Genomic DNA, 103,957 nt, shown 5'->3' with positions numbered 1-103,957 from the left:
GGGTCTCCTCGCGAAGCCTGAATCAGATCGCGACACTCACATCAATGGGTCCTGACCCTAGCGATCGTGCATAGCTTGCCAGCATGGGCATCAGGTTGCTCAATGCAGCGCCGAAATCAGCCCAGTCCTCGGCAAGTGGATGTTGTTCGTAGTCCGGCTGTTCCACACGCAAGGCCCTCGTTCGATCTAACCAGGGTGCGGTTTATACACCAGCCGGTTTACTTATAGAGAACACCCCCTCCCCCTGGATTGTTCCGTCGTTCACAGATGAAGCTCGAGGGGCGGTCTCAGCGCGCGCTAGACGGAAGGCAGAAACCGTGAATCCGTCACATCGGGCGATGGCAGGTCAGCGCCTCCGCCTGCTCGCGAACCAGGCCCAGCTTGCGGGCAATACCGCTGACGCCATCAATATCGTGCCGACAACATCATGGTCACGCTGAAGGATCGCGCCGGCGACCAGCATTCCGGCAGACAGGACGTTGGGATCGGCGCGCCGGAGCGAGGCCGGGGGTGAGACTGCGCGTTTGTGCAACTCGATCGGCAGCGCGCCCGACCGTGCGACACGCTCCGCGAAGGTCACCAAATCGGGGGATACCGCGGCCAGCCGGCCAAGGCTTGTCGCCAGCCGCCGTCCGCCCCGCTTGAGTCCGGCCGGGCCGATCCGCTCGCGCAGAAGTTCGCGCGCGATCGGCGCGGCGCGCGCGGCGATGTCGAAGCCGGGATCGAGCCGTCGCACGAACCCTTCGGCGATCAACAGGGTGCGCAGCAGCAGGGCGAGATCGGGCGGCAGCGCCAGCCGGTAGGTTCGCAGCAGCGCGAATACACGGCCGAAGATGTCGGCTAGCTCGATCTGCTGGAGTACCGCCCCGCGGAATCGCCCAGTGAGCGCGTCGAGGTCGCGGGCCAGCGCCTGACGATCGACATCGGTTTCGCCGGACCATTGCAGCAGCACGTCCGTGACCGACCGCGTATCCTCGCTTGCGATCGCAAGGATGAGCGTGACGACCTCGTTCCTCCGGGCGGGGCTGAGCACGCCGACCGCGCCGAAGTCGATGAACGCGAGCGAGCGATCGGCAAGGACAAAGACGTTGCCGGGATGGGGGTCCGCGTGGAACCGGCCGTTGAAGATGATCATCCGCAGCACGGCATCCGCGTAGCGGCCGGCGACCTCCACGCCCCCCTCCTGCGCCCCGTCGATAATCTCGCGGACTGGCACGCCGTTGAGCCGCTCCTGCACGTTGATCCGGCGCCCGACCTGATCCCAGTAGAAGGCGGGCGTGCGGACGCCGAGCGGCTGCAGGAAGGCCCCGATGCTCTCGCAGGCTGCCGCTTCGGCACTGAGGTCCATTTCCTGCGACAGACTCTCCGCGAAAAACCGGAGCAGGTCGTCAGGTTTGAGGCGCCGTATCTCCGGCGAGTGCCTCGCGGCAAGCCGCGCGATGCGGCGGAGCAGCCGAAGGTCGGCATCGACTCGTTCCGCGATCCCCGGCCGGCGTATCTTGACTACGACTTCGGTTCCGTCGCGAAGGGTGGCGGCATGAACCTGCGCGATCGACGCCGCGGCGATCGGGTCGCGGCCGAAGCTCGCAAACACGTCCTCGATCGGGGAGCCGAGCGCGGCCAGGATCGTCGGCTCCAGCGCCTCGAACGGCAGCGGTGTCACGCGATCCTGCAGCGTTGCCAGCGCACGCACCCATTCCGGCCCTAGCAGGTCTTCACGGGTCGCGAGCACCTGCCCCAGCTTCACCGCGACAGGTCCAAGGTCCCGCAGCAGCGCGACGACCCGCTCGGGCGTACAGACGTCTGCCGGCTGCTCCGAGCGACCTGGCAGCAGACCCAGGCGAGCGGCCAAGCCGTTCAGCCCGTGGCGGCCCATGATCTGGATGAGTTCGGCAAGGCGCGCGCGCTCACCGAGTTGAGGCTCGTCGTCGTTGACGAGCATCACATGGTCCCTTTGTCGACGTGCCGCGGACGGCAGCCGTCGAGAAACAGATCAATCACGCGCAAGATACGTTCGCGAGCTGCATCGTCGTACGCGGGAGGAGACAGCCCGAGCGCCGCGCGGCGCATGGGCGCGACGACGACGAGCGTGACGAACTGCTCGGCAGCGAACACCGGGTCCGCCAGCGACAGCTCGCCCTTGGCATCGGCATGGGCGAGGATGGAGGCCACCCATTGGACAGCCCGCTGATAGCCGAAGTCGTGGATGTTCGCCGCGAGCGCAGGAAAACGCACCGCTTGGGCAATGACGACGCGTTCCATCGAGGCGATCCGAGGCGTCAGGAGCCACTCGAGCAGGCGATCGGCGATGACGCGAAGGCGCGATGCAATGTCGGGTTCGTCGCTGCCGGAGGGTTCGAGCGCGCGCAGCTGCGTATCGATCTCGTCCAGGATGACAGCCTCGAACACGCGAGCCTTGCTGCCGAACCGCGCGTACAGGGTTCGCTTGGAGATGCGCGCCTGTTCGGCGATCATGTCGGCACTGGCGCCGTCGAAACCGTGCTGGAAAAACAGCTCGCGGGCGCTCTTGAGGATATGCGAAGTCAGTCGGAGCGCGTCCTCGGTCGTCGGTCTGCCCATCTTCCCTGGGCGCCGGCTCTTCTTCTCGTCATCGCTCAATCTCGTTCTCCTGGAGCGAGGGTAGCGCGATCCGGACCCGTTGACGAGGATCACGCCGGGACGGTCGGTTCCTCGCCTGCCAGCCCGCTCTCCGACCAGAGTTGTCCTATCGTGTCGCGGTCGATCACTGCCGCGACCCCGGCTTGTAGGTCGGGAGGGACGGTGCACCCACACCCAGCCCTTCCTGATCGAGGCGAACGGCCGTATCTCTGACAGCGCCTGCCTTCTTCCTTGCTGAACGAACGGTTTCACGCAGTTGGGCCTCTTTCACGGTCGCGCTGCGGATCGTGGGTCGAACAGCCTCGACGCGAGCCGTGAGACGCACGGCTCCGCCACGGGCATTCAGCAACGCACGGTTCGCCCTGGCGAGGACGGTTGCGCGGCTTTCTACCACAGCGCTCCCCAACCGTTCGGCGCTTTCGCCGGATCGCTGCAAGGCGTCCCCCAGGGCCACGACACGCCCGCGGGCGCCGGTAAGCGCGTCAGATGCCGCTCCAGCCTTGTCTGCCCAGCCTGCGGAACTCTCCGCGAGCGCCGCCAGCCGATCGCTGGCCCGCTGCTGTTGGGCGGCATCGAGGTTGCGCGACACGGAGTCGACTGTCCGGCTGATCTTGTCCACGAGCGCGACTGGATCCCCTCCCCCGCCAAGAAGCCCACCCTCCTTGGCGGGGATGATGGGAAGCTCACCGACCCTCGTCGCGACGATCGGGGATGCACCGGACTTTGCGCCGTCGAGACTGATGTTGGCCGTCCCTGCCAGTGCGGATCGCGCGATCGTTGCCTTGACACCTGTGACGATGGGGGTTCCCGGTTCGAGGCTGATGGTGACGAGAACCGCTGAGGGATCAGCTCCGTCAAACCGTATGGACGTGACATGGCCCGCCGGGACGCCCGAGAACGTCACTGGTGATCCCTTTTCCAGGCCGGCGACGCTCCCGGTGAAACGGATGAGATACGGGTTTCCGTCTCCACTTCGCGCATCGAAAAGCCAAAGGGTGAAGACGAGAAGCGTGCTCAGCAGAAGGCCGGTGACCGCGAGCACAAGGAATTTGTTGGATCGCGTTTCCATCGCAGGATGCAGACGTTAAGGCGAAGAAGTTTGTAAGTAAACCGTACCGTTTTCCTGTGCTTGGCTTGTGGACGCGGCGGGGAACAGGAATCGTCTGGGCAGGGAGGGGTTTTATGGTTGGAGACTTGAGCTTGCGACCGGGCGACATACCGTGGGGCAATCGGCTGGGCCTTGAGCTCGTTTCGATCGGCGACGGGCTCAGTTCGCTCCGGGTCGATTGGCACGCGGAGCTGGCGGACGAGGAGGAGGCGCTCGCGACCGGTGTGTTGACGAGCCTCATCGATCAGGCCTGCGGCGTTGCCGTGATGTCTCGATTGGGCAGACGGCTGGCGATCTCCACCCTTAACCTGAAGGTGGACCATGTGCGATCCGCCGAGGCGAGATGCCCCGCGACGGCGTGGGCTCACTGCTACGACGCGACCGAGCACCGTGCGTTCGTACGCGCCGAAGTCTGGGATACAGATCCGTCTCACCTGATCGCGACTGCCCAAGGCGTCTTTTCGATCAATCGGGCTGTCGCCCCATGAACGAAGGCGCGATCGGGGCCAGTACCGGGCGGAACGGCTTTGCGAAGCTACTCGGTACCATGATGACGCAAAGCGGTGAAACGTTCACGCTGATCCCCACGGAGGAGCTTGTCGGGAATCCCATTCTGCCCGCCTTGCATGGAGGCGCGATCGCGTCCTTTCTTGAGCTGGCCGCACAGCTTGCTCTCTCCCGCACACTCTCGCCAGGGCAGTCCTGCCGGCTGATCAGCATGAACCTTCAATTTCTCGCCCCGGTCAGACTGGGCGCAGTCAGCACGACGCCGACGCTGGTGCGCGTAGGGCGTCGTGTCGCAGTGGTGCATGCCGAAGGCGTCGAGCGAAACGGAACCGGAAAACTGTGCCTTGCGCAGCTGGAATTCGCCGTCGGACAATCCTCCGGAGACGAGGATCACACCCGACATTCCTGATTGGTTCAGCGGGCCGATCTCCAGAGAGCAAGGATGCTTCTGAGCGCCGTCGCGAAGGCGAGCGGCTCATCCAGCATCAGGTGATGGCGCGCGTTGGGCACCGCGACGATCGGGATCGCGCCGGCTCCCAGTTCGCGCAGATATGCCGCGGAATCCCTGCCGAAGAGCGCGCTGTGCTCGCCGTAGATGATTGCCAGCCGACCGGGCGCCGCGGCGACACGGCGACCCATCGTCATCCATTCGTCCGCCGAGTTGCCGCGCGCGAACACCGCGGGCGAGAACTTCCACGTCCACGCGTCCCCGTCCCGCCGGAGCGAATGATAGGCCATGTAGTCCATCAGGAACGGCTCACCCGCGGGCTGTGGCGGCGCGAGCACGTAGCGCGCGCGTGCGGTCGGGTAATCGGGATACCGGCTGGCGGGCTTGTTCGGGTCGCCCGAGCCGGGGCTGCCGCGTCCGCCACGCCAGTAGGCGGCAAGCGCCTCCGGCCGCATGATCATCAGGTCGCAGATGATCGCGCCCGCGAACCGTTCGGCCGCGATCGTCATCGCGGTCACCGCGACCCCCGCGCCGAAGCTGTGGCCGATGATCACGGGCGGCGCAGCACCGTCGAACAGCCCGGTCGCCTCCGCCACCGCGATCATCTCGCGCCCGCGGCCGTCACCATCGATCCCCACGCGCGCGTCGCTGTCGCCCATGCCCGCAAGATCATAGGCGACCACATGGTAGTCCGCGGCGAGCAACGGCGCGATAAACGCCCAGCAGCGCGCATGGGCAAGAAAGCCGTGCGCCATGAGCACGCCCGGCTTTGCGCGGTCGCCCCAGCGCAGGTAGTGGATCTGCGCGCCCTCTACGGTGACGAAGCCTTCTTCCCGCGGAACGGCCAGCGCATCGACGAACCAGTCCGGCAGGTGCGACCCGTCCTCGGCCCATATCGGGTCGATGTCCGACGATCCGGTAGCCTCGGCGGCGCTCATGCCGACAGCCGGAAACCGCTATAGCCCGCCTCGGCGACCGCATCGCAGATCTCGGCATAGCCGACCACAGACGGATAGTTGAGTAGCTGACGCGGTTTGCCTGGGATGTTCGCTCCCATGTACCAGGAATCGGCCCTGGGAAAGAGCGTCATGGCGGCGATCTCGTCGATGTGGCGCGCCCATGCCGCGTGCGCGTCCGGCTCGGCCTCGAAGCGGGACCACCCGCCCGTGCGCAGATGCTCGAGGAACCGGACGACCCAGTCACCCTGCACCTCCGCGGCAGTCGGACCATTGGAGAAGCCGGACGGGCTCTGCGGGCCGTAGAGGAACACCATGTTAGGGAAGCCCGAAACCGCGTAGCCGAGATGCGTGCGTGCGCCTTCGCCCCACGCGTGCGCCAGCGTCGCCCCGCCGCGCCCGCGAATGTCCATCTGCATCAGCCCTCCCGTCACTGCGTCGAAACCGGTCGCGAGCACCAGGACGTCGTGTCGGCGCTCACCGACGCTCGTGGCTATGCCGTCGGGCAGGATCCGTTCGATCGGCTCTTCCCGCAGGTCGACGAGTTCGACGTTCGGCTGGTTGAAGATGTCGTAATAAGTCTGCTCGAGCGACGGCCGCTTGACCCCGAACGGATGCGGCGGGTCGCTGGGTGCGAGCTTCTCCTGCAACGCTGGGTCGGTGATCCGCTCGCGCACCTTGTCTCGCCAGAAATCGTAGGCCAGCCGGTTGGCGCGCTCGTCCACCAGGATGTCGGCGTAGTTGCCGACCCAATAGTGGAAGCCGCCCGCCGCCCACAGCCGCTCGAACGCCGCGGTGCGCTCCTCGCTTGACACCTCGAGCGCGGACTGGTCGAGCCGCAGGATCTCGAACCCGCCGCTGCTCAGTCGGCGTTGACGGAAGATCTCGGGGTAACCGGGCTTGGCCTGCTCCTGCTCAGCCGCGGTCAATGGGCGCTGGCGCATCGGCAGAGCCAGTATAGGTGTGCGCTGGTAGATCGTCAGCTGCGCAGCCTCGCGTGCCGCCTCCTGAGCGACCTGCACACCGCTCGCGCCGGTCCCGATGATCGCGACGCGCTTGCCGCCAAAGTCGATGCCCTCCTGCGGCCAGTGGGCGGTGTGGTGGGCCGGGCCGGCAAAGCTGTCGAGTCCCGAAAGTGACGGGATGTACGCCTTGGCCGCAAAGCCGGTACACGGTAGCAGATAGCGGGTGGTCAGCCGCTCTCCATCGGCGAGTTCCACTCGCCAGAAGCCGGCATGTTCGTCGAACACGGCGGAGCGCATCCTGACGCCGAGCGTCATTGCAGGCCAGAGGTCGAGAACGTCGCAGGCATGTCGGAAATAGCGACGCAACTCGCGCCAGCCTGGGAAGCGTTCCGACCAGGTCCAGTCGCGCCACACCCGCTCGTCCGAGAACTCGTAGATCGGAACATGCGAATCGACTCGCGCGCCAGGGTAGCAGTTCCAGTACCAGATGCCGCCCGGCTCCGCCGCCGCATCCACCAGCCGAACGTTGAAGCCGTTCTCGCGCAACTTCCCGAGCAGGTAGATCCCGCTGAAGCCCGCGCCGATCACCAGCGCGTCGATGTCGGGCACGCCCGTCATCGCGCAGCGACTGCCGCGACGGCGATGTCGGTCGCCGCCTTGTAATCCGCCTTGCCGTTCGGCGCGCGCAGCGGTCGGTCCGTGACGACGATCGCTTTGGGCGTCTTGTAGCCGGCGAGCGCGGCGCGCACGTGAGCGCGCACCGCCGCCTCGTCTACTGTCGCCCCCGGTGCGGCATGGACCACCGCCGTCACCGCCTGGCCCCATTTCTCGTCGGGCACGCCGACCACAAGCGCGTCCGCGACCGCTGGATGCGTCTTCAGCACCTCCTCCACCTCTTCCGGATAGACCTTCTCACCCGCCGTGTTGATGCACACGCTGCCGCGCCCGAGCAGCGTCAGCGTCCCGTCCGCGGCGACGGTGCACCAGTCGCCAGGCATCGAGTAACGGACGCCGTTGATGGTGCGGAACGTCTTCGCGCTTTTCTCCGGATCCTTGTAGTAGCCGATCGGGATCGCGCCCTTACGCGCGATGAAACCGGGCGTGCCGCTGCCCGGCACGACCGGCCGGTCATGCTCGTCGAACACGTCGCACAGCCCGCCGATGGTGAAGCGTGCGGTCGCCGTCTCGCCCGCCGCGCTGGTGACCGACAGGCCGAACCCCAGCCCTTCCGACGCGCCGAAGCTGTCCATCAGCACGACTTGCGGGATGTGCCGGATCAACCCAGCCTTCACCTCGCGGCTCCACATCACCCCGGATGAAACGATCGTGACGAGGCTGGACGTGTCGTAGCGCCCGGGCGCGGCATCCAGCGCGGCCAGCATCGGCTTGGCGAAGGCGTCGCCGACGATCGCGATCGATTCGACGCGGTCGCGATCGACCGACCGCCACAGCTCGTCGGCATCGAACGATTCACCGCCGAGCGTCACGATGCAGCCGCCGCTCATCAGCGTGCCGATGGACGTGATGAAGCCGGTGCCGTGCATCATCGGGCAGGCGGGCATCGTACGCCGGCCCGGTCCGTCGCGCGCGGTCAGCGCCGCGGTTTCTGCAAGGTCGGCGGGCGTCGGCCCCATCAGCCGCTGCGCGTCGAGTTGCGCCTCGCGCATGTCGGTGTGCCGCCACATCACGCCCTTCGGCATCCCCGTCGTGCCGCCGGTGTAGATGAACAACTCGTCGTCGGGCGAGCGCGCGATGCCGAGCGGCGCGCCGTCGCCCTCCCGCGCGAGCGCCTCGTAGGGCAGCGCGAACGAGGCGCGCTCCGCCTCAGGACCGATCTCCACGAAGGTATGCACCTTGCCGAGCCGGCCGTGCAGCTCCTCGATGCAGGCGCGGAACTCGGCGCTGTAGACCACGACCTCGCTGTCGCTGTCGTCGAAGATGTAGAACACCTCGTCGGGCCGATAGCGGTAGTTGATGTTGACGTGGGTCAGGCGTCCCTTGAAGCACGCCGCCATCAGCTCGCCGTATTCGGGCCGGTTGCGCATATAGAAGGCGACCTTGGCGCCCGGTCCCGCGCCCCGCGCACGCAGCGCCCGCGCGATGTTGTTTGAACGGCGCGCCATCTCGGGCCAGGTGATGACCCGGTCGCCGTGGATCAGCGCGGGGGCGTCGTGGGGCATTACGGGCTCGATCGCGTCGAGGATGTCGCCCAGGTTCCACTGCGTCATGCCTGCTGCTCCTCGTCTCAGGCGGCGCGTTTGCCCCAGCCCTGCAGCGCGGCCGCCTCCGCGCGCACGATCTCCGGCCCGCCGAGCAACTGCCGGTCGAAGCCGATGCGCTTGAACCAGTAATGGAGGCCGAGCAGGTCGGTGAACCCCATCCCGCCGTGGACCTCCGTGGCGGTACGCGCGACGAATCGGCCCACCTCCCCGGTGTGAGACTTGGCATGACATGCCATCAGCAAAGCCTCATCCGGGACCGCGTCGAACGCATGCGCCGCGTACCAGACGAGCGATCGGCACGGCTCCAGCCGCGCCGCCATCTCGGCGCACATGTGCTTGACCGCCTGGAAGCTGCCGATGACGCGCCCGAACTGCTCGCGCTCCCCGGCATAATCGACCGCCCGCGCGATCATCACGTCGCCCGCGCCCACGCTGTCCGCCGCGAGCAGCACGCGGCCCGCGGCGACAAGCCGGTTGGCGGTCCCGCCGTCGTCCTCGCCGAGCGGCTCGGCCGCGACGCCGTCGAGCCGCAACTCTCCCACCGACCGCGTGAGGTCGATCGTGGACAGCGGAAGGCGTTCGAGCCCGTCCGCCTCGCCGGCGACCAGATGCAATTGGCCGCCCTGGTCGGCGATGACAAAGGCATCGGCGTCGGCGCTGTCGAGCACGAACAGCGCGGAGCCGCTGAGCGTGCCGTCCGCGGCCGTGACGCCGCCGCCGTCGCGACGGTTGACGACCTCGGTCAGCCCGACGCCGAAGCGCGCGCTGCCGTCGGCAATGCGCGGCAGCCAGCGCGCCTGCTGCGCCGGCGTGCCGGCAAGCCGCAGCGCAAGCGGGGCGAGGACGCAGCGCGCCACGAACGGCACCGGCGCCACCGCTGCGCCGAGCGCCTCCGCCACTACTAAGGCATCGAGCAGGCCCAGGCCGAGGCCGCCGTGCTCCTCGGGCACCATGATGCCGGAAAGGCCAAGCTCGGACAGCGCCGCCACCACCGCCGCACTGACGGCATGGCCGCCCTCCGCGACCTCGCGGACGTGATCGAGCGGGCAATGTTCGCGCAGCAGCCGATCGACCGCGTCGCGCAGCATCCGCTGCTCGGGGGAAAGACCGAAATCCATCTATGCCGCCCCCGCCTTGGGTGCGCGCGCGTGCTCCAGCTTCGGCTCGCGCGGCATGCCGAGCCCCCGCTCGGCGATGATGTTCTTCTGGATCTGCGCGGTGCCGCCGCCGATGATGAGGCCGAGCTGGAACATGTAGTTCCACTGCCAGCTTCCGCCCGCCCGCTCGCGCCGGCTGCCGCCGTACAGCAGGCCGAGCTCCCCCATGGCGTCGATCGCCAGCGCCGAGATCTGGTGCGCCAGTTCGCACGACTGGAGCTTGACGATCAGCTTGGCGAGGCCGCCGGGTTCGCCCTTCAGCGAATTGGACAGCAGCCGCAGGCCGTTGAACTTCATCGCCGCGACTTCGGCCTGCAGCGCCACCAGCCGGTCGCACAATGCCGCGTTGTCGATCGCGCGCACGCCGTCGATCCGTTCATCGTGCATCAGCTGCACGAGCGCGGCGAGGCGATTCTCCAGCGCCGCCGGGTCGCCCAGCATGCCACGCTCGTAACCGAGCGTGGCGTTGGCCACCATCCAGCCCTGCCCGCGCTGGCCGACGATCTGGTCCACGGGCACGCGCACGTCGGTGAAGAAGGTTTCGTTGAACTCGGCGTGGCCCGTCATCGTGCGCAGCGGGCGCACCTCGATCCCGGGTGTTTTCATGGAGAAGATGAGGTAGCTGATCCCCGCATGCTTGGGCGCGTCCGCTTCCGTCCGCACGAGGCAGAAGATCATGTCCGCCTGATGCGCGGTGCTGGTCCAGATCTTCTGCCCGTTGATGACGAACTCGCCGTTCTCCTCGCGCGCGCTGGTGCGCAGCGCCGCCAGATCAGAGCCCGCGCCCGGTTCCGAATACCCCTGGCACCAGACGATCTCGCCGCGCAGCGTCGGCGCGATCCAGCGGCGCTTCTGCTCCTCCGTGCCGAGCTCGAGCAGCGTCGGAACGAGCATCGAGATGCCCTGGTTCGACAGCCCGCCCGGCACGCCCGCCGCGGCGAACTCCTCGGCGATGATGCGCGAGGTGAGGATGTCGGGTTCGGCGCCGAAGCCGCCATATTCGCGCGGAATGGTGCGCGCGGTGTAGCCGTGTTCGAGCAGCAGCTGCTGCCACGCGACCGCGTCCGCCCCGGCGCGCTGCGCCGCGCCGGGCGCGGCCGGGGCACGGTGGCGGTTCTCGGCGATGAACGCGCGCAGCTCATCGCGGAACGCCTCGTATTCCGGGCCGTAACTCAGGTCCATCGGTTCACGCTCCTGCAGCTGGTGTGAAGACGGGCAGCCGAAACCCGTCGCCGATCGTTTCGAAGGCCAGCGCCACCGGCATGTCGAGCGCGAGCGTGGCAGGGTCGGCGCCGGTCAGCCGGGTCGCCATGCGGACGCCCTCGTCCAGCTCGACCACCGCCGCTACATACGGCACGTCGGCCGCGAAGGCGGGGTGAAGCGCCTGGTGCGTCACCGTCCAGGAAAACAGCCGCCCGCGCCCGCTGCTCGGCTCCCAGGCGAACGACGGCGAGCCGCAGCGCGCGCACATGTAGCGGGGCAGGTGGCGCCACGTCCGGCACTCGCCGCACCGTTGGAAATGGAGCGTGCCGCCCTGGCAGCGCTGCCAGAACTCCTGCTCTACCGGATCCTGCGGGTGCGGCAACGGCTTGGGCGGCGAGACGGCGGGTGCCCGCAGCTTGGGCGCAATGTCGTCGTCGTTCATGCGAACCTCCGCAGGATGGCGATGCTGCCGTCGCCCAGGTCGCCCCAGCCGGTGACGAGCCCCGTCTGTGCTCCCGGCACCTGGCGCTCGCCGCAGTCGTGCCGCAGCTGGCGCACGGCCTCGACGACGTGGTTGAGCCCCCACACGTGCGCCTCGCTCAGCAGCCCGCCATGGGTGTTGAGCGGAAAGCGCCCGCCGAGCTCGATCTGCCCGTCACGCACGAAGTCGAGCGCGCCGCCCGGCTCGCAATAGCCCATCGCCTCCAGCTGGAGCAGCACGACGTAGGTGAAGCAGTCGTAGACCTGGAGGAAATCCATCTCCTCGCGGCGCACACCGGCCATTTCGAAGGCCTTGGGCGCGGCGTAGCTCAGCCCGATCTTGAACGGATCCGGGCGCGAGGGGATATCGTCCGCGGGATAGGGATGCCCCTCGGCGGCGCCTGCGATTGTGACGGGCACATGCGGCATGTCGCGCGCGCGGTCGGTGCGCGAGACGACGACCGCGCACGCGCCGTCGGTCTCGAGGCAGCAGTCGTAGAGCCGGAACGGCTCCGACACCATCCGGGCGTCGTGGTAGGTTTCCCAGTCGAGCGGCCGGCCGTAGGTGAACGCCTTCGGATTGAGTTGCGCATGCCGTCGGCACGCCATCGCCACCGCCCCCATGGCTTCCGGACCGACGCCGTGGAGCTGCGAATGCCGGGTCGCCAGCCAGGCATACATCTGCACCGGCAGGAACACGCCATAGGGCATGTAATACCCGCGGATCGTGTTGGTCAGCGTGTTCATGTTCATCGGCCGCGTGGGCGGAGCGCCCGGCTTGGGCCGCAGCGCGGAGAAGCCGTTCCAGCCGAGCGTGACGAGCACGTGGTCGCACAGCCCCGCCGCGATCGCGATCGCCGCATGCTGGAGCGCGGTCGTCGGACTCGCGCCGCCCATGTGGACGGTCGCGGCGTAGCGCAGCACGTCGTTGCCGAGGTTCGCCGCCAGTTCCTCCGACGTGGTGTAGATGGGCGGCGGCACCATGCCGTCGATGTCGGACGGGCGCAGCCCCGCGTCCGCGATCGCGCGCCGCGACGCCTCCAGCATCATGTCCACCGCGGTGCGCTCGGTGCCCTTGACGTAATCGGTTTCCCCGACGCCGGTGATCGCCGCCTTGTCCGAGAAGGTCATATCTGTCCCTCCTGTACCAGCCGCGACCCTCAGCGGAGGCCCGCCGCGCGGCCGAGCGCGCGCTCGGCATCGGCGACGAGGTCGCGCATCACCTCGGCGGCGGGGCGCACGGCGTGGATCAGCCCCATGCCCTGCCCGGCGAAGCCCGGGATGATGTCCTTGCGCTTCGCACGGATGCCCGACGCCATCACCGGACCGGCGATCATCGACTGGTATGGCATCGGCAGCGGCTCCTTGCCCGCCGCCACCCAGGCGTCGGCCCACTTGCTGCGGATCATGCGGGCAGGCTTGCCCGTGATCGAGCGGCTTACCACGGTATCGGCATCGCCGCTGTCGACGATCGCTTCCTTCTGGAAGTCCTCGATCCCTGCCTCCTCCGTCGCAAGGAACGCGGTGCCGACCCAGGCGCCCTCGGCGCCCAGCATGAAGGCCGCGGCCACACCGCGCCCGTCGGAGATGCCGCCAGCGCCGAGCACCGGCACCCGGTCCCCCACGGCATCGACGACCTGCGGGATGAGCGAGATGGTGCCGATCGGCGAATTATGCCCGCCGCCGTCGTGCCCCTGCGCCACGATCACGTCGATGCCCGACTCCACCACCTGCAGCGCGTGCTTCACCTTGCCGACGACCGCCATGACGACCGTGCCGTTGGCGTGGAGTCGATCCATCCACGGCCCCGGATTGCCGAGCCCCGCCGCGTAGACGGGCACCTTCTCCTCGACGACGACCTCCATCTGGGCCTCGAAGAACTCCTTGGAGAACAGCGCCGCGCCGCCGTTTGCCGCACCCTCCGTGACGGCGCGGCCGGAATCACGCGCGACGATCTCCAGCCCCTCGCGCTCCATGAAGTCGCGCGTGAACGCCTGATAGTCGGCGAGCACCGCGCGCGGGTCCGCCGGCGCGGCCCCGGTTTGCGGCGCCGAGCCGCGCCGCACCGAGGCGGGCAGGAGCGTGTCGACGCCGAACGGCTTGTCGGTCAGCGCGCGCGTTTCGCGGATCCACGCGCGGAGCTGCTCGGGTGAGCACGCTGCCGCGCCGAGCACGCCCAGCCCGCCCGCGTTGGACACCGCCGCCGCCAGTCGCGGGACGCTTGCCCCGCCCATGCCGGCCAGGACGATCGGATAGTCGATGCCGAGCATCCCGCAGATTCGGCTGTTCAGGGCCATTGTCCGTCTCTCCCACATCGTTCTCGTTGCTGATCTACTCCGGCGGCTACGCCTCGAACGCCTGGGTCCAGCGCACCTTCTGATCCATCAGGTCGGGGCTGCGCCGCCCGAGATACTCCGCCGATCCCTCGACGAGCCGTTCCATCTCGCGCCGCGCCGTGACCGCGTCGCGCAGCCGCACCGCATGGACGACGCGCGCGAGGCGACGAACCTGGTTCTCGCGCTCGTGCTCGGAATAGCCGAGCTGGCGCGAAAGGTCGCGGGTCAGCAGATGCAGCGCGGACGTGAGCAACCCGAACAGCGGATTGCCGCTCGCCCATGCCAGAAGGTCGTGGAAGCGCCGGTTGGTTTCCTCGAACAGCATCGATTCCACCTGCTGCTCGAGATCGGCGAAGCAGCTTGCCAGCGCCATCAGATCCGCCGCCGTTGCGCGCCGGGCAGCGTGAGAGGCCGCCCGCGGGGCCAGCGCCTCGCGCAGCTCGATCAGCGCGCGCAGGTCGGTGCCGACGAAGTGCAGTACGAGCGCAAGCGAACTCGTGAAATCGCCAATCTGCGGCCGCGCGACCACCGGCCCGCCGCCTCGACCGGGCTGCAGGTGGAGCACGCCCTGCAGTTCCAGAAAACGCAGCGCCTCACGCAATGTGGCGCGGGCGACTTCGTACCGCGCGAGCATGTCGTGCTCCGGAGGCAGCCGGTCGCCGACCTGGCGTGCGTCGGCCTCGATGTCGTGCACGATCGCCTGCGCCACGCGAAGCGCGCGCTTGCCCCTTGCGAACGAGAGCGCCTCGCCCTGCTCATCCACGTCCGGCATCAATGAATCCTTATCATGGTTTTATGTTGCTCCACTGCTTTATCTTTGTCCAGCGGCAAATTGCTGCCGTCGCCGGCTTGCAAGGCTATTAAAAGGGTATAATGTTAAAGCGCGGGAGGGGAATTGATGACCGACAACGCAGCCTGGATGGAAACCGATGGATATATCGCCATCATCCATCTCAACCGACCCGCGGCGCGCAACGCGCTTGATCCGCAGATGCTGGTGGAACTGGCCGACTGCTGGAGCAGGGTGCGCGACGCCGCCGAGATCCGCGTCGCGGTCGTGACCGGCACCGGCGACGCCTTCTGCTCGGGTGCCGACCTCGGCCGCCTTATCCCGCTCGTCAGCGGCGGGCGACCGCCGGAGGACGAGTGGGATCGCCGCGTGCTCGCTGACCGCGATATTCTCGGCACCGCGCTGCTGCGCACATTTGACGTCGTCAAGCCGGTGATCGCCGCCATCAACGGGCATGCGATCGCAGGCGGCATGGAACTGGTCCAGGGTACAGATCTCAGGATCGCATCGAGCGCCGCGCGCTTCGGCGTGCAGGAGGTCAAATGGGCGATCTTCCCGGGCGGGGGATCGACGGTGCGACTGCCGCGCCAGCTTCCCTTTGCGCGCGCGATGGAATTGCTGCTCACCGGCGATCTGATCGATGCCGGAACCGCGCTCGACTATGGCTTCCTCAACCGCGTCGTTGCGCCGGAGGAGGTGCTGCCTGCGGCGCTCGACTTCGCGCGACGGATCGCCGCCAACGGCCCGATCGCGGTGCAGGCGATCCGCGCGTCGGCGCGCGCCTGTATCGGGCGGCCGGAGAGCGAAGGCATGAACCTCGAGTCGGGCTTCGCCGCGCCGGTGTTCCGAACTGAAGACGCGCGCGAAGGTCCGCGCGCCTTCATGGAAAAGCGTACACCCGTTTTCAAGGGACGTTGAGATGGTTGACGAGGCATCCTCGGGTATCGCGAACGGGCTGGCGGGCGCCGCATTGCAAGGCGCGCTCTCGATCGCGCCGTTCCACGCCTGGCTCGGGCTTCGCGTCGAGGACGTGACAGACGGTGTCCTTCACCTCAGCATGCCGTGGCGCGACGAGATCGTATCGAATCCGCGGATCCCGTCCGTGCATGGCGGCGTGCTCGCCAGCCTGATCGATCTCGCCGGCATGTATGTCCTGCTGACGAGGACGCGTGCGGTCAGCGCCACCGCGTCGCTCCACGTCGATTATCACCGTCCGGCAAGCGGCGGCCCGCTTCACATCCACGCGCGCGTCGTGAAGATAGGACGGACGCTGTCGGTCGCGGACAGCGAGGTGCGCTCGCCCGACGACGTGCTGCTCGCCAGCGGTCGCGGTTCGTATCTCATGCGGGACGGCGGCATCGCGACATGACCGTGCAGAGAATAGGAGAGATCATGAGCATCGAGACCGCGTCGGCGGACGCCAGGCGCACTCCGGCCGAGCCGCGACCGGCCGGCACCATCCTGCTGCTGCGGGATGTGCCCGAATATCAGGTGCTCATGGTGCGACGACACCACCAGATCGATTTCGCCTCGGGAGCGCTGGTGTTCCCGGGAGGCAAGATGCACCCCGGTGACGACGATCCGCGCTGGCGCGATCACGTAACCGGGTGGGACGAAATCGACGCGACCCAGCGCGCGCTGCGCATCGGCGCCATCCGCGAGGCGTTCGAGGAAGCGGGGATCCTGCTGGCCAACTATCCCGACGGCCGCGGCTTCTCCAGTGTATGCGACGCCGAGGCCCGCCGGAAGGTCGATACCGGGGAACTCGCCTTCCTCGATGTCGTCGCCGGATTGGGGGTGAAGCTCTCGCTGACCGCCCTGACCGTTTTCGCCCGCTGGATCACTCCAGAAATGATGCCGAAGCGGTTCGACACCTGGTTCTACGCTGCCCCCGCTCCGGCCGACCAGGTCGCGATCTGCGACGGACATGAAACGGTCGATGCCGAGTGGATCGCGCCAGAGTCGGTCCTGGACCTCGCCCGAAGCGGCGCCCGAACCGTGATCTTCCCCACCTTGATGAACGTGAAGCTGCTGGCCGAGGCCGAGAGCGCAGCGGATTGCCTCGCCCGAGCGGAGGCACGTCCGCTGGTCACCGTGCTCCCGCAGATCGAGACACGGGACGGAGAGCGCGTTCTGACCATTCCGCTCGATGCTGGCTATGGTGAAGTCACACAGAGTTTGACTGAGCTCAGGGCCTGACATCCCAGGTTCCGACTATTGCAGAACCTCCCCATGCCGCTCTGGCAAAACAGAGCGGCCTTTTCTTGGGACTTTGGCCTGACACCTGGAAGTTGCCGAAGGCCGACGTTTCGCGTCGGCTGGCGCCCGGCCAGATCGAGATCAGGATCTGCACATACCGACCGTCACATCTTGGGTGGCGGCGAGACACAATTCGAACGTGGTTTGGCCAGCGTCGGATTAGCTTCCCGACGCGACTCATTCGGGCGTCATATGTGCGACGCCCGGAATGTCTGTAGCGTTACTCTCGAGCTCCGACTATGCTACGGTTCGGTTTACATTTGACGGGACGGCAGGGTGGCTGACGATCGGGCTGAGAACCACGAAAACAAAGTGAGACATGACGACCCGGACGCGAATTTTCACCCAGAATCCAGGTCGGAGGACGGTTCCGAGGAGATGAATGGCGAAAAGAAGCCGTCGCTTCTCGAGCGCTACCCCATCATTCGCTACGTCCTCATCGCCGCGCTTGTCGCCGGCATCATCGCGGCTATCGTTTGGTACATGAATTACCGCGCGAGCGGCCAGTTCCTGCAGTCGACCAACAACGCCTATGTGCGCGCGGACTTCGTGACCGTCTCGCCGAAGGTGGGCGGCTATGTCGAGCGTGTTCTCGTCGCCGACAACCAGCCTGTCCGTCGCGGTCAGCTGCTCGCCGTGCTCGATCCTCGCGACTACCGCGCCAATGTCGAAGAGGCGCAAGCCCAGATCGCCGCAGCCGGCGCCAACATCACCACTGCGCGCCGGACACTTGATGAGCAACAGGCCACGGTCGCCCAGGCGGCCGCCCAGGTCGCGAGCGCCGAGGCTGCCGCCGCAGCGGCAGAGAACGAGGTAAGACGCTACGAACCGCTCACCCGGACAGGGGCGGAATCGCGTGAGCGGCTGGCAAGCCTGGTGCTTCAGCGTGACCGGGCTGCCGCGGAGCTGCGCGCGCAGCGAGCGGCCTACCTCGCCGCCCGTCGCAGTGTTGCAACCCAAGCGGCTCGCATCGGTCAGGCGGAGGCGCAGCGTGGCACCGCGCAGGCGCAGCTTGCGCGCGCCTCGACGGACCTCGGGGCCGTCGAGATCCGCAGCAGCATCGACGGCGTTGTCGCCGACAAGGCCGTCCGGGCTGGGCAATATGTCCAGCCGGCGACCCGGCTGATGTCGGTGGTGCCAGTCGATCAACTCTACATCGAGGCGAACTTCAAGGAAACTCAGGTCGCGCTGATGCGCGTCGGGCAGCCCGTGACCATCAAGGTGGATGCACTGGACGGTGCCGAACTGCGAGGCCGGGTCGCCAGTTTTTCTCCGGGGACGGGCGCGCAGTTTTCACTCATCCCGCCCGAGAACGCGACCGGGAACTTCACCAAGATTGTCCAGCGCGTGCCCGTGCGGATCAGCATCGAGGCGGGTCCGGAGGCGCGGCGGGTGCTGCGTCCCGGACTGTCGGTGGAGGTGACGGTCGACACGATCGGCGCCAAGGGAAGCCGGGAACGAATCAAGCAGGAAACCGAGCGGCTGAAGCGCGGCGAGACGCAGGGCGCGCGCTGATGGCGGCGGAACGCGCCGGCCTGCGCGACTGGCTTGCCGTCGCTGCAGGCACGATCGGGTCGTTCATGGCGCTTCTCGACATCTCGATCGTCAATGCGGCCCTGCCCACAATCCAGGGCGAAATCGGCGCGAGCGGCACCGAGGGCACCTGGGTCGCGACCTCCTATCTCGTGGCGGAGATCGTCATGATCCCGCTAAGCCCCTTCCTGGTGCGCCTGTTCGGTCTGCGCAACTTCCTGCTGGGCGCGGCGATCAGCTTCACCGGCTTTTCCGTCGTGTGCGGCATCTCGACGACGCTGCCGATGATGATCGCTGGCCGTGTGGGCCAGGGCTTTACCGGTGGTGCGCTGATTCCGACTGCCATGACCATCATCGCGACGCGGCTGCCCCCGTCACAGCAGCCGATCGGCACCGCCGCGTTCGGCGGCACCGCGATCCTCGGCCCGGTGCTCGGGCCGATCATCGGTGGTTGGCTCACCGACAATTACAGCTGGCATTATGCCTTCTTCCTCAACGTGCCGGTCTGTGCCGGGCTCGTCCTGCTCCTGCTGTTCGGGCTCAAGCACGAGAAGCTGCGGCTCGACCAGCTGCGCCATGCCGACTGGTTCGGGATCGCGGGGCTCGCGATCGGCTTGGGAGCGCTCACCGTCATGCTGGAGGAGGGACAGCGCGAGATGTGGTTCGAGTCCGCGATGATCGTGAAGCTCGCGATCGCAACGGTGTTCGGCTTTGCGCTCATCACGATCGGACAGGTCCGCTCCGCGCATCCGGTTCTCAAGCTGTCGCTGATCTTCAGCCGGTCGTTCGGCAGCGTCTTCGTCCTCAGCCTTGTCATCGGCGTCGTGCTCTACGGCGTGACCTTCCTGATCCCGCAATTCCTCTCGTCGATGGCGGATTACAGCGCCCTGCAATCGGGCAAGGTGGTCTTCGTCTCCGGCATCCCTGCCCTGATGCTGATGCCGTTCCTGCCGCTCGCGTTCAAATATCTCGATGTCCGGCTGGCTGTCTTCGTCGGGATGACGCTGATCGGCGTCAGTTGCGCCATGGATTGGCACCTCACCGCACAATCGGCGGGGGGCGATCTGAGGGATTCCCAGCTCGTCCGCGGCTTCGGGCAGATCTTCGCCATGATGTTCCTTAACCAGGCCGCGATCAGCGCCGTGGCGCCCGAGGATGCCGGCGACGCGTCCGCGCTGTTCAACGCGGGACGGAACCTTGGCGGATCGATCGGCCTCGCCCTGATGGCGACCCTCCAGGACCGGCAGACTTTCCTGCATTTCAATCGGCTAGGGGAGACGGTGTCGGCCAACGCGGCGACCACGCAGGAGTGGTTCGCGAAGGCCATGTCCATGCCGTCCGGCGAAGCGGGCGCCTATAGGCAGCTTGCCGGGCAGCTCCTCGAGCAAGCTACCGTCATGGCCTATAACGATCTGTTTTTCGCGCTCGGCGTCGCGATTGCGATCACTACCCCGCTGGCGCTGTTCCTCCGCCCGATCTCCTCCGACACGCAGATGGCGATGCACTGATGAAGCGACTTAGCTGGGCCATTCTGCCCGCCCTCCTGACCGGCTGCGTCGTCGGACCCAATTATGGAGGCCCGCCGGGCGTCGCGAGCGGCGAGCGTCCCGGAACGACATTTCGCCGCGCAGATCAGGTAGTCACGTCACCGCAAGCCCCTGTTGCGCGCTGGTGGGAAGGCATGGGCGATCTGCAGCTCACGACGCTGATCAACCGCGCGCTTGCCTCAAATCCCGACGTGGCGATCGCGGAGGCGCGCATCCGCAAGGCGCGCGCCAGCTTGCGCGAACAGCGCGCGAACCAGCTGCCCACCGTCTCGGCGTCGGGCACTGCGATCGTCGCCGATCTTCCCGCAGGCTCGCTCGCGCTGCCGACGCAGGGCGAGCAATCCGATCGTATCAGGGCCGAATTCTACAATGCCGGCCTTGATGCGTCGTGGGAGATCGATCTCTTCGGCGGACGGCGCCGCGCGGCCGAAGGTGCCGAGGCCCAGGCTCAGGCGGCCGAAGCCAATAGAGCTGATGCGCAAGTTCGTCTCTCGGCGGAGGTGGCCCAGAACTATGTGACCTTGCGCGAACTCCAGCAGCGCCTGATCCTGGCGCGCCGCTCCGCGCAGCTTCAGCAGCGATCACTCGCCCTGCTGCAACAGCGCGAGCAGCGCGGCGCCTCATCGCGCGACGAGGTGGTGCGTCTGAAGACCGAGCTGACTCGCACGGAGGCGGGACTGTTGCCGCTTGAGGGACAGATCGCGACCACGCTGGACCAGCTTGCCCTGCTCACCGGCGACGAGCCCGGTGCGCACGACGCGGCGCTCTCCGCGCCCGCTCCGATTCCGATGATCCCCGGGACTGTCGCGATCGGCGATCCCGCCGCCATGCTTCGGCGCCGCCCAGACATTCGCGCGGCCGAGCGGCAGCTGGCGGCATCGAACGCAAAGATTGGCGTCAACATTGCCCGGCAGTTCCCTTCGGTCAGTATCATGGGCATCATCGGCCTGGGTGGTCCCAATATTGCCGATGCGGTCGATCCTGACAGCGTAGCGGGTCTGCTGCTGCCGCGGATCAGCTGGAGCTTCCTTGACTTCGGCCGCAATCGTGCCCGGGTCGAACAGGCGCGGGCCGACCGTGACGAGGCTGAAGCACAATATCGGAAGGCTGTTCTCGGCGCGCTGTCCGATGCGGAAACCAGCCTGACCCGCTTCGGCAATCAGCGACGTAACCTGTTTTCGAGCATCGCGAGCCGGGATGGTTCCAGGCAGTCGGCGACCTACGCCAAGCAGCGATACGAGCAGGGGGCGATCCCGCTGACCACATCCATCGAGGCCGAACGCGCGGCGCTGGCTGCTGATCAGTCGGTCCTGGAAGCGACGGGTGAACTTGATCGTGCATTCATCGCCTTGCAGAAGGCGATAGGACTGGGATGGAGCCAGCAGTGACGGTCTTGCAGCCATGCCAGGGAGGGGCCTGACCGCGTGACGGCGCCGCTTCTGCCGCCACCTGCCCAGTATCTGCGTGATGACGCGATCAGGGGAGGGATGGACCTGATGTTCTTTGCTCACCGATCCCATCTGGCTCATGTCGATACCGAGCTGGCTAAGCAGAACCTCGGGCGGGCACACCACCGCGTTCTTTATTTCTTGGGGAGGCATCCCGAAATTTCCGTCAGCGAACTCCTGGACGTTCTAAGCGTCACCAAGCAATCGCTTGGCAGGGTCATGAGGGACCTCATGGATCGCGGGCTCGTCTCCGGACGGGTCGGGGAGCGCGATCGTCGTCAGAAGCTGCTTTCTTTGACCGATAAGGGACGAGCGCTAGAAAACGCGCTTTTCGAGCATCTCAGGAGCAACATGGCGAACGCTTACCAAGCGGCAGGAGAAACAGCCGTCACGGGCTACTGGATTGTTATGCAGCAGCTCATGCGCGCCGAAGCACGGGAGCAATTCCGCCGGCTGCACTCCAGACAGTGATCGCCGCAAACAGATGCCGGACCAGGTCGAAGGGGGGCTTCATCGACCTGGCCCGGCCGGTTTCACCTATCCTGCAAGCCCGGAGGGGGTAAGGGACTTGCCAGTGGTGAGCTCGTTCTCCAGCACCGGGACCGCAGTGCCGGCGACCTGCTGCAGCGCCGGATCGGTTCCATCCTGCGCGTAACCCTTGTGCACGGCCCATGCGGCCTGCTGGACCTGCGCGGACTGGGTCAGATACAGATTGTCGAACGCGCTTTTGGGCGCCTTCTGGAGCAGCTTGAGCAGGGCGGCTCGGTCGGCGGACAGGCTCGAGGGCGGCGCCTTTATCGTGCGCTGATCGTTCTTCAGCGCCGCAAGTAGCGCCTGGTGGCTGCTCTGCGTTTCCGCCAGCACGCGCTTGGCATAGGCCTTGACGTCATCCCGCTGCGCGCGTGTCGCGGCGAGCTGCGCGGCCTTGATCTGGTAAAGGTTGGCGTCGGCCGCCGCGAGCACGTAATTGGGTCCGCTCTGGCTCGCGATCGGCGAAACGCCGACGTCGGCGCTGGTCATCGTTCCCGAAGTGGCGGGCGAAACGGCCTGCGCCAACACTGGTATCGGCGCCAGGGTGAGCAACGCAGCCACTATCGCAGTCTTCATTGAGATCCTCCATTGGTGTTGTGAGGCGTTGACCGAAATCAACGAGCTGAACGATAAGGAAACGGAACGGTTCCCTTTCTCTAAACTCGTTTGGTGAACCCACTGGATGGATGGCCGCTCGGACGGCTGGAGGTGCGCGGCGATGAAGAACACGACGGCCAGGGGGACCGTTCCCGCGCCGGCAGCGTCAAAAGCTGAAGCGCCAGGCCGGACTGCCGGGTCCTTCTTGCGCAGGAGCGAAGTCTCGAGTGCCTCGATCGCATCCGTCCTGCTCTGCGTCGCCTGCCTCGCTGGCTGCGACCGAACGCCTCGCCAGGCGCCGCCGCGAGCGACGGACACGATCAACGTGCCACCGCAGACGTCCACCGTCGATGTGCCGATCGTCGCGGACCTGGACAAGCTGGCCCGAAGCCTCGAACAGGCGATTCCACGTCGCCTCTGGTCGATCGACAAGCCGGGGCAGACCTGCCTTCCGCCGAAGAAGGTCAAGATCCTCTTCGCGAAGATAAAGACGCCCGCCATCCAGTGCCGCATCACCGGCACCGTCGTCCGAGGGCCGCTGGTGCTGGAGGGCTCGGGAAAAACGATCATTGTCACCATGCCGCTTCACGCCGCGATCAGCGCGCGCGACGTGGGAGGCGTACTCAGCCGGGAAACGGCCGAGGCGGACGCCCGCGTCCGGGCTGTGATCAGGCTCGACATCGCCCGCGACTGGTCGCCGCGCGGCACGGTGTCGATCGCCTACGACTGGACCGACGAGCCCCACGTCGACTTCCTTGGCCAGCGCATCGAGTTCACCAGCAAGGCTGACGCCAAGCTCGCCGGCGTCGTCGCGCGCCTGGAGCGTTCGCTGCCGCAGGAACTCGGCAGATTGCAGCTGCGCGAGCAGGTCGCGCAGGTCTGGGGGTCGGCGTTCACCTCCGTCCAACTGAACCGGGCGAACCCGCCGGTGTGGATGCGGATCACGCCCCGGCAGTTGAGCTACGGAGGCTACACCATCTCGCGCAACCGGGTGAACCTGGCTCTAGGGCTGACGGCAGTTACGGAGACGTTCGTCGGCGACCGGCCACCTGATCCGCAGCGCCGGCCGCTCCCCGACATGACGCGCACGCAGCCCGGACCCGGCCGCATCCTGTTCGCCATACCCGTCATCGCCGACTATCGTCAGCTGGAGCCGGTCCTCGCCAAGGCATTGGTGAAGCGGTCGCGCCGCCCCTTCGAAGTGCCCGGTGTCGGGGCCGTGCGCGCGCAGTTCCACCAAGTGACCATCTACGGCACGACGGGCGGCAAGATCGCAGTCGGGCTTCGCTTCAGCGCGGCAGCCGAAGGCGGGGAGCCTTCGCGGGGCACGATCTGGCTTACCGCCACGCCGCGCAACGCCGTCAACGATCGCCGTGTCGCGTTCGACGATCTCACCGTCGCCAGTGTGACCGACTCGGTCCGGACAAGCCTGCTGCTGAAGCTTGCCAACACTCCCGGCATATCTGGCACTGTGTCAGCCGCGCTGACCCAGAATTTCGAAAAGGATTTCGACAAGCTGTTCGGCAAGATCACCCGTGCGATCGACGAGAAGCGTATCGGCGACCTGATCGTGCGCGCCCGCATCACGGACGTGCGGACGGGCCAGCTGAAGGCGGCGGGGCAAGGCGTCTACCTGCCGGTATGGGGGCGCGGCACGGCCACGATCGGCCTTGCGCCACGGCGGGCCGGAAATTGAGATCTCTGCTGCAGCCTTGACGCCTGCTTGATCGTCCCAGCGGCAACGCTGCAGCCTCTTTCGATCTTGGCAGAACTATTCAAAGGTCAAATCAAATCATCCGGCTCTGTCTCACGGTATCGTCGGACGCGCATCGCTCTGCTTGGTCGCCCGGTGGAGGGCTGTGACGCGCTTGACTTGTGCGATGCTGCAACCCGCCAGCGCCGCCGTTTTCGCTATGCTCATCCCAGCCTCACGAAGTGAGACGATGCGGCGATGATGGGCCAAGTCTGGTTTTCGACCGGTGTAGCGTCCCTCCCGCTTGGCGATCGCTATGCCTTCCCGCTGCCGCTCGCGGCGCAGTTCGTAATCATCGCGAGCGGTCTGAAGCGCAACCCTCAGTAACATGTCTTGAATTGCCTCTAGGACGATGCGCGTCACCCCGCCATTGTCCTCGGCAAGATCGGTAAGATCCACGATTCCTGGTACGGCTAGCCTCGCTCCCTTGTCGCGGATAGCGGTGACGAGCCTCTCCGCCTCAGCCAGCGGCAGGCGACTGATCCGATCGATCTTTTCGGCGATAACCACTTCGCCCATTTGCAGGTCGGCTATCATGCGAAGCAACTCGGGCCTGTCAGGACGCGCGCCGGAAGCCTTCTCGCGATAAACAGCTGCGACATAATACCCCGCGGCACGCGAGGACACGACCATCGCCTCTTGTCGTTCAAGATCCTGCTCGTCGGTGCTGACGCGCAGGTACACGCGAGCAGCGCGGACTGTCGTACTCATGTTGGCTCCGTTGGGTACACCCATGTGAGCCAGTGCTGCGGCAACCGGCTCGGAATAGCAAGCGCCGATCCTGTCGAGCCTAGCTCAACAAACCAGGCCTAAGTAGCTACTGGGCACGGACATGAACGAGCACTGATCACCAAGAGCGTAGGAGTGCCCTCCTTCGTGCTATGCATCAGCGACGTCATGCGGTACATTTTGGTGATCGGGTCAGCCAAGCGAGTTCAGTGCAGATGGAAGCACAGAGGGTCAAGATCGTGGATGGTGGTAAGCTCGTTATCCCGGCGGCTATGCGCCGGGAGCTCGGGATCGCCACGGGTGACACCGTTCTCGTCGATGTGGACGATGGCGAGTTGCGGGTACGATCAGTACCTAGAGCGCTTGAACGTGCTCGCGCGATCCTGCGCAGGTATGTGCCCGAAGGCGTCGGCTTGGCTGACGAGCTGATTGCGGAGCGCCGGCGCGAGGCGGAGCGTGAGTAGCAAGGTCGTCCTCGACGCCCCCGCCCTGCTCTGCCTGCTGAATGACGAGCCCGGGGCGGATCGGGTAGCGGACGTCCTGACCCGTAGCATCATCGGAACGACCAACCTCGCCGAGGTCGTCTCCAAGCTTCGAGACCGAGGATTGCCGCTCGACGAGGTGCGTGAGGCGCTTGGCGGGCTTCACCTCGACGTCCGGCCGCTCTCTCCTGCCCAGGCACTGATAGTAGGCGACCTCCGGCCGTCGACGAAGGCGCTTGGCCTCTCGCTTGGTGACCGAGCGTGCCTTGCCTTGGCGATCGACCTGCAGGCGGAGATGTTCACGACCGATGGCCCGCTGGCGAGCGCGGACGTTGGCATCACCATCACCAATGTGCGGCCGCTTGCGGAGTAGTTGCACATTCGTGCTTCTGGGTACGGTCCGGTCGATGGCGATGCAGAAGGGGCGTATGTGATCGAACAGCACGCGCTAATGCGCCTCAACCGACACGAAGTTGGTGTGGTTCACGATTCAGATGAGATAGCACGGTTGCCAAGGCTGCATCGGCTCCGCCCATCCTTCCTGTTCTCTGTCCGTTCTCGATATAGTACACCAGCTGCGACGCGCGTAGGACCGGTGGAGCATGGCTGAAACCGAGATTGAATGGACTGACGCGACTTGGAACCCGGTCGCCGGCTGCTCGATCGTGAGCGCCGGCTGCAGTCATTGCTATGCGATGGACATGGCACGGCGTCTTGAAGCGATGGGCGTCGGTAAATACGCCGGACTCACACGGCGCAGCGGCCGGCGAACTATATGGCAGGGTGTCGTGCGCGAAGATCAGGCCGCCCTGGCGATCCCATACCGTTGGAGAAAACCGCGTAAGATCTTCGTCAATTCAATGAGCGACCTGTTCCATGAAGAGGTCAGCGACGCCTTTATCCAGGCGGTATGGCACGTCATGCGCGAGACGCCCCGCCATCACTATCAGATTCTCACCAAGCGCCCTGAGCGCATGGCAGCGGTGGTCAGCCGACTGATCGGTGAGGTGCTGCCCAATGTCTGGCTGGGCACCAGTATCGAGGATGCCGAGGTTGTGGAGCGCGTCGACCACCTTCGCGCGGTGCCGGCAGCCATCCGCTTCATCTCGTTCGAGCCGCTGATCGGGCCGGTCGGCGCGATCGATCTGACAGGGATCGATTGGGCGATCGTGGGCGGTGAAAGTGGCCGTTCAGCGCGACCGATCCGCGAGGCTTGGGTGGATGAGATCCATGATCAGTGCATCGCCTACGAGACAGCCTTCTTCTTCAAACAATGGGGTACTTGGGGCAAGGACAACAAGAAGCGGTCAAAGAAGGCGAACGGGCGCGAGTACCGTGGTCAGACTTGGGATGAAATGCCCAGCGGTTTCATAACCGCTTTATGATCAGCCCGAAAGCGACAGGATTGCATGGCCGAGAAACCTATAGTTGGGCGAGCGGGGCAGCGCTCGAGGAACACTCCCGACGCAAGCATAAGATCCTCCGCGAGTATTTCGCGCAGTATCTTGGCGTTCGCTGTCAGCTCCCTCAGCAGACCCAATTCCGGCTGGCGATCGTCGATGGTTTCGCGGGCGGTGGCCGGTACACCTGCGGCACGCCAGGTTCGCCGCTCATCTTCATTGAGGAGTCGCAGCGTGCAATCGACACCATCAACACGATGCGCGCGGCACAGGGCTTCGGCCTTGTGTCAATGGAGTGCTTGCTCGTGCTCAACGACCAGAGCCCGGCAGCGATCGACAGCCTGCGCGCCAACGTTGCGCCGCTTCAGGCCGAGATCGCAGACAACGTGCCCCGGCTTCATCTCCGCGTCGAATATCTGACCGAGAGCTTCGAGACGGCATACCCCACGATCAAGAAGCTGCTCGCACAGGGACGCTATCGCAACCTTATCTTCAACCTCGACCAATGCGGCCATAGCCACGTCGAGCGTACCACCCTTCTCGACATCATGCGGTCGAATCCTTCTGTCGAGATCTTCTACACGTTCGCTATCGAAGCGCTGCTCTCCTTCCTGCAGAAATCGGACCCGGTGCAGCTTGCCGCCCAACTTCGTCCGTTCGGGATCGAAGCTACCGATCTCGAGCAGCTTGAAGGGGCGATGAGCAAGAACCTGTGGCTTGGCGCCGCGGAGCGGCTTGTGTTTGAGACGTTCCGGACCTGCGCGCCGTTCGTAAGTCCATTCTCCATCAATAATCCGGGTGGATGGCGCTATTGGCTGATCCACTTCGCGAACATCTACCGCGCCCGAAAAGTATATAACAATGTGCTCCATCAGAACAGCACCACCCAAGCGCACTTCGGTCGGTCTGGGCTCAACATGCTGTCCTACGATCCGAGCCACGATGGTGGCGCGCTGTACCTCTTCGATCTCTCCGGTCGCGAAGAGGCCCGCAACCAGCTGCTCGTCGATATTCCGCGCCTGATCTCAGAGTCCGGCGATGTCATCGAAGTGGGGGATTTCTACGAGGGCATATACAACGCGACGCCAGCCCACACCGATGATGTGCATCAGGCGATAATCGAGAACCCTGATGTCCAGGTCATTACGCCTGGGGGCGGCGAGCGCCGCAGCGCGAACGCTATCGGTGTCGGAGACGTGCTGAAGCTCAAACGCCAGAAAAGCTTCTTTCCGATGTTTCTCAACGCGGGGGGAAACTAGGATCGGCCTAACCGGGAAGCTGATCGTCCACTGTTTCAGGCAAACGTCTACTGCTTTAGGGCGCGCCATGCACAGGCAGTTCCGTCCACCGTTTCAGGAAAACCTACATGAGGGCGCTTGCCACAGAGGGGCGTATCAGCCACAGCCGGCGAATGATGGCACAACGCCTCTTTGGAGTCGGAGTATGACCGTGCAAGTCGCCGTGACGGCTAGTGGGCGCATGAGCCTGCCCGCCGACATTCGGAAACGTCTGGGGCTCGCCAAGGGCGGCGCGGTCTATGTTGATGAGACGCCAGACGGCGTTGTTCTGCGGACGGCAGAGCAGGTCGTGGCGCACGCTCGCGCGCTGGCCAAGCAATACGACAAGGTGGAGGGAGGAAGCGTCGATGACTTCCTCGCCAACCGTGTGGCCGAGAGCGGACAATGAGCACGGTCGTATTGGACGCGTCGGCACTGCTGGCCCTGCTTCGCGGTGAAGCAGGCGGCAAGAAGGTCGAGGGCGCGCTCGCCGAAGCCCGCATGTCGGTGGTCAACATGGCCGAGGTCGCCTCGCACTATTCCAAGCTCGGGATGCCCGACGACGTCGTCAGTGCGATGCTCACGCCGCTGCCGATCACGCTGGTCGACGCGGACGCTGAGCAGTGCTGGGAGGCCGGCCGACTTCGGGGTCTCACCGTCGAGGCCGGGCTTTCGCTTGGCGATCGCTTCTGCCTCGCGCTCGCCAAGCGCGAGAAATTACCCGCCTGGACCGCCGACAAGAAATGGCGCGAGATCGCCGATGCGGCTGGCGTGAAGGTCGTCGCGATCCGCTAGGGGCACTTTCAAGCATGTTCGATCAGGAAATCTCAGTCACGTTCCTCAGCAAGGCCGCGGAGCTGCTGGCCGATACGAACTCGGGGCTGTCCGGGCCTCGGATCGTGTCGGCGATCAACGGTTATGGCGACAAGTGGGACGTGAGGGTTCCCCATCCTGCCTATCCGTTCGATGCGCCGAACAAGCGGACGGCGCTGCTCGACAGCTTACGCGCCTTCTCAGGACCGCAGCAGTTCATCATCATCGAAGAGCTCTGCCAGCACCATTCCTTCCCGATCGGGAGCCCGTCACAGGGGGAGCGGCAAAAGCTCCGGGCCGAGTTGTTCACGCGCTATGGCGAGCTTCGGCCGAACAAGGAGGTCAAGGAACTCGATGTGCCGCTCGTCGAAGAGGCGCGTCATTGGCTCCATGCTTACCCGAGCGCTCTCACACTCTTCGACGAGGCCAAGCTGAAATACGACGCCGGTATCTTTCAACGCAACCTGATCGATGACCTGCGGCTGGCTCTGGAGCTGCTCGTTAAGGCCGTACTCGACAGCAACAAGTCACTGGAGAACCAGGTCGGACCGCTAGGGGCGGCGCTGAAGGAGCGCGGTGCTTCGCCACAGTTCACGAACATGTTCCAGAAGCTCGTCGACTATTATTGCAAATATCAAAACGATCATGTGAAGCACGACGATAAGCTGCCCGAGCAGGAGGTTGAGTTCCTGTTCGAGATGACGGCGTCCTTTATGAAGCACATCGTCCGGGTCGTCGCCGTACAATGAGCGGGTCTGAGGTGACCGCGATAGAGGCCGCACAGGAGGCGGTGACCACGTTGGGTCTGCTGCGCGCTGAGGCGGCAACCACGATCGCCGCTCTCCTCGACCCCGAGACGCGCGAGCACCCCCGTGCGATCGCGACGGCGTATCGCAAGGCTGGAGAGCAGGTATTGGACAGCGAAAAACGAGCGCTCGGCCTCCGGAAAAATGCTTTTCTGTCCCAACCGGCGCTCGCGGAGATCACGCCGCTAGGCCTTGCCGACCCTTTGGGGGCGCACGAGGTGCCGTTGCTCAGGGCAACCTTCACCCTGATCCGTGGTCGACGGGTCGCCGAGCAAGGGGCTCTCGAAACACAGCTCGGCAACGCCTTCATCGGCTTTAAGCACGAGACCCTTAGTCGCGAGTGCCCAGCTTGCAATCGCCTGGACGGAAGGGTGACGCGCGGGCCTGATGCCGCAGTGCTGCCGCCGTCGGATTGCATCGCCGGCTGTACCGCGAATTACGGTATCCGGCCGAAGATCGACTATTTGGCCGATATCAACTGAGTGCCCTTCTGCTGACTGCCTTGCGCGGACGCCCTTGGAAGGATGGTACCAAATGGTAGCCATTCCCCTGGTACCATCTGGTACGCTGTCTATTTCATATCCGAAAGCACGAACTTAGAGAGTTCGCGACAGCCCGCGCCGTGTCTCGTCAGTGATCGTGTAGACCGCTAAGCGCTGGGCACCGCGATTATGATGGTCGACGCGGAACCCCTGATAGTGACGGCGGACGAACCCGACCTGGACCAGCTCGGACACCGCACGGCTTACGTTCGTCCTGCCTGACTTACGGATGCGCTGACGGACAGCCTCCGCTACCACCACCTCCGCCTCGTCGGCGCGTATGGGAAGTTGGCCGGAGGCGGCAAGCTCCGTGCGGATCTTGTCAGCCAGAGCGAGCCGACGCGGATCGCGGCGGGCTACGGGCGCCATCGCGTCGCAAAGCCAATCCCTGATCGGTATGCGGCGATCGCCCTCGCGAATGTAAGGGCCCGCCGATCCAGTGCGGGCGCTGGCCTGAGCGATCAGGTTCAGGACCATGAAGTTGTAACGTGGACGCTCACAGGCCGCCGTAAGCCGGTCCAGGATCGCGGGCACGTCGAGTTCTGGCGTGCGAGCCGGTCGCTCAGTCGGCTTGCCGAAGGTGCCGGCCGCGAAGAGATCAGGCTGGTACATGAGAACATTCCAAGCACAAGCGGCGCGCGATGTGAATCCTTCAGGTCGGTGGCGATGCACTTTGACCGGCGACGGCACTTTACCAGGGTCGGTGAAGTGCCGCTCGCGAGATCGGGAAGCGCTCTGACGCTGGCCCCGATCTACTGTCCTGTGCATAAGGGCGCGGGGATGAAGAGGTTAGGCGCGGCACCTGCCGGCCCGCACCGGGGGTGAAAGATGCGGCTTTTAGCCGCTGTCGGGAGAGCGCTTGGGCGTCGCGCTGCACTGAAGGATATGAAGGCAACCCCGTTCCGAGAGGCTTGCTCTCTCGCGATCAGCCAGAAGCTCGGTGATACAAAGCTGCGGGAGCATTGGTCCCCTGAGGCAGTGGAGCGGATCGCTGGCTGGCTCTGGCAGGAGTGCCTCGGCATCGAGGCGCATGAGAGTCCGCGCGCGCGCTGCCGTTACCTGTTGGTCGACCAAACCCTGGCCAGGGCCAAGTTCGAGGTCCTCATCATGGAGCCCGACCCCAATAAGAATGTCACAGGGTTCGTCGGAACCCAAGGTCTCACGGGAAAGCTGCACGCGCACATCGACGAGATCTTCCGCGCGGATGATGAACTGCGCGACATGACCGGCCTCCCGCTCAATGAGGTCGATTGGCAGAGCGCCAACGACATCGCAGTCATCATGATGTGGAAGACCTACTGGATATCGTCGGTTTTCAACGTCGCGCGTGTTGCCCTCCACGACAACGCCGCCGACAACGAACGCGATTGGTACAAGCCCTTCTTCCATGCCGCCTGCGTCGCGGCCGAGCATTTCACTCGTCAGAAGGTCGGGATGCCCCCGGCGATAGATGATGACGTGATCGCGCTCGCCTATCAGCAGTTCATGGAGTTCGCGCTGGGCGACGCCCCGTCGCCGCTCAAGGCATGGCGCGGGCATTACCGCGACTGGATCGAGAGCGGGCGACTGAATCCGCCCTTTGGTGCGGACTGAAGAGGTGAACCCGTTGGTGAAAGGCCTCCCCGAGAGCAGCGATGGCGCGGACATGGTCATGGCGTCGGAGTTGGCGCCCCGCCCCGCGCTTCTCACTTTTGGCTCGCTGCTCGACCTGGCCGGTATTGATCGCCGGCAGGTCCGGCTGCTCCGGCATCAGGATAATCGCTACACGGGTTTCCAATCGCCTTATGTCCTATGGCGTGACCACCGCGACCGGTTCGAGGCTTATCAGGAGACCCAGGCAATCGGCGACGCCGCCGATCTTCGAGCGCCGTTCTGGGCGTCCTTCGTCGGCGTGCCGGGCAAGGAGACGTTGTTCGTCGGGCTATACGCGGCTGAGCTGGTAGGCCTCCTGCCTCAGGATCGGCCGCACCCGGTCACCGGCGGAACGGAAGTCGCCGGCTCGTGCAACTTGTACCGTCTCGCATTCCGGGAAGAACTGAGCGAGTTTGCGGGTCGGCTTTGGATCGACTGGGGGAGAGGTTATCGAGCTTGGATCCAGCGCGGCGACAGAGTGCCCAAGCCGGTACTGGAGCTAAAGCGCACCTTCGGCGAGGACCCCTTCCCCGGGTTCGCCGCCCTAATCCTGAACCTGTCTGAGATCGAGACCATCCCCGCGGGCTGGGCGGAAGCGCTGCGGTCGACCAACGGGATCTATCTCCTCACGTGCCCGAAAACGCGGGAGCAGTATGTGGGAATGGCGTCGGGCGGCGAAGGCTTCCTTGGTCGTTGGCGGGAGTATTTTGCAACCGGTCATCGCGGCAATGTCGGCCTGCGAAGCCGCGAGCCGAGGGATTATCGCGTCTCGATTCTTGAGACGGTCGGCTCGGCCGCGACCCTGGCCGAGCTCCTGGCGCTCGAGAGCCGTTGGAAGGACAAGCTCCAGAGCCGGGAGATGGGTTTGAACCGCAACTAGCGGCTGGCAACCGCCTGACGGAACGCAATGTACGACCGGGCGGCGGTTTGAAGGCTGTGGATCCCTGCGGTAGCGATGTCTCCCGCCTTGCTTTCGATGCGGGCGGCGAGATGCTCGGGGCGACCGTCGACATGGTCCAGATCGCAGCCGAGCAGGGTCTCCACTCGCCGGCAGCGTGAGACGTAGTCGCCTGCAGCCCGCTTCGACAGCGGGCGGCCGCCGGGGCCAACATGGGAGCTTTCGAGGAAGCGGCGGAAGTGTTCGTCTCTCACGAGCGCCGCTATGCACGTCGCGCAACCCGCCGTCACGAGGTCCCATGTCCGAGCTGTCGATGCACTCCCTTCACTCGACGTTGCGCGAGCGCATCGTGGAACACGTCTTCGTGGGGGAAGCGCTCCGCACGCTCTGGAGGCGGGGTGTGACCGACGTCGAGGTGCTCAGATCGGAGTTCGACGCGCACGGCTACGACCTGGTCATGGCTCGCGGGCAGATCGTCCGACATATCCAGTTCAAGACAGGTGTGCGCCAGAAGCCAGCACCCGTATCGGTCGGCCGGGCGCTTGCCGACAAGCCGTCCGGATGCGTCATCTGGATCTCTGTGTCGCTCGGTCTCGACCTTGGCCCGTTCTGGTGGTTTGGAGCGGTGCCGGGTGGGCCGCTTCCGGATCTATCGTCCTTCGCCAGCCCGAAGCGGATCGGGCGACGCGAGACCGGAGAACGCCCGCTGCGCGTCAATCACTCGAAGGTGCCGGCATCCAAGTTCCGCCGTGTCGAGACGATCAGCGAGGTGCTAGAGCTGCTCTTCGGAGACCTGCCATCCGGCGCGCCCCCGGCGGTGCTCGATGAGGATACCGGCACTCCGGAGTAGGTCAGGCCTGACCGCGACGGCCGGTGATCCTCTCTGCCGCCTCGTCAAGCTTCTCGCGGTCGTTGCCGATATCCGCGATCAGATCGCGGGCCTGCTCGGCACTTAGCCCGTGCTTCTGCGCGAAGTATTCGATCTCGTAGGGCTCGCTGCCTGACACGCGGCTGCGATCGCGGCCATCCTGCTTCGTCTTGTCATCTGCCATGTTGGCGTCCTGTTCTGACTGGAAGGAACGAACGCCGGCAATGTTGCAAAGCTCCAAGCGAGGAGTCGGAACGAGTCTCGGCCGCGAGCGATTCCTCCCGGTGAAGCGCTTCAAACCGCCTCTGTCGAGAGCCGACCTCAATGCCCTTCCGGTGACCGCACCGGACATGGCCGAGGCGGAGCATTTCATCACCTGCCCGGAGTGCGGCCAGGCGATCGACTGCCGGCAGCTCGGCGACGTCCTTCACCACGACGAGCCGGGACACGAGCCCATCGTCGACACGCCCCTCCCCGCGCTCTCCTTCATCGAACCGATGTTGCCGACCCTGGTCGACGATCCGCCGGTAGGTGACGGCTGGATTCACGAGATTAAGTACGATGGCTATCGCACCCAGATAGTTGTCGATCAGGGGCAGGCGCGAGCCTACACCCGCAACGGTCACGACTGGTCAGAGCGATACCGGCCGTTGCTCGCCGCGATCGAGGCGCTCGGTGTCGACCGCGCGATCATCGATGGCGAGGTGATCGTGCAGGACGAGGAGGGCCGGAGCGACTTCGCCGCTCTCCGGACGGCAATCGGCCGGGAACCCCACCGGCTCGTCTTCATGGCCTTCGACCTGCTCCACCAAGGAGCGACAAACCTTAGACCCTTGGCGGTCGAGCAGCGACGCGAACGCTTGGAGGAGCTGCTGGGGGCCAACGATCCAGCAAGCCCGGTCCATTTCAGCGCGCATGTCGGTGGCGACGGTGCAGACTTCTTCGCCGCTGTCGACCGCCTCGGCCTCGAGGGCATCGTCTCGAAGAAGCGCGGTTCTCGTTACCTCAGTGGCCGGGCGCGAAACTGGCTGAAAGTGAAATGCTGGACGGAAAGCGACTTCGTGGTGGTGGGTACGGAGGTCACTCCCGGCGAGCCGGTCGCCGCGCTGCTGGCTCGAGAAACCGAGGATGGGTTGGAGTAGGCTGGCGGCGCGGCGGTCACCCTTCCGGCCTACGCCAGGGAGCAGTTCTATCGCGCGACCGAGGAGCTAGCCCGCGCGCGTCCGCTGCCCTGCGCGCCGCGGTCGAAGAAGGCGCGTTGGCTGGAGCCTCGCCTACGTGTCCGCGTCCGACATCTGAAAGGAAGCGACAAGGTCCGGCACGCTACAGTCGTGGGCCTGGCCGGGGCGGCCCGGTAGCCGCCATCTCGCGTCATATTGGCACGGTCTGGATGTTGGCCACACTTTAACCTCGAATGGTAATTGCGGCTTTCACCCACTTCGAGGCATAGCCGCGCGCCAAGCGAGGGGCGGTGTGCCGATCGGATGACGCTTCGTTCATTCCGTCGTTATGCTGCCTGCGTCAAACCCATGGTATGGTCGCTTCGGCGCCTGATGGGTTTCGATCGCGAGTGTAGGTTGGCAGTCTCGGGGGGGACGGTGATGTCAACCAGGCGTACTCGTTTCGTTGCGGGGGGAGGCTTTTCCTCAAGGCGTGGAAACCGGCCGTGAGCTCGAGAGGGCTCGCGGCAGGATGTGTGTCAAATTGTGAACGAGGGCGAACCTTCCAAATGCGCAGGCTGCAACTTGATCGCTCTCGTATTAGACTGAGCCAAAATAAGCGGAGTCGGGTCGCCTAGGGAGAGGTCGGGTGGCGACAAAGACTGAGAGGGCCTACCTTTTTCTCCGGCGCAAGATTCTCGATCTTGCCGTGGCGCCGGGCTCAAAACTGCGGACTGGCCAAATCCAGGAGCGGTTGCAGATGACTCGCCCGCCCGTCCTTGATGCATTGATCTGGCTGCAAGCGGAAGATTACCTGCAGAACGATCATAATCAGATCTTCTACGTCAAGGACTGGACTGCTGAGGACATCAAGCAGACCTATGAGGTCAGGGCGATGTTTGCGGAACATGCCGCGCTATGCTGGAGCCAGCGGTCGGACGACCTATGTCTCGCAAAGCTCCACGCCGCAGTCTGCGCCGGCATAGACGCTCTCAAGCGCGACCCGTTCGATCCCGAGGAGTTGACCCTCAGTCTCCGCACGTTCGATCAGGCGTTGGTCGACTTGCAAGGGTTGAAGCTACTCGCGAAACTCAACCGCCAGGTGACAGCGCCGGCGCAGTTCCGCCGTACCGTCAGGATGCTGAATAAAGAGAACTTCAGCGAAGCGCTGCTCGGCCGTCGGCGTCTCCTTGAAGCGATCACCCGGCGCGATGTGAGCTGGGCGCGCTCGATCGCGCGCGCGATGATGCTTTTCCTCCAGTACCGGCATCTCGAAGGCCTGGAGGCGCACTCCGGGCGCTATATGGAGGATTGGCTCAATGCAGACGACCTCCCACCGATCCACCGCGATGTGGTCTGGGGCGAAGGCCGGCCCGATCTGGAGAACAGTACCCTCGCTACCCTCCGTCCGAAGGCCTTCTAAGCCTCCCGCGGTTGGAAGGCGTTCGGAAAGCGAGCGCTTATCGCGTTGATGCCGGAGCACGCTATTTCGGCCAGGGCCTCGCCCCCTAGCGCCTCAATGGGGCCGTCGCCGACCCATGCCACAGATAGGCGCCAGTGGTACGACCCGGCTTTGAAGATGGGGTCTAACAGCAGGTCCTCTCGTAGGGCACTCGTCCAACGGCGTGGTCGCCCCGCGCTTGTCGACCTCAACGAGCTGGTGGAGCACCGCCGGCGGACCCGGCCAGAGGAACCAGGCGATTCCTCCCGCGTCGACCGACGCTGACAGAGATCCTTTGTCGAACTGTGCGCTCATGATGGACTACCACTCGCGCTGCCGGTCGGTGAGCGTCTTGGGTTTCGGCCGCTTGCGGCCCGATGCGCCGGCAATGGTCTGTGCGACAGGAACAAAGGAGACCGGCCGAACGCCGTCCTTGGTCGGTAAGCGGGCTAGATCGTACAGACCGTCCGAGTAGCGCTCTGCCATGAGTTGCACGACCTGCCCCGGCATGGCGTCGTAGGGACGAAGCCAGAAGACCCGCTCGGCTTTCAGCGCCCGACGCATCTTCATCAGGTTGCGGGCCAGCCTTGGCATGTTCTGGTCGTGGGCGCCGAGCCCGATCACGACCAACTTGAACTCGGCCCCCGGCGCCGGCCACGACAGCGCCTCGCTACTGGTCGCGCCTCGGTGAGCCTGGACGGCACAGGGACCGATCATGCCGATCAGCGCCGGCGCGGTGCCGGCGATCGTCTCGTCTCCGACAAGCAGGCATGGCGGGGTCTTCGGTGCCGCTGCGATCGGCGAGGCGGTCAACAAGGCAAGCGTGGCAGCTAAGAGGCGTTTCATGGTGGTCCCCGTCTGAGAGGAGGCTTCGGAGTGCGATGAGCCGCGCCGGTTCACGGGCGTGTCCGAACCCTGCCGAGGCCGGCACCTGGTCCGAACCGCCGGATGTACGTCCGGACGCGGGCGATGCTGCGAAGAGCATGGAGGGCAGCGATAGCGCTCATTACGGCGGCACCAATCACCGCCTGCGGCAGGTAGGTGACAGCCAGAAGAGGCACGTTTAGCGGGAAGGCGAGGTCCGGCAGCCGGGTCGGATCGATGTCGAAAAGCCGCCGAAGATACAGCCCGGCCAATCCCGATCCGAGCGGGGCGAGCGAGACGTAGAAGAGCACACGGGCGAAGGCGGCCTCATCGCGAAGAACCTGTGTTGTCGGATTGTCCATGTTCGGTTCCCTTTCACGGCGGTTCAGAAGGCGGTGACGAGTTCGACGTGTCGGCCGGCGAGTGCTGGCGTGGCCGGCGATGCGGCGGTTGGCGCGGGCGGAGCCACGACAGTCGCGCCCGGACGAGCGGGCGGGAGGGGCAGCGCCGCGATCGCGCGGGCGACAGCGACGTAGTTGGCAGGGTGCAGTCTGTCCCGGGAAGGAAAGCTGGCGAGGTCGACGGTGGCATCTCCGTGCGCGTCCGCAACCTTACCGATCGCCGCGCTGGCGGCTCGGTCGTATGGTCTCAGCCAGATGACGCGATCGGCATGGACCGCGCCGCGGAGTAACGCCAGGTCGCGGCTCAAGCGTGGGCTGCCGGCATCGTTAGACCCGGAGCCGATCACGGCGACCCGGTAGGATCCGGCCGGAGCTTGCCATCGAAGGATGGTCGACGTTGCCACACCTTCCCTCGCCTGGACGTCGCACGCGACGCCCAAGCTCGCTCGAATGGCCTCGGCGGTGCCGACGATCGTGGAATCGCCGACGAGAAGGCAGGATGCGGGCCGCGCGCCACTGAGCGGGCGCGCCTTCGCGGAGCTCGCGATCGCCGCGACGGTGACGAAGCGCAGGAGCAACCTCACAGGTCGAACTCAATCTGACGGCCACGGGACTCGCCGTCGTCGATGTTCTTCTCCAGCTCGGGCTTTGCGCTGCTGCTCGTGTCGGGCGCGGGGGGCTTGGAAGTTGCGGCGGCTGGCGCCGGCGCCAGCCCGCTCGCACCCGTCTGTTTCCCGGGATCCTTCGCCTGAGCCTGCTGGAGGCCGGTGGAGCGCTCGCCTGCCACTTCTGGCGCCTTGGGAGGCGTAGCGCTCTCCAGGCCACCAGCAGGGGCCTGTGCGGCCCTCTGTGCGGCGTCGGCCGCATCGAAGAAGGCAGCCGCGGCTTGGTCCCAATCGCTTGCCTTTTCGACCGGCTGCGATCGGGGTGAGCTGTTTGCTCCCGAAGGGCTGTCCGGGCCGGCTGCTGCTGGGCTCTTGCTGCTGTCCCGTCCGGGCACCTCCCCGATCACCTCAAGAGCGGACGTCTTGTCGCCCGTGTTCTCTTTGACGATGCGAAGGTAACGATCCTTGTCGTCCATGACCGGAATGAGGCTCTCTCGAACGCGAGTGGCGGCAACGAGGAGGGCGCGCTGCGTGACCAGCTTCGTGTTTCGGCTGTCCAGCATCGCGATCGCGTGCGTGTCCGTCTTGCCCTGCAGCATGTGGACGTTCTGCGAGTAGGCGAGATCGATCCGCCGCAGCATCGGATCGCTCAGCGCCAACTTGATCTGGTTGCCGGCGCCGATGTCCAGCGTGACGCTGTTCTTATCGAAGTCGACCACGCGGGCCTGCTGTGCGGTCCAGATACCGCGGTCTTTGTCCGTGCTGCCGAAGCGGATGCGGTCGCCTTTATGGAGAGTCAGCTCACGCTTTTGATAAACATCAACCGGCGACGGCTTGGACGTGTCGGGAATGATCTTCTTCGGCTGAAACTGCTTTGTGCGGCCCAAGCGGGACATTTGCAGCGACACCGTTCCCGCTGCCTTGTCGACGCTGGCGACCGTATACTCGCCCTGCCAGAGCCCGCTGCTGCGGATTTGGCGGTTCACTACGACAGTCTGCCCCTGCTTGTAGCTGCCCGGGTAGCGGATCTCCTCCTGGGTGAAGCTCTCCCGGTCGAGAATCTCGACCTTGATGGACTCCTTGCTAAGCACTCCTTCGGCGAGGAGCCCTTGTTGAACCAGCGCGTTCGCCTCGGCCTTGAGGACGCGGCCGTCGGCATAGAGCCCAGTTTGCTCGCGCATTTCCGGTGACAGCGCGAGCCAAGCCTTGGTGGCCGTCTCCGCGATGTTGTCGGGTGCGATCACGACATAGGGGCTGAGCGCCGTAAAGGCGCGCTCGGGGTGCCGGTCATAGAGGTGGAAGTTCACCCGCTTCATGTTGTCCGTAGTGGCGCGCAGGTTTTCCGGCATGTGCGCCGTCTCAAGTCCGAGGCGCTGCATCACCTCGAAGGGTTTACCCGCCGAGATGGCGCCAAGCTGCCGATCGTCGCCCATGTTGGGCATCCGGACCTGCAGCAGGTTCACCAATTGGTTGAGTTTGAGCTGGCTGGTGTTCGACGTCATCGAGCCTTCGTCGATGATGAACACGGTGTCCTTGTAGGCATCCCGGGCCTTGTCGATGCGGGCCTGGTCGGTGCCGGGCTCGAGGAGATGCTGGTGGGAGCCGATGAAGCTGTCGATGGTCCGAGCCTCGATCCCCGCCTCTTTCGTGCCCTGAACAAGCTCGTTCATGAACGACATGACGACGAGTGTCTTTCCCTCCTCGCGCAGCACGTCCCTGAGAGGAAGCAAGGCGGTCGACTTGCCGGCGCCGGCGACGCCTTGGATCGCGATCACACGATCGCTGGTCGAGAGGACCTGGCGTCCGGCCGCGAGCTGCCCTTCGTTGAGCTCGAAGCCGTGGACCTTCATCGCGGCCGCTTGAAGCCGCGTCTCCGCAACATCGGGTGCCATGAGCGGCTGGCCGGCCCCTGCCCCGGCATTCGCCTCCCGCATGATCGCGCGCTCGATCGCGATCGACTGGGCGGTGGTCATGTAGCCCTCGTATTTGCCGACGCCCCGGAACACGACCTTCTGATCGACCAGCTCGTTGACCCGCCGCTCGACGCCATCGATCGAGACGCCCGGCAGGTCGAAGTTGAGGGCCGTCCGGTAGATGTCATGGACCGTAAAGCCCGCTTCGCGCTCCGAGAGGTGTCTGATTGCCGACGCGACGGACTGCGCTGTCGCCAGCTTCTCCGGCGTCACGGGCCATTGCGACCGCGCCAAAGGCATCAACGGGTCGGCCTTCTCCATGCCGAGCCGCTCGGCAAAAAACGCTGCGATCGCTTTCGCGCGCGCGCCGACTGCATTCAGGCCAGCAACGGCCGCGGCCCAAGGCGCGGCTCGCGGCGTCGCGGGATTCACCGCCCGCTCAACGATACCCGCGAGGTCGGCGCCCAGCCCAGAGGCCTTGTCGCGCCAATCCTGATAAAGCTGGCGCCGATCCTCTACCTCCGCCTTGTCCTCGCGCGTGAGAAGGGTTTGAAGGTTTCGCTGTTCCGGCGTGACGCGACGCTCGCCGATCGCCGCCAGGATCTGCTCCCGCCGGGTGGAGAAGGCCTTGAGGGTTTCGCGCCCGATACCAGAGATCTCGAACGTGCCGTGCTTGCCGCTGAGTTCCGTTGTGAACCCAAGCGCGGCGACCTTGTTGCGCAGGCTCGCATGATAGATCGCGCCAACCAGCGTGTTGGCGGCCCATAATGCGCGGTTGTCGAGCGCTCGCCAACGGCCGTCCTGATCGCGGGTGGCGTTGGCGAACACGGCATGGCTGTGGAGCTGCGGCTCCTGCTCCCGGTTCGTGTCGTGAAGGAAGAGACCGATGATGAGGTTGCCGGTCTTCACCTGCCGCGTGACCCCGTCCGGACCGACGATGCGGGCTTCGGCAAGGTTTCGCTCGGCCCAGCCCATCGCCTCCTTCACCGCCTGCTGGTGGGCTTCGACCAGCCGCTTGTCGCCGGCGACGAGCGCGAGCAGCGAGACGCTCTTGGGGGCCGAGAAAGTGAAGTCGGAGCCGAAAGCGCGCTTGCCATTCGCGCCCGATGGAATGACCGAGCCGTCCGGCATTTCACCCTCGAGGACGGCCCTGAAACTCTCCTGCGTCGGCGCGCCGGTCAGGCCAGCCTGGAACGCCCCGGCCCCGATCCACTCGCTGGCCTCGGTTGCCGCCTCACTGGTGTAGTAATTGTCCGCTGCGAAGTATTTCGCGGAGCCGCCTGCCGAGCGGACTGGCGCCATCGAGAGCATCAGTCACCGATCCCCATCGAGTCCGCCAGTCCGTCAGGGATTGGTGGCTCGCCGTGGTGATCGTGATGATGGTGGTGCTCGGCCTCCGCCTTGGTGACGAAGGCGAGCCGCAGCTCCTGCTGCGACAGGTCGGCGTCGTTTGGCCCCTGCAGCTTGCCGATCGGAGGCCGCCCAGGAAGCACCACTTGCGTGCTGTCGCCGCCCCCGCCCTGCACGACTTCGGCCGAGCCGGAAGCGCCGCCCTGGCGGCGGGCCGTGACGCCCGGCTCAACTGCCTCTCCGGACCCATCGCCGACCGGGCGGCCGTCGACGGACTCGGCCTGTGGGACTGGCGGCATCGATGTGGTTGGTAACCGTGCGTTGAGCCACGCAGCGGCGTTCTCCACGCCCGCCTCGCCCTGCTCGTCGGTCTTCTCGCGCGCCGGCTCAAGCACCTTTTCCTGCCGCGCTGAGCCTCCCTCGGCCGGCGGATCGACGGGGATACCTTGGCCCCCATCAGAATTGTTTGCGGCAGGAGCGCCCTCCCCCTTCTTCCCCGCGCCTGACCCGTCCTCGGCCGCCGCTGCCGGCCCCTCGGCCGGCGGCGATATCTCAGGCGGCAGGGAGATCACGCGCGGCACGAAGCCGTCGGCAATCCGGGGATAGTCGACATACTCCAGGCGGACCGCCGCTGCCGGGAAGCCGGACGGAAACTTGAGATACCCGTGCAGGTTCTCGAGGTTCATGATGTCGTCGGGCAGGACGAGCGGCTCAAGGTTGCGGCGCGGCGTCAGCGTGACGGCGTCACGCAGGTTATCGTAGCCGTAGCTGTAGCCCTCCTCCATCTCGCGGAACTGGCGGTGGCCGATGCTGTCGGACTCGAAGACGGCAGTGGGCCGATCATCCGTTGCGAGGAGGAGCTTGGTGCGCGCCAGGGACGCGAGCGTCTGGGCGACGTTCTGGCCGTAGGTCTCGGCAAGCTTGCCGAAAGCGTGGACGCCAAGGACGATCGCGCCGCCGTAGTTTCGAGCGGTCTGCAACCCCTTCTCCAGAGCCGACAAGCGATGCAACGCACCCAGCTCGTCGACCAGGAACCACATACGAACGTCGCGGGTCTTCGGCATCGTCATGAGGGTGTTGAGGCCGGTGTCCATCCACGTCGTCAGCATCGTCCGAGCGACTGCCATGTCGACGTAGCGAGACGACAGAAACAGGATGCCCCCCGAGCCATCGTCGTCCATCATCCAGGTCTTGATCGAGAAGGACGGCCCCTCGTCTGGGAGGAGCCTGATCGGCTTGGCATTGGTGTTCAGAACTGCGCGCACGGACTCCGCCATGCGGGCCGCTTCCGGCGCCGTGATTGGGTCGGCAAGGGTGCGTTCGACGAGCTTGTGAACGTGCTTCAGGTCGGCCGTCATCAGCTCGCGGTAGAGCGCTCCATTGGTGGTCCGCCCCTCAGCCTTCAGCTTGAGGCAGGTCTCCACTCCAAGCATTCGCGCGGCCTGTACCCAGAAGGGGTCGCTGCCGCCCCCATCGTGGGGGACGAGAGCCTCCCAAGCGGTCGTGAACTCGGCCTCGGTGTCGCACTCGTTGAAGATCGACCATTGCGGGCAGCGGGCGTCCAGCGGGTTCAGGATGACGTCGCGTTCTTCGTCGTAGAAGCGTTCGATGAAGGCGCCCGTGAGGTCGAAGATGACGGCCCGGTGATTGCGTTGGCGTATCTGGCTGACGAGTGAGGAAAGCTCCACGGTCTTGCCCGTCCCGGTCGTGCCGATGAGCATCGCGTGGCTCTGCTCTAGACGGTATGGAAACGGGATGCCGGCGATCTCATAGGGTCGGTAGATGCCTGCCGCGTCGAGCTCAGCTTTGGTCGCGAGGCGGCTCTGGAGCGGCCAGGTCTTGCCGAACGCCGCCTTCATATCCTTCGAGCGCTGGGGTCGATTGCGGGCGTCCACGAGCCGCTTCAGATCCGAGTAGGTGGCGAGTTGCGCACCGCCGATATGGTCGCGCTGCTTGGCCTTGCTGCCGAAGCGAACGGCGTACCAATAATAGCCGACGAAGAGGGGGACGAGCGCGAGCACGACGACCCAGAAGGCGCGCCACAGGGCCGCCGTCGCCTCCGCCCACGCGAACTCCATGGGCGGGTAGTCGAGCACCGATCCCCACGTCAGACGGGTGGTCCCTCCGGTGCTGTTCTGGATGTTGACGGCCTTGTCCGGATCGAACTGGAACCAGTGATAGATGCTGGCCTCAAGGTGCATCAGGGCGAGGTATTGCGTGTGCTCGGTCAGCATGGTCGAGCAGTGCCACCAGGCCGACAAGGCGAGGCTGATCCCGGCGATCCAGAGCGGGAGCTTGAAGCCCGCCGCGAACATCATTCCGAAGTTCTCGAGGAGCTGGCTTCCCCGGGTGAAGTTCTTCAGGTTCCGCTTCATTGCCGGACCTCCATGACGGGGGTAGACTCGATCTGGCTTGCGATGGCTTTCTGGATCCGAAGGACTTCGTCACGGATGCCCTCACGAGGGTGGTGGCGCAGGAGCGCGTCCATCGCGACGTGGATAAAGCGAAGTGACTTTTCGAGGTTCTGGATGGTCAGCGGCTCGCCGTGCAACGCGCGGTCGATCAGCTCGCGGACGATGTCGCTTCGGGTGGTCTTTTCCCGGTCTGCGAGCGCGTGAAGGCGCGCGTTCATGGCCGGCGTTAGCCGGACCGACAGGAAGACCTCTTCAGATCGTTTGCCCATATACAGCCTTGGCGTTGCGCCGGGCTGCCTGGATCGGACCTCGTAAAGCGGGTTCTAGATAACACAGGAGCGTCCAGGGGTTCAACGTCCTTTCCGGCGGTGGTTAGACAGGATGTGTGACGACTTGTCCTCGGCCCGTGTGACGTGTGACAAAATGTGTGACACGGTGCCGGAAGTTGCTAGCTCCAATTAGTCCCGGATTTCCGGAACGTTAGAGCACTTCTACACCGCTGCACCGCTGCATAAGGTGTGCCCCTTCTAGGGCTCCTAGAGATGGCCCCGAGTGTGTGTGGGTCGGGATTTCCGTGGGTGGCGTGTCGGGCCGGGTCTCCCGCAGGAACGAGCCCGGCCGGAGCGCTCTCCGGCCCCTGTGAGCGGCAACGATCGGTGCCGGTGTGAGCGGTCTACCGGGCCGTCGCGAACACGCGGAATGGGTCTCAGCCGGGTTCTGGAGCGGCGTTCGCAAGCCGACCGTCTCGGCGCCTCTGGACGGCCAATGGAGCGGTCGCTGGCATGAGAATAGGTCCTCAGTACGCGGCGCAAATGGCGCGTTCACGCGCCTCTCATGACCCATTGTCGGACGGCCCCGATGGAGGCATGATCGACGAAGATTTCGGGAGACGATCCATGGCGGAAAGTGCGGTGAAGCGGCTGGCGAAACTGCGGGGCGAGCGCGACGCCTTGAACGCTCGCGAAGCCGAGTTGAAGCGCGAGGCTGCGGGCGAAATCGGGGCCGCGTTGATCCAAGCCGGAGCGGATGCGCTGGACCCGGCGAAGCTTGTGAAGATCGTTCGCCAGATCGTGCAGGTGGGCGAGGATGAGGCGCTGAAGCGCCTCGGTGCGAAGGCCTGAATGTCCGCGCCGGACGGGCTTGGTCCGGTGCCTGCGATTGAGGCTGTCGAAGCCGAGATCGCGGCGGTGATGGCGGACCCGTCGGTCCGCGATCCCGTGAAGCGTTTCTTGCGCGAAGCGGTCCAGCGAGATCCGCTGGACGCAGCGGCCGATGCCGCCCTCGCGGCGAGGCTTCTCGACCGGCGCGCGCGATCGATCCTCGGCGAAGCCGGGAGCGATCTCGTACCCTTCTAAGGGCGGCTGACGGCCTGCCGGAGGCGCTCGGACAAAGCGCTCTCGTCGTCCAGTTCCTTGGTCTCGATCTCGATCACCGGTGCGCGCAAGCGCATCCGGGGGATCGTCACTTCCTTCGACCGGCGATAGCTCTCCGTATCGTATCCGAGCAGCTCGAGGTTGAGCAGCCGGCGTCGGTTCGTGCGTCGGTCGAGGATGCCGATCATGAAGTCAGGCCGGCATGGCCCGAGATCGGTCTCCAGGTCGAACACCGGCTTCTTGATCCGGGTCGAGATGCCCTGGGCATCGAGGTCCCATTGCAGCTTCATGAGGAGCTGCATGAGGTCGCGCTCGGCGTTCGAGTCTACGGGTGAGAAGTGCCGGCCGTCCTGGACCGGCTGGGCGTAAGCACGGACCGGGGCGTAGCCACGGGCCTGTGCGTGCTCGCCGATCGCGACCAAGACCAGATAGGGGCCGCGCTCCACGCGTTTGGCGGCGGGCTTGACGATGTCGGAGGCGACGATGATCGGGTCGCCCTCGGCGAGGACGATCTCGCGGCGTGTGACCGAAGGGGCAAAGACGGCGAGGAAGGCCTGCGGCTCATGGTCGGCCGGCCAGTCCTTCGCGGCCTTGCGAAGGCGCGCGTAGATGCGCTGGCTCCGGAAGTCGTTCGGGTGGGTGTAGAGGTGGCTCGCAAGCGGCGTCTTGGGGGCGATCCAGAGGTCGCGAGCTGCTTCGCGCAAACGGTCGTATTCGTGCTGGATGGACGGCCTTGGCCGGTGTTTTATCGCGCCGATGACGTTCGTCTCGGCGTCGTCGATGAGCTGCCAGAGAAGGCGCGCAAGGCGTGGCGTGGAGCCACCTCGCACGCGGTTATCGTCCGCGTCGCTGACCGGCTGTTGGGCAAGGTGCTCCCCAAGCGGTTTCAATGCCGCGAAGTAGCCATCGACGGGCGTGAGGGGCTTCGCGTCGTGCTTGCGCTGCTCGCGTTCAAAGGCGGCCTGGTCGCGGAAAAAGGGGCAGTCGGGCAGGTGTTCGGGACGGCCCTCGCCCGTCAGACGGCGAAGGTAAAAGGTCTCGGCCTCGGAGAGATACGCGGGCGACAAGAGGGGCGGACGCTTGTCCGATCCGAGGCAATCGCAGGCGAGCCATCGCTCGAACATCTTGGCCCGGTGGACGAGCATGACGCCGATCTTCTCGTCGGTCTCTGAGCCCTTCCCGACGTACCACCGGATGAGCGCGGCAAGCATGTCGGCCGGCACCTCTTCGCGGTGCCGTTCGGTCCCATCGTGAAGTTTGTCCACGAGCCACATGACGGGCGGAAAGCTATCACGATCCCGAGCGGATTGGCACCGAAATAGCGCCGTCAAGGCGCTGCGATCGGCGACGGGACCGGCGAGCGAAGCGAGCCTGGTTCCCTGAGCCGATCGCGCCTGATCGATCACAAAAAAAGGGCCTGCGGTTGCCCGCTGGCCCGTCGCGCGATGTGAAGAAAGAAGGGGACCGAAGTCCCCTCCTGTGGCCTACTTCAGAAGCTGAGAGTAAGCGGTCAACGCCGTCCCGATCACCGCGCACGTCGCGACGACGCCGGTCATGATCTGAAGGTAGAACTTGAGACCGTCGATCGAGGCCTTTACCCCGTCGAGCTTGCCCTCAAGCGCCTTGTTTGCGTCTCCAACGGCCAAGTCGATGTGCCTTTCAAGTGCGTTCACAACGCGCTCTGCATCGTCGTCCGACACGTTAGCGTTTTTCAGTGCTCTAAACAATATCACGTTCATGATGTTCCTCCTTTGTCTCGAAGTGACGGAGGTCATCCGAGCCACAGTCGGAGGCCGGGTCAGGGACGCGCGGCGCCAGCCGCGCGCCGCGAAGCGGGCGACGGGGGAGCCAAAATGCACAGCATTTTGGGGGGACCGTCGATCCTTGACGCGGCCGAGCAGTGGATCACAATGGGCCGACAATGAGAGAGAAGCCCACCACCCTCGCCCATGGCGCCTGGGCGGGCTCGATGCCCGCTCAGGCGCCTTCCCGGCCGAGGCGTAGCGAGGGGAGGCCGAATGGCCGTACCGAAGCGAGCGAGCGGCCGGATGGCGTCAGCGTCGGTTCGGCCGTTCGTTGCGGAAGTAATCGTCGATATCCTCGCCGGCCGCCTCGCGCAGCGTGCGCAGCTCGGGGCGGGTCAGCTTCCCGTCCCGCCACGCGATCTCGTAGGAACGCGCGCCTCTCGGACCGGCGCGGGCGAGGATAACGGCGTCCTGCTCGGACAGGGGATCGACCGGCGCGAATTGCCACCAGCAGGCCGCCATGACGGCGCCGACGAGGGCCCCCATCAGGAGATAGGGCGAGCGATCTCGTGCGGTGCGTGGCTGGCGCATGGTGTCTCCGGATGGGGGTATAGTGCGGCAAGAGACCGCGACCGTGAAGGGTCGACAGATAGGGTCACCAGCGATCCGCGTCGGCGGTCGCGGCGTTAGCCGCGCCGCTGGACGGGGATGCGCGGAGCGGGTGGTGGCACGACGACGTGAGCGAGCTCGGTCGGCTCGCAGCGCTGGCGGGTGAGTTCGGCCCGGCCCCAAGGGATCAGTTCTTCGGGCGTCAGCGTCTCCTTGAGGAGCAGCTCGGTAAGTTCGTCACGACCCGTTCGCGTCAGGTCCATGTCGATGACGCGACCGAGCCACTGTGCGTTCACCGCGAGGGGTAGCCTTGTTCCCTTTCGGACCCGATCGGTGACGGCCCACACGCCGACCAGGAGCACGACGCCCGCGGCGAGGTAGTGCGTGCCGCTGGCGAGGATGGTGCCGGAGGTCAGGACAAAGAGGGCGATAAGGCGCAGGGTGTGAGCGTCAGCGAGCGCCCGGCGCCGACGAAGCCCGCGCGCCGCAATCAGCGGGTCGATCAGTGCCGCGAGTCTGGGGTCCTCGGCCATCTCGGCAAGGTAGGCGTTCCGGCAGCTCGTCGCCAGTTCAGCCGAGCAGCGGCGAGCGCGGGCGCGAGCCCTGCCGCTCGCGGTCAGCGATCAGCCGGTCGCGGTGGCTGCGAGCCTCGGCGCTGTAGTGGCTTGCCAGGTCTATGATGTGGTCGACGTCTTGGCATTCCTCGTAGTTGGTGCCGATCCAGATGACGTCGGTCGTCTCGTCGGTGTCGGCGTCAACGTGGAGGAGCTGGAGAAAGTAGGTCGCGAGCGGCGCGTCCCACCCGATCGCAAGATCGGTGGCGACGCGTGCGGCGAGGGTCTCCGGAGTGAGGGGAAGCTCGTAACGGCTCATGGTGATTGCTCCCGTGCGCGCGCGGGCGTTGCGGTTCAGTCCTCGGCAGCGCGGAGGACGATCCCGTTGTCGCCGGCAACGCGGTAGATGTCGCTGAGGTCGACCCGGCCGACCTCGCCCTCGTGGTTGACCAGGACCGTGCGTCCGAAGACGTGATCCTGCTTATCGAAGCCGACGAAAAACGCGGCGATGGCGTCCCGTTTGTCGATCAGCTTTCCGAGTTTCAGGCCGAGTTCCAGCAACTCGGCGCGGCGCTCGACGTAGCTGCTGTCGCCCGTCGCGAGTGCGTGCCACCACTCGCCGTCTTCGTCTTGACGCGAACGCACCTCGATGGTCGGATGATCTGCGAGCGCGTCGCGGATCACCTCGGCATCGGCGCGAAAGTAGTTCGTTCGGGCGCTGAAGGCGGTGGCGGTCATGTCCGGTCACTCCTCAGAAACTAGTCGCAGCGTCATGATCCGGATGGTGGTGTTAGGATCGGAAGGATCGCTTGCAGCACTGTACAAGTCTTGCGCCAGATAAGCGATAAAGAAAACGACTTCTTCACCAAGATACACGACTTTTCCGGCGTTTCTTTCAGGCATGGTTAAGCAAACATTATCGGGCAGAAGATCACGTATGAGTAAAAGCAACTGCGACTTAGCAAATAGTGCCGCCGACAACTGTCCTTGTCCACCGTCCGCTTTTGTGAGCGCCATAACGCCCGGGGAGAAGATAATGCGCGAGTTCGGCGTTGAGTACGGCCGCTCGCGGAACTGGTCATTGAGCTGCGCGATCCGGGCGGTGCGACGAACGTCGGATTGGTGCCGTCGGCGGTTGAGAAGTGCGGCGAGCATGGAGCAATCTCCCGAGCAGGCCTGTCATCCGATATTGGACCGATGGCGCTCGCACTCTCTCCTCCCTCTTCCCTCTGGATCGTCCTGGTCTCCCGCGCATTTGCGTTAATGATATGACAAAGTGGGCGTAGCGCTCGGCAGAGCTAGTCAAAAGACAGAGGCACACTGGATCAAGTCTCTTGGCGGGACAGTCCGAAGGGCGGGCGAACCGCGGAAGCAACGGCCCGGCAGGTCCACACCGGAGGGGGGAAGGCGATCGGCGCGGCGCGGCGCCTGGCCCGCAGGGACGGGCGCCGCGCCGCGCCGATCGCCTGGCGTGGGGGGAACCGGTAGGGTTCCCCCCACCCGCCGGCACGACAAAGGGCCAGCGCCGGGGGGTTGCCCCGTCGCTGGCCAGTCCATCCTGCCAAGGATAACCGATCTTAGCAGCGGCTGACGGGTGCCAGCCTCTCGCCTGTCGCGTGGCGGGGTTTCCCCCGCCGCGCTGTCATCAACCCCAATTCTGGCGCTTGCCCTCCTGCAACGGGGCCTGTCCGTCGATGCGGAAGGCGTGGGTCGGCACGTTCGCCTTTTTCAGCACGTCGAGCAGGTTCGATTGGATGCCCGAACCTTGGCAAACGATAGCCTCGACGGGGCGCAGCCCGGCCAGCTTCTCGTTGCGGATGAAACCGGCGCGGTTGCCATAACGGCCCGTTTCCGGGGTGAACGCGACAACCTGAACGCCACGGCTCGCGGCCCATGCGGCGGCGATAGCGTCGCAGCCTTTGCGCTGGGCGGTGGTGCAAAGCACCATGTGGGGCACGCGCTCCTTGATCTGGTCGAGCCGGTCCCAAAGCTGCTGGAAGTCGTGCCAGACGGGGCCGCCTGAAAAGACGACAAGCGGCCCGGTGGGGTTGCGCTGCTCGCGGTGGGCGGTGGCGCGCGCCTTCAGGAAGTCGGCGGCCGCGATCTGGCTTGCGGTGGTGGCGCTGGAAACCTTGGTGCCGCGCGCGGCGCTCCACGGGCGGCCCGTTTCCGCGCGGTAGCACTCGGCGGCATAGTCCCTCATGCACTCGATGGCGGCGCGCTGCTCGGCAACGGTCTGGGTCCGGGTCTGCAATTCCTCAAGTTCGGAATTGAAAACCTCGGACATATCCGGGCGGCGGGCCATATCGCCAAGCTCGCGGGCTAGGTCGTCTTCCTGCCTTTCCAGCTTCTGCGCCTCGTGGTGGAAGCTGTTGACGATGCCCCATGCGATCGCCTGCGCGCTCGTCTCAAGCCGGGTATCGCGGAACAGGTCGAAAACGGTTGCGATGATCGCGGCGCAATCGTGCTGTGCCTGCATCGGCTCGGGCATGTCGAGTTCTTGGCGCTCGCTGCTGCCCTCCACGATGGAAAGCGCGCCGACGTCTCCGAACGCGGCTTGAAACTCGGGGGTGGCGGTTGCTTCGCGGTAGGCTTCGCCAAGGTCGGCAAAGCTGGTAAGGCGGCGGGAGGTCGTTTCCTTGGTCATGGTTGCAATCCTTGGCATGTGGTGGCGGCTTAGGGTCGGGGGAGCGTTCCAGCGCTCTCCCCGCCCGTCCTGCTGGTGTTACCGGTCGAAACCGGGGATTTCGTCGTCGATGCCCGCGCCCGCGTCGACCAGTTGGCCGCTCTCGGTCGCGTTGCCCTCGCCGAAACCGTCATCGGTGCGGCGCTGGCTGCGGCGCTGTCCGCCGTTGTCGAAGTTGTCGCGGTTGCGGCGGGTGTTGCGGGTCCACGCCACGCGATAGCCTTCCTCGCTGTTGCCAAAGAGGGCGATGGGCAGCGGGTCGGCCATGCTCGGATCGTCCAGCTTGCCCTGATAGAAAACCTCGCCCTCGCCGGTGGAAGCCTCCCAAAGCGCGCCGATCTGCACCCACACGCGGCCCGGGTTGAGGGTCACGATCTCGAAGGCGGGAGCGCGGGGGTTGTCGCTCTCGACCGGACGAAGGCCAAGGCGCGGAAGGTGAAGGGTGGCGGTGGCGACCGAACCGAGGAAACGACCGTCGACGTTCTTGAACTGACCGATGTTCATTGCCTTAACTCCTTGGGGGCCTCTCCCCCCTGCCGGGCTCCGGGGCCTCTCCCCTGCCGACGCCTTTACTTATACTCTCTCCCCTCTACTTGTCATAACTGATTGTTTTCTTGACGGATATTCATCGTACCTGGTGAGTCCGAGCAAAGAAAAAAGGTCCCGACTAGGGACCGTAAATAGACCAACAAAGGAGCATTGGCCGCCCCGGCGGCCAATTCTTTGCTTACCGCTGCGGGGAGCGCAGCGTGCCCTCGATTTCATCGCACCCGGAGCCGTCCTCGCAGGGTCGCAAGGCGCGGGCATGTTCGTCGGGGTCAACAGAAATGACGGAGGCTCCGCCCCGCTTGCGGGGTGGAAACCGTAGGGCCGTCAGGCCCGGTATTTCTGTTGAGGTGCCTCCGAGAACAAACAAAAGCATTGGCCGCGCCAGCGGCCAATACTGTTCGAGGCACCGGCCCCGGCGGGCAGGTCTGCAACGCAGGGACACTGAGAGGCGGCGAAGGGGGCGATGAGATCGTGGGCTCACAAGCAGCACATCGCGCGCTTGCGCGCGATTCAACATCGCTGCGGTGCCCTGTCGGCTCGGCATGACGTGCGAGGGGATAGACTGCCCGCGCCGCGCATCCCCGGATAGGGCGGCCTACACCCGAAGGGCCGAGACCGCTTGCGGGCTCGGTCGGAGCGCGCCGCAGGCGCGCGGAGATGGGGCGTCCCGGTGCCGGCGCAGCCGGCAATCCCCAGCCCCTTCCTTCTTCTCATCTTGGCCAACGGCGCCATCTTTTCAGGCGGCCGATATAAGATACTATGCCGGCCAAGGGGGCTTCGATGCTGCTCAAGGATGCTGACGATCGATCAATCGACCTGTTGGAGCTGGAGGGGCTGTTGGAGCTCAAGCTCAGCCGGACCCAACGCGCTGCGGTCGAGCGCGAGATCTGGAACGTGCGTCGTGGCATCGCCGGCGAACGGGACGCGGCGCACTACCTCGACGCCTTCTTCCATGACTCCGATCAGACCGTTGTCATTCACGATCTCAGGCTGGAGATGGACGGGCGCGCGGTCCAGATCGATCATCTGCTCCTGACCCGCTTCCGCACCGCCTATGTGCTCGAGACGAAAAACTACGGCGGTCGGCTGTTCTGCAATGATCGCGGCGAGTGGAGCGCCTACTACGGCGCGGGAAAGGGCGTTCGGTTCGACATTCCGTCTCCGCCCGAACAGGCGAGGCGGCACGTTCTCGACCTGCAGCGCTGGTTTCGCGTGAACGGCCTCACCGTCATCGACAAGGTCGAACCGGTCATCGTGGTGCCGCCCGATCGCCCGGTTCCACGTCGGCGCGGTGACGACGACATCACGTTCATCAAAGCGGACAATGTTCGCAAATGGTGGCAGGAGCAGCGTGACCACGGCTCCGGGCTCGCCGTTCTCTGGCGGATTGCGACACGTCTTTCCGTACAGGACCTGGTCACAGTCGCTGAGGCACTGATCGAGGATCATGTGCCGTCGGATCGGGACTGGCACGCGCGTTTCGGGATCTCGCCAGCGTCCGTCGCGAGCGCCGTGGGCGCGCCGCAGGCGCGCTCGGCGCAGCCTGCCCTGCCTCTCGCGGCCGTGGCCGCGCCGATCGAACCGGTGCCACCGCTGCAAGCGGTGTCCATCGCACCCGAACCAACAGAAGTGCCGGCGCCAGCAGCGCCGCCATCATCGCCAGAGACGCCGGCGCCAACGGCGCCGACCGCACCTCCGGCGGTCGCCATCAGCGGCGAGCGCGAGGAGCGAGCGGTGACGACAGATGACCGCGTGGTGAGGGAGGACTTCGGCGAGAGACTGGCCGCAGGCGGTGCTGAGATCCAGACGCCCCACGGCGTCGTCACGGTCAAGCAAGTCGGCGACGGTCGGTTGGCGCTGCGGCACGCGAAGAACGACGCGCTTGCCGACTATGTACGCGCTGTCGCGGCACCGATCGGCGAATGGCAAAGCCGCTTTCGCAACTGGCTCCTACCGGTTGATGCCCTCCCGGCCGTCATGGCCGGGCTGAAAGGAACGGGCGAGGCGAGAACCTCCAGCGCTGAGACGGGACCTCAGGTCAGCAGCGAGGAAGAGGTGATCCTGCCCGGCCCGGCACCGATCGGCCAACGACCGAAGGTCGAGGCCGCGGGACCAGAGGTGCCGTCGGAAGTCAGCACCGCCTTCGGGGTGGTGACGATCAAGCGTGTGACCGATGGTCGCTACGCGCTGAGGCACGACGGCGGCGAGGAGCTGATCGCGCTCGTGCGCGGGTCGGCCAAGGGGCGCGGCGAATGGAAACCGCTGTTCCGCAACTGGCTCGTGGCGGCGGATAGGATCGAGGAGGTGATCGCGCTGCTGAGCGCGGGGCTCCCGATCGAGGCTCCAGACCTGAGCGGCGACGACAGGAAGGTGGCGTGACGGTGCGTGGGGGCATTATCGGCCGGGCCGAACGTTGATGGCCACGCTGGCGAAACGCGCGAGAGCGAAGAGGCGAGCGGCCTGGGCACCGCGTCCGGGCCGGCGCGAGCTGCCGCTGGTCGTCGGGCTGTTGATCCTGCACCAGGTGCTTCTGACGGTGATCCACTACATCGTAGGGCCCGCCCTGGGGGTCAGTCCCATGTCACCCGCCCTGATCGCCGCGACGATTGTCGCGGCGGCCGTCATCATGACGCTCCTGATGTGGTGGGATCTGCGCCGGCCTGATCGTCGGCGGGCCGTGGGGATGGTGCGCCCGCAGGGCGACCATCGCGCGACAACGACGGTCGCGATCGCGGCCGTCATCTCGCAAGTGCCGTTGTTGATCCTCGCGCTGCAAGGCGCGACCGTGTGGCAGGCGGGAAGAGCCTCGACCCTGAGTGGGACACGCCCTGCTCGGAGGCGGACCGATCGCCGGCGCCGCGCTCGTCGCGGCGACGGTCGTGGTCGGCCCCGCCATCGAGGAGCTGCTGTATCGGGGCTATCTTCAGGGCGCGCTGGCGCGCCGGATCGGCAGCGCGGGCTCAATCGCGATCGCGACGCTGGCCTTCATGTTGCTTCACGCAGAGATCGCGAACTGGGTGGCGAGCATCTGCCTCGGTATCGCAACCGGCTTCTGCCGGGCGCGGACCGGATCGATCTGGTCGGGCCTTGCGGTACACGCGGCCAACAACGCCTTCGGCCTATGGTACATCACCCTCGCCTGACCCTCGCGCGACCGAACGTCCCCGCGCCATGAAGAAAGGGGCTTGTCTTGTGCGTTCCCGTTGTGTTCTAAGAGCGCGCAGGATTGCAACCTGAAAGAACCAAGCCATGCAGAAGGAATTGCTGAAGTCCTACGACTTCAACCTGCCTCTTGAGGATGCGGTGCGGGATCCCGCAGCGTCGCGCAGTCGAAAGATGCTCGCGCTGGCGGCCATGGGCCAAGGCTTGGACGACGCCTACTACAGCACCATGCAGGTGTTTGAGGCGGTCGAGCGCGTAGCGGCAGACCGGCGCGGCGGCATCGAGGATGGCGAGGGCAAGGCGATGCTCGCCGAGATCCTCGCTGGCGAGGGTGACGATTATCAGCGCCGTCTCTTTTACATCGTCTCAGAGCTTGATGTTTATGAGGCCATGGCTGACCTCGCGTGGCTCGTTCAGCTCGCGCGGGCGCGGGCTCGCATGTTCCCGGCGATCCAGGAAGCGGGTGCGCCCATGCCGCTCATCCCGACGGCCGTGATCGCGGAGAACAGCGTGAGCGACTTGCTGCGCCGAAGCTGAGCGTCGCTCTGGCTGCCTCCGAGCAGCGGAGGGCAAAAAAGGGGCCGCGTCGGCTTTGCCGGCGCGGCCCCTTCGTCGTGGTGCTTCAAGGGCGCTTAGACCGATAGTCCTTCATCCGGATGACGCATCTCGATGAAGCGCTGCTCGACCTCGAAACGACCGCGGGCGTTCTCGCCGCAGTTATCCAGAAGCCGGATAAGCGTGGCGGAGAGGCGGTTCAGCGATTGTGCGAAGTCATGATCCAACACCTCGGCGTCGTCGGATCCGGCTGCAACGGTGCTTCGTGCATCGTGGTGAGCGGAGCGCAGGCCCGGGAGGTGCTTATCGACGATGGCGTCGCACTCGATTCGTACATCCATCGGCACGGCGTCCTCGGGTAGGTCGTGAAAGCGAGCGACCAGCTTGTCGATCTGTGCGGTGGCGACCTGTGCTTCCGAGTTCAGGGCGGGCGCTTGGCCGCGAGCTGGTGGCAGCGTCTGCCGGATCTTTTGCGGCTGGGCGCCGAAAGGATCGAAGATCATCGCGAGACCGCCGGTGATGATCCCGAGAACCGACAGGATCAGGACTGGCGTGCTCATGAGGAGGGTGGTGCACGGCCCTACGTCGCTCACATCGCCGTATACCGCCGGCACGGCGAACCGCATGGCGAGAAGGACGAAAGCAATCGTCGAGAGGAAATGTCCCTGAGCACGGATGGTCATGGCTGAGGCCTTTGGTCAGGCAGCGCGGGGAAGATCGCGCCATTGCTCGACGAGGGCGCGGATCGCTTCGTCAAAACCGAAGGCGTTGGCGTAAACTGCCGTCGGCTGCTCGGCGAGATAGGCGAGGATCGTGAGCATGTCGGCCGAGATCGCCCGATCGACGTTCCATAGATGCTCGATGGGGAAGTGGCCGAGATCGGCGCCGTTCCACCACGCGAGGAGGAAATCGGCGGCTCTGCGCGACTGGCCGGTGTCGCTGCCCGCGACAACGAGAAGTCGGCTGATCGCGGCTTGGACGTCGGCACTGGTCGGCACGGTCATCGGGTTCTCCCTGGTGCGCTGCGGAAGCTAACATGGTGGCGTCGATCTTGCGACCTGCGGTGTGCGGCTACGCCGCGAGCCGCCCGGCGCCGGCGTTGAAGCGGTCCAGCCACTCGCTCATGTGGGGCCGCTCCTCGAGGGGGATCAGCGCGGCGACTTCCTGAAAGGCGAGGAGGTTCTGCGGCGCGTGAGCGATGATGTCATCGATCTCGCGCGGATCGAGCAGGTTCTTGGCCCTGATGAAGTCGGTCATCATGCCCGGACGTGTTCGGGTCGACTTCCGCCAGAGTCCCTCGACGGTGCGCAGGCGGGGCTTGGCGCGAGCTTCCACCAGTACGATCAGGCGGAGGCACCAGGCTGGAAGCGTCATGACCTCCTCCGGCCGCGACGCTCCGCAAATGAAGCACGCGGACTTGATCGGAACGGGCAACCCCTCTTCGCGGATGCGGGCGACGCACCGGGCACGATCCCAGCCCCATTCCCGTAGGGGGTAGCGGAAGGTGTATAGAGGGTTCTCGATCGTCGCTGCGTGCTGGGATCGTCGAGTGTCGGCCGCGCCCGCATCATAGCCGATCAGCTTCGTCACCGTGCGGCCAGCCGCCCACGCTGCCTTCGCCGGTTCCCAGTTGCGGACCCATCTATCCTGCGGCTCGACCTTCCATTTGAGAGAGCAGCTCCCCCGGCCCATTGAGATCGAGGGGAGGGTTGCGTTGGTCAGCACGTTCTCGAGGATCGAGGCGTATGGCGGCCAGTGCTTGAACCGCTTGGGCACGTATCGGACGACGTGATGCTCGAGCCCGTGGTCATCCATCCAGCGCTGAAAGACCGGAAGGAAGGCGTAGGTCTCGTCGCGTTCGGCACCGGTGTCGGCTGTTAGGACCACGTCCGGCGCGTCGCCCTGGGCGACAAGCTCGATGAGCATGGCGGTGCTGTCCAGCCCCATGCCCCAGGCAGCGACGACTGGGTCTCGGTTGGCATGGCGCGGGAGGGAAGCGAGCATGGCTATCCTCCGTGCGTCAGCGCCAAGGCGCGGGCGGCCTGGTGCGCTTCGATGATGGCGCGTGCGCCGCGACGGTTCGGTGCATGGCCGAGCCAGTCGCCGCAGAAGCGGGCAACCTGTCGGGCCTTCGGCTGCCCGCAGAACTCGCGCGCAATGGAGTAGCGTCCGTCGCGCCGCATCGGCCCGCGGCTCATGCGACCCGGAGGAGCACGGTTTCCGGCTCGCTCGGCTTGTCGCGCGTGACGCGAAAGGGTTGGATCGGGTCATTCGTCTTGACGACGAACTGGTCGACGCCGCTCGCCTCGCGGGTTTGCACCGCGACGGCATAGGCGTTCTCGAAGGATGCGAGGCTCGCGCGCCGCGGCGAGAGCCGGGCACGGATATCGACGACGGTGTCGCACATGGCGGATCTCCACGAGGGTTAGAAAACGGGGAAGTCGGAGGTCGGGGGTTCGTCGTGGTCGAACATGATCCAGGCCGCGCCGGCGGCTGCGGCGTGACCGAGCAGAGCCCACAGCGCGGGCGAAATCCCGTCCGGGCTCTCGCCCGTGCCATGAACTGCGGTCGCTATGAGGAAGCCGTTCTGGTGCGCTTCGATGGAGACGATATCGTGCTCGATCCGCAGCCGCCCTCCCTGGGGGTCCCGGGGAGCGCAGTCGATCAGATGCTCGATGGCGATCCGTTCCCAGACCGGGAGGTGAGCAGTCGAAGAGATGAACAGGACGGTGGCGCGCACGTGGGATCTCCATTGCTCTCAATCAGTGCGCTTCCACCCCGCCCTCTCTCTTCCGGTCGTGGCATCCGCTCCGGATGGGCCGCCATGAAGCGGTTAAGACCGAGCGTGAGCGTGGCAGACACCAGGATCACGATGGCGGTCGCGCGGTGCCGTCGGGAGAACAGGAGAAGCGCGCTTGCGAGGGCGATCGCGGCCGCGGCAATCGCGACCGCATCGTCCGCGAAAGCAGTCGTCAGATTGGCCATGGAAACCTCCATCAGGCGGCTGCGCTGGTCGCGCTCGCCGGTGGATCGTCGAACATCACCTCAGTAGAGCCGGCCGTCAGCGTGATGACGATCCGGCGGCCTTCGGGGATCGACGAGGCGGCATACCGGTCAACCGCCTCGCGGATCTTCTCGAGTAGGGCTTCATCGTCGCCGCATAGGAGGCGGCGTGCGAAGTCTCTCGCGTCACGGCGGAAGTCGGCTTGCTGGGTTTGGTAGCTGTCGGCGTCGCTGTCGTCGCTGTCGCTGAAGACGGCCGCTTCAAGCAGGTCGACCAAGTCGTCGACCGCGATCGACGTAGGATCCGTGAACAGGACAGCGATCTCGTCGAGCTGCGAAAAGCCGTTCGGGTCCGTTATCAGGAGGTCGGCCGGAAACTGGAGCGGCGAGCCGCTTAGCTTCGGGACGGTAACTTCGCAGGAGATGGCGTCGACAGGGCCGCTCCTGCCGGGACCGGTGAATTGCTCGGCTTCGCTGTAACGGTGGTGCTCACCATCAACGTCGACCAGGAAGGAGATGTCCTCGATGACAGGTAGGGCGTCGTACCAGCCATAGCCCTCGAATGCGCTTTCCTCGAAGACAAGGCGGGCACCGAGCGGCTTGCCTTGACGAAGCGCTCGGCCGGCGGACTGGCCGATATCCGGTGAGAGGTCCGGCATCACGATCATGGGAACGTCGCTCACGGCTTCGCCCATGAGGCCGGCCATGCTGCTGTCGTTCGATGGTGCTTGCCAACCGAACAGGTACGGGGTTGCTGCGGCGAGCTCGACGCCGAGACCTCGTGCCTGTTCCCACTCCGCAAAGGCGAGGCGGTGCCGGGGTTCGCGCGCGATCGCGCGGTAGATCGCGCGCCTGCAGGCGATCCGCGTCTCTTCGAGGCCGGCTGTCTGGACGACCTCCTTGCGAGCTGGAAGAACGAGTTGAAGACCGGGAGTGTCGCCGATGTCGACCAACGCGCGCCACGCCCCGCCCCGACCCACCTCCGAGACCTCAGACAACCGGCAGGCGACGGTCAGGCCGTGGAAGTTGATCGAGCGGGAGTCGCGGCCGCGTGGACTGTCGCGAAAGACGCCGATCCGGCTGCCGTTCCACTCCTCGACATAGACCGCCTTGGCGAGCCAGTCCTCTCGAGCTTGAGGCTGGCCGTTAAAGCCGACGGCGACCGGATAGAATCGGGCTGCCTCCGCGACGGCCGCCGCAATGCGATCGTCCCAGGCCTCGGGAGTGTCGATGAGGATCTCGGTGCCTGCCGTGATGTCGAAGGGCTCGACGGCGATTGCCGCTCCGCTTTGCCACGCGTCCGGCTCGATGGTGATCCGCCAACCAGCGCCGCTTGCTGCGGAGAAGGAGCGAACCTCGACCCTTTGGCCGGCCAGGCTGAAGAAGCCCATGCCGGCGGGATCTTCGCTTACGGCGATCGCGTCGGCCCACTCGGACTGTCCGAGGCGGAGCAATGCGCTCGGATCGTCGATGCCGCGACCGTTGTCGCCTATCGCCAGCACCGACTGACCGGCGAGATCGAGGGTCGCGACCTCGACCTGGCTGGCGCCGGCACGTCGCGCATTCTGGAGCAGTTCTGCTAGGACGTCGTCGACGGTGCCGTTGAAAAGGCGGCCGACCTTGGTGAGGATCGTCGGGCTGACGGTTGCCCGGATGGTGGAAGGCAGGTGCATGGCAGGTGTCTCCGGCGTCTGGGGCGCTCGTTCGCCCGCTCGCCCTTCCCTGCCCTCTCCCCTCTAGTCGGCGTGGTGCCTTTGCTGCGCTTCGCTCGGCGGAGCGGCCGTGCTTGCAAGCCGCCTTTGGTTCATCCGTACCGAGGCCGCTCCGCCGGAAACGAAGTGGGGGGCCAGCCCTCGAATGTGCGTGCCTCCCAGCGCCCCGCGCTCAACACGCTGTCGAGCGGGCGCGCGTGATCGCCGACGTTCCAGTCGCGATCGAGATGCGCTTGGATCTCAGCGGCCACCGCGTCGGCACGGGTCTCGTGCCCGAACGCGAAGGTGGTGCCGAACGCGACCAGCTCCGGTTCGGTGCTAAGGTCTCCGGCTTCGTAGTACCATCCGCCCTCTTCGGCTCCACCCAAGAGGCGCTGGACAAAGAAAACCGCGACGCTGTGCATCATGCCGACTCCGGTTGTTTCGGTCGGTCCATCAGGACACAGAGGAAGGTGGGCTTGTGATCCGGCAGAACCGTTCGACTGTCGAACGTCTGCACGCCGTTGGACGTCGTCCCGAAAAAGTCGAAGGTTGGCACCGTTGCGCCGTCAGGCGCTGCGGCGACTGTGGCAGCATCGTGGTACTGGATGTCGACGAACTCGGGCGGGCGCCCTGGCCCGTAGACGCCGAAGTAGATCGTGAGGCGCCGGCCATCGGACGTCCTCGCGCTGATCGTGAAGTCGTGGTCGGGAATATCGACGGGCAGCGTCGGCACGTCATTGAACGTACCGAATCCGATGCTCTTCGCATCGGCAGCAGTCATGACGGGAAGCTGGCGAATGTCTGCCATGGTCTGTCTCCGGCGAGTGCCGCATCAGGCGGCAAGAAGGGGGAGTTCGGGGTGAGGGAGCGTCAGCACCGTCGGGTACGGCTTCCGCGGTAGCTTCGCCCCGGCTTGGCGGGCTCGATGGCTGATCTCGAAGCAGTAGGCGTGCAGGCCTGGATGACGCGCGCGGGATAGTACGCGCTCACGGGTCAGACGGACGAGCCAGTCGGCCGGCGTTTCGCCGATCGTCGGACGGGGAGCGCCGAAAGCGACGATCTGGTCGATGGCGCCGGATGCGCCTCGTTCTCCGAGCCGGATCTTCGACAGCGTTCGCCCGGATATCGGTTGCGCTCCGATGTGGTAGGAGGTGCGCTCCGGCATTTGACCTCGGTAGGCGCTCGAGAGCGCTGCATAGATCCGCCCGATGTGCCCCGCCGCTGGATCGGAGTAGGAGACGACGGCTTCGAGCTGGCGCTTCTCCCGGCGCAAGTGACCAAGCGCGCGAGAAAGGAAGAAGCTCTCGCCATTGCCGGCGACGTCGGGGAGCAGAATGAACCTCGCGAGGGTCGTCCCGCTGTCGCTGGCGAGCCCGGCGTGGCGGGTGATGACCGATCCGATCGCCGGCACGGCGAAGACTGCTACGCCGACAAGGCTCGCCCGACATCCTCGGCCAGGCCCGAAGAGACCGACCGCGAGCTGCGCGGCCGGCCATGTCGGCAGGTAGTGATGGACGGCAACGAAGGCCCGTGCTGCCTTCTGTTCGATCACGTCCACCGAATATGCCCTGGGGTCGATGACGCTGAGGTCGTCAACGTAGAGGCTTCGCTTCTCGCGCCATCGCTGGCTTCTTGTGGTGAGCACGCTGCAATCTCCTCGAGATCGCGCGATCTTCTCCCTCTCCCCTCCTGATCGCCCGAAGCACGCGCGTAGCTCTCACGATCGTTCCGGAGCTATTCGGCAGGCGCGAGGTCTCGCAGCTCGACGAACGCAACCTTTTGTGTGCGCTCGCCACCGACAGGGTCGAGGAAGACATAGCAGTGATCCGCGAACGCGCCGCCACACAGCCGCCAGACTACGCCGCTGCGGCCGAGGAACAGCTGAGGTCCAAAAGCCGGGTCGACGGTTCCTGGGGCGTCGACGATGCGGACCCTCTGGCGCACGCGTAGCCAATTCGACGCGACCGCGATCACCGCCGCTTTCGCGTCGGGTGAGAGGTAGGACGGTCGGTCGGAACGGGGCGGCCCGAACGTCGCAAGGGGGTCGCCCGCGATGCGCTTCAACTTGGCATCGATCGTCTCGACCGGCGGGCGTTCCACCTCGGACGCCGGAGCGTTGCGTCGATAGTGGACCGTTGTCGCGGCGCCGAAGAGGTCCTGCTGGTGGCCGATGATGCGCTTCCGGCGCTGCTCTTCGGCATAGTCCCGGCGCCAGCGATCATCTTCCGTCAGCGTGGCGCGGTCGGGTTCGGAACGAACGATCGCGAGGAGTTCGGCGAACTCCTCCGGCGAGACGTTCGCGACGCGGGGATTATAGTCCATCGCGGCACCTTCAGTCCGGGCGCGTCGTTAGGCGATCGGGGCTGGCGGTAACGCCGACGCGATTATTGTCGCATCAGGAACACGTCGGTTGTCGATCCACCATTTCGCGTCGGCGATCGAGGCGAGGCATTCGACCGTTTTCGGGCTGCGTTTCCGCACCGCTGCTATGCGCTTCGTGCGCAGCGTTTCGGCCCATGCGACCTGCTTCTCACTGCCCGTCAGAGGAACGAGCGCCAGGTCGGCGATGGCTGCGCTATCCTCGGCCGCGCGCACCGCATTGGCCGCGTCGTAGCAGCTCCGACATTTCTGCCGTGAGAGGCGGCTCGCCTGCCGGTCAGAATCGGCCGCGAAGTGGCCGTTGATACCGTGGCTCTGGTCATGGCCGCAGCTATGGGTGATGAGCCTCTGCATCGTCGTATCCTCGCTTTTGGACGCACGTGGTCCAGAAGAATGAGTCGAGGCGGGCAGGTCGTGAGTCGGATCGTTCACCTGCCGCCTCGGGGGTGATGTGGGCGGCTGTAGATCACGTCGGCGCGAGAGATGGCTCGGCGGCGGTCGGCTCGACGATCTCGATGCGCGCATTGTGATAGCGATGTTCGGTCAGCCACGCTTCGGCGCTCGCGCGATCGTTGGCGACATGCTGCAACTCGATGCGTCCGGCGAACTCGGTGACGATCAGGGCCTGCCCCGCGCTGGGGACTTGCTCGATCTGAAAGGTCGACTCGCTGGTTACCTGGAAGCTGCGGCTGACCGAGAGGACGATCGCGCCGGCTTCGCCCCAGTTTCCGAGGTGCAGCGTGAAATCGGCAGGGTAGCGCTCGCCCCCCGGCGACCGGCGGGTGAGACGCCCCTTGCCGTTTCTATCCTCCCAAGCGCGGAGCTTGCGCTTGTGGTGTGCGGGCGGGCGTGGCTCGCCGTTGGCGAAGTGGACGATCGCGCCGAGTGGGGCGGTGGCGAAGATCGCCTGGGCAGAGAGGGTCATGGCAACTCCGTGTTCTGCGCGTCGGGGGTTTCCGTTTCGCGCCGCCCTCCTGCTTCCCCCTCTCCTCCTGTCGCTGGCGTCTGGGTCACGCTGCGAGCAGGGATCCGTATGACGGCGTAGCTCCGCCGAAGGCGCGCAAAGCAGCCGCCATCGCTTCGCGGAGTTTCGCCTTGTTGGAGAAGGCAATTGTCGGGTCCAGCGGGGATCCGTCAGCGCGGACAAACCCGGCTGCCAGGGTGCCGGGAGCGGTCTCGATGACGATTAGGTGTCCTCCACCTTCGGCCCGACCGGCATAGCGAGCCGTGAACTCGCCGAGCTTGCCGGTCAGCCCTTTGGTGACCTTGCTCCAGCGGATATGGCCGGCGCCGATGTTCAAATCGCCGGAAAAGCCCCGACCGAGCCAGGTTCGCAGGTGTGCTCGCTGTTGAAGCGGCGTGTTCCGCGTGCGCTCCATGGTGCGGCATAAAGGTAGCACGGACGCGGCGGCGTCGATGATCCGGAGGTACTCTCCATCGGCGGCCACCAGAACATCGTCGAAGTCTCGCCCACCGATCAGCTCCTGCAAGCGCCGGATCTGCTCCGGTTCACCTGCAAGTTCGCTGGCGCGGGTCGGGCTCAGCGGCTCGGGGGACCACTGGCCTAGTAGCGCGGCGAACCCTGATGAGGCGGTCACCAGCACCACGGTCATGGCATCCGCTCCCGGGAAGCGGCTTAGCTCGTCTCGGACACGGAAGCTTCCCAGGCCTTCGGCGGCTCCTTGTTCTGCACTGACGATCAGTAGGCGTCTTGCCCATCGAGCCGGTCGAGGCTCGTCGCTTGGAAGGGGCCACTGGCTCGGAAGCGGGCGGGATGGCGGCGCGGCGCCCACGACGGGAGGCAGATTGCCGGTTCGGAGCGCCGCGGCGTTGCGGCGTCGGGCCGCGTCGAAGAGGTCCGACCGGTCACCACCACCGTCCTCAAAACCCCGGTCGTAAGCTGCTTTCAGCGCGTGAACGCCGCCAGCCCGGCCGTCCAAACAGGGTCGGTATTCCCATCCAGCGTGGGCAGCGTACCAGCCTCGGCTGTACTGGACGGCGCGGTCCCAGTCATAGGCGTAGCTGTCGCGGGCGCTTAGGACCGCCAGATCGCTGTCGTCGATCTGTCCGGCGCTGGCTTTCCGTTCGAGGAAGCCGAAATTGTCCGCTTGGCGCTGCGCCTCGGTATGCGCCCGGATCGCGTCATTGACGGGCCGCATCGCCGCCACACGTTCGCGTGAACGCGCCATCCGTGCGTCGAGGGGGGCGTGGGGTTCGTGATCCGGAAAGTCTCGCCACGCTTGGGCAAGGGCGGCAGCGTGGTCGGGTGTTCGGCCCCGGCCGATCCAGGTGTTCGGATCCGTGGGATCGAAGCTGTCGGCTCGGTCCGGGACGTTCGTCATCGGCTCAGTCCTCGTCGTAGCGGCTCGCCAGCCACCGGCGATACGTCGCGAGCGCGGGATCGAGGTGGAGAGCGATGCGCGTGTAGAGTTCGTCGACGTCGGCGCCTCGCAGGAAGACGGCGCTCGCCGGCAGCAGGCTTTTCGCGGCGAAGCCGATCCGGCGGCCCCGCTCGCACCAGAGAATGCACCGTAGAAGGTCCAGGCGGGGTGCCTCGCCGACCTCGTTCCAGTTCAGGCGAACCTCCACCCGAAGCTGGCTAGGGTCGTCGTCGTTGGCGGGGTCGCGTCGCAGATAGATGGAGGGGCCGATGCCGCGCACGGATAGAATAATGTCGCGATTCCACCAGTCGAGCGGGCCGACCTGAGGGAGCCATTTGTGGCCGTCGGGTGGATCGATGCGCTTCAATTTCGCGACCATCGCGGCGAAGTCGGTGCGGATTTTCTCCGCGACCGCCTCTGGCGCGCTCACGCCGCCCTCGAATGGTGCATGGCGCGCAGACCGAGTCCCTCGCTCGTAAGCCGCTCGCCAAGCTCGTTGAGCGCCAGGAAGCGGCCGCTTATGTCGCTGATATCGGTGTAGATCAGCGAGTCATCCGGATTGCTCGGGACAGCCAGCACGATGGGCACGACGACGGCGGTCATCTCAGGGTACAAGGCGCCGAGGAGGAGCGCCTCGATCCGCTTCGATAGCGCCTCGATCGGGCGACCGAAGTCGTGCCGGGAGAGGCCAGGAGCCATGCGGAGGTAATCCATCGGCGCGATCACCTCGCGCATCCTGGCCCACGGACCGCCCTTGAAGCCGTAATCGCTGCGATTGGGGATCAGGTTCTGCCGCTCGACAGAGATTTGGTCGAACGGCACGAAGATCCGATACTCGAAATGCGGCAGGGTTCCGACGATGCGCCGGCGAGTGGCAAGGATCTGCATGGCGGGCTCCTCAGGCGAAGAGGCGCGTCGGCTCGGCGACGGGCGCGGTGAGGTTCAGTTCGCGGCGCAGGCGAGCGGCGAAGCGGTCGGGCGCGAGAAGCTCGCGGATCGACGCCCAGTGGTTCCGCTCGCCGGTATAGTCGCTGCGGCCGCGGCACCGGCGGAACATCACCTCGCGGTCGGCTCCCATCCCGCCCAGGCTGAGCTGAACGTAGACCTCCTCGCCGTGGAGCGTGATTTCGCCGGAGACGGCCGGGCCAGCCTTGTTCGAGCGGACGTCGAAGCTGCCGTCCGCGAGCAGGAGGGCCTCTGCGAGGCGCTTCAGGGCCTTGCGGCCGTCCTGGTGGAATAGAGCCTTCGCGTTGGCGTCATAGGACACACCTTTGTGTGCGAGGACGAGGAGTGCCGGATTGCGGCGGATCTCCGCGATCTGGTCCATGCAGCCGCGGCGAAGCTGGATGGCGGGCGGCCGACCGACGCTTGCCACACTTCCGAGATGCTGGGCGAGCAGGAGCACCGCGGGATCGGCTTCAGCGTCCTTGCCGGCGTTCCGGCAGTCCTCGATGGCGGCCGTCAGGGCGTGGAGGCAGGTTGCGACCGACACCAATGCGCTTGGGTCCAGCGCCTGCTGGTGCCGAAAGGCGACGTCGTAGGACATGAAGGGTTCTCCGGCTCCGAGCGCCTGGTTGCGCTCGCGCCTTGCCCTTCCCTCTCCTCTCCCGAGGTCCGGGGTCGGTATGGCGTCAGAGAACGAGAAGCTCGGGTCGTTCTGCCTGTGAGGCGGCGTCGAAGCCGCGCTGCCACGCGAGACGGAGCGCGCTGCCGCGTCGGTAGCAGCAGCGGTGATTGCCCATGACGAAGCATCGCCAGCCGCTCTTTTCTGCCTCCCAGAGCGGATCGGATCGAGCCGGTGCGAGGAGTGCCATCAGCTCCAGTCTCACAGCGCTGCGCTTCCCTCAGCCTTGCGGGCCGCGTCGAGCAGGAGCTTCACCGCGGTCGAGAGGGCCACGTCGCCGGCCTCGTTTACGACGACGACATTCGGCTTGGATCGGCGGATCGACGCTACCACGTCGGAAACGGGCCGTCCTTTCAGCGAGTAGGTGTAGACCTGCTCGCCTTCGATGGTGACGACGTTCGTCTTCATACGGCGACGGATGGTGGCGATCTGCTCGGCCTCGATCATGAGATCAGAAACCTCCATCTCGAGATCGTGCTTCATGGTCAGACCGTAAGCGACGCGCGGCCGGCGGGTCTTCGCAAGCCAAGCCTCGACGTCGGCGAGTGAGACGGTCCCTACCTGATCGAAGTGATCCGGCCCGCCATGACCGCGGTTGCCGGCCAGGAACGCTCGGGCGTTGTCGATCCAGATCTCCGCCGAGTAGCACATCGTCTCTTCGGAGAGGCGCTTGTCGACCCGGAGCTTTCGCAGTTCGATCTTCATACCGTGGCACTCCTGCCCAACGTGGTGGGGACATGGATCTCGATTTGGTCGAGGTCGGCGAGCGCGACCCGCTCGACTGCTTCGCTGGCGCGACGGTCGAGCCGAAGGTACAGCCCGCCACGAACGTGGTTCGGGCGTAGGACCGTTCCCGTGCGCCCCGCGTCGGGATGGTCCGCGAGGGGAGCGATCCTGACGCGAATGTCCGCGTGGGGCGCCGATGCCTCGTGGGTGACGACGGTCGAGCCGTTTGCTCCGCACGTTTCGCAGGTATGGTCGTCGAGGAGTCCGGCCAGTGACCACTCGCCGCGTTCCGCGTCCCAGCGAGCCGTCGCGTCGCGCACGACGTCGTCACCCTGACAGACGCTGCAGCGGACGATCTGCGGAAGCGGCCGGAAGGTCTCGCCGGCGACAGCCTCGAAGGCGCGCGGAAACGCAGAGGCGTGCTGAAAACGGCCCAGCGCGCGGATGACGTCGGCGTAGGCGTCGCGGGCGTCGTCGCTGCTGAACTCGTGTTCGGTAGCGGTTAGGATGCTATGGAGCTCGTGGGCGAGCGTCTGCGGATCCGCGCGCAGGATGTCGGTGAATACGGCGATATGTTGGGGGCGCATTGTCATCTCCCTTTCCGGACCTGCCCGGTGCGCCCCTCGCTTCTCCCTCCGCTCCTGCCTGTCGCACTGTTGGGTGCGTGGAGACGCGAGCCGGATCGGGTCAAAGGCGGTCGGGCTACGCAGCGATGGGGAGGGATCGCGGTAGCGGGATCGGGGCAGCGTGACCGCTGGACAGATTGAGGAAGGCGCCGGCGTGGCCGATAGAACCCCGAGCGAGGAGGTCGAAGAGCAGGGACAGGGCGTGGCTTGCCACTACCCGGTTGATGAACAAGGACTGCCGCTCGAGCGCCTCGGCAACCGAGCAGGAGGGCGCGTTGTCTTCGACCGTCGTCTCGTCCGCCAGCTCGGGAAAGGCTTCCAGGACGGTCGGAAGGCGGTTCATGTCGCCATCGACGCCCGGGCAGCCGATTAGATATTGGCCGTCGCGCGCTCTGTTGCCGAGATCCATCCAGTAGCTCGGTGCATTGCGAGCGTCGGCGATCGCGCCCCCGATTGCCCGACGGGCGGAGGCGGTGTCGACGCAGGTGATGACGAGATCTGCACCGTCGACGCCATGCGCCTCTGGCGCCCGACCGTGGACGGCGTGCCAGGTGAGGCCGTGCGCCAGATTGATCCGTTCGACCAGGGTACGGGCCTTCGAGCTGCCGAGGTCGCAGCGATAAAAGGGCTGGCGGCCGAGGTTGGTCTCGCTGACCACGTCGTCGTCGACGACGGTGACCTGGAGCGACCGGGACGATAACGCACGCAGCGCGGTGTCGAGGGAGGCAAGCCCCATCAGCATCTGTGCGCCGTTTCCGCCGCACCCGACCAGCACCACCTTCAGAACGCGACGGTCGAATCCGGCCGGCAGAAAGTGCCGGTTCTGTGCGTCAGTCTGCATGACCATCTCCTGAGAAAGGGCTTCGTGGCATCGGCAGGAACATTCCGCCGGCGCACAGGCGTGATGCCCTGTCGGGACCGGCTGGATCGTTCAATCGCCCGAACACGAGCGAGATCTTGGTGGCGTGAGCGTCGTCCGCATCGTCCGTTGCGCTGAAGAAGGCCGGCGCAGTCCCATGGCTGTGGATGTCACAGATGACGTGGCGGCCGGGGGGCACGGCCGGCGTGCGATAGACGAGACGCGACGGCGTGGCGCAATCGACCTCCGGGTACTCGACGCTGAACTGGCCGTCCGCTTCGTCCCAGATGACGAACGCAGCCGCCTCGTTCGGCAATGCGCTCCGAAGGTGAGCCAGGATGGCGTCCAACAGGTAGCGTGGGATTCTGCCGCAGAGGAGTTCTGCCTTGGGACGGCCGATGCTGCCGTAGGGCAGATAGGCTGGGAATGGTGGCGCGATCGCGCAATCAAGCGCGAGCCAGGGCCGACGCAAGATCAGCATGAGGCCGTCGTTGCCGAGGGCGAGGCCATGGCCGGAGCGGGCTGCCCGAAGCGCGTCAATGGCAGGCGATGCCCCCGTAGGCGGAACTGGATAGCAGGGGACGGCCGCGAGCACCGCGGCGGCCGTCTGGTTGTCCGTCAGGCTGGTCATCGGCGGGTCTCCGCGGCGATAAGCTTTCCCACCGTCACAGCGGCGGCCGACCGCGTGCGGCTTGCCGGCGACCGAGCAGCGAATGTGAACGGGCGCAGTCGTTTGACGGGGAAGCTTCGGGTTCGTCCCTTGGCGAGCTCGTCCCAAAGCCGGAGAAGTCCGCCCTTCCCCTTCACCGTGAGCTCCTGACCGGGGTTCGGGTGGGTCGACCAAGAGTCGAAGACGGCTTTTTCATATTCGGCGATCGCCGAGGGCGTCAGGCGCTTCGGCTTCGGAATGTTACCCCAGCAAAGCCGGCCGTCGATGAAGACGTTGAGGATCGGGGAATGGAGAACCTGTGTATCGGCGGTCGGCCGCTCGCTCTTTGGCAACGCATACACCCCGAGGTTCGAGCGTGTCGCGACGAACAGGTGCGCGGGATAGGGCACCGGTTTGACGGTGCGCTCAAAGAGCACGTCCAGGCCTGCGCCAGAGGTGAGCGCGAAGTATGCGGAACGGGTCTGCGCCGGCACCCACCACACCAGCATGTCGGGATGTGAAACCAGCACGTTCTCGGGCAGGATTTCCGGAGGCGCGGTGCGATCCAGTGCTTCCGCCCAGCGGCGCAGATGGGCGCGGGTCAGCGCGGTGCCCGCGCCGATCGTCGGTTGACCCGCGCCTTCCGTCACGATCGGGTGGATGCTCGCGAAGGCGCTGGCGTTGGCCCGGGGGGCATCATAGCCGTGGTGCGTGCCGTTGGATTCCGTTTGGTAGAGGAGGATGGCGGCGCTGAGGGCCATGCCGCCAGCGGAGGCCTCAAAATGGGCGGTGTGTTGTGTCATCGCACCCTCACGAATTGGTGGGCTCGAGCTGGATCAGCTCCTGAGCCGCGATCAGGAAGTCGACGCCGACGCGAAGCGAGGCGAACCAGGGATCGATCAGGCCCGGCTCGGACAGGGGACACAGGCCTGCAACGTCCATGAAGCCGTACTCCATGCCGGGACGGGCGATGTCGTCGATCTCCCGGGCGAACTGCTCGACGGGTACAAGCGTCAGAGGCGGCAGGGACGAGCAATCCTCGGCACCGGGCATGTACTCGTAGATTTCCTGCCCGACGAAGTGCCAGGCGTTCCGCTCGGGCTGCAGCCGGCGCACTGCCCGGTGGGCGGCGCGTAGCTTGGCGAGCGCCCGCCTCAGGTGGGCGGGTAGCTCCTTGGAGCGGCCCGCGTTCGAGGCGAGCATCCACGCGGGACGTCGCGCGTTCAGCGCTGACGGAAGGATGTTCTCGTCGACCTCGTCGGGGTCGACGCCGTGCATCTCGATTTGGCACTGGCGGGCAGCCTCGTCGGTCGCCTCGCCCTCCCAATAGTAAAGCGATATCTCGTCGAAGAGATCTTGATAGGCGAAGACCGGCAGGGCGCAGCCGAGCGTGTTTTCGAGCGCGTTATACGCGGCTGCGCGCCACGGTATCGGAGCCTCGCTCGTTTCGATCCAGCCAAGCTCCAGCTGCCCGAGACTCTCGCAGGTCACGACCGCGGCGGGCGGGCGGTCCTCTTGAGCAGCAAGGATCACGACCCGCAGGTCGGCCATCGTCACCGGCTCGAGAGCCTCGAGCACGGTGTTCTGGAACACCTGTTCGATGTGGATTCGGGCTTCCCGACGCGTGAAGCGTTTCGCTGCGGGCGTCATCGAGGTGACCCAGCGGCCAAGCAGCTTGTGGTGCGATCCGAGCGGCGCGTCGAACACGGTCGGCACGTTGTCCGAGAGCGTGACAGCGCGGCCGGCGAGGTCAGCCGAGCGGGGCGAGGCGGAGGCCAGGAGGGGCTTGGATGGGCTCCGACGCGTGAGCGCCGTCCCCATGCGGGGCGAGGAGGATCCGCTCATGGAGCGCCTGGGCCTGTTTGCTGCAGGCGGGGACGGTCGTGCCAGTTGTGTCGCCATCGTCGTTCTCGATCCATTCGAGGAGCGTCTTGCGCGGCGGGGACGGGATGCGCTTGGGCGTCCGTTGGGGCATGTCAGCCCTTCGTGCCGACGGCGCGGCGGTACTCGATCACGTGAGCGGTGCCCGACACCCCGCCGTCGACCGTCTCGGCGTTCAAGATCGCGGGGTAGAGCGTCGCATGATAGGCGCGCAGGTTCGCGGGATCGTCCGCGAGATGGGGCGGAACCGGAAGGTCGATGCCGTCATAGCGGTACGTCCGGGTGAGATGCGTGATCTGCATGGTAGCCTCCAGGCGGTTGGCGTGATGATGGAGTGGCTCAGTCCCAGAGGCTGGCGGGCTCGTCGGCAGTGGCGTCGGCCGGGGGCGTTGTGGAGCTCGGCACCCGAGCAGGCGGTGCCGGCGGCGCCTTGGGCGCGGTCGCGGCTTTGGCCTTCGCGGTCTCGGCCGCTGCGGTCCGCGCTTCCTCGGCTGCAGCCCGCTGCTCGGCCATCTGGTCGGCGAGCGTCTTGCGGGAGGCAATGAGCTGGGCGAGCGCGCCGTCCGGGCCCTTGGCCAGCTCGGCGTCGATCTCGGACGCGGTCCCAGTCAACGAGATCGGCCGAACCTCGGCGCTATCGAGGCTCTGTTTCGCCCCCTCAGCCTTGCGGGGGATGATGGTGAGCGTGACCGTTTCGTCGGGTCCGGCGACGAGGTCGAACCCCAGCGAATATCGCGCGAGGAGCGGAAGAAGGCTGACGATCAGCATGGTGGGATCCTTTCAGAGAGGCTCGTTGCAGGTCAGGCGGCGATGGCCGCGAGTTCCGGCGTCGGATCGAGGGTCGGCAGCGAGGGCGGGCCGAAGGTGCCGTCGAGGGTCATCGCGCTCGGAAGGCGGCCACTCCACTCGAAGCCGGTGGCGTTCAGCATACCGGCGATCAGGTCGACCTTCTTGGCGGCGAGTAGCTTCGCGAAGGCCTTGTCGCCGATGTGCGCGATTAGGCCGCACTCCTGGGCGATGAACCTCAGCTCGTCCTTGGTGAAGCGGTCGAGGAAGGCCTTGTCGACATGCCAGGAGTCTCGCAGGTTGATCGCGAAAGCGCGGGCCAGATCCGCCACGTGGGCGAAGCTCGCGACGTCCTTGGCGTAGGCTGCACCGATCGCTGCGAGCACGTTGCTCGCCTGGGCTTCCGGTAGCGCCTCGATCTCGATGAGCTTGGCGCTGAAGCCGAGGTCTGGGAAGCCGGGACCGACCAATAGTGCCGCTCGCGCCGTCAGCGTGCTTCCCTTGATTTGCGACAGGGTGCCCGACATCGCCGCCACCAGAATGGTGCTGCGCGCCTTGCCAGCGTCGGCAGCGAGCGTTCGCGCCAGCGCCTTGCGCCAGGTCGCCTCGCGAAGGTCGGTCGTGCGTGCGGCAATCGACTTAGCCGTCACGCTGGACTTCGTCGCGGTCGAGCCGACACGAGCGGGCGCGGCGGGTGTCGATGGCGGAGGCGCAACCGGCAGAGTCGGCGAGCTGCCGAGCAGGGTGGCCGGTTCCGGCGGTGCCATGGGGCCGTCTTCGTCGTCTGTGGCATCGACGTCATGCGAGCCATCCTCGTCGACCGCGGCGCTGGCCATCGCCTCTGCAGCAACGCGGACGGCTTCGGCAGCATCGGTCTTGAGCTGGAAACAGCCGGGGTTCGTACAGTGGCCGTCGTCGACATGGGTCTCGAACAGCGCGCGTTGCGTGCCGGAGTTGAACGGGCAGGTCGTGCACTCACCCTTGTCAAAGGCGGCAGCGGCGAGGCTCTGAGTGACACGCATCAGCAGTTCGCGCGTTTTCGCCACGTGGAGGCCGGAGGCGAGGATGGTCGCGAGGGCTCGATCCTGCTTGTCAGCCGGAACCGCGGCAAGCAGCTCGGCGTGACCGACCTTGATCCTGCGATCGTCCAGCGCTGCCTTCACCGTCGTGGAAAGGCTCGCCAGCGCGAGGCGTCGATCGAGCTTCGCCCTCGACCAGCCAAGGCGGCGGGCTGCTTCGGCGTGCTCGCCATTACACGCGGCAAGGATGCGGACCGCGGCGTCGGCCTGCTCGGTCTCGGAAGCGTCGTCGCGAACGTCGTTCTCGTCGATCGCAGCCTCGAGCGCCTCCTGATCCGACATCTCGCGAACGACCGCCGGGATCTCGCCGGAATCGCCGAAGGCTTCCAGCGCGGCCCGGTAGCGGCGCTCGCCCGCGACGATCGCAAAGCGACCGGGATCGTTCGGCGCGGGACGAAGAAGGATCGGCTGCAGCACGCCACGAAGGCGGATCGAGGCGACGAGATCCTCGTGCTTGCGGCGGTCGAAATAGCGACGCGGATTGTCGCCCTTCGTGATGTTGGCGAGGGCCATCGTGGTGGAAGTGGTCGGATTGGGCGCGGTCAAGGCGGGTCTCCTTGTGGGAAGTGGAAGGCCGGCGGGTCGTGGCCACGCCCTTCCTGCGGCGAGCCTGCTCATCACCCTCCCCCTTCTCTCCACAGGCCCGAAGGGCGGCTCGTTTGGAGAAGCCCGCGTCGAAGCGGACCGTCCTGATGGCGGGAGGTTCGTCCGGAACGGATCAGATCGGCGCTGGCCGGTGCGCTCGCTCATCAAGCGTTATGAACGTGGCGGTAGGCGACCGGCGATGACGGTCAGCGATGAACCTGGCCACACGCGCAGCGACAAGATGCGCTGCGTCAGCCGAAGCCGGCTGAAAGGTGCGGCTGTCGTCGCGTTGATCGTCGCCTTCTGGGGCGCGCTATTCGCCCTCTGGGTCAGGTACGTGGTCTAGCCGACCGAAAGGCCGCGGGCGACGCGCCAGATCAGGACGTCCAGATCTTCGTCGAGTCCCGGGACGCGCGCGCGGCTGCCGTTCTGCTTGAATGTGTCACCGGACGGCCGCGCAAGGCCGGCAAGGTTCGCCGGAAAGTCGCGCCACAGAACGTCTATGGCTTGGTCATAGAGCTCTGCCGATATCTCTCGGCTCGTGAAGGTGTATTTGGCGCCTCCGAAGGTCTCGCACCAAGCGTTGTGGCGATCGGCCTCGTAGATGTCTTCCATGCCGTTGAACCGGCCGCGTTGGAATCGCTCGACGATGGGCTTCACGGCGTCGTCCGAGGGTCCGTCGGTCCAGGCTACTCGGAAGCACCCATAGCCATCCTTGCGGACAGAGAAGCGACAGCGGGGAAACGCTTGCTTCAGCATCCGGCGAACGTTCCGGATCGCGAGCGCGCCGCTCGTGTCGCTGCCCTGTTCCAGGTGAGCATAGGCTGGGTCGGAAGCGAGCTGCTCGAGCGCTGCGCGATGCGCCGTCTCGGCCCGCTCGGCGGCGTCAGCAGCCTGTGCTTTGGAGAGCGCAGCGTGCGCCAACGCAGACGCGATCTCCTCCTCCGTCGCGATCTCGTCCAGAATGCTCCACTGAACGCCGCGAACGATTGCCTCCGGCACCGCCCTGCTGATGCTTCCACGGTCGAAGACGACGTCGACCGTCGCTCGCCCGCCAGTCGCGATCACGCCAGCGATGGAGCGGACCGAGCCGGCATCGGGCGTGCCGTTGACGGCGAAGACAATGCCCGTGCCATGGGTGTGAAGGGCGCAACGGACGCGCCGGCCGCGCGCGAGAGTGAGGGAAGATGCTGCTCGGATCATGCGAACCTCCTTGGTTTCGCACGCTTCCGCCTCTCTCCTCTCCTGACAGCTTGGGTCGCCTCAGGGGCTCAGGCGTCGACCTCGATCAGTTCCCCCCTTGGCGTCTCAACCTGGTGGTACATCGGCCCGTCATACGGCTTTACCAGGGCGCTCGCAGTGGCGGTGTCGCCGTCGAGCCAGGTGAGAAGGTCGCAGGGTCTCAGGATCACCGGCATCGCCTTCGGGTGCCAAGGCCTTACTATGTCATTGGGCTCCGTCGTGCCGAAGGCGAATGCGTTGCCGCGCTCCGTTGGGCGCCAAAGGCCGGCGAAGAAGCCGATGGGCTGGTCGGGGAGTGAGAACCACATCTGTTTCGGAAGTCCGTCGTCGCCCTTTCCTCCGTCGGGGTGCGGCTCCGCGAAGTGGGTGAACGGGACGATGCACCGTCGTTCCGGGCTGTTCAGCGATGGTTTCCACATGCCCGACGCGAGATTCCTCGCGTTTGTCACGTACTTGGCGAGTTTCACCTCGGGGTTGCGCTTGCTCGCGATCTTGGTCGGGAAGCCCCATTCCATGAGGACCATTTCGAGCGGCCGGTTGCCGGTGGCGGAGCGTCGAACAACCGGACCATAACGCGCCGTCTTCGTGCCGGTCGGGAAGATCTCGCGCGTGGGCGGAAAGACCTCGTCCGGCGCGTAGGGCGGCTCGAAGCCGCAAGCACGCATGACGGCCGCCTGCTTTGCGGAAATCCGATAGCGATTACACATGACCGACCAAGATTGACGCCTTCAAGCAGCCGACGATCTATCGGAAAGCTGGAGGCCGAGGAGAACGGCACCGATTGTGCCAAGCACGCTGGTGATGATCCACGCTGCGGTGAGGCCATCGTTCATGACGACGGACATGCTCCCGAGCGCCGCCAAAGCCGAGATGAGGCCGATGCCTGTGCGGCCGAAGCCAAGTCCGAAGACGCAGCCGAACACGCCTAAGCACCCGCCCAGCATCGTGAGCACGACCAGCTTCTGGTAGACCTGCGGCAGGTGCGAAAATCCCAGCATGGCAGCGGCAATTGCGACTGCTGCTAGAACGACTGCGAAGAAGACGCGCCAGTCGCGCTTCGGCGTCTTTTCGTGTCGGTGAGTGCCGGAAACAGCGCGGGTGGCGACTTGCTTCTGCAACATGGATCGTCTCCTCTTTATGGTGCTAGCACGGCGAACCGCCGTGGTCACCACGGCTTGTGGTAAGGCGGTCGGAACAGGAGCGGCCGTCAGCCGGTCGTCTCACGAATGAAAATCGTTTCATCATCACCGTTGTCGTGAACCATTACGGAGGTGCCCTGGTGGGCCGCGGCGATGGCCTCAGCTCGCGGCCAATCGCCGTACTCGACCGACATTCGGGTCATATCCGCCTCCGCAGCGGCCTATTCGGGTGATCCTTGATAATCGTGTCGAACGAGAGTGATAGGTGAACCGTCTGGACAGGCATGGTCGCCTCCGATCTGGTGATGAAGTCATCGGTGAAGAGGCCGGGTATCGGCGTCACGCAGCAGCCGCGTAGAGGTCGGCCGCCCACCCCTCGACCCAAGCTGTCGTAACCTCGTCGTGATCGAGATCGCCGGACTCGATCAGGTCGCGGATTTCCCGCCGCGCCTGGGCGATCGCCGCCTCCCAGCTGTCGGTGACCACTCGGGCCGGCGGCGAGAGCGGTAGTTCGCATTGGATCGTCGTCGCGGCAGAGCGGGCTCGATGGATCTGGGCTGCCGTCCAAGCCTCAAGATGATCGGCGACCATCTCGTTTGTCTTCGAAGCGCCGCGTTTGCGCGCTTCCTGACGGGCAGCGATCCCGTAAGCCTGGCTGTCGATGCTTGCGATCCGATGTTCGAGCCCTTTGAGGTAGCTGAGGCTCGTACCCTTCACTCCGAACCCATGAAGCCTCACCCCTGGTGGCAGGATCCGGTCGAGATACTCGAACACGGCGATTAGGCCCTCCGGGCCGGCTACGGCGCGTCGACACATGCTTCCAACGCCGATGATCGCACCGGGGACCATCGACAAGGCCAGAGCATCGCACACACGCTCGTAATCGACAGGTGCGCGACCTTGGATCACCGGCATGAACCGGTCCGCGATGCCCAGATTCTCGGCGCGCGCGCGGCACTCCCGGTTCGTTCGTATGGTGCGCGAGAGCCGGTCGAGCACCTCCTCCCGGTCGCGGGCGATTTCCTGCTCGACGCAGTAATCAAGGCTTGCGATCCGCCTGAACGGGTAGCTCGCCGCCAGCATCATGTACGCGTCGACCGTCCAAGGTATTCCGCCATAGCGTGAGGCGCAGACAAACCCCCCGCTATCGAGGTCGAGGCTCCGGAGACCGACGGCATTCTGGAGCGGCCCGGTCTTCCATCCGAGCCACTCGGGCCAGCCTTTGCGGCGATCCCAGCGTGAAAGGCAGTTTGCGGAGATGAGCGCTGGAACCTGGAGCCGACGCGCGCGCTGGAGGATTGGGCCTTCGCTCAGATGAGGAAGGCCAACGACGATCTCGATTGGCATGGTCGAACCTTCAGAAGAGAAGAGCCCCTTGGCGGGCGGGCTCCTGCAGGCCACAGGTTCCGAGAGGACATGCGCCGTAGGCGCCTTGTCGGTCGGCGAGGAGATCGCGCGATGCGTGGAGACCAACGAACGGGCCGGAATGGCCGCTGGGACGTCGGCAGCGGACGCCGATCGGGGCGGCGCAGTCGGGGCAACGCACCTCGAGGACGGGGTCTCGCGGCCAAGAGCGCTCGCAGCCCGGCTTCGCGCACACAGCCGGCCCCTTCGCTACCTGGAGCATCGGGCATTCCCTGGTTGGCTCGCGCCACCCGACACCTCCGCGAGGTCTGGGCGGCGACGATGCGGCGGTTCAGATGATGACGTATCGCGCCATGTGCTCCCAGCAGAGCGCCAGGGCGTCATCGATGGTGAGAACGGTGCCGATCTCGCAGGCAATGTACCGGCAGCGGCCGAGGCGGAGCTCGTGCGCCGTCACGTCGATCACGTCGCCTTTCGGGAAGTCCGGACCTCGATGATCGTTGAAGAGCGCGGGGTAGAAGGTCAGCTTGTACGGGTAGTAGAGCCCGACCCGTCGGTCGCGAGGCGCTCGGATAGTTCGCTCCGTCGCGAGCTGCTGAAGGAGCTGGTCCGCGTCGGCCGCGCTCTGAGGATAGGCCTGCCGCAGGTTAGCTAGGAAGATCGCTTCAGCCGGCGACCCGAAGCTGTCGATCCGCTGCCGCTCCAGGCTGACGATCACGCGGCAGACCGCTTCGTTACGGCAGGAGTGTTTGGTCTCGATTACGCGCGACGCCGCGTCGTAGAGAACGGGAGCGAGGAAGCCGACGTCCATCCACTTCGCCAGGCCATTCTCGATCGCCTCGACATAGGCGCAAGCGATTTCATCCTCGGGATCGTAGCGGGCCTGAAGCTCCGCATAATTGCCGAAGTCATGCCGGCAGACTGCGCTCTCAAGCTTGACCCCCGATGGTGGAGATCCCCAGCGCGCGATGATCGCGGCGCGGTAGATCGCGACCTCCAGCCCGTTATACCGCTCGAACTGCGGCGTTCGCCCGACCTGCGCACACTCCTCTTCCGCCGGCGCGCTGCCGATGTACGCGATCTCTGTGCTGGCCATGGACTTGCTCCGGTCTGAGGTGTTTCTCCTCAGCCAGCTTCCCCCTTACCTCCCGCGCCTCTGGCGCGGCGGGCCGGCAACATATGAAAAGCGCCCCGCCAAGGGCATGGCGGAGCGCGGTTCGTCTCTGGGGGGGGGTAACCCAGATGTGGTTAAGAAAGCCTGACCGTTTGCGGGGTTCCCGCTTTAGGCCGCGAGCGCCGGCGTGGTGTCGCTTTTGCGAGGTCGCATAACCACGACGCTGCGAACCTTCTGCCGCTTACGGCCGAGGCTATCGATGGCGGGTTGGTCCTCGATGATATCGCGCAGCTCGACACGGTATTCCGGTATCCGGTCCTCCGCCTCGATCTCCTTGAGCGTGTTCTTGAGCTTCTTGATGGTAGCGCTCGACCCGATCTTCTGGGCGAAGCGCTCGATCGGCATCTCGTGCTCGTCCTCGCGAGCATAGCAGTGCGCGAGTTCATAGAGCCGGCGTTCGTACAGGCTCAGCCGGAAGTAGTCGTCGTGATACTGATAGATCTCGCGGTCTCTCGTGATCGCGCGATAAAGCCACTCGCAGAGGATGACCTTGACGAACTCCAATTGATCCGAGCCATCGGGCATTCGCCGGGTGGTCGACACCGCTTCCGAGAACCAGGAGAACCAGCCCTTGCTGCCGGCGTTGCCGGTCCGGATGTTCGTCTTGATCTGGGTGCCCTGCAGCCGACCCAGCGCTTCTTGAAAGCGGTCGTAATCTCGCTTCGATGGACGCGACACGCCGGTTGCCCGGAAGAAGTCGTGGGCCGCAAAGACGACTGTATTGTCGACCCGCTCCCCGCGCCGATGGCGAGCGTTGATGTGCGAGATCGCGTAAAGAACGATTTCCTTGTCGTACATCGTCGCGATTCCGCCACCGCTAGGCCGGATCTCGATGCTGATGCCCTCAATCTCATAGTGCTGCGGCTCGGTCTGCGGCTTCTTAGCAAGTGAGAAGAGCGGGTAGTCCATGATGCTGCGCTCACCCCTGACCTTGCCCTGGAGCGGGCTATCTAGGTCGAGCAGGTTGAGTTGTGCATTATCGGTTGTGGTGACCGCGCCCATGGCATTCCTCGCATGTCGACGATTGCGGTTATAGCCCGAAGCTGGCCTCTCGGGGAGGGTCGAGACGACAGGGTTCCTAAAAGCACGAAGATTCGTGGCCTTACGGGGCAAAGTCGGCCTGCTCCCCACCGGGAGAGGCCCTCCACTGCGCAGTTTTTGCGCAGGCTCGTGCTTTTAGGAACCGTACCCCACACACGGTCCTAACCCGTAGAAATCAGCCACTTTGGCAGCGTCGCTGGCCTGCGCGCGCCGTCTGCAGGATGGCGGCCCGTTCCTGGCGTTCGACGCTCGAGGTTGGCGCTTTGAGGAAATTTCCGCCGACGCGCAGACAGGGTTCCCAAAAGCACGAGGGATTTCGGCCGTTTTCCGTGCGGAATGGCGGTATCGCGAGGGCTGGAGCGCTTCCCGACGCGCAGAAACTGCTCGTCGCTCGTGCTTTTAGGAACCCTATCGCAGGGAGCGCCGGCCGTGTCCGCGTCACTGCGACGCGTTCGGGCGGCGAGCTTCCGTGGCGCGGCGGAGCAAGCGATTCGCGATCAATCCGATGCTTCCTTCGGGAGCGCCGGCGGCAAGCGCGCGCATACCGTCGCTTCGTGCCTGGTCCTTCAGACCGAACATGGTCTTGCCTAGCCGGAGTTCGGCATTCGTCGCCTTCTTGGTCATACCGCGCAGATACGCGCCGGGCTGTAAGACCTCGCCGGCTCGGTACTTCTCGAGGGTCGCGATCACCGCGGCCGCTGCTCCGCGCTGCCCCATGACGCGACAGGCCTCACGCCATGCCGATGAAGCGATCCGGTGCTGGCCGCTCAGGCGCTCGGCCAAGGCGATGACGTTGCCCCACGTCGTTGGCGCGTAATCGAGCGACTGAAGCAGTTCGGGTGCGGCCTCCCGAATGAACGCCGGATCGACACCGTGCTTCTCGAGGTCGCTTTCCACTTCGGTCTGAGGGTGGGCGAGGCGGACGTCGTAATCTCCACTACTCTTCATCGCCAAGCCGTTACTGTAATCTGCGGTAGCAGATTGGAGTTGGTTTGTAGTTGTAGAGAGGGTGTCATTCAGGTCGTCCGGCCATGAACTTTCATTCAAAACTGGACTCATCATCTGTGCGGCTAGAGGCTCCTGAAGGGCAGTCTCGAGAGCGCGACGGCGCTCCTCAAGTTGCTCAACGCAAGCTTCAATCATCGGGATGTCTCGGCTGCCTCTGATCCGATCGGCCGCCATGCGTGCCAGCGCGATCTCGTCCTCCGGTCTGAACCCGCGATACGCCAGATCGAGCGCAGTCTGCGCTATCGAACGAATGCCGCGTCGGGCCGAAGCTAGGCGTCGGGCGAGCTCGTCAATGCGCTTGTCGTCGGCAGCGCCTCGGGCTGCGACTTCGAGGAACTCGCGATACCGGGCTCCCAGCGGGCTGAGGATGATCCCGTAGGCCCAGACGATGTTACCATTGCGGTCGCGGTGACCGCCGCGGTTGCCGTTGGGGCTGTCGCGGAAGGTGACGAGGCCGAGCTCTTGCGCCTTGTTGAGGATCTTCTGAACCTGGCGAACCGAGATGCCGAGCAAGTGCGACAGCTTGTCGTTGCGCGGCCAGACGGTCGGAACGTGCCCTGCGCGCCAGTCCTGCGGCATCGACCAGCTGAACATCAGGTCAATCACCTGAACAACGCGATTGGGAAAGCCGAGGTAGACGGCGGCCCTTTTCATCGCAGAAAGGACGTGCGCCGGCGTGGTGTCCTTCTCCAGGCCGGAGAACTGGTCAGCAACTGCCAACGCGGCGGCGTTATGCTGATCGAAGCGGCGCAGGCCCGCCCCTGGGCGTTGGGCGCAAGCGGTCATTCGGTTCTCCCTGACAGGAGCCCGTGCGGACAAACAAGGCGGTGGCGCGAACCAGCGCGCGGTGGCGTTGCGATGTCGGGAGAAGCCGGCTAAGGAAGAGTTGCTACACGCGTCCTAGTGGCGTCTCGGAAAGCCCGGCCTAGTGTCGGGCTTTTCTTGTTTGCACGGGCTCCTCTTTGCTTTGGTTCTACCGGCCGGGCGGACGGCAGCGAGGCGCTGATCGCGCGCAAGTCTCGCGGGGACCGAGGTTAACGGCAGCGCACATGGCCGTCGCCCGGCTAGTTTCGTGCTTTTGGGAACCCTGTGCTACTTTTGTTCGTGCTTTTGGGAACCCTGTCCGAGGGCGGCTCGTGCTTTAAGGAACCGTGTCTCACGAGGGGCACGTGCTTTTGGGAACCCGATGCGATCGAACATTCGTGCTTTTAGGAACCCTGCCACGCTCGGAGTCGAGGGTAGCTCCGATTCGGCTTCGTGCTTTTGGGAACCCTGTGCAGCGCCGATGTCGAGGTCGCGCGTGCTCGTCGTGCTTTTAGGAACCCTGTCCTGCTGTCGTGGCTGCCGCTGCGCCCCACCGGCGCCACGTGTTTTTGGGGACCCTGTCGGTGCAGCGAGGTCGTCGTGCTATTGCGTGCGGCGTCATGCCATCATGCCGCGACCCGCTGGTCGACTGTGTCGGCGTCGTTGGCGGGCTCGGAGTGCTCCTCGTCCTCGTCCGCGCCCGATGGCCCTCTACCGCTGAACGCCAAGAGGTAGGAGGCGGCTTCGTCAGCCTTCGAGGCAAGCGTCAACAACGCCCGGCTGTCGGCTTTAAGGATGCGGAGCCAGCCGGCGATATAGCTCGCGTGGTTCTCCAGTTGGTCCACCGGCAGGCCCAGTTCCGAGCCGAGGATGGCGGCGGTAAGTTCAGCAACCAACTCTTCCGCTGCGTACTTGTCGTCGCCGAAGCGCTTGCCGAACTCGCGAGCGAGGCGGTTCTCAGCGCCGCTCCAATGGGCGTGTTCGTGTCCGAGCGTAGCGGCGAAATGTTCGTAACTGTCGAAGGTGTCGGGCTCCGGCATCTGGATGTAGTCGAGACCTGGGGTATAGTATGCTTCGCTGCCGCCGTAACGAACGACGGACGGGATCGCGTCGAAGAAGGACTTCAGCTCGGCGAGGCGGGCGGGGGACTGCTCGACTTTCTCGAGCTGGATCGGGCGCGGAAAAAAGCGGTCGGGCAGGCCATCGATCTGAGAGGCGTTGAAGACCGGGTAGCTTTTGAGGACGCGGCGTCCCTCGACGCGCTCTTCGCCGGTGGCGCCGTCCTCGACCTTCTTTCCGTAAGCCTTGTAGAAGACCGCGATCGTCGAGCGTTCGCCGCGCCGAACCTGCCCGCCAAGCGCGTTCGCCTGGCGGTAAGTCATCCAATAGGGGGAGGTGAAGCCCCGAATGTCGGCGATCAAGGTCAGCCAGAACGTGTTTAACCCGCGATACGGCGTCCCGCACGAGCGGAGCGGACGCTGGGATGCCGCGCCCGTCCAAGGGCGTCGCCACGGCCGTGTGCCAGCCTCCAGTCGTGCGACGATCGCGTCAGTGATAACCTGGGCGGGGCTCGGTACGTCGGTCCGGGGGACGTAGCGCTGGGGTTTCCGCATCGGACGGCTCCATCATCCAGTGCCGCTCCATTGCGGCAGCTCGCCTATCCCCTCCCCCTTCCCTCTCGGACGACCTTGCCCCTCCGACCGATCAGGCCGCTTGCTGAACCGCGTCGATGCCCATCATGGCTGCGATCACGGCCTCGGCGCGGTCCACGGGAACAAAAAGGCGGGTTCGGAAGGCGACGATTTCCGAGAAGCAGCCTTGTGACTTCCAGAGGCCAAGCCGGTGAGGCGGGAAGTCCTTCACCTCGATCCGCTGCTGACCGTTCACCACCGAGAGCGCGAGCTTCGCACCGTCAAGAGCTTTGGGGGCGATACCGCTGCGCGTCCGAGCGGCCGCGGCGATCTCGGCGACCGATAGGTCGATCGACACGTCGACCCCGAGCTGCTCGGCGAGGTTGTCGACCTCGCGTGCAGCGATGATACGACCGAGCATCGATGCGCCCGTGCGGTCGGTGACGCGCCAGACCCGCATGGAGCCGCCCGACAGCTTGTTCCACACCGGAAGGAGCAGGCCGGTCGCGAGATGGATGGTTTCAACGTCGAGTTGCGTCAGCGCTTCCTCGACCTCATCGGTCCACAGGCGCTCGAAGGTGGTGTCATCGACCGTCGCCCAGTGACTCTCGGCGAGGCGATCCGCCGTCGTCCGCTGGTTGCCGACAGGCCGGATGAGCTCAAACGTCTGCACGACCGAGCCATCGTCCTCCATGAAGGAGTAGGAGGGCACCTTGAAGGCGACCTTCCCAGAGCGCCCGTTCAGGAGGCATTCGCCCTCGCTTGCATTGCCCCACCCGTCCTTGAGCCGCTGCAGGCTCAGCGTGCGCTTGCGTTGCTGGAGTTTGAGGCTGACCAGTTTGGTCTCGGCGCCGGTGTGAGGGTCCACCCGCAGAGTATGCTCCGCCAGCACCTCCATGGACTCCGCGACGATCGTCTCGACACCGACGTCCAGAGTTCCTGCTTCTCGGGCCGCATCGATGCGTTTCTCGATCAAGCCAAGGTACTCGTCGAAGATGGCATCCTGGACGCCGATCCGCAGTGCCAACAGGCGGTTGAGCCAGCGCTGGATCGGCGGCAGGTCGTCCAGCAGCGCCCCGCTGTCCTTCTCCGTCAATTTCAGCGCCGTCATCCGGCAGAAGTCGGCGAGCGAGATGCTCTTCAGCTTCCCGCCGTGGAGAAGGTGATACCACTGGATGAGCGCCTCGCGGGCATAATCGCTTTCGAGGTTGTCGGCTGGATTGAAGAGGTTCTGGCCACCTGTCTGGCGCTGGCCGCGCGTGAGCGCGCCGAGGCTGTCGAGGCGGCGGGCGATCGTGCTGATGAAGCGTCGCTCTCCCCGGCAGTTCGTCGTACAGGGTCGGAAGACCGGCGCCGTCGCCTGGTTGGTGCGGTTGGAGCGGCCGAGACCCTGGATCGCCTCGGCTGCCTTCCAACCCGGCTCTAGAAGGAAGTGGATCCGCCGGAACGACGCGCTCTTGCTGTCCTTGTCCGCGTGGTAGCTTCGGCCGGTGCCGCCCGCATCCGAGAAGGCGAGGATGCGCTTGGTGCCGTCCATGAAGGCTGCGGTCTCGCCAAGGTTGGTCTTGGCCCCTCGCGTCTCCAGCTTCTGCTCGTCGCGATCGTTCCAGACGAGGCGTCGCGTGCGGCCCGTCACCTCGGCGACCATCTTCGTCCCGAAATGACGGATGATCTCGTCGAGGGCGGACCCGACCGCCGGCATTGCGCAGAGGCGTTCCAGCAAAGCATCGCGGGCCGCAAGCGCTTCCTGGCAATGAACAGGGCGCCCGTCCGCGTCTACCATCGGTTCTGAGCGGGGGTTCCCCTCGCCGTCCGTGAACACCTGCATCATGCGGGTCGGGAAGGCGTTCTGGAGGTAATCGCAGACATACTCTCGGGGCGACAACTCGATGTCGAGATTTGCGCGCTCCTCGGCTGACAGGTCGGCCAGCCTGCGCCCGAGCATCGCCTCGGCGGTCGTCACAAGCTGGATGACGACGGCGTTCCCCTCGCGAACTTCCTTCTCGATCTCCCGGATGAGCGTCGGCAGTTTCATCGAGATCAGGAGCTGGCCGAAGAAGCGCTGCTTGCTGCTCTCGAAGCGGCTGAGGGCCGACGACTTGGCGTTGCTGTTGAGAGCGCCGCCCTCGATCGGGTCGACGATGTTGGTCGCCGCCAGGGCGGCTTCCAGGTTGGTGTGAATGATCTCCCATGCGTCCGCATAGGCGTCGTAGATCTCGATTTGGGGGGCCGTGAGGCTATGCTCCAGCATGTCGTACTCGACGCCGGCGAAGGAGAGTGCCCGCGCCGTGTATAGACCCTGGGCCTTGAGATCGCGCGCGACCAGCTCCATCGCGGCGATACCGCCGTCGGTCATCTCGCTCATGAAGGTCTCGCGCGTCTGAAAGGCGGTGCCGTCACCCCACAAGCCGAGGCGGCTTGCATAGCAAAGGTTGGCAACGTCGGTCGCGCCGGTCGCTGAGACGTAGAGAACGCGAGCGCGGGGAAGGAAGTTCTGCAGTCGGACGCCGGCGAGCCCTTGTTCCGATCCCTTCTGGGTGCCGAACTTGGTCTCGGTCCCGGCTGCATTCGCCATGGCATGCGCCTCGTCGAAGACGATCATGCCCTCATGATCCTCACCGAGCCACCGGAGGATCTGCTGCAAGCGGGATGCTGCATCGTGCCGCTGCGACCGCAGGGTGGCATAGGTCACGAACAGGATGCCGTCGTTCATGGCGATCGTCGTCCCGAGTGGGAAGGCGTCGAGCGGCTGGATGTCGAGTGGAAGGCCACCGAGCGCAGACCAGTCGCGTCGAGCATCCTCAAGAAGCGCGGTCGTCTTGGACACCCACAGCGCCTTTCGGCGGCCTTGCGTCCACTGGTCGAGGATGATGGCGGCGACCTGTCGCCCCTTCCCTGCCCCAGTCCCGTCGCCGAGGAAGAAGCCTTGTCGGTACGACCGCCCGTCTTCGTGGCTCATGAGCAGCGTGCCTGGCTCGTTCGGCTTGAACTTACCGGCCAGGTCGCGGGAGAAGGCCTGCCCCGCATAGATCACGGTTTCAAGCTGCGCGTCGGAGAGAGCGTCTCGCGCCCGAGGTGGGAGAACCGGTCGGTAGGTGGGCGCTGGAGGGAGGATCGACGCCATGGCGATGGATTCGACCAAGGGCGTCGGATGCGGTGCCGCGCCCTCGATGGCGATCCGGGCGACGCGGTATGGCACGTAGATCCCGGTCGGATCCTCTGCGGGGCGCGGTTCCGAGAGAGCGGCATAGGCCAACGCCTTCGGTGTTTGGTCCTCGGTTCGCAGGACTTGTGGCGCGAGTGCCCTTGGTGCCACAGCTCGGCCGAGCAGGCCGCCGGATCGGGGAGCGACGCGGATCGGGAGCGACGGCCTGACGGGTTGAGCGGCGGACGGTGGGGAAAGCCGGGCGCAGGAGGCAGCGAGGGCGAGCCCCTCCTCGATATCCTCGATGGCGTGGTGCTCGCAGGGTCCGACGTAACCCTTGTCGAAAATCAGGACACGCACATCAACGCCGGTGCCGTGCTTGGCATACGCATTCCCCGTGATGAGGAGGTCGAGGCGTGGCGGGACGATTTTCAACACCGCTGCATAGCCGTCGCGGCCGCTGCGCGCGCTCGAGAACCATGCGGGCATGATGGCGACGCAGCGGCCGTAGCTTGCCAGTCGGAGGAGCGCGGATCGTAGGTGGCGGGCGCCCGCGTGTGCATCGTTGCCGCGCGATTCCGACCGGCTGAACGGCGGGTTCATCAGGACGACGTTGGGGCGGACCCCCGGCTCCAGCAGGTCGTGGATGAACTCCGCGTCGTGGCGAGTCGTGGGTCGATCAAACAGCGCGGAGAGGATGCCGGCACGCTTCGGATCAATCTCGTTCAGGTGGAGCGTCGCACCGGTGGCGGCAAGCCAGGCGGCGAGCATCCCGGTGCCTGCCGAAGGCTCCAGAACCGTATCGCCCGCGGTGGCGTGGGTGGCGGTGGCCGCCAGGCACGCAATCGGCATCGGGGTCGAAAACTGCTGACGTGCGACCTGCTCCTCGGAGCGATAGCTCTGGGTAGGAATGTGCGCGAGCATCTCGTGGACGCGCTGGAGCCTCGCTGCTGTGCTGTCGAAGGCCTCGTCACGCGCGAGCGCCGACACCACCAGGACCTGAGCGCCTTCCAGAGCGTCGTATGCGTCTCGCATCGACCAGGCTCCCGTCGCGTCGGTGGCGCCGAACAGGTCGGTCATCGTCTGCGCGAGCGCGGTGCGGGAGATCGACTCTCCGGCGAGCAGGCGGGGAGCTAGCTGCTTTGCAGCAAGGGTGAGCATAGACGACAGGTCGCGTGCTGGGTCCGCGGCGGCGAACAGGTCGGCGATGACGCTGGGCATGGGGTTCTCCGTCCTTGGGCGTGATCGCCCTTCGCCCTCCCCTTCCCTCTCTCATCCGGACGGTCCGGGGTCTGGATTGCGCAAAAAGAGGGCCGCGGCGCGCCGCGACCCCAGGTCGGAGAACAAGGTCAAGCCGCGACGACATCAGGCTCGATCGCGGCGGTGTCGAGGTCGGCATCCGGGGAGAAGTCCACCTGAGCCGGGTCCTGGCCGGTGGTGGAGCCGACGACGGGAGCGCCAAGGGCCATCGCCGGCGGCACCCACGCGAGGAGCGCCGGCCGGATCTCCGCCTCGACGATGGTCTCGCCCCGGAAGAGCTTCTCGGCCGACGCCGCGAGATCCGTCTTCTTCGACGCTCCGTAGCGGTTGCGTAGCTCTGCGCCTCCGACCTCCTCGATCGCCGCGAGCGTCATCGTCTTGGAGATCCGGTCGAAGTAGTTTTCGGCCGTGGGACGCCACCATGCCGCAACGTTGATGTCGAGGCTGCTGCCGAGATGGTCGACGAAGCTGCTGCCAGGTTTGCCGGTCTCCACCGGGCGCAACGTGCGAGCCACGGTCCAGCCGAGCCAGGCCGCCTTGGCATCGTCGTCCAGGCATCGGAACGCATCGAAGCGCGCTTCGGGCGTCGCCAGATCATGCCACGACCTGTCCAGAGCGTCGGTGAGCTGGTCCCATGCCGCGGCGGCTTGGCTGGCGCTCCTGAAGTCGGCGGCCCCGGTCTGGGGTACGCTCGCGCGCAACTCGCTTGGCAAGTCCGGCCCCGCTCCGCCGAAGTTCTGCTCGGCCAAGGCGCGGTCGGCCATGATGAAGACACCGAGGTCGAGCGCGAAGTGCGGGTCGTTCGCGACATGGACGGCGATGAGTTCCGTCTTTTGGATCGCGAGCTCGATGGCGAGGCGTTGCGTTAGGCCGCTCTTCTCCTCGGGCTCGCTCTGGACGGGGCCTTGCGGGGTGACCGTCTCGGCCGCGATCGTGGGCGCCGGCGCCGGCGCCGGCATCGGCGACGAAGTCGGTGCGACTGTAGCCGTGTCGAGGGTGGGCGTGGATGCGATCTCGCTCGCCTCACCGGCCTTAGCCGATTCCTTCGGCAGTGGCTCGGCGTAAACGTCCTGATGCAGATACACCTGTCCGCCGTCGGGGAAGACGAAGGCGATCGCGCGGCTCTTCTGTTCCGGCGTCAGGATCGGCAGCGGGTTGGTCAGCGTCTGGTGCTCGGCCTGAAGGCCGTCGAGCTTCACCTTCTCGTCCTCGGAGAGGTTCGCCCCGTCATCTTCCTCGGCGCGGGTCGCGAGGGCGGCAATAACCGGTTCGATCTCGGCCAGGCGCGCGATCTGCTCGTCTGTCGGCGCCGGGATCTCGCCTTGCAGAACGTCGAGGCCTCTGGCTGCGGCGTAGACCGCGTGGTGCGTCTCGACGATCCGCACGCTCGTATAGCCGTGAGTGGCAGCAACCTCGTCGGCGACGGCCTGCAGCTTCTCCCGGCCGAGCTGGTCGACGATGGCCCTGTCGAGCCAGGTCTCGTGGGCAGCGTCGGTGAACAGGTCGCCGACCACGCGGCCGCCAGCGGCCTCGTAATCCGCTCGGGAAATGAGGCGGACCGCATCGCTCGCGCCCGAATAGCCGGCTTCCAGCACCGCGCGCCGGATCGTGTTCGGGTGGGTGTTCGCGGGATACGAGCCGAAAACCCGCGTCTGCTGCTCCGTGTCGGTGGTGGCGGCATAGGCCATCGCCACGTCGAGCGTGATCTGGTTGTCCTTCAGGGCGGTGAAGACGATATCAGCGAGATTTGCCAGTCGGAGCCTTCCAAGGACGAACCGCTCGGTCTTCCCAATACGCTTGGCGATGTCGGAGGGCTGCTTGCCCTCAGCCTCGATCATGTGGCGGAACGCCATGCACTCGTCGGCCGGGTGCATGTTGAGCTTGTGGAAGTTCTCGGCGAGGCTGGTCTCCGTCGCTTCGGCCCGATCGGTTAGGACAAGGACGGCGACCTCGAAGTCGAACGGCAGATCGCCCGCCTCGATCGCGGCGTGGACTTGGCTGAGGCGTCGACCGCCGGCGATCACCTCATAACGCCCCTTCTTGCGCGGAACCGGGAGCGCGATCAGGTTCTCGAGCAGGCCCCGGGCGACGATGCTGGCGCGCAGCTCGCGGTCCGCGTCGGGATCGGATGTCTTCCGGACGTTCAGTGGCGACACGCTCAACATCGAGGCCGCGATCATGATGATGGACATAAGGGTTCTCCGAGTGAGGAGGCCTCACCCCGATGGCGAAGCCCGAGAGACCGCGCCGTCCTTTCCTCAGGATCTACGCCGGCTCACTCGCTTCCTTCCCCCTTCCCTCCCCTGCCCGTGCTGCTCGCCGGCGAAAGGCGTCTGGCCGTAGCCGTTCGAGCAGGACGTCGTTCCAGTCGCCTCGGATCGGCATCTCGGTGTCGATCATCAGGCCGGGACGAGCGTGTGCGTCTCGCGCCTGTGCGGCGGCACGCTCGCCTCCTTTCCCCGCGTCCGGGAACAGAACGAGGTGGCGAACGCTGGCCGGGATCTGGACCAACGGAAATCGCTCTGTACCGAGAACCGCCCAAACGGGAATCCCGAAGAGGTGATGGGCGGCGATCGCCGTCTCAATGCCCTCGGCAATGCCGAGTTCGTCGGTGGCCGGGTACAGCCTGACCGCCCCGGTTCCATACGCGCCGAGGCCCATCTTGGCTTTCGGGAGGTCGTTCGCTTTCGCGGGACGCGCGGGGTCGAGGAAGGTTCGCTGGATCGCTCGGAAACCGCGATCGTCGCGGACTGCTGCGATCACAGCCGGTCGGAAGGTCACCTTCCCTTTTGGGCCGCACGGTGTCGCCGAGAGGTAGCGAAGCTGGTCGCGTGGCGGGTTGAGCCCCCTCTCCTGCAGATATCGGAGCGCCGGCGTCGCGGCGAGCGGACGTGCTCGATCCCAGATCTCGAGAGCTTTCGCCGCGCGCCACTGACTGTCGCTCGGATCGTCGGCAGTCGGTGGTCGCGACAGGATGTGTGTTTCACTCAGAACGCGCTTGTCGCGAATAGCCCGGATGATGTCGGAGCCGTCGCATCCAGCGAAGCACTTGAAGAGCAGGCTCGAGCTTCCGACCCGGACTGAAAGGCTAGGTTCCCTGTCGTCGTGCGCAGGGCATCGACACATGGCACCCTGCGACCGCCACGTGCCGCCTAGATTGTGAACGAGTTGCGCCGCCTGGGCCTCGAGGTCGGAGCGGGTTGTGCTGATGGTCTGGACTGGCATTTCCGCCTCCTTTGCGAAGCCTCCCTTCCCTCTTTCCTCCGGCCGAGTATCGTCTTGGGGTCGGACAGAGTATAGTCTGTAAGGATCGCCCATCGTGCAAGCATGACCATGGTACCATGCGGTAGGCTACCAACGGCAGGCCTAGCCTACCAAGGCGATTACATCCCCTTGCCAGCCTACAGACCGCGAGCCATGGCGCGCACTTCCCCCACCCGAGTACGCCCCGCCAGCAAGTGCGCGCCATGACACTGCCAGGCGAGACTTGCGATGGCGCGCGGTGGCAGCTATGCCCATCGCGGGCCGAGCGTTGCCTAGCGGTGAATTGGCTCGTCCTGTCGGTGCCCCGCTAGGCAGGTCGGGCGGGGCGAGGTCGTGCATTGCCACCGGCTGCCGACGCAGCACTCGTCATCGCTGGCGGTGCGGTCGGATGACTTGGCCGGCGCACGCAACGCACTGCGGCCGAAGAAGGGGAAGATTGATGCCTGTGATAAGTTTCGCGAGCCCCAAGGGCGGGGTAGGGAAGAGCACCTCAGCTCTCCTGCTCGCCACCGGGCTCACCGCGGCAGGAGCCTCCGTGACCGTGATCGACGGAGATCCCAACAGGACGGTTGAAGGCTGGGCGACGAGCGCGGAACATCCTGGCTTCAAGTGGCTTCGCCTGCCGAGCGATGACGAGATCATCGACGCGATCGAGGAGGCGGCCGAGAAGACGCAGTTCGTGATCGTCGACCTCGAAGGTACGGCCAACCTCGCCATGGCCCGCGCGATCTCACGGACGGACCTGGTGATCATCCCGCTGCAGGCGTCGCCGGTCGACGCCCGTCAGGCGAGCCGTGCGATCAAGATGGTCATGGCTCAGGCCAAGGAGCTGCGCCGCGACATCTCGTACCGGATGCTGTTCACGCGGGTTAATCCCGCGATCGCGACGCGAGACGAGAAGGAGATCCGGTCGCAGTTCCAGGAGGCATCGATCCCGGCGCTGAAGGTGGCGCTCAACGAGCGGGCGGCCTTCCGCGCGATGTTTACGCATTACCAGTCGCTCTGGGACCTCCATGACGAGGCCGTGAACGGGCTCGGGAAGGCCAAGGCGAATGCGACCGAGTTCGTCAGGGAAGTCACCCAGACGATCCGCGATCTTCGGGCAGCAGGGCAGGGGCAGGCGGCATGAGCAAGGTTGATCTTGGGCTTGGCAATCTCGACGATATCACGCCTTCCGCTCCATCGTCGTCGTCACGACGTCGCGAGGACGTTCGCGAGGAACGCGCCGCGATCGACGCGGTCGGCCGCGAGCACGGCTTCACGAAGCCATCGCAGCCGCCCCTGAAGCTCGGCCGCCGGAAGAACCCCCACGCTGGGGAGCCGATGCACCAGATCAGCATGAAGGGCCCGGCGAGCGTGATGAGCAGGTTCATCGAGCTCTGCGACCGCGAGAACGCCCCGTATTGGCAAGTCATCGAGAACTTGATGGACCGGACTGAAGAAAAGTGATCGCGCGACCAGAATAAAGTCGATCAGGCTTGCCAAGTCGGGATTGGATGGCTCACTATTCCAACTCGGCACCCCCATGAGGCTCGCGCAAGCGCCTCCGAACTCGGCGTGCCGCTCCAACGGAGATCGGCCATGAAGAGGGCAGGGGGGATCGCGATCTTGGCAGCCGCGCTGGGCGCCCAAGGCGCGAGCGCGCAGCAGGTCAAGGTCGCTGTGTTCGGCAAAACGCAGCCGGCGGTTCTGACACAACGAAACGGTGCCGCCGTAACGAGTGGCTCGGAGTTCACTCTCTATGAGCTGAACGTATGGAAGTCACAGACCGCCGTGCAGGCGCCAGAGCCAGCGGCTGAGGCGGAGCCTCTACCGGTCGCTATGACTGCGCAGCAGCCCGCCTCCGAGGCTACCGTGCTGCCGGTGATGGCGGCCGCGTTCTCCGACCTCGCTCGGCCGCAGGTGCCGGTGCGTCAGCTCGCGGATGCGCCCTGTGGCGGACCGATCTCGATCGCACCGCTGCGATCGTCGATCTCGGCCTCGACTTACATGGCACGGCGAACCTTCTATCCGCTCGTCCGCGAGGCCGAATGCAGGTACGGTCTACCGACCGGCCTCATGGATTCCGTCGTGATCCAGGAGTCGCGCTATAATCCCATGATCGTGAGTCCGAAGGGGGCAGGGGGGCTTAGCCAGCTCATGCCCCTCACTGCGCTTGGGCTCGGCGTGACGAACCGCTTCGATCCTCGCGCAAACGTCAACGGAGGCGCGCGCTACCTGCGCCAGCTCCTCGACAAGTTCGGATCGGTCCCACTCGCACTCGCGGCCTACAACGCCGGTCCAGGCAGCGTGATGAAGGCACGTGGCATTCCGCAGAATCGGGAGACGCCGACCTATGTACGTAACGTCCTGAGCTACTGGCGCGAGCCAGTCGGCATCTTTCAGAACCCGACGAGCGAAGCGCACCGCATGGCGGTGATGCTCGGCTTCATGACCAACTAAGGGTCGCCCCGAACCAGGTGACGATCGCAAGCGTGACAGGCGTAGAAAGGAAATAGCGCCTCTGCCATCTCCACCAGATCTTCGGCGCGAAAAGGATGACACTGCGCGGGGAGCGAAGATCGACCGTCGTCCAAATGCGCTCGCGATAGAGTTCGTAGCCGACGGTGCTTACGGAGAGGGCCATAGCGATCACGCAGCACGCCGCGGTAGCGGCGTAAACCGCCAGCCAGTTCTGCAGCTCAAGGGGCGTGAATTGGTTCATGCTCCGATTCTCTACCGCGAAATGCAGTATGAGCCGTAAACGCGCGAAAAGCGAAAAGGCCGCCAGCGCGGCTTGACAAGGTCAGGAGGCTGTGGGCCGACTGCTCCCGACGGGCCTTCCGCGGCGAGCGCCGGGCCGCACCTGACGCGATAGCTGATGAATGGCGGTATCGAAGGCGACCAGCAGCGCTGGGTTATTGCCGTCCTCGGCCTCGTCCATGCTCTCGATCACGTTCAGGGTAGCCTGCAGGCTCAGCCGAGCCAGCGTGCGCTGGCCCTCGGACTTCAGTCCACGTCCGCCGCTGAACAGCAGGATCGCGAGCGCTGCGCTTTCGCCGATCGCGTCGTAGATGAGGTGGGCCATGTCCATGGTGACGTTTTTCGTCTTGCCATTCTTCAGCCTGCTCAGCAGCGATCGATCGAGATGCGTCGCGGCCGCGATGTACTCGAGTGAGTAGTGGGTTGTCTTCAACACCCTGGAAAGATCGGCTTTCAGGTGATTGTTCAACGACGCTTCAGCCAGCACCGCGCCCTCCCTAAGACCCGTGGGACCACCCTGACGGCCCTATAAGATCTTATATCGCGATGCAATCATAAGCGCGATCCGGGGAGCACCGCAAGATAGCTGAACATGGCGATAACGATGGCGTCCAGGCTGGTGTACGACCCCCCGAAACGCTCTGCCAGGGCCTGTCTTGCGAGGGAAAATGCTGCTTGTTCGTCCTCTGTGAGGCTGACGGACACCGCCTTCGTTCCGCGCCAGTCCGTGCTTTTATAGAGACGAACGACCTGCTCAAGCCTCTGATCGTCGGGAACTTTCAAGATTTCCACGCAACGGGCCGCGCACTTTCGCAGGCTGATGAACTCGCCGGCCTCCCGGCTCATCCGCATAATCGCTAGCGATCCAAGGTCGATGAAGAGGTCTGACACTCGGTGCGTCGAGACCGACTTGATCGCCCTGGTTCCGCCTCTTGCTCCCTCTGCCACGTCGCCCCTCTCTCGCGAAAGCGAGCCTCTTAGCAGGGGTGTGGGGCGAGAGTCTCTTGCGCACCTTCTGCGCAGCGCTGCGCAAAAACCGCGCAAGTTCTCTTTGGCCGCCGCGAGGCGCTCTGCGCAGTTTTTGCCTACTACCGAGCAGCTTTTGAGTAGAGCGCGCAGGTTCTGCGCAGCCCTGCGTAGAAAGTGACTATTTTACTTCTTGGCAGCTTTTCGGCTTTTCAAGTGATCGCGCCCGGTGGGATGATTGGAGCGTCAGCTAAACCCGGCTGACGTTCGTCTCGAAGGGCTCAACATCATGAGGACTGCTTCGTTCCTGGCGCGTCGCAAGGCGCTCTTCACCAAGGAGAGCGCCGCGCGTGCGCTCGACTACGCACTGCCCGTCGCCATCGTCGCCTTCTTCGGCGCCGAGGTCGCAATGGCCGGTGCCGATACGACGTTCGATACCGCTCTGACGAAGTTCACGGACTTCCTCGAGGGCTCGGGCGGCAAGATCATCACCGTGCTGTCGCTCGCCGGCGGCGTGGTGGGTCTCGCGTCCGGCCGGTTCTCGATGGGCCAGATCGCGATCCCCGTCGGCGTGGGCGTCGGTGCCGGCACCGGCATTCCGATCGTCACGTCCACCGTCACGGCGACGATCTAAGCCGTCGCAATCGGGGGGCAGGGGTCAGCCATGTTCGATCGGTACTCCATTCCAAGGCACCTGGACGCGCCGCAGCTCATCGGGCTGTGGACCATCGACGAGTTCCTTGGAATGTTCATCCCCTTCGTCTGGGGGATCCTGACGCAGCATATCTTTATCGGCTTGTTTCTCGCCGTTGGTGCCTGGTTCGGACTTCGTAAAGCAAAGGCCGGTCGCGCATCCTCGTTCGTCATGCACGCCACGTACTGGTACATGCCAGCGTCGTTCGTCGGACTGAAGCTGACCCCTCCTTCCCACTGTCGCCTGCTGGCGGGCTGAGAGGGGACCATGGACGCATACGTTTCCCACGGGCGCAGTCAGGCGCTCCTCAAGCAGCGGAACTGGCTCGCGCTGCTGGCTGCCGGTCTGGCGGCGTTCATCGTGGTCCTCTTCGGCGTGATCGCCAGCAAGGATCGCGAGGTCGTGCTTCAGCCGGTGCTGAGCCGGCCCATGACGATCAGCAGTTCGTCCGTCGCTCCGGATTACCTCGAAGCCGTCACGCGGGACACGGCGTACCTGATCCTCAACCGCAGCCCCGACGGACTCAACTACTGGATGGACAACATCCTGAAGCTCGTCGCGCCCGAGTTCTACGGCGCCATCAAGACGCAGCTCGTGAAGACGGTGAAGGAGCAATCCAACACCGACATCGCGCAATCTTTCACCATGACCGGCATGACGGTCGACACCAAGCAGCTCAAGTCGGAGGTCACCGGAGAGATCCGCACCTTTGTCGGGGACAAGCTGATCTCCACCGAGAAGAAGACCTTCCAGTTTTCGTGGAAGTATTCCGGTGTTTCGCTTTCCCTCACCGGCTTCGGCTCGGTCGTCGCTGACCCGGCTAACCCGACGAAGGGGAGGCTCTGATGTTCGCGAGCCCTGTGTGCCTGCTCTGTGCTGGCGCCGCTTCGGTCGCCTACGGCTCCAGCCGGGTGATCGACACTTTCTTCCGGCCCGTCGGAATGGTCCTCGCGGGAGCAGGGTTATTCCTGATCGCGAGCCCGGCCTTCGCTGACCAGTACAAGGTCGCGGCGGACAACGCCCGCGTCGATTGCACCGTGGCGAAAAACGAGCTGACGCGGATCAGCCTCGTCGGTGACCAGATCGCGGCTGTGACCAAGGTCTCGACCGGTGGACAGTTCAACGACTTCTCGGTCGTGAACGAACCGATTCGCGGAGACGTCTACGTCGCCATCCCGGAGACCTACGCGCCCAAGACGATCAGCTTCTTCGCCACGTCGAAGAAGGGATACGTCTACAAGTTCGCGTGCTCGATCGCGCCGATCGAGGCCCAGCAGGTCTTCGTGACCAACCCGCAGATGGCGACCGCCAAGGCTGCCGAGTGGGAGAACCAGACCCCGGTCCAGGACACCGCGGTCCGCCTCATCAAGGCGATGGCGACCCAAGGATCGGTCGATGGCTACGAAATCCGGCAACCCGCGAGCTCGCCCGCCAAGGTCGGCGACCTCTCGGTGCGTCTGATCGCCGAATATCGCGGCGCCTCCCTGAAAGGGAAGGTGCTCCGGATCGAGAACCGCGGGACCAAGCCTGTCGTGCTCCGTGAGGGCGACCTCGCGCCGCAGGGGACGCTCGCCGTCACCATTGGCCAGCCCGACCTCGCACCCGGGCAAGCAACCGCCGCCTACCTGGTCGGCCAGAACGGGGGAGACCAGTGATGTCGGACACTCCTGAGAACGAGGACGGCAACACGCCGCGTCCGGGCTTCACCGGCTCCGAACCCGAGGAGCCGGCGCAGGCGTTTACGCCGCCGAGCGAGGGCCCGCAGATCCGCCCTGGCTCTTCGGCCCCGGAAGGCGAGGAAGCCTCAACGGGTCGACCGGAAGAGATCTCGATCCCGGCAAGTGCGCCGCGCGCGCGTCCCGGCTTTGGTGCCCGGCGCCGGCCGGGAGCTGCGGCGAGCGGCGACCCCGCGCAAGCCGGCACTCGACCGGCAGCCAAGGGCAATCCGCTCGCAGGCGTGAACGACAAGACCAAGCGCCGCCAGCAGGTGCTTCTCGCGTCCGGCGCGGGCGTGATGCTGCTCGCGGCGAGCTACTTCATCACCGGCGACAATCACAAGAAGAAGGGCTTGGACCCGAACATCGACGGCCGTCAGGAGGTCCCGATCTCGACCGACGCGATGGTCAACAAGGTCGAGGACAACAAGACCTGGATGGCGCAGTCGTCCAACCGGCTGAACATGCAGGACGGGCGCATCAAGCAGCTTGAAGGCGAGACTGGCCGGGTCGCGCAGCTTCAGGATCAAATCGAGCAGCTCAAGCAACAGAATCTCGACATCCGGAACAACGGCCAGAAGGTGATCGCCGCCTACGAGTCCGAGAACCAGAACCTTCGCACATCCAGCAGCAGCGCCGGCAGCGGCGCGGCTTCCGCGCCGGCCGGCGACCCATTCCGTGCAAGCGGCCCGACCTATGGGCAGGCTGGCGGCTATGACATGCAGGGCGCCGCGATGGGTCCGCAGGGCATGTCGCAAGCGATGACCCCGGCGGAGGTGAAGGTCATCAGCTTCGACAAGTCGGCGGCTGGTGCGGCCGGCGGGGCAGGGACCGGAGGCGGACCTGGCTCCGCCCGCCCGGACAGCTCCCCGGTCGTGGTCGAGGACAGCCCCGAATACCTCCCTCCGAACAGCTACGCCCCGGCGAAGGTGATCGTCGGTGTCGATGCCAGCGCCGGGGTCAACAGTCAGACCGATCCTCTTCCTGTCGTCCTGCGCATCACCGGGCCTGCACGGTCGGTCGTCCAGGGTGGACGTGTCCTGACGACCCGGATTGAAGGTTGCGTCATCAACGGCGCGGCGCGCGGCGATCTCTCGGCGGAGAAGGTCTACGTCAAGCTCGCCAAGATGACCTGCGACCAGCCGGGAGGCCGGGTGGCCGTGTCCGAGGTGAAGGGGTTCATCAGCTTCGCCGGCAAGGCTGGCGTCCGGGGCCGAGTGGTGAGCCGCGAGGGCTCTCTCGTCGGTCAGGCGCTGCTCGCCGGCATCGCCGGTGGGTTCGGGCGTGGCTTTGCCGCCAATACGAACGCTGCGCTGACCGGCGTGCAGATCGCCACCAATGGCAAGCGTGAGGAGCTGGGCGCCGGCGACATCGTCAAGGGCGGCCTCGGCAATGGCGTGGCGGAGGCCGGGGACATGGTCTCCAAATACCTGATCGAGCGCGCCGAGCAGTATCAACCGATCATCGAGATGCCCACGGGGATCAACGTGGAGATCGTCTTCCTCGATGGCGCATATGTGAGGACGCCGCGGTGACAAACAACCTGCGCAACCACTCAGGCAAGATCGGGCTCGGGGTCGCGGGTGTTCTCGGCGCCGTGCTGCTCTACGCCGGCACCGGCGCTGGCGCGCGTACAGGCCAGCTCGACGCTACGGCGGTCACCAAAGCAATCGCGGAGCGTCTGCCCAAGACGAAGATCTCCGGCGTCGACTGCAAGAAGCTTTCGGGCATCTGCGAGGTCACCGCCGGCCCGAACGTCTTCTACACCGACGCGAGCGCCCGCTATCTCGTCATCGGCCGGGTCTATGACATGAAGACCCAACAGGATCTGACCGCTGCCCGCCTGCTGGAGCTGAACCCCGACACGCTCGTGCGCGGTGCTGCTCACGCGGACGCGGCAGACGGGGAGGAGGGGACCGCACCTAGCGCGCCGGCTCGCCCGCGCAACGTCAACCTCGCCGAACTCCCGTCAGCCGGAGCGATCCGCTGGGGTGCTGCCAATGGGCCTAAGCTGGTGGTCTTCACGGACCTTCACTGCGGCTACTGCAAGGCGATGACCGGTGAGCTGCAGAAGCTGGGCTTCGCGGTCGAGGAGCGTCCGATCTCAATCCTCAATACCCGGCCTCTGACCGAAGCCGTTTATTGCGCGAAGGACCCAGTCGCAGCGCTGCACGCGGCGTACAATGGCGTGGAGCCAAAGGGCTCCCCGAAGTGCGACACCAAGGGTCTCGACGCCAATGAGGCGTTCGCCCGGAAAAACGGCTTCAACGGGACACCGGTGATTGTCCGCCCGAGCGATGGAGCCGTCATCGACGGCTACCGGGCGGCACCGGTTCTCGCCTCGTTCGCCAAGGGAGGGCCGGCCTGATGCTCGGCGGCCTCGTCCTCGGCGGTGCCCTGATCGGCCTGATCGGCCGACCCTTCCTCGTCATCGCGGCGGCGTTCATCGCCGGCGTGGTCGACGCCCTCTTCTGAGGAGACGTTCCCATGCAACGATCTGCCCTGGCGCTGCTCCTCGCGACGGTCGCCATGTCCGGCTGCACGACCCTTGGCGGCAATGTTAAAGGGTCGTTCGACTGCAAGGCCCCGAATGGCACCTGCGAGCCCATGTCGTCGATCGACGCCCAAGCCGTGAACGGGCTTGGCGCAACCACGACGGCGCTCGACGGAACCGCCACCAACGGCGCACGGATGTTCTACGCTGGAGTAGGGGACGCAGAGCCCGTTCGGACCAACGATCGGGTCCTGAAGGTCGTCTTCCCCGCCCATACCGACGGAACCGGCATCTATCGTGACGAGGCGATCGCTCGCGTTGTGGTGGAGCGTGGCGGTTGGGTCCCCGGCCCCGAGACGATTGCTGCCCGGACGCCGAAGGGCGAGCTGGCGGCGTCCTCGCAAGCCGAGGCGAACGCGGGAGCGCTCAAGACTGGGTCAAAGGTCGGTGACGCCATGGCACAGGCGTCGGGCACCCCGGCACCGCGCCCCGCCAACGCCGTTGGCGCACCGGCTGGCCTGCGGGAGGTCGCGGCCTCACTCGAGGCAGCCCCGATGCCTCAGCTTGAATACGGGCCGACGATGACTGCCTCGAACGATGTTCCGGTCGGCAGCGCTGGCGCTCCCACCGCGGAGGCGATCGCCGCGGCGAGGGCAGGGCACCGCATTGGCGGAAAGCAGTCCGGTCTTGCCCGCAAGGTCAGCCTCACCCGTCCGGTCGACGCGCGCAGCGCCCGCGAGCTCAACCAGGCGCAGCTGAGGGCGATGCCAAACCCATCGACGCCCTCGGCGCCGCAGCAGCTCGCGCGTGTCGCCTTCCGCGCGCCCGCACCGGTCGGCGGCTCGGACGCAAACGAAGCGGAGGCACTGCCGATGACCGATCCGATCGCCACCAGCGGCGCGGCAGCGCCGGTCAACGGGGGACAGCCGCAATGAGCTTCGCAGCCAAGATCGCAGCCCGTCTCTTCGGCGGCAAGTCGGAGCCGGAGCGCAGCCGTCCGGTGATCGATCTGGCGATGCTTTCTCAGTTCATGCCGTGGCGCGTGTACGACAAGAAGGACCGCATCTACATCAACCGCGCGAGCCAGGGCTTCATCGTTGAGATCCCACCGATGATGGGTGGGGACGAGCGGTCGGCGGAGATCCTGACGCAGTTCATGTCGGAGGGCCTGCCGAAAGGCACCTGCCTGCAGTTCCTGTCCTGGTCGAGCCCGCGCATCGCGCCGATGGTCGGCCGCTGGTTCGGCCCGCGCTACGACCAGGGCGGCATCTTCGAGCGCATGGCGCGCTATCGCAGCGACCTGCTGCTCGACGGCGTCTGGAACTCGCTGAGCGACGACGCGCCCTTCCACACCCGCAACTACCGGGTGTTCATATCGGTGGGAGCATCCACGAGCAGCTCGGTCGAGCGCGCGGATCTCGTGTCGATCCGCGACAGCCTCGGGGCGTCGCTCCGTTCGATCAATCTCGACATCCGTGACGTGACCCCGGTCGAGCTGATCGGCTTGGTGGATGACCTGACCTCGCCCACGACCTCGTCTGAAGACGACGCGATCGACTACAACGAATATGACCCCATCGCGGAACAGTGCATCCGCCGGGACATCGAGCTGGTGGTTGAGGAGAACCGCCTCCGGCTTCGGACCGAGCGATTTCGTCCGACAGGCGGCGAGGACAACGGAGTTTCGGAGATCGGCGAGGTCTACCCCGACCACTTCGACATTCGCCACTTCGGCGTGAAGAACTTTCCCCAGCGTTGGCAGCCGTGGGAATGCGCCCGCCTGATCGGCGACATGTTCACCGACAAGCTGCGGATGCCGTGCCCGGCGGCCACCTTCCTGTGCGTCGTCGTACCGGACACGGAGGCGAGCACAGCGACCGCCGGATTCAAGTTCATGCGGACGACGAGCCTTGCTGACTCTAAGGGCGCGCGGTTCATCCCGAACATCAAGCAGCAGTCGGGCGAATGGCAGTACGTCCAGGATCAGCTCAAGGAGGGGCGTAAGCTCGTTCAGGTCTTCTACGGCGTCACGCTCTTCTCGCCGGACGGGGAGGGGGATCGAAACGAGCGGACGCTCAAGTCGATGTACAAGTCGGCGGGCTGGGACCTTGCCGATGAGCGCTTCCTCCAGATCCAGGGCCTGCTCGCAGCGCTTCCGCTCACCCTCGCGGACGGCCTCGACACCGACCTGAAGCGCCTCAAGCGACTGCGGACGTTCCTGTCGTCGACTGCGGCCAACATCGCTCCCCTACAAGGCGAGTATCTGGGCGGCACGATCCCCCACCTGCTCCTGCTCGGGCGCCGGGGCCAGCCGTTCTTCTGGTCCCCCTTCGAGAACAAGGCCGGCAACCACAACGTCGCCATCATGGGCAAGTCCGGCTCGGGCAAGTCGGTCTTCCTTCAGGAGAAGTGCGCGGCGCTCGTCGGCGCGGGTGCGAAGGTGGTCGTGATCGATGATGGCCGGTCCTTCATGAACAGCGTGCTGATCCAGGGCGGCGCCTTCATCGAGTTCACGATGAAGTCGGGCTTCTGCATCAACCCTTTCTCGATGATCGACGCCAAGCGCGCGGTTGAGGACGAGGACTACAAGCTCGACTCGATGGCCATGCTCAAGAGCATGGTTGGGCAGATGTGTCGCTTCATCGATAAGCTGAACGATACCGAGAGGGGCTTGATCGACGGCGCCGTCAACAAGGTCTGGAACGAACAAGGCTCCTCGGGAACGGTCAACGACGTCGCAAGGGCGCTCCAGGAGGAGAACGATCCGATCGCGGCGGCGCTCGCGACGGCGATGCGTCCGTTCCTGACGGGCGGCACCTACGGCGGGTTCTTCGCGGGTCAGGCCACGCTCAAGCTCGAGGCCGACTTCACGTGCTTCGAGCTGTCGGACCTGTCCACGCGCGAGGAACTGCGGTCGGTCGTGCTGACGGCGATCATGTTCATGACGACGCAGATGATGACTCACACCTCGCGGTCGGTGAAGAAGCTGCTGCTGATCGACGAAGCCTGGCAGATGCTCAAGGGCGGATCGATGGCGGACTTCGTCGAAGTCTATGCTCGTACCTGCCGCAAATACGGCGGAGCGCTCGCGACCGCGACTCAATCGCTGAACGACTACTACAAGTCGGACGGCGCGAAGGCGGCCCTCGAGAACTCGGACTGGATGGTGATCCTCCAGCAGAAGCCCGAGACCATCGCCGACTTCAAGAAGCATGAGCGTCTGGAGATGGACACGCCGACGGAGAGCGTGATCCGATCCCTCAAGCGCAACGGCGTCGAATATTCGGAGCTGTTCATCAAGGGGCCGGACATGCAGGCGGTCGGCCGTCTGTGCCTCGACCCGTTCTCGGCGACCGTCTTCTCGTCCTCGCCTGAGACCTTCGCCCAGATCGACCGGATGACCCGGCGCGGGATGTCGATCAGCGAGGCGGTCGAGGCGATCGCCTTCCCCGACCAAGAGGTGCCCTATGCCATCGCTGCAGAGTGAGCGGGTACAGCCCGACCTTCCGTTCGTTCCGCCGCTGCTTCGACGGCTGCCGTTGAAGCGCGTCGGTGCCGATGTGGCCTATCTCGCGATCGCACTGTCCTGCTGGACGATCGGCAACCTGCTCGCGCTGCTCGGCTGTGTCGTCGCGATGTTCCTCGTCATCAGCCACGGCAACATCGACGTGTTCTTCAGCCACCTGAACAACCTGGCCTCGCGGTACGTCGCGGCGGACCTCGGCCGGCGCGCCGCCTTCCAGCATCAGCTCGTGTGGGGCTTTTCGATCATGGCCGTGATCTTCTTCGCCGTCCGGCTGCCCCGCTTCGTCATCCGCCTCCGCAAGGAGCTCGCCGAAGGACCTCGCCCGTGAACGCCATGACCCCGCCGCCCGCCGACTGGACCGCCGAGGAAGCGGAGTTCGAGCCGGTTTCGCAGCCGCAGCCTCGCACGTTCGCCGGCTTCAAGCTGACCTCGATCGCCATCGTCGCCGCGTTCGCGATCCTGATCGCCTGGAACATCTGGGAGACGAAGAAGGTGATCGCGCTGGAGAAGCGTCAGCTCGTCTCCGTCAGCCTGCAAGGGCTCGTTACGGACTTCGTCATGTCCGAGTCGCGCCGGGGAGGAACGCCGGAGGAGACCGCCCGAAAGACCAAGGCGTATCTCGACGCGGTCCAGACGGCGGTGACGAACCTTGGCGCCAATGGCACGCCGGTCCTGGTCTCGGAGGCCGTGGTCGGTCACTCGATCCCCGACGCGACCGGCATCGTGAAGGCCGCCGTAGACAAGGCGATGGGGATCGCACCCTCCGCGCCGAACGTCGGCCAGCCCGCTGTGGTGATGCCGTCGATCCCCGCCGCTCCTCCCGCTGCCATGCCGATGCAGGCGGCGCCCGCGCCGGCTGCGGCGATCGCTGCGCCTGAACAGGCCACCACCGCCGAGCAACCGAGCGATGCCTCGGCCGGGCAGGGGACCTTCGATGGCCAGCACTGACGCCCTTTCGCTCGCACCGGCCTCTCCCGCGCCCTTCCGCTTCTGGACGGCGCAACGGAGGAAGCGGTACGCAATCTTCGCCGGAGCGGCGCTCATCTGGGGAGCGTATGACGCGATCTCCGGGTGGCGCGACCGCTATGCCTTCCTCATCAACGCGACCGAGAGCCTTCCTTATTGGGCGTTCGTGGTCGAGCGCGGGCACATGCCAGCGAAGGGGGAGATCGTCTCCTTCGACCCGCC

The 103,957-nt window shown here is 65.6% G+C and carries 114 protein-coding genes (1 of these 114 cut by a window edge); 43 read left to right on the top strand and 71 right to left on the bottom strand.

Annotated elements, in window-relative coordinates:
* Positions 1-346: 346 nt before the first annotated feature.
* The 3 genes from B7L05_RS16305 to B7L05_RS16295 all read right to left on the bottom strand — a co-directional run bounded on the left by B7L05_RS16305 (position 347) and on the right by B7L05_RS16295 (position 3,688).
* Complete coding sequence (locus B7L05_RS16305) at positions 347-1,942, bottom strand: AarF/ABC1/UbiB kinase family protein (protein ID WP_085811333.1); 1,596 nt, start codon at positions 1,940-1,942, stop codon at positions 347-349.
* Positions 1,942-2,619 carry a TetR/AcrR family transcriptional regulator gene (locus B7L05_RS16300; protein WP_231023661.1) on the bottom strand — a complete coding sequence of 226 codons (678 nt, stop codon included), beginning with the start codon at positions 2,617-2,619 and terminating at the stop codon, positions 1,942-1,944. Before B7L05_RS16300 ends, B7L05_RS16305 begins: the two co-directional genes overlap by 1 nt.
* A gap of 124 nt (positions 2,620-2,743) precedes the next feature.
* On the bottom strand, positions 2,744-3,688 hold the full coding sequence (locus B7L05_RS16295) for an MlaD family protein (protein WP_046408735.1): 945 nt from the start codon (positions 3,686-3,688) through the stop codon (positions 2,744-2,746).
* Positions 3,689-3,801: 113 nt separating this feature from the next.
* Here B7L05_RS16295 and B7L05_RS16290 point away from each other — a divergent pair, with 113 nt between their 5' ends.
* Entirely contained in the window at positions 3,802-4,215 is a 414-nt protein-coding gene (locus B7L05_RS16290) for a PaaI family thioesterase (protein WP_046408736.1), read from the top strand.
* Positions 4,212-4,643 (top strand): PaaI family thioesterase, encoded by a 432-nt coding sequence (locus B7L05_RS16285; RefSeq protein WP_052742494.1) that lies wholly within the window; start codon positions 4,212-4,214, stop codon positions 4,641-4,643. Before B7L05_RS16290 ends, B7L05_RS16285 begins: the two co-directional genes overlap by 4 nt.
* Positions 4,644-4,648: 5 nt before the next feature.
* Here B7L05_RS16285 and B7L05_RS16280 read toward each other — a convergent pair whose 3' ends face one another.
* From B7L05_RS16280 to B7L05_RS16240, 9 genes are read right to left on the bottom strand one after another with little or no spacing between them, the layout of a single operon-like run.
* Entirely contained in the window at positions 4,649-5,620 is a 972-nt protein-coding gene (locus B7L05_RS16280) for an alpha/beta fold hydrolase (protein ID WP_046408737.1), read from the bottom strand.
* Positions 5,617-7,212 carry an NAD(P)/FAD-dependent oxidoreductase gene (locus B7L05_RS16275; RefSeq protein ID WP_231023660.1) on the bottom strand — a complete coding sequence of 532 codons (1,596 nt, stop codon included), beginning with the start codon at positions 7,210-7,212 and terminating at the stop codon, positions 5,617-5,619. The genes B7L05_RS16280 and B7L05_RS16275 overlap by 4 nt, the downstream gene beginning before the upstream one ends.
* A 5-nt stretch (positions 7,213-7,217) precedes the next feature.
* The gene (locus B7L05_RS16270) at positions 7,218-8,831 is read right to left on the bottom strand and encodes an acyl-CoA synthetase (RefSeq protein ID WP_046408739.1); all 1,614 of its coding nucleotides are present in this window, start codon (positions 8,829-8,831) and stop codon (positions 7,218-7,220) included.
* A 17-nt stretch (positions 8,832-8,848) separates the two neighbouring features.
* Complete coding sequence (locus B7L05_RS16265; RefSeq protein ID WP_066781966.1) at positions 8,849-9,943, bottom strand: acyl-CoA dehydrogenase family protein; 1,095 nt, start codon at positions 9,941-9,943, stop codon at positions 8,849-8,851.
* Positions 9,944-11,164 (bottom strand): acyl-CoA dehydrogenase family protein, encoded by a 1,221-nt coding sequence (locus B7L05_RS16260; protein ID WP_066781967.1) that lies wholly within the window; start codon positions 11,162-11,164, stop codon positions 9,944-9,946.
* Between the two features lie 4 nt (positions 11,165-11,168).
* On the bottom strand, positions 11,169-11,627 hold the full coding sequence (locus B7L05_RS16255; protein WP_046408743.1) for a Zn-ribbon domain-containing OB-fold protein: 459 nt from the start codon (positions 11,625-11,627) through the stop codon (positions 11,169-11,171).
* Positions 11,624-12,796: a transporter gene (locus tag B7L05_RS16250; protein WP_046408744.1), complete on the bottom strand. Its 1,173-nt coding sequence runs from the start codon at positions 12,794-12,796 to the stop codon at positions 11,624-11,626. The genes B7L05_RS16255 and B7L05_RS16250 overlap by 4 nt, the downstream gene beginning before the upstream one ends.
* A 29-nt stretch (positions 12,797-12,825) precedes the next feature.
* Positions 12,826-13,962: a nitronate monooxygenase family protein gene (locus B7L05_RS16245; protein WP_046408745.1), complete on the bottom strand. Its 1,137-nt coding sequence runs from the start codon at positions 13,960-13,962 to the stop codon at positions 12,826-12,828.
* A gap of 46 nt (positions 13,963-14,008) precedes the next feature.
* Complete coding sequence (locus B7L05_RS16240) at positions 14,009-14,710, bottom strand: FadR/GntR family transcriptional regulator (protein ID WP_231731945.1); 702 nt, start codon at positions 14,708-14,710, stop codon at positions 14,009-14,011.
* Positions 14,711-14,899: 189 nt separating this feature from the next.
* On the opposite strand from B7L05_RS16240, the gene B7L05_RS16235 reads away from it, so the two are divergent.
* The 7 genes from B7L05_RS16235 to B7L05_RS16205 all read left to right on the top strand — a co-directional run bounded on the left by B7L05_RS16235 (position 14,900) and on the right by B7L05_RS16205 (position 22,049).
* Positions 14,900-15,709, top strand: a complete 810-nt coding sequence (locus tag B7L05_RS16235) for an enoyl-CoA hydratase-related protein (RefSeq protein ID WP_046408802.1) — start codon at positions 14,900-14,902, stop codon at positions 15,707-15,709.
* A gap of 1 nt (position 15,710) precedes the next feature.
* Positions 15,711-16,160, top strand: coding sequence for a PaaI family thioesterase (locus tag B7L05_RS16230; RefSeq protein WP_046408747.1), 450 nt, complete (start codon positions 15,711-15,713; stop codon positions 16,158-16,160).
* 23 nt (positions 16,161-16,183) lie between these two features.
* Positions 16,184-16,990: an NUDIX domain-containing protein gene (locus tag B7L05_RS16225; protein WP_046408748.1), complete on the top strand. Its 807-nt coding sequence runs from the start codon at positions 16,184-16,186 to the stop codon at positions 16,988-16,990.
* Between the two features lie 438 nt (positions 16,991-17,428).
* Positions 17,429-18,565, top strand: a complete 1,137-nt coding sequence (locus tag B7L05_RS16220) for an HlyD family secretion protein (protein WP_046408749.1) — start codon at positions 17,429-17,431, stop codon at positions 18,563-18,565.
* On the top strand, positions 18,565-20,091 hold the full coding sequence (locus tag B7L05_RS16215) for a DHA2 family efflux MFS transporter permease subunit (RefSeq protein WP_046408750.1): 1,527 nt from the start codon (positions 18,565-18,567) through the stop codon (positions 20,089-20,091). Before B7L05_RS16220 ends, B7L05_RS16215 begins: the two co-directional genes overlap by 1 nt.
* Positions 20,091-21,518 carry an efflux transporter outer membrane subunit gene (locus tag B7L05_RS16210; RefSeq protein ID WP_046408751.1) on the top strand — a complete coding sequence of 476 codons (1,428 nt, stop codon included), beginning with the start codon at positions 20,091-20,093 and terminating at the stop codon, positions 21,516-21,518. The genes B7L05_RS16215 and B7L05_RS16210 overlap by 1 nt, the downstream gene beginning before the upstream one ends.
* A gap of 36 nt (positions 21,519-21,554) precedes the next feature.
* Positions 21,555-22,049: a MarR family transcriptional regulator gene (locus tag B7L05_RS16205; RefSeq protein ID WP_046408752.1), complete on the top strand. Its 495-nt coding sequence runs from the start codon at positions 21,555-21,557 to the stop codon at positions 22,047-22,049.
* Positions 22,050-22,115: 66 nt separating this feature from the next.
* Here B7L05_RS16205 and B7L05_RS16200 read toward each other — a convergent pair whose 3' ends face one another.
* Positions 22,116-22,598 (bottom strand): DUF4142 domain-containing protein, encoded by a 483-nt coding sequence (locus B7L05_RS16200; RefSeq protein ID WP_256926806.1) that lies wholly within the window; start codon positions 22,596-22,598, stop codon positions 22,116-22,118.
* 229 nt (positions 22,599-22,827) lie between these two features.
* On the opposite strand from B7L05_RS16200, the gene B7L05_RS16195 reads away from it, so the two are divergent.
* Positions 22,828-24,402: a DUF4403 family protein gene (locus B7L05_RS16195; RefSeq protein ID WP_240886015.1), complete on the top strand. Its 1,575-nt coding sequence runs from the start codon at positions 22,828-22,830 to the stop codon at positions 24,400-24,402.
* A 111-nt stretch (positions 24,403-24,513) separates the two neighbouring features.
* On the opposite strand, the gene B7L05_RS16190 is transcribed toward B7L05_RS16195, so the two are convergent.
* Complete coding sequence (locus B7L05_RS16190; protein WP_046408804.1) at positions 24,514-25,170, bottom strand: recombinase family protein; 657 nt, start codon at positions 25,168-25,170, stop codon at positions 24,514-24,516.
* Positions 25,171-25,403: 233 nt separating this feature from the next.
* Here B7L05_RS16190 and B7L05_RS16185 point away from each other — a divergent pair, with 233 nt between their 5' ends.
* The 8 genes from B7L05_RS16185 (at position 25,404) to B7L05_RS16150 (ending at position 30,448) form a co-directional block, all read left to right on the top strand.
* Positions 25,404-25,652 carry an AbrB/MazE/SpoVT family DNA-binding domain-containing protein gene (locus B7L05_RS16185; protein WP_085811332.1) on the top strand — a complete coding sequence of 83 codons (249 nt, stop codon included), beginning with the start codon at positions 25,404-25,406 and terminating at the stop codon, positions 25,650-25,652.
* Complete coding sequence (locus tag B7L05_RS16180; protein WP_144037345.1) at positions 25,645-26,043, top strand: type II toxin-antitoxin system VapC family toxin; 399 nt, start codon at positions 25,645-25,647, stop codon at positions 26,041-26,043. Before B7L05_RS16185 ends, B7L05_RS16180 begins: the two co-directional genes overlap by 8 nt.
* Positions 26,044-26,272: 229 nt before the next feature.
* Positions 26,273-27,055, top strand: a complete 783-nt coding sequence (locus B7L05_RS16175; protein WP_085811331.1) for a DUF5131 family protein — start codon at positions 26,273-26,275, stop codon at positions 27,053-27,055.
* Positions 27,052-28,329 carry a three-Cys-motif partner protein TcmP gene (locus tag B7L05_RS16170; RefSeq protein WP_085811330.1) on the top strand — a complete coding sequence of 426 codons (1,278 nt, stop codon included), beginning with the start codon at positions 27,052-27,054 and terminating at the stop codon, positions 28,327-28,329. The genes B7L05_RS16175 and B7L05_RS16170 overlap by 4 nt, the downstream gene beginning before the upstream one ends.
* Positions 28,330-28,513: 184 nt before the next feature.
* Entirely contained in the window at positions 28,514-28,756 is a 243-nt protein-coding gene (locus tag B7L05_RS16165; protein ID WP_085811329.1) for an AbrB/MazE/SpoVT family DNA-binding domain-containing protein, read from the top strand.
* Positions 28,753-29,142 (top strand): type II toxin-antitoxin system VapC family toxin, encoded by a 390-nt coding sequence (locus tag B7L05_RS16160; protein WP_085811328.1) that lies wholly within the window; start codon positions 28,753-28,755, stop codon positions 29,140-29,142. Before B7L05_RS16165 ends, B7L05_RS16160 begins: the two co-directional genes overlap by 4 nt.
* Before the next feature lie 14 nt (positions 29,143-29,156).
* Positions 29,157-29,909, top strand: a complete 753-nt coding sequence (locus tag B7L05_RS16155; protein WP_085811327.1) for a hypothetical protein — start codon at positions 29,157-29,159, stop codon at positions 29,907-29,909.
* Between the two features lie 11 nt (positions 29,910-29,920).
* Positions 29,921-30,448, top strand: coding sequence for a hypothetical protein (locus tag B7L05_RS16150; protein WP_144037344.1), 528 nt, complete (start codon positions 29,921-29,923; stop codon positions 30,446-30,448).
* Positions 30,449-30,562: 114 nt separating this feature from the next.
* On the opposite strand, the gene B7L05_RS16145 is transcribed toward B7L05_RS16150, so the two are convergent.
* Positions 30,563-31,120, bottom strand: a complete 558-nt coding sequence (locus B7L05_RS16145; protein WP_085811325.1) for a hypothetical protein — start codon at positions 31,118-31,120, stop codon at positions 30,563-30,565.
* 273 nt (positions 31,121-31,393) lie between these two features.
* Here B7L05_RS16145 and B7L05_RS16140 point away from each other — a divergent pair, with 273 nt between their 5' ends.
* Both B7L05_RS16140 and B7L05_RS16135 read left to right on the top strand, forming a co-directional pair.
* Positions 31,394-32,101 (top strand): hypothetical protein, encoded by a 708-nt coding sequence (locus B7L05_RS16140; protein ID WP_144037343.1) that lies wholly within the window; start codon positions 31,394-31,396, stop codon positions 32,099-32,101.
* A 16-nt stretch (positions 32,102-32,117) separates the two neighbouring features.
* The gene (locus B7L05_RS16135; RefSeq protein ID WP_307718273.1) at positions 32,118-33,020 is read left to right on the top strand and encodes a GIY-YIG nuclease family protein; all 903 of its coding nucleotides are present in this window, start codon (positions 32,118-32,120) and stop codon (positions 33,018-33,020) included.
* Here B7L05_RS16135 and B7L05_RS16130 read toward each other — a convergent pair.
* Positions 33,017-33,292 (bottom strand): hypothetical protein, encoded by a 276-nt coding sequence (locus tag B7L05_RS16130; RefSeq protein ID WP_144037342.1) that lies wholly within the window; start codon positions 33,290-33,292, stop codon positions 33,017-33,019. The two genes, B7L05_RS16135 and B7L05_RS16130, sit on opposite strands and share 4 nt — an antisense overlap.
* A 44-nt stretch (positions 33,293-33,336) precedes the next feature.
* On the opposite strand from B7L05_RS16130, the gene B7L05_RS16125 reads away from it, so the two are divergent.
* On the top strand, positions 33,337-33,888 hold the full coding sequence (locus B7L05_RS16125) for a hypothetical protein (protein ID WP_085811322.1): 552 nt from the start codon (positions 33,337-33,339) through the stop codon (positions 33,886-33,888).
* Position 33,889: 1 nt separating this feature from the next.
* Here B7L05_RS16125 and B7L05_RS17785 read toward each other — a convergent pair whose 3' ends face one another.
* Positions 33,890-34,204 carry a DUF3606 domain-containing protein gene (locus tag B7L05_RS17785; RefSeq protein WP_256926804.1) on the bottom strand — a complete coding sequence of 105 codons (315 nt, stop codon included), beginning with the start codon at positions 34,202-34,204 and terminating at the stop codon, positions 33,890-33,892.
* On the opposite strand from B7L05_RS17785, the gene B7L05_RS16115 reads away from it, so the two are divergent.
* Complete coding sequence (locus tag B7L05_RS16115; protein WP_179187251.1) at positions 34,191-35,048, top strand: RNA ligase family protein; 858 nt, start codon at positions 34,191-34,193, stop codon at positions 35,046-35,048. The genes B7L05_RS17785 and B7L05_RS16115 overlap by 14 nt on opposite strands.
* A 667-nt stretch (positions 35,049-35,715) precedes the next feature.
* The gene (locus B7L05_RS16110) at positions 35,716-36,489 is read left to right on the top strand and encodes a GntR family transcriptional regulator (RefSeq protein WP_085811319.1); all 774 of its coding nucleotides are present in this window, start codon (positions 35,716-35,718) and stop codon (positions 36,487-36,489) included.
* A gap of 339 nt (positions 36,490-36,828) precedes the next feature.
* On the opposite strand, the gene B7L05_RS16105 is transcribed toward B7L05_RS16110, so the two are convergent.
* Genes B7L05_RS16105 through B7L05_RS16080 form a run of 6 tightly spaced genes read right to left on the bottom strand, consistent with a single transcriptional unit; the run spans position 36,829 to position 44,323 of the window.
* The gene (locus B7L05_RS16105; RefSeq protein WP_085811318.1) at positions 36,829-37,353 is read right to left on the bottom strand and encodes a hypothetical protein; all 525 of its coding nucleotides are present in this window, start codon (positions 37,351-37,353) and stop codon (positions 36,829-36,831) included.
* Between the two features lie 50 nt (positions 37,354-37,403).
* Complete coding sequence (locus B7L05_RS16100; RefSeq protein ID WP_085811317.1) at positions 37,404-37,733, bottom strand: hypothetical protein; 330 nt, start codon at positions 37,731-37,733, stop codon at positions 37,404-37,406.
* A gap of 23 nt (positions 37,734-37,756) precedes the next feature.
* Positions 37,757-38,350 carry a hypothetical protein gene (locus B7L05_RS16095; protein WP_085811316.1) on the bottom strand — a complete coding sequence of 198 codons (594 nt, stop codon included), beginning with the start codon at positions 38,348-38,350 and terminating at the stop codon, positions 37,757-37,759.
* A 2-nt stretch (positions 38,351-38,352) separates the two neighbouring features.
* Positions 38,353-41,601 (bottom strand): MobF family relaxase, encoded by a 3,249-nt coding sequence (gene mobF, locus B7L05_RS16090; protein WP_085811315.1) that lies wholly within the window; start codon positions 41,599-41,601, stop codon positions 38,353-38,355.
* Positions 41,601-44,015, bottom strand: coding sequence for a type IV secretion system DNA-binding domain-containing protein (locus B7L05_RS16085; RefSeq protein ID WP_085811314.1), 2,415 nt, complete (start codon positions 44,013-44,015; stop codon positions 41,601-41,603). Before B7L05_RS16085 ends, mobF begins: the two co-directional genes overlap by 1 nt.
* Complete coding sequence (locus B7L05_RS16080; protein WP_085811313.1) at positions 44,012-44,323, bottom strand: ribbon-helix-helix protein, CopG family; 312 nt, start codon at positions 44,321-44,323, stop codon at positions 44,012-44,014. The genes B7L05_RS16085 and B7L05_RS16080 overlap by 4 nt, the downstream gene beginning before the upstream one ends.
* A gap of 597 nt (positions 44,324-44,920) precedes the next feature.
* Between B7L05_RS16080 and B7L05_RS16075 the strand changes: the two genes are divergently transcribed.
* On the top strand, positions 44,921-45,175 hold the full coding sequence (locus B7L05_RS16075) for a DUF6437 family protein (protein WP_256926803.1): 255 nt from the start codon (positions 44,921-44,923) through the stop codon (positions 45,173-45,175).
* A complete protein-coding gene (locus tag B7L05_RS16070; protein WP_085811311.1) occupies positions 45,176-45,409 on the top strand; it encodes a hypothetical protein in 234 nt (77 codons plus the stop codon).
* Here B7L05_RS16070 and B7L05_RS16065 read toward each other — a convergent pair.
* The 9 genes from B7L05_RS16065 to B7L05_RS16030 all read right to left on the bottom strand — a co-directional run bounded on the left by B7L05_RS16065 (position 45,406) and on the right by B7L05_RS16030 (position 51,525).
* Positions 45,406-46,701, bottom strand: a complete 1,296-nt coding sequence (locus B7L05_RS16065) for a hypothetical protein (protein WP_085811310.1) — start codon at positions 46,699-46,701, stop codon at positions 45,406-45,408. The two genes, B7L05_RS16070 and B7L05_RS16065, sit on opposite strands and share 4 nt — an antisense overlap.
* Before the next feature lie 210 nt (positions 46,702-46,911).
* Positions 46,912-47,166 carry a hypothetical protein gene (locus B7L05_RS16060; protein WP_144037340.1) on the bottom strand — a complete coding sequence of 85 codons (255 nt, stop codon included), beginning with the start codon at positions 47,164-47,166 and terminating at the stop codon, positions 46,912-46,914.
* A 315-nt stretch (positions 47,167-47,481) separates the two neighbouring features.
* Positions 47,482-47,763, bottom strand: coding sequence for a hypothetical protein (locus B7L05_RS16055; protein ID WP_144037339.1), 282 nt, complete (start codon positions 47,761-47,763; stop codon positions 47,482-47,484).
* A gap of 95 nt (positions 47,764-47,858) precedes the next feature.
* The gene (locus tag B7L05_RS16050; RefSeq protein WP_085811307.1) at positions 47,859-48,314 is read right to left on the bottom strand and encodes a hypothetical protein; all 456 of its coding nucleotides are present in this window, start codon (positions 48,312-48,314) and stop codon (positions 47,859-47,861) included.
* Positions 48,315-48,351: 37 nt separating this feature from the next.
* Positions 48,352-48,654, bottom strand: a complete 303-nt coding sequence (locus B7L05_RS16045; protein ID WP_085811306.1) for a hypothetical protein — start codon at positions 48,652-48,654, stop codon at positions 48,352-48,354.
* A 35-nt stretch (positions 48,655-48,689) separates the two neighbouring features.
* A complete protein-coding gene (locus B7L05_RS16040; RefSeq protein ID WP_085811305.1) occupies positions 48,690-49,073 on the bottom strand; it encodes a hypothetical protein in 384 nt (127 codons plus the stop codon).
* Positions 49,074-49,079: 6 nt separating this feature from the next.
* Positions 49,080-49,490 (bottom strand): DUF3768 domain-containing protein, encoded by a 411-nt coding sequence (locus tag B7L05_RS17255; protein ID WP_144037338.1) that lies wholly within the window; start codon positions 49,488-49,490, stop codon positions 49,080-49,082.
* Positions 49,491-49,980: 490 nt separating this feature from the next.
* Positions 49,981-50,982, bottom strand: a complete 1,002-nt coding sequence (locus tag B7L05_RS16035) for a DUF2493 domain-containing protein (RefSeq protein ID WP_085811304.1) — start codon at positions 50,980-50,982, stop codon at positions 49,981-49,983.
* Positions 50,983-51,060: 78 nt separating this feature from the next.
* The gene (locus tag B7L05_RS16030; protein ID WP_085811303.1) at positions 51,061-51,525 is read right to left on the bottom strand and encodes a DUF736 domain-containing protein; all 465 of its coding nucleotides are present in this window, start codon (positions 51,523-51,525) and stop codon (positions 51,061-51,063) included.
* Between the two features lie 825 nt (positions 51,526-52,350).
* Here B7L05_RS16030 and B7L05_RS16025 point away from each other — a divergent pair.
* The 3 genes from B7L05_RS16025 (at position 52,351) to B7L05_RS16015 (ending at position 55,269) form a co-directional block, all read left to right on the top strand.
* Positions 52,351-53,949, top strand: a complete 1,599-nt coding sequence (locus tag B7L05_RS16025; RefSeq protein WP_179187250.1) for a nuclease-related domain-containing protein — start codon at positions 52,351-52,353, stop codon at positions 53,947-53,949.
* Between the two features lie 437 nt (positions 53,950-54,386).
* Positions 54,387-54,713 carry a CPBP family intramembrane glutamic endopeptidase gene (locus B7L05_RS16020; protein ID WP_085811301.1) on the top strand — a complete coding sequence of 109 codons (327 nt, stop codon included), beginning with the start codon at positions 54,387-54,389 and terminating at the stop codon, positions 54,711-54,713.
* A 106-nt stretch (positions 54,714-54,819) separates the two neighbouring features.
* Positions 54,820-55,269: a hypothetical protein gene (locus B7L05_RS16015; protein WP_085811300.1), complete on the top strand. Its 450-nt coding sequence runs from the start codon at positions 54,820-54,822 to the stop codon at positions 55,267-55,269.
* A 95-nt stretch (positions 55,270-55,364) separates the two neighbouring features.
* Here the strand turns inward: B7L05_RS16015 and B7L05_RS16010 are convergent, their stop codons facing one another.
* From B7L05_RS16010 to B7L05_RS15885, 25 genes are all read right to left on the bottom strand, one after another.
* On the bottom strand, positions 55,365-55,970 hold the full coding sequence (locus tag B7L05_RS16010) for a hypothetical protein (protein WP_085811299.1): 606 nt from the start codon (positions 55,968-55,970) through the stop codon (positions 55,365-55,367).
* Positions 55,971-55,985: 15 nt separating this feature from the next.
* Complete coding sequence (locus B7L05_RS16005) at positions 55,986-56,291, bottom strand: hypothetical protein (protein ID WP_085811298.1); 306 nt, start codon at positions 56,289-56,291, stop codon at positions 55,986-55,988.
* 67 nt (positions 56,292-56,358) lie between these two features.
* Complete coding sequence (locus tag B7L05_RS16000; RefSeq protein ID WP_375601269.1) at positions 56,359-57,234, bottom strand: hypothetical protein; 876 nt, start codon at positions 57,232-57,234, stop codon at positions 56,359-56,361.
* Between the two features lie 247 nt (positions 57,235-57,481).
* On the bottom strand, positions 57,482-57,694 hold the full coding sequence (locus tag B7L05_RS15995) for a hypothetical protein (protein ID WP_085811296.1): 213 nt from the start codon (positions 57,692-57,694) through the stop codon (positions 57,482-57,484).
* An 18-nt stretch (positions 57,695-57,712) separates the two neighbouring features.
* The gene (locus B7L05_RS15990; RefSeq protein ID WP_085811295.1) at positions 57,713-58,027 is read right to left on the bottom strand and encodes a hypothetical protein; all 315 of its coding nucleotides are present in this window, start codon (positions 58,025-58,027) and stop codon (positions 57,713-57,715) included.
* 256 nt (positions 58,028-58,283) lie between these two features.
* A complete protein-coding gene (locus B7L05_RS15985) occupies positions 58,284-59,963 on the bottom strand; it encodes a hypothetical protein (RefSeq protein ID WP_085811294.1) in 1,680 nt (559 codons plus the stop codon).
* 131 nt (positions 59,964-60,094) lie between these two features.
* Positions 60,095-60,409: a hypothetical protein gene (locus tag B7L05_RS15980; protein WP_085811293.1), complete on the bottom strand. Its 315-nt coding sequence runs from the start codon at positions 60,407-60,409 to the stop codon at positions 60,095-60,097.
* The gene (locus B7L05_RS15975; RefSeq protein WP_085811292.1) at positions 60,406-60,792 is read right to left on the bottom strand and encodes a hypothetical protein; all 387 of its coding nucleotides are present in this window, start codon (positions 60,790-60,792) and stop codon (positions 60,406-60,408) included. The genes B7L05_RS15980 and B7L05_RS15975 overlap by 4 nt, the downstream gene beginning before the upstream one ends.
* A 24-nt stretch (positions 60,793-60,816) precedes the next feature.
* Entirely contained in the window at positions 60,817-61,629 is an 813-nt protein-coding gene (locus tag B7L05_RS15970; protein ID WP_085811291.1) for a hypothetical protein, read from the bottom strand.
* An 89-nt stretch (positions 61,630-61,718) separates the two neighbouring features.
* Positions 61,719-62,306 carry a hypothetical protein gene (locus tag B7L05_RS15965; RefSeq protein ID WP_085811290.1) on the bottom strand — a complete coding sequence of 196 codons (588 nt, stop codon included), beginning with the start codon at positions 62,304-62,306 and terminating at the stop codon, positions 61,719-61,721.
* Positions 62,307-62,333: 27 nt separating this feature from the next.
* On the bottom strand, positions 62,334-62,717 hold the full coding sequence (locus B7L05_RS15960) for a hypothetical protein (protein ID WP_085811289.1): 384 nt from the start codon (positions 62,715-62,717) through the stop codon (positions 62,334-62,336).
* A 112-nt stretch (positions 62,718-62,829) separates the two neighbouring features.
* Positions 62,830-63,288 (bottom strand): hypothetical protein, encoded by a 459-nt coding sequence (locus B7L05_RS15955; protein ID WP_085811288.1) that lies wholly within the window; start codon positions 63,286-63,288, stop codon positions 62,830-62,832.
* 85 nt (positions 63,289-63,373) lie between these two features.
* Positions 63,374-64,705, bottom strand: coding sequence for a hypothetical protein (locus B7L05_RS15950; protein WP_085811287.1), 1,332 nt, complete (start codon positions 64,703-64,705; stop codon positions 63,374-63,376).
* Positions 64,706-64,709: 4 nt separating this feature from the next.
* The gene (locus tag B7L05_RS15945) at positions 64,710-65,174 is read right to left on the bottom strand and encodes a hypothetical protein (RefSeq protein ID WP_085811286.1); all 465 of its coding nucleotides are present in this window, start codon (positions 65,172-65,174) and stop codon (positions 64,710-64,712) included.
* Positions 65,171-65,632, bottom strand: a complete 462-nt coding sequence (locus tag B7L05_RS15940) for a hypothetical protein (RefSeq protein WP_085811285.1) — start codon at positions 65,630-65,632, stop codon at positions 65,171-65,173. The genes B7L05_RS15945 and B7L05_RS15940 overlap by 4 nt, the downstream gene beginning before the upstream one ends.
* 10 nt (positions 65,633-65,642) lie before the next feature.
* A complete protein-coding gene (locus B7L05_RS15935; RefSeq protein WP_085811284.1) occupies positions 65,643-66,290 on the bottom strand; it encodes a hypothetical protein in 648 nt (215 codons plus the stop codon).
* 279 nt (positions 66,291-66,569) lie between these two features.
* Entirely contained in the window at positions 66,570-67,073 is a 504-nt protein-coding gene (locus tag B7L05_RS15925) for a hypothetical protein (RefSeq protein ID WP_085811282.1), read from the bottom strand.
* Positions 67,070-67,681 carry a hypothetical protein gene (locus B7L05_RS15920; protein WP_144037337.1) on the bottom strand — a complete coding sequence of 204 codons (612 nt, stop codon included), beginning with the start codon at positions 67,679-67,681 and terminating at the stop codon, positions 67,070-67,072. Before B7L05_RS15920 ends, B7L05_RS15925 begins: the two co-directional genes overlap by 4 nt.
* 115 nt (positions 67,682-67,796) lie before the next feature.
* Positions 67,797-68,561: a PRTRC system ThiF family protein gene (locus B7L05_RS15915; protein ID WP_085811346.1), complete on the bottom strand. Its 765-nt coding sequence runs from the start codon at positions 68,559-68,561 to the stop codon at positions 67,797-67,799.
* Positions 68,551-69,210 (bottom strand): PRTRC system protein A, encoded by a 660-nt coding sequence (locus tag B7L05_RS15910; RefSeq protein WP_085811280.1) that lies wholly within the window; start codon positions 69,208-69,210, stop codon positions 68,551-68,553. The genes B7L05_RS15915 and B7L05_RS15910 overlap by 11 nt, the downstream gene beginning before the upstream one ends.
* A complete protein-coding gene (locus tag B7L05_RS15905) occupies positions 69,207-70,031 on the bottom strand; it encodes a PRTRC system protein B (protein WP_085811279.1) in 825 nt (274 codons plus the stop codon). Before B7L05_RS15905 ends, B7L05_RS15910 begins: the two co-directional genes overlap by 4 nt.
* A gap of 7 nt (positions 70,032-70,038) precedes the next feature.
* Positions 70,039-70,935, bottom strand: coding sequence for a hypothetical protein (locus B7L05_RS15900; protein WP_256926802.1), 897 nt, complete (start codon positions 70,933-70,935; stop codon positions 70,039-70,041).
* Between the two features lie 269 nt (positions 70,936-71,204).
* On the bottom strand, positions 71,205-71,411 hold the full coding sequence (locus B7L05_RS15895) for a PRTRC system protein C (protein WP_085811277.1): 207 nt from the start codon (positions 71,409-71,411) through the stop codon (positions 71,205-71,207).
* Between the two features lie 37 nt (positions 71,412-71,448).
* On the bottom strand, positions 71,449-71,877 hold the full coding sequence (locus B7L05_RS15890; RefSeq protein ID WP_085811276.1) for a PRTRC system protein E: 429 nt from the start codon (positions 71,875-71,877) through the stop codon (positions 71,449-71,451).
* A gap of 32 nt (positions 71,878-71,909) precedes the next feature.
* The gene (locus tag B7L05_RS15885) at positions 71,910-73,520 is read right to left on the bottom strand and encodes a PRTRC system ParB family protein (protein ID WP_085811275.1); all 1,611 of its coding nucleotides are present in this window, start codon (positions 73,518-73,520) and stop codon (positions 71,910-71,912) included.
* 238 nt (positions 73,521-73,758) lie between these two features.
* On the opposite strand from B7L05_RS15885, the gene B7L05_RS17540 reads away from it, so the two are divergent.
* Positions 73,759-73,905 carry a hypothetical protein gene (locus B7L05_RS17540; RefSeq protein ID WP_179187249.1) on the top strand — a complete coding sequence of 49 codons (147 nt, stop codon included), beginning with the start codon at positions 73,759-73,761 and terminating at the stop codon, positions 73,903-73,905.
* On the opposite strand, the gene B7L05_RS15880 is transcribed toward B7L05_RS17540, so the two are convergent.
* From B7L05_RS15880 to B7L05_RS15830, 11 genes are all read right to left on the bottom strand, one after another.
* Complete coding sequence (locus tag B7L05_RS15880; RefSeq protein WP_085811274.1) at positions 73,902-74,762, bottom strand: LPD29 domain-containing protein; 861 nt, start codon at positions 74,760-74,762, stop codon at positions 73,902-73,904. The genes B7L05_RS17540 and B7L05_RS15880 overlap by 4 nt on opposite strands.
* 68 nt (positions 74,763-74,830) lie before the next feature.
* Positions 74,831-75,508, bottom strand: coding sequence for an SOS response-associated peptidase (locus B7L05_RS15875; RefSeq protein WP_085811273.1), 678 nt, complete (start codon positions 75,506-75,508; stop codon positions 74,831-74,833).
* A gap of 21 nt (positions 75,509-75,529) precedes the next feature.
* On the bottom strand, positions 75,530-75,922 hold the full coding sequence (locus B7L05_RS15870) for a hypothetical protein (protein WP_085811272.1): 393 nt from the start codon (positions 75,920-75,922) through the stop codon (positions 75,530-75,532).
* A 357-nt stretch (positions 75,923-76,279) separates the two neighbouring features.
* Complete coding sequence (locus B7L05_RS15865; protein WP_085811271.1) at positions 76,280-77,287, bottom strand: hypothetical protein; 1,008 nt, start codon at positions 77,285-77,287, stop codon at positions 76,280-76,282.
* A 349-nt stretch (positions 77,288-77,636) separates the two neighbouring features.
* Complete coding sequence (locus B7L05_RS15860) at positions 77,637-78,401, bottom strand: hypothetical protein (RefSeq protein WP_085811270.1); 765 nt, start codon at positions 78,399-78,401, stop codon at positions 77,637-77,639.
* Positions 78,402-78,587: 186 nt separating this feature from the next.
* Entirely contained in the window at positions 78,588-79,481 is an 894-nt protein-coding gene (locus tag B7L05_RS15855; RefSeq protein WP_085811269.1) for a replication initiator protein A, read from the bottom strand.
* Between the two features lie 477 nt (positions 79,482-79,958).
* Positions 79,959-81,314 carry a plasmid replication protein RepC gene (gene repC, locus B7L05_RS15850; RefSeq protein WP_085811268.1) on the bottom strand — a complete coding sequence of 452 codons (1,356 nt, stop codon included), beginning with the start codon at positions 81,312-81,314 and terminating at the stop codon, positions 79,959-79,961.
* Between the two features lie 644 nt (positions 81,315-81,958).
* Complete coding sequence (locus B7L05_RS15845; RefSeq protein WP_085811267.1) at positions 81,959-82,945, bottom strand: ArdC family protein; 987 nt, start codon at positions 82,943-82,945, stop codon at positions 81,959-81,961.
* A 91-nt stretch (positions 82,946-83,036) separates the two neighbouring features.
* A complete protein-coding gene (locus B7L05_RS15840) occupies positions 83,037-87,329 on the bottom strand; it encodes a strawberry notch-like NTP hydrolase domain-containing protein (protein WP_085811266.1) in 4,293 nt (1,430 codons plus the stop codon).
* 128 nt (positions 87,330-87,457) lie between these two features.
* A complete protein-coding gene (locus tag B7L05_RS15835; RefSeq protein ID WP_085811265.1) occupies positions 87,458-89,560 on the bottom strand; it encodes a ParB/RepB/Spo0J family partition protein in 2,103 nt (700 codons plus the stop codon).
* 73 nt (positions 89,561-89,633) lie between these two features.
* A complete protein-coding gene (locus B7L05_RS15830; RefSeq protein ID WP_085811264.1) occupies positions 89,634-90,593 on the bottom strand; it encodes a toprim domain-containing protein in 960 nt (319 codons plus the stop codon).
* Between the two features lie 286 nt (positions 90,594-90,879).
* Here B7L05_RS15830 and B7L05_RS15825 point away from each other — a divergent pair, with 286 nt between their 5' ends.
* From B7L05_RS15825 to B7L05_RS17850, 3 genes are all read left to right on the top strand, one after another.
* Positions 90,880-91,761: a ParA family protein gene (locus tag B7L05_RS15825; protein WP_144037336.1), complete on the top strand. Its 882-nt coding sequence runs from the start codon at positions 90,880-90,882 to the stop codon at positions 91,759-91,761.
* Positions 91,758-92,081, top strand: coding sequence for a hypothetical protein (locus B7L05_RS15820; protein ID WP_085811262.1), 324 nt, complete (start codon positions 91,758-91,760; stop codon positions 92,079-92,081). The genes B7L05_RS15825 and B7L05_RS15820 overlap by 4 nt, the downstream gene beginning before the upstream one ends.
* 159 nt (positions 92,082-92,240) lie before the next feature.
* Entirely contained in the window at positions 92,241-93,074 is an 834-nt protein-coding gene (locus B7L05_RS17850; RefSeq protein ID WP_307718272.1) for a lytic transglycosylase domain-containing protein, read from the top strand.
* On the opposite strand, the gene B7L05_RS15810 is transcribed toward B7L05_RS17850, so the two are convergent.
* The 3 genes from B7L05_RS15810 to B7L05_RS15800 form a co-directional block, all read right to left on the bottom strand.
* Positions 93,061-93,336, bottom strand: a complete 276-nt coding sequence (locus B7L05_RS15810) for a hypothetical protein (protein WP_085811261.1) — start codon at positions 93,334-93,336, stop codon at positions 93,061-93,063. The genes B7L05_RS17850 and B7L05_RS15810 overlap by 14 nt on opposite strands.
* 81 nt (positions 93,337-93,417) lie before the next feature.
* A complete protein-coding gene (locus tag B7L05_RS15805; protein WP_144037335.1) occupies positions 93,418-93,861 on the bottom strand; it encodes a hypothetical protein in 444 nt (147 codons plus the stop codon).
* Positions 93,862-93,926: 65 nt separating this feature from the next.
* Positions 93,927-94,220: a hypothetical protein gene (locus B7L05_RS15800; RefSeq protein ID WP_144037334.1), complete on the bottom strand. Its 294-nt coding sequence runs from the start codon at positions 94,218-94,220 to the stop codon at positions 93,927-93,929.
* A gap of 409 nt (positions 94,221-94,629) precedes the next feature.
* Between B7L05_RS15800 and B7L05_RS15795 the strand changes: the two genes are divergently transcribed.
* From B7L05_RS15795 to B7L05_RS15745, 11 genes are all read left to right on the top strand, one after another.
* Entirely contained in the window at positions 94,630-94,974 is a 345-nt protein-coding gene (locus tag B7L05_RS15795) for a TrbC/VirB2 family protein (protein WP_144037333.1), read from the top strand.
* A gap of 30 nt (positions 94,975-95,004) precedes the next feature.
* Positions 95,005-95,292, top strand: coding sequence for a type IV conjugative transfer system protein TraL (gene traL, locus B7L05_RS15790; RefSeq protein ID WP_085811258.1), 288 nt, complete (start codon positions 95,005-95,007; stop codon positions 95,290-95,292).
* A 9-nt stretch (positions 95,293-95,301) separates the two neighbouring features.
* The gene (locus B7L05_RS15785) at positions 95,302-95,880 is read left to right on the top strand and encodes a type IV conjugative transfer system protein TraE (protein ID WP_085811257.1); all 579 of its coding nucleotides are present in this window, start codon (positions 95,302-95,304) and stop codon (positions 95,878-95,880) included.
* Positions 95,880-96,689, top strand: coding sequence for a type-F conjugative transfer system secretin TraK (locus B7L05_RS15780; RefSeq protein WP_179187247.1), 810 nt, complete (start codon positions 95,880-95,882; stop codon positions 96,687-96,689). The genes B7L05_RS15785 and B7L05_RS15780 overlap by 1 nt, the downstream gene beginning before the upstream one ends.
* The gene (locus tag B7L05_RS15775; protein WP_085811256.1) at positions 96,689-98,284 is read left to right on the top strand and encodes a TrbI/VirB10 family protein; all 1,596 of its coding nucleotides are present in this window, start codon (positions 96,689-96,691) and stop codon (positions 98,282-98,284) included. Before B7L05_RS15780 ends, B7L05_RS15775 begins: the two co-directional genes overlap by 1 nt.
* Positions 98,281-99,117 (top strand): DsbC family protein, encoded by an 837-nt coding sequence (locus B7L05_RS15770; RefSeq protein ID WP_085811255.1) that lies wholly within the window; start codon positions 98,281-98,283, stop codon positions 99,115-99,117. Before B7L05_RS15775 ends, B7L05_RS15770 begins: the two co-directional genes overlap by 4 nt.
* Positions 99,118-99,236: 119 nt before the next feature.
* Positions 99,237-100,178, top strand: coding sequence for a hypothetical protein (locus tag B7L05_RS15765; protein ID WP_144037332.1), 942 nt, complete (start codon positions 99,237-99,239; stop codon positions 100,176-100,178).
* A complete protein-coding gene (gene traC, locus B7L05_RS15760) occupies positions 100,175-102,730 on the top strand; it encodes a type IV secretion system protein TraC (protein ID WP_218776037.1) in 2,556 nt (851 codons plus the stop codon). The genes B7L05_RS15765 and traC overlap by 4 nt, the downstream gene beginning before the upstream one ends.
* On the top strand, positions 102,711-103,097 hold the full coding sequence (locus B7L05_RS15755) for a hypothetical protein (RefSeq protein WP_085811253.1): 387 nt from the start codon (positions 102,711-102,713) through the stop codon (positions 103,095-103,097). The genes traC and B7L05_RS15755 overlap by 20 nt, the downstream gene beginning before the upstream one ends.
* 5 nt (positions 103,098-103,102) lie before the next feature.
* Positions 103,103-103,717 carry a TrbI F-type domain-containing protein gene (locus B7L05_RS15750; RefSeq protein ID WP_256926808.1) on the top strand — a complete coding sequence of 205 codons (615 nt, stop codon included), beginning with the start codon at positions 103,103-103,105 and terminating at the stop codon, positions 103,715-103,717.
* On the top strand, positions 103,704-103,957 hold the start of the coding sequence (locus B7L05_RS15745; RefSeq protein ID WP_085811251.1) for a S26 family signal peptidase. 307 nt of this gene lie beyond the right edge of the window; 254 of the gene's 561 nt are visible here — the first part of the coding sequence; the start codon lies at positions 103,704-103,706; its stop codon lies beyond the right edge, outside the window. Before B7L05_RS15750 ends, B7L05_RS15745 begins: the two co-directional genes overlap by 14 nt.

This window comes from Sphingomonas sp. TZW2008 (assembly GCF_002117915.1).
In the GTDB taxonomy this organism is placed as follows: Bacteria; Pseudomonadota; Alphaproteobacteria; order Sphingomonadales; family Sphingomonadaceae; genus Sphingomonas.
This window is presented reverse-complemented; position numbering and strand designations above follow the sequence as displayed.

Excerpts from the sequence above, each read along its gene's own strand:
- B7L05_RS15950 (WP_085811287.1), bottom strand. The coding sequence starts at position 64,705 with ATGACGAACGTCCCGGACCGAGCCGACAGCTTCGATCCCACGGATCCG.
- B7L05_RS16255 (WP_046408743.1), bottom strand. The coding sequence starts at position 11,627 with ATGAACGACGACGACATTGCGCCCAAGCTGCGGGCACCCGCCGTCTCG.
- B7L05_RS15985 (WP_085811294.1), bottom strand. The coding sequence starts at position 59,963 with ATGCACCTGCCTTCCACCATCCGGGCAACCGTCAGCCCGACGATCCTC.
- B7L05_RS16305 (WP_085811333.1), bottom strand. The coding sequence starts at position 1,942 with ATGCTCGTCAACGACGACGAGCCTCAACTCGGTGAGCGCGCGCGCCTT.
- repC (WP_085811268.1), bottom strand. The coding sequence starts at position 81,314 with ATGACCGCTTGCGCCCAACGCCCAGGGGCGGGCCTGCGCCGCTTCGAT.
- B7L05_RS15750 (WP_256926808.1), top strand. The coding sequence starts at position 103,103 with ATGACCCCGCCGCCCGCCGACTGGACCGCCGAGGAAGCGGAGTTCGAG.
- B7L05_RS16230 (WP_046408747.1), top strand. The coding sequence starts at position 15,711 with ATGGTTGACGAGGCATCCTCGGGTATCGCGAACGGGCTGGCGGGCGCC.
- B7L05_RS15895 (WP_085811277.1), bottom strand. The coding sequence starts at position 71,411 with ATGCAGATCACGCATCTCACCCGGACGTACCGCTATGACGGCATCGAC.
- B7L05_RS16005 (WP_085811298.1), bottom strand. The coding sequence starts at position 56,291 with ATGACCGTGCCGACCAGTGCCGACGTCCAAGCCGCGATCAGCCGACTT.
- B7L05_RS15890 (WP_085811276.1), bottom strand. The coding sequence starts at position 71,877 with ATGCTGATCGTCAGCCTTCTTCCGCTCCTCGCGCGATATTCGCTGGGG.
- B7L05_RS16265 (WP_066781966.1), bottom strand. The coding sequence starts at position 9,943 with ATGGATTTCGGTCTTTCCCCCGAGCAGCGGATGCTGCGCGACGCGGTC.
- B7L05_RS16070 (WP_085811311.1), top strand. The coding sequence starts at position 45,176 with ATGTCCGCGCCGGACGGGCTTGGTCCGGTGCCTGCGATTGAGGCTGTC.
- B7L05_RS16260 (WP_066781967.1), bottom strand. The coding sequence starts at position 11,164 with ATGGACCTGAGTTACGGCCCGGAATACGAGGCGTTCCGCGATGAGCTG.
- B7L05_RS17540 (WP_179187249.1), top strand. The coding sequence starts at position 73,759 with ATGACGGTCAGCGATGAACCTGGCCACACGCGCAGCGACAAGATGCGC.
- B7L05_RS16295 (WP_046408735.1), bottom strand. The coding sequence starts at position 3,688 with ATGGAAACGCGATCCAACAAATTCCTTGTGCTCGCGGTCACCGGCCTT.
- B7L05_RS15980 (WP_085811293.1), bottom strand. The coding sequence starts at position 60,409 with ATGATGCACAGCGTCGCGGTTTTCTTTGTCCAGCGCCTCTTGGGTGGA.
- B7L05_RS16285 (WP_052742494.1), top strand. The coding sequence starts at position 4,212 with ATGAACGAAGGCGCGATCGGGGCCAGTACCGGGCGGAACGGCTTTGCG.
- B7L05_RS16080 (WP_085811313.1), bottom strand. The coding sequence starts at position 44,323 with ATGGGCAAACGATCTGAAGAGGTCTTCCTGTCGGTCCGGCTAACGCCG.
- B7L05_RS16050 (WP_085811307.1), bottom strand. The coding sequence starts at position 48,314 with ATGGCCGAGGACCCCAGACTCGCGGCACTGATCGACCCGCTGATTGCG.
- B7L05_RS16055 (WP_144037339.1), bottom strand. The coding sequence starts at position 47,763 with ATGCGCCAGCCACGCACCGCACGAGATCGCTCGCCCTATCTCCTGATG.
- traC (WP_218776037.1), top strand. The coding sequence starts at position 100,175 with ATGAGCTTCGCAGCCAAGATCGCAGCCCGTCTCTTCGGCGGCAAGTCG.
- B7L05_RS15780 (WP_179187247.1), top strand. The coding sequence starts at position 95,880 with ATGTTCGCGAGCCCTGTGTGCCTGCTCTGTGCTGGCGCCGCTTCGGTC.
- traL (WP_085811258.1), top strand. The coding sequence starts at position 95,005 with ATGTTCGATCGGTACTCCATTCCAAGGCACCTGGACGCGCCGCAGCTC.
- B7L05_RS15975 (WP_085811292.1), bottom strand. The coding sequence starts at position 60,792 with ATGGCAGACATTCGCCAGCTTCCCGTCATGACTGCTGCCGATGCGAAG.
- B7L05_RS16170 (WP_085811330.1), top strand. The coding sequence starts at position 27,052 with ATGATCAGCCCGAAAGCGACAGGATTGCATGGCCGAGAAACCTATAGT.
- B7L05_RS15940 (WP_085811285.1), bottom strand. The coding sequence starts at position 65,632 with ATGCAGATCCTTGCCACTCGCCGGCGCATCGTCGGAACCCTGCCGCAT.
- B7L05_RS15775 (WP_085811256.1), top strand. The coding sequence starts at position 96,689 with ATGTCGGACACTCCTGAGAACGAGGACGGCAACACGCCGCGTCCGGGC.
- B7L05_RS15835 (WP_085811265.1), bottom strand. The coding sequence starts at position 89,560 with ATGTCCATCATCATGATCGCGGCCTCGATGTTGAGCGTGTCGCCACTG.
- B7L05_RS16190 (WP_046408804.1), bottom strand. The coding sequence starts at position 25,170 with ATGAGTACGACAGTCCGCGCTGCTCGCGTGTACCTGCGCGTCAGCACC.
- B7L05_RS15875 (WP_085811273.1), bottom strand. The coding sequence starts at position 75,508 with ATGTGTAATCGCTATCGGATTTCCGCAAAGCAGGCGGCCGTCATGCGT.
- B7L05_RS16290 (WP_046408736.1), top strand. The coding sequence starts at position 3,802 with ATGGTTGGAGACTTGAGCTTGCGACCGGGCGACATACCGTGGGGCAAT.
- B7L05_RS16200 (WP_256926806.1), bottom strand. The coding sequence starts at position 22,598 with ATGACCAGCGCCGACGTCGGCGTTTCGCCGATCGCGAGCCAGAGCGGA.
- B7L05_RS16085 (WP_085811314.1), bottom strand. The coding sequence starts at position 44,015 with ATGAAGCGGAACCTGAAGAACTTCACCCGGGGAAGCCAGCTCCTCGAG.
- B7L05_RS15870 (WP_085811272.1), bottom strand. The coding sequence starts at position 75,922 with ATGTTGCAGAAGCAAGTCGCCACCCGCGCTGTTTCCGGCACTCACCGA.
- B7L05_RS16045 (WP_085811306.1), bottom strand. The coding sequence starts at position 48,654 with ATGAGCCGTTACGAGCTTCCCCTCACTCCGGAGACCCTCGCCGCACGC.
- B7L05_RS16065 (WP_085811310.1), bottom strand. The coding sequence starts at position 46,701 with ATGTGGCTCGTGGACAAACTTCACGATGGGACCGAACGGCACCGCGAA.
- B7L05_RS16270 (WP_046408739.1), bottom strand. The coding sequence starts at position 8,831 with ATGACGCAGTGGAACCTGGGCGACATCCTCGACGCGATCGAGCCCGTA.
- B7L05_RS16015 (WP_085811300.1), top strand. The coding sequence starts at position 54,820 with ATGCAGAAGGAATTGCTGAAGTCCTACGACTTCAACCTGCCTCTTGAG.
- B7L05_RS16030 (WP_085811303.1), bottom strand. The coding sequence starts at position 51,525 with ATGAACATCGGTCAGTTCAAGAACGTCGACGGTCGTTTCCTCGGTTCG.
- B7L05_RS15755 (WP_085811253.1), top strand. The coding sequence starts at position 102,711 with ATGCCATCGCTGCAGAGTGAGCGGGTACAGCCCGACCTTCCGTTCGTT.
- B7L05_RS15855 (WP_085811269.1), bottom strand. The coding sequence starts at position 79,481 with ATGGGCGCGGTCACCACAACCGATAATGCACAACTCAACCTGCTCGAC.
- B7L05_RS15860 (WP_085811270.1), bottom strand. The coding sequence starts at position 78,401 with ATGGCCAGCACAGAGATCGCGTACATCGGCAGCGCGCCGGCGGAAGAG.
- B7L05_RS16175 (WP_085811331.1), top strand. The coding sequence starts at position 26,273 with ATGGCTGAAACCGAGATTGAATGGACTGACGCGACTTGGAACCCGGTC.
- B7L05_RS15915 (WP_085811346.1), bottom strand. The coding sequence starts at position 68,561 with ATGCAGACTGACGCACAGAACCGGCACTTTCTGCCGGCCGGATTCGAC.
- B7L05_RS16210 (WP_046408751.1), top strand. The coding sequence starts at position 20,091 with ATGAAGCGACTTAGCTGGGCCATTCTGCCCGCCCTCCTGACCGGCTGC.
- B7L05_RS16195 (WP_240886015.1), top strand. The coding sequence starts at position 22,828 with ATGAAGAACACGACGGCCAGGGGGACCGTTCCCGCGCCGGCAGCGTCA.
- B7L05_RS16250 (WP_046408744.1), bottom strand. The coding sequence starts at position 12,796 with ATGACCTTCTCGGACAAGGCGGCGATCACCGGCGTCGGGGAAACCGAT.
- B7L05_RS15865 (WP_085811271.1), bottom strand. The coding sequence starts at position 77,287 with ATGCCAATCGAGATCGTCGTTGGCCTTCCTCATCTGAGCGAAGGCCCA.
- B7L05_RS15840 (WP_085811266.1), bottom strand. The coding sequence starts at position 87,329 with ATGCCCAGCGTCATCGCCGACCTGTTCGCCGCCGCGGACCCAGCACGC.
- B7L05_RS16155 (WP_085811327.1), top strand. The coding sequence starts at position 29,157 with ATGTTCGATCAGGAAATCTCAGTCACGTTCCTCAGCAAGGCCGCGGAG.
- B7L05_RS16145 (WP_085811325.1), bottom strand. The coding sequence starts at position 31,120 with ATGTACCAGCCTGATCTCTTCGCGGCCGGCACCTTCGGCAAGCCGACT.
- B7L05_RS16245 (WP_046408745.1), bottom strand. The coding sequence starts at position 13,962 with ATGGCCCTGAACAGCCGAATCTGCGGGATGCTCGGCATCGACTATCCG.
- B7L05_RS16215 (WP_046408750.1), top strand. The coding sequence starts at position 18,565 with ATGGCGGCGGAACGCGCCGGCCTGCGCGACTGGCTTGCCGTCGCTGCA.
- B7L05_RS16160 (WP_085811328.1), top strand. The coding sequence starts at position 28,753 with ATGAGCACGGTCGTATTGGACGCGTCGGCACTGCTGGCCCTGCTTCGC.
- B7L05_RS15800 (WP_144037334.1), bottom strand. The coding sequence starts at position 94,220 with ATGAGCCGGGAGGCCGGCGAGTTCATCAGCCTGCGAAAGTGCGCGGCC.
- B7L05_RS15910 (WP_085811280.1), bottom strand. The coding sequence starts at position 69,210 with ATGACCAGCCTGACGGACAACCAGACGGCCGCCGCGGTGCTCGCGGCC.
- mobF (WP_085811315.1), bottom strand. The coding sequence starts at position 41,601 with ATGCTCTCGATGGCGCCAGTCCGCTCGGCAGGCGGCTCCGCGAAATAC.
- B7L05_RS16140 (WP_144037343.1), top strand. The coding sequence starts at position 31,394 with ATGAAGGCAACCCCGTTCCGAGAGGCTTGCTCTCTCGCGATCAGCCAG.
- B7L05_RS16225 (WP_046408748.1), top strand. The coding sequence starts at position 16,184 with ATGAGCATCGAGACCGCGTCGGCGGACGCCAGGCGCACTCCGGCCGAG.
- B7L05_RS16060 (WP_144037340.1), bottom strand. The coding sequence starts at position 47,166 with ATGAACGTGATATTGTTTAGAGCACTGAAAAACGCTAACGTGTCGGAC.
- B7L05_RS15825 (WP_144037336.1), top strand. The coding sequence starts at position 90,880 with ATGCCCATCGCGGGCCGAGCGTTGCCTAGCGGTGAATTGGCTCGTCCT.
- B7L05_RS16165 (WP_085811329.1), top strand. The coding sequence starts at position 28,514 with ATGACCGTGCAAGTCGCCGTGACGGCTAGTGGGCGCATGAGCCTGCCC.
- B7L05_RS15905 (WP_085811279.1), bottom strand. The coding sequence starts at position 70,031 with ATGACACAACACACCGCCCATTTTGAGGCCTCCGCTGGCGGCATGGCC.
- B7L05_RS15995 (WP_085811296.1), bottom strand. The coding sequence starts at position 57,694 with ATGTGCGACACCGTCGTCGATATCCGTGCCCGGCTCTCGCCGCGGCGC.
- B7L05_RS15935 (WP_085811284.1), bottom strand. The coding sequence starts at position 66,290 with ATGTCCTACGACGTCGCCTTTCGGCACCAGCAGGCGCTGGACCCAAGC.
- B7L05_RS15955 (WP_085811288.1), bottom strand. The coding sequence starts at position 63,288 with ATGACCCTCTCTGCCCAGGCGATCTTCGCCACCGCCCCACTCGGCGCG.
- B7L05_RS16075 (WP_256926803.1), top strand. The coding sequence starts at position 44,921 with ATGATCGACGAAGATTTCGGGAGACGATCCATGGCGGAAAGTGCGGTG.
- B7L05_RS15820 (WP_085811262.1), top strand. The coding sequence starts at position 91,758 with ATGAGCAAGGTTGATCTTGGGCTTGGCAATCTCGACGATATCACGCCT.
- B7L05_RS16125 (WP_085811322.1), top strand. The coding sequence starts at position 33,337 with ATGTCCGAGCTGTCGATGCACTCCCTTCACTCGACGTTGCGCGAGCGC.
- B7L05_RS16105 (WP_085811318.1), bottom strand. The coding sequence starts at position 37,353 with ATGAAACGCCTCTTAGCTGCCACGCTTGCCTTGTTGACCGCCTCGCCG.
- B7L05_RS15920 (WP_144037337.1), bottom strand. The coding sequence starts at position 67,681 with ATGCGCCCCCAACATATCGCCGTATTCACCGACATCCTGCGCGCGGAT.
- B7L05_RS16235 (WP_046408802.1), top strand. The coding sequence starts at position 14,900 with ATGACCGACAACGCAGCCTGGATGGAAACCGATGGATATATCGCCATC.
- B7L05_RS17255 (WP_144037338.1), bottom strand. The coding sequence starts at position 49,490 with ATGCTCGCCGCACTTCTCAACCGCCGACGGCACCAATCCGACGTTCGT.
- B7L05_RS16220 (WP_046408749.1), top strand. The coding sequence starts at position 17,429 with ATGAATGGCGAAAAGAAGCCGTCGCTTCTCGAGCGCTACCCCATCATT.
- B7L05_RS16100 (WP_085811317.1), bottom strand. The coding sequence starts at position 37,733 with ATGGACAATCCGACAACACAGGTTCTTCGCGATGAGGCCGCCTTCGCC.
- B7L05_RS16185 (WP_085811332.1), top strand. The coding sequence starts at position 25,404 with ATGGAAGCACAGAGGGTCAAGATCGTGGATGGTGGTAAGCTCGTTATC.
- B7L05_RS15830 (WP_085811264.1), bottom strand. The coding sequence starts at position 90,593 with ATGCCAGTCCAGACCATCAGCACAACCCGCTCCGACCTCGAGGCCCAG.
- B7L05_RS15810 (WP_085811261.1), bottom strand. The coding sequence starts at position 93,336 with ATGAACCAATTCACGCCCCTTGAGCTGCAGAACTGGCTGGCGGTTTAC.
- B7L05_RS15925 (WP_085811282.1), bottom strand. The coding sequence starts at position 67,073 with ATGAAGATCGAACTGCGAAAGCTCCGGGTCGACAAGCGCCTCTCCGAA.
- B7L05_RS15965 (WP_085811290.1), bottom strand. The coding sequence starts at position 62,306 with ATGGACTATAATCCCCGCGTCGCGAACGTCTCGCCGGAGGAGTTCGCC.
- B7L05_RS15845 (WP_085811267.1), bottom strand. The coding sequence starts at position 82,945 with ATGCGGAAACCCCAGCGCTACGTCCCCCGGACCGACGTACCGAGCCCC.
- B7L05_RS16040 (WP_085811305.1), bottom strand. The coding sequence starts at position 49,073 with ATGACCGCCACCGCCTTCAGCGCCCGAACGAACTACTTTCGCGCCGAT.
- B7L05_RS16025 (WP_179187250.1), top strand. The coding sequence starts at position 52,351 with ATGCTGCTCAAGGATGCTGACGATCGATCAATCGACCTGTTGGAGCTG.
- B7L05_RS16000 (WP_375601269.1), bottom strand. The coding sequence starts at position 57,234 with ATGGGGCTGGACAGCACCGCCATGCTCATCGAGCTTGTCGCCCAGGGC.
- B7L05_RS16280 (WP_046408737.1), bottom strand. The coding sequence starts at position 5,620 with ATGAGCGCCGCCGAGGCTACCGGATCGTCGGACATCGACCCGATATGG.
- B7L05_RS16035 (WP_085811304.1), bottom strand. The coding sequence starts at position 50,982 with ATGACCAAGGAAACGACCTCCCGCCGCCTTACCAGCTTTGCCGACCTT.
- B7L05_RS16010 (WP_085811299.1), bottom strand. The coding sequence starts at position 55,970 with ATGACCATCCGTGCTCAGGGACATTTCCTCTCGACGATTGCTTTCGTC.
- B7L05_RS15785 (WP_085811257.1), top strand. The coding sequence starts at position 95,302 with ATGGACGCATACGTTTCCCACGGGCGCAGTCAGGCGCTCCTCAAGCAG.
- B7L05_RS15765 (WP_144037332.1), top strand. The coding sequence starts at position 99,237 with ATGCAACGATCTGCCCTGGCGCTGCTCCTCGCGACGGTCGCCATGTCC.
- B7L05_RS15880 (WP_085811274.1), bottom strand. The coding sequence starts at position 74,762 with ATGATCCGAGCAGCATCTTCCCTCACTCTCGCGCGCGGCCGGCGCGTC.
- B7L05_RS15960 (WP_085811289.1), bottom strand. The coding sequence starts at position 62,717 with ATGCAGAGGCTCATCACCCATAGCTGCGGCCATGACCAGAGCCACGGT.
- B7L05_RS15795 (WP_144037333.1), top strand. The coding sequence starts at position 94,630 with ATGAGGACTGCTTCGTTCCTGGCGCGTCGCAAGGCGCTCTTCACCAAG.